The sequence below is a fragment of the Pseudoxanthomonas sp. LjRoot143 genome (assembly GCF_964252945.1).
GTDB lineage: Bacteria > Pseudomonadota > Gammaproteobacteria > Xanthomonadales > Xanthomonadaceae > Pseudoxanthomonas_A.
Genome location: NZ_CAXUPM020000001.1, coordinates 1 through 115,343 on the forward strand (window position 1 = coordinate 1; position 115,343 = coordinate 115,343).

Below are 115,343 nucleotides of genomic sequence, written 5' to 3' on the forward strand. Positions count from 1 at the left end.
TCGAAAGTGGGCGTAACTGATAGCTGCCTTCTACTAACCTTGCTGTGCTACACGCAAGCGTTTCCAAGCCTTTCTGACTTGGCATATTGATGACCTGCAACTCAGAGCCGTCGATCGAATCGCCTCTTTACTAAGGTTGATCTCACCGCGATCAAGAAACTTCCTAAGCGATGCATCAATCCTGCCTGCTTCCGAGCTGCGCAGCTTCTCGATTGATCGGGATCTCTTGCTTATTAATTCCCTTGAAAGCCTGGGGAAGTGTCGAAAAATGGTTTGTTCATGCATGCCGTGCTCTCGACTGAACTCGGCGAAGCTGGGATAGGGGGCGGGTCCTTGAACTGTCCTTCTAAGCGCGATCTCGATCGCTTCTCTTCTCTCTTCCCTGGTCCGCGGGATCTTCCTGTGGACTGTGCGAGGCAGCGTTAGACGGAATCCAAGGTCACATTGTTTCGCTGTCATCCTAGGGTTGGTGAGGAGCAGCGATATGTCTACATCGAAGTAGGCCGCCAACAGAAACAGGCTTCCTAGCCGAGGTCTGGCTATCGTTCTGCGCTCATGGAATATCTCTCCCAAGGGCTCCGCTAGGTCGGATCTATCGACACCGCCGCGCTCTATCTCCTTTATGAAGGCCACATGAGGATGCTTCGGGATCCTCTTGAGGACTGGAAGGGAGGCAATTAGTGAGTGGGCGTTCTTCTCCCCGAACGTGGGGTTAGGCATGTAAAAGCGTTTCGACGCACCCTTGGATAGATCGCGCAAGCAACGGAAGCACTTATCCAGGCCTGTCCTGCTTATATCGCTCCGCTGAAGTTCCCCGCACGACGGACACTTGTTGAGAAGCCGATGCTTATGAATGGAGCAGCGCTCGGATATCTGGAGTTGCCATACGAGTCGATCATAAACAGGAAGATCTGACCGGGCGTCATCCCGGTAGCAGGCCGGGCACCAGTAGCGCGTGTGTCGTACGGAGGAGATGCAGTTGCCCGAGCACGTTCCCCTGAGTCGCGAAAGCGTGCAGTCGGTAAGGTCGTGGCCTGTTGCGTCGCGTAGTACTTGCAGCGCGATATAGACGTTCGGGCCGTAGCCGTTCCATGCCATTTCCTCGCAGCGCGGGAGCGTCCTGCCCCTGCGCTGCTTCCACCATGCACGAAGATGTGACACGAGCTGATACCGCGTCACTCCATGTGCATCCGCCATGCGTGATAAGTATGAGGAAAGGCACTCGACCTGATCTGTGCCTACGCCCATGGGTGTTATGGAGAAGTAATGACTCACGGCGCGGCCTGGAGCACAGGATCCCGCTTTGGCTTGCGTCGACCCGGCTTGCTCTTCCTCTTTACTGGACTACTTTTTGCTGCGCTTCTGTTCCGAGTTGTGGCGACTGGACTCAGCACGCCTTCCCCGAGTGCGATCTCATCGATGATGGGATCCAACTGCTCCTGGAATCGCGTTCGAATGAAATGCTCTCGGGTTAGGCGCTTGGAGCCGGCACTCGTCATCTCTGACAGCGCGGTCAGGGTCCAAGACTCCAGAAGGCCGTAGCAACCAAGCGTTCCGTCGTACATAAGCTGCCAGTTCTGAAGAAGAGACTGGCCGCTGGCCCAAGGTAGAATTGGGTCGAGAGAAGCGAGCAGTCTATGGAACTTCTTCATGTCGGCTTCGACAGGCTTGTAACGCGGGAACTCGATTAGCGAGAGTCGGCCATTCAGATGGGCAGATGTGAAGCAGGCCGAAAGCAGTTCGTAAGATCCGGCGAGGACAATCTTCACGCCTGTCTCGTTACCTAAGCACTTTAGCCAGTCCAGAGCTGCAAGAGCACTGCGCGTACTCTTAGTTCGTAGCAAGTGATGGGCTTCATCGATGAAGATCAGCTCGATCCCCCTATGCTTTATGGCTTTGACCAGCCGAATTCTTGCGACGGTTTCAGTGTTGTTCAACCGGAGGCCATGCTCCTCACCTACGTAGAAGGCGTGCTCTACCGCGGCCAGCATCGTCAGAGTGAGATACCGCGTCGATATGAAGCCACTATCGGTGGTGGATGCATCAATCTCGATATACGGAGGAAACTTCCCTAAGGATGGCGGGTAGAGCTTTCGCAGGGCTTCTCTCACGGCACGGCTCTTTCCCACACGTGTTGGTCCAACGACCGCTAGCACAGATCCGCCTAGCATGAAGGTAGCGCGTGAGTGGGTGGTATTAACTACGGTCTGATAGTGATCGTGTTCGAGCGTCCTCTTGAGTTCTTCAATGATGTTCATCAGCCATTCTCCTTGCGACGCTTGAACGGCAAGACGAACTGGCTTGGCGGCAGGGGTTCCGGTTGAGTCTTGACCTTATTGGCGGGCCGATCGCGCTTTCCATCGAGCGCCTTTCGGTAGCGTTTGGCATTCGATTGCCTGGCATCCTTCTTGGCAATCTCGATTACGTCCTGACCTTCGTTGAATAGGATTGCCCGAATGCAGGCTTCCGGGTTGGGTACATCGTCGTAGTTGCCTGCGGCATGAGAGCAAGTCACCCGCTCACCGTTGAGTAGGACGTATAGACGATCCTGATCCCAAGGCTCTTCGTATGCAGCTACATACCCCTTGTGGAGACTTGAGAAGAGCTTTGGATGGCTGAACCATCGTCCGAAATGACGAATCCCAGATGGATGTACCTTGAGTCTGTAGCTGAGTTCGACGGCTGTCGCTCTGAGAAAGTCAGCGTTCAGAACAGCCTTTCGTCCGCTGATCGGCCACTTCTCGAGACTCGTCCGGAGCCTAGTATCGGGTGACTCTGCGTGAGATTTCGGCGCTAGATTGAAAGATCGGAAGAAGTAGTCTTCGACATGCCGGTACGTCTCGACAAGGTCAAATACTGCGGTCGACCTACTTCTGTGGGTGCTTGAGGTCTTCCTTCCCCTTGCATCGTTGTAAGTGCCGCCAGCGGTAAATTTGATGAAGCTTGAGAGGGAAGCGAATGCGCTTTCGATCTCCCCGCTGCCTTTGGGGAAGTCCGGTGGGCGGGTCTGCTTGGTAATTCCTTGCTGCGCTAGAAATATCTCAAAGTACTCTGAATGGAAGTCTCCGGATGGAATTCCTGCTCACCGAGCCGCCAGCGCAACACCGGCATGCATGCGCGTGCCGCGTGGTAACACCCCATGCCGATCCGTGCGTGGTCGCCATGGCCATGCGTGATGACGGCGGTGGCAACGGGACGCCAGGGGTCGATGTAGAAGTCACCCGCGGGGCAGTACATCCCCTCGGGACGGAGCTGGACGATGTCGCGGTCATGGACTCCCATCGATCAGGATTCCACGGCGAAGCGGGTTATGCGGACGTGACGCGGAACGAGGCGAATTCATCCGGAAGTCGCTAGGCGTGAGACGTGGCTCAGTCGGAAGCATGCCGATCCGGACCTTGGGTCCGTTGCGCACGTGCAGGGGCGCGAATGCATTGCGGAAAGGGCGCTGGTACGCGCTTGGGGCGTCACTGTGCGGGCCTGAATCGCGTCCCGGTCGCTTCGACCTGGAATGTGCCGTCATCCAGCGCGATGACACGGAGGCCGTCGGCGGTGCGGAACTCGGCCGCGGCGCCGGTCTTCCGATCGCCCGCGCGGAGGTTGTCTTCACTGTCGGGCATCACGCGGATCAACGACACCTGCTGTCCCAACTCGTCCACGACGAAGATCTCTTCGTTCACGGGTTTCATGCGTACCTCCTCTGTGGTGGCGCTGCCTGTTCTTCCGGTTGCCGTGCAATGTCCTGAGTGGCGCCTTCAGGATTTTCGTCGCGTCAGTATCTGGCCGACGATGGCGGTGATCAGCAGGCAGCTGTTGGTGACCGTGAACACCCAGTTCTCCAGCAGGACGGAATAGACGACGAACAAGAGCGATGCGCTGGCCTGGCCGAGGAACAGCCAGGCTGATACGGCTTCCCGGTCCTTGCTTGCCGACTGCTTGGCGATCTGCCGCACGAGCGTCGCCAAGAGGATCGCGGAGGCTGTCCAGCCAATGATGTCGGTCACCGTCGACACTCCCGTGCTACAGGCCCGAAACGACGCGCCACGGTGCAAGGCCGTCCGGTACCGCGCACTGGGTCAGTCGCGCTATCCGGCGGACCGCGTCCAGCTCGCATGCTGCCAGGCGTAAGAGCGGCGCGGCGGCGCGTGGATGACGTCGGGTGCCAGATCCTCCCTGCCGCAGGCGCGGGCAATCAGGCGTTGGCGGTCCAGTGTCCAGCGTGTCGCCCAGCCCTTTCCGCTCTGTACCGAACGCACCGCGAACTGCTGCGGCGCGATGCCGGGGACATGCAGCAGGGTGCGCACGATCCAGCCGGCACCGACGGGCAGGATGCGGATCAGGGGATGATCGCCGAGGTGCAAGGTGTGCTGGTCGTTTTCCTGTCGCCACACATAGTCGGGCGAGAGCTTGGCGTGGGGCATGTCGCTTTCCCTGGTGCGGCGCGTGGGATGCCCAACGGTACGCATGCGGCGTCGATGCCGCGTCAACGTCGACGGCCGCGCCGAGCGAGGAAAGACCGATGCACGTCGGCGCGCGACGGCCACCGACATGGTGTTCACCAACATGACCTGCGGTGCACATCGTGGTCACGCGTCGCGTGGAAGATCCGATGCACGCCGTGCATGGCGAAGACGCGTCGGTGTTGCGCCGCGTCGACCGCATGCACACGCCTTGTCGCCCTACCCCTGGAATCCCGATGGCCAGCCAGAAGAAGCCCGCCAAGTCCCCCGGAACGCCACGACCCGCCGCGCGAGGCGCAGGCGACGAACGCCACGACAGTGCCGGCGGACAGCATCCCCGTCTGACGACCAACCAGGGCATCCCGGTCGCCGACAACCAGAACTCGCTGCGCGCAGGGCCCCGCGGCCCCACGCTGCTGGAAGACTTCATCCTCCGCGAGAAGATCACCCACTTCGACCACGAACGCATACCGGAACGGATCGTCCATGCGCGCGGCACCGCGGCGCACGGCTACTTCGAACTCAAGAAGTCGCTCGCGAAGTTCACCACCGCCAAGGTGCTGACCGACGTGGGCGTACGCACGCCGGTGTTCACCCGGTTCTCGACGGTCGCCGGCGGCGCGGGCTCGGTCGACACGCCGCGCGACGTGCGCGGCTTCGCGGTCAAGTTCTATACCAGCGAGGGCAATTGGGACCTGGTGGGAAACAACATCCCGGTGTTCTTCATCCAGGACGCGCTGAAGTTTCCGGACGTGGTGCACTCGGTGAAGATGGAGCCCGACCGTGGCTTTCCGCAGGCGGGCAGTGCCCACGACACGTTCTGGGACTTCGTGTCGCTGACGCCCGAGACCATGCACATGATCATGTGGGCGATGAGCGACCGCACGATCCCGCGTTCGCTGCGGACCATCGAAGGCTTCGGCGTGCACAGCTTCCGGTTGCTGGATGCGCAGGGCCGTTCGACCTTCGTGAAGTTCCATTGGCGACCCCTGCTCGGCATCCAGTCGACGGTGTGGGACGAGGCGGTGAAGCTGCAGGCGGCCGACAACGACTTCCATCGGCGCGACCTGTTCGAGGCGATCCAGGCCGGCGCCCATCCGGCCTGGGACCTCGCGGTGCAGCTGTTCACCGAGGAGCAGGCCGCGGAATTCCCGTTCGACCATCTCGATCCGACCAAGCTGATCCCCGAGGAAACCATCCCGCTGACCGTCATCGGGCGGATGGTGCTGGACCGGTGGCCGGACAACTTCTTCGCCGAAACCGAGCAGGTGGCGTACTGCCCCGCGAACATCGTGCCCGGCATCGACTTCAGCGACGATCCGCTGCTGCAGGGACGGCTGTTCTCCTATCTCGATACGCAGCTATCCCGGCTGGGTGGCCCCAATTTCCACCAGATCCCGGTCAACGCACCCAAGTGTCCGTTCGCCAATCTGCAGCGCGACGGACACATGCAGATGGCGGTTCCGAAGGGGCGCGTCAATTACGAGCCCAGCTCATTGCAGGCCGATTCACCGCGCGAGACGCCGGCAGGGTTCCGCTGCCATGCCACGCCGGTGGAGTCGGGCGGCAAGCAGCGGCTGCGCCCCGAATCGTTCGCCGACCACTACACCCAGGCACGCCTGTTCTTCCGCAGCCAGAGTGCGCACGAGCAGGCGCACCTGGCGTCCGCGCTGGTGTTCGAGCTGTCGAAGGTCGAAACTTCGCATGTCCGTGAGGCGGTCGTCGGCCATCTGCGCCACATCGACCAGGCATTGGCCGAACGCGTGGCCACGGGTCTGGGTATGGATGGCATGCCAGCGGCGCCCGACGCGGCCGTCGCACCGAAGGACATGCCGCCATCGCCTGCGCTGCGCATCATCGACCGCATGCGCGACACGCTGGAAGGACGCGCGATCGGCATCCTGGTCGACGATGGCTCCGATGCGAAACTGATCAAGGCGCTGCGCAAGGCGATCGAGCGCGAAGGGGCCACGGTGAAGGTTGTCGCACCTCGCCTTGGCGGCGCCACCCTCGACGACGGCATGCAGCTGCCGGCCGACGGCCAACTGGCCGGCACGCCCTCGGTGCTGTTCGATGCCGTGGCCCTGGTACTGGATGCCGATGCCGGCAAACGCCTGGCCAAGGAGGCCGCCGCCGTGGATTTCGTGCGCGATGCGTTCGGCCACCTGAAGGCGATCGGCGTCGACGCGGGCGCACAGGTCCTGCTGAAGGCGGCAGGCGTCGGGCGTGATGCCGGCGTGGTCGATGCCGACCTTACCGAGGCCTTCCTCTCCGCTGCGCGAACGCGGCAATGGAACCGCGAAAAGAAGGTCCGCACGCTGGCCTGACCGCCGCGTCACGCAGACCGTTCACCCGATACCACCGACAAGGAGACCTGTATGGACAACCTGACCGCCGGCTACACCTTCCTCGGCTTCTTCCTGCTCGCGCTCGGGCTGGTGCTCTCGATCCTGTGGATCCTGGTGCCGTTCGCGGTGTTCGGCATCAAAGGACTGCTGCGGCGGCAGATCGAGGAACAGCGCAGGACCAACGAGTTGCTGGCCACCGTCGCGCAGCGTCAGCAGATCGTCGCCGACAGCTATACGGTTGCGCCGGGTACGGTGGTACGCGAACGGCCCGTCGTACCGCCGCTCTGATATCCCACTCTCCGTTATCGCGGAACACTGTCGCGCGCGTCGGGATAGTCCCGTTCCGGGTCGGGGCGGTCCGTGCGGGGCGCGTCGGGCTGGTCATGATCCTTCCAGCGCGCGTTGTCGTTGCGATGCTTGTCGGGCGTGTTGGCCTTTTCGCCATCCCCGTGCGGATTGGGCTTGTGCGTTTGCGGCTGGCTCATGGGTCTGGACTCCCTCGTAGGCGCGGGTATCGATTTCAAACCCCGAACGGTGAGTGGCGCGTGAGCCGGGGCAACCGGTGTTCACCCGGCCCTCACCGAAGGCGCGCGACAACGGCGTCATGACCGATGAAGCTGCTCACGCGATCCCTTCCACGCCATCCAGCGAGAGCCGGCTGACGCGCCGCGCCGCCATCCTGCGCTTCCTGTTCCGTTACCGGAGAACCGGCGTGTTCAACGGCCTTTCGTTGGAACCGGCGATGCTGGACGAGGACCTTGCCGACGACGGCAGTCCGGACAAGTTCGCCGACGAGCTGGAAGCGCTGGGTCCCACCTTCGTCAAGCTGGGGCAGATGCTGTCGACACGCCCCGATCTGGTGCCCGCCGCCTATGCGACGGCGCTGGAACGCATGCAGGAGAAGGTCACGCCCGTGTCCTTCGACGTGATCCGCGAACAGGTCGAGGACGCACTCGGCGTTCGCATCAGCAAGGCCTACGCCAGCTTCGACGAGACCCCGCTCGGCTGCGCGTCGCTGGCGCAGGTCCACCGCGCGACGCTGCGCGACGGCCGCGAGGTGGCGGTCAAGGTGCAGCGGCCCGGCGTGGCGCAGCAGCTGATGGCCGACCTCGACCTGCTGCGCGGGATCACCAGCACTGCCGACCGCTTCACCGACGTGGGACGCCATGTGCGCTTCTCGGAATGGCTGGGCGAGTTCGCGCGCTCGCTCACCGCCGAACTGGACTACGTGGCGGAAGCGGAGAATCTGGAGCGCTTCCGTGAGCACCTGGCGCCGTTCCGGCAGTTGTGGGTGCCTGCGCCGGTGTGGGACTACACCACCAAGCGCGTGCTGACGATGGAACTGGCCGATGGCCGGCGTGTGGACCAGATTTCCGGCTTGCGCCGTACCGAGCAGGGCATGACGCCGCTGGCGGAAGACCTGCTGCGCGGCTACCTGGACCAGGTGTTCGTGCATGGCGAGATCCATGCCGACCCGCACCCGGGCAACCTGCGGGTGACGGACGACGGACGCCTGGCGATCTTCGACCTTGGCATGGTCGCCAACGTCCCGCCCCGCCAACGCGACCGCCTGCTCAAGCTCCTGTTCGCCGCCGTCGATGGTCGCGGCGAGCAGGTCGCGGAAGAGTGCATCGCCCTGGGCATCCGGCTGGAGGACTACGACGAGCCGCGCTTCCTGCGCGAAGTAGGCCAGCTGATCGCCCGATACGGCGCCCATCAGTCGTCGATGTCCGAGGGCAGGGTGGTGCTGGACCTGGTGCGCATCGCCGCCCAGTGCGGCCTGCGGCCACCCCCGGAGCTCAGCCTGCTCGGCAAGACGCTGCTCAACCTGGATACCGTCTGCCACCTGTTGGCGCCCGAACTCGATACCAAGCGCGTGGTGGAGGACCAGCTCCAGCACGTGATGCGTGCGCGCCTGCGCAAGTCGCTGTCTTCGCCGAACCTGGCCAGCGAGATGATGGAGGTCCAGGCGCTGCTGCGCGATGGACCGCGCAAGCTGTCGGACATCCTCTCGCTGGTCGCCGAGAACCGGTTCCAGATGCGGGTCACCGGCCTGGAAGAATCCAGGCTGATGGAGAACCTGCAGAAGATCGCCAACCGCATCTCCGTGGGCGTCATCACCGCCGCGCTGATTCTCGCCTCGGCGATGATGATGCGCGTGCCGTCGTCGCACACGCTGTGGGGCTATCCCGTGGTGGCCTTGGTGCTGTTCCTGCTGGGCGTGGCGCTGGGGGGAGGCATCATCGCCAGCTCGCTGCTCAGCGACCATCGTGCGCGGTCGCGCGAGGAGCGCGGACCACGCTAGTGCGGCGGCGATCAGCCCTTGGGGCCACCCATGACCGGCAGCACGATGCCGTTGACGTAGGACGACATCACCGGTGAGGCGAGGAAGACGAATGCCGGCGACAGTTCTTCCGGCTGCGCAGGACGGCCCATCGCGCTGTCCTTGCCGAACTCCGCGACCTCCTCCGCGGGCTTGTCCGCCGGATTGAACGGCGTCCACACCGGTCCCGGCGCCACGGCATTGACGCGGATGCCGCGCTCCAGCAGGTTGGCGGCGAGCGCCTTGGTGAACGCGTGCACGGCACCCTTGGTGGCGGAGTAGTCGATCAGGCTGGGGCTGCCGAACAGGCCGGTGACCGAGCCGCAGTTCACGATCGACGCCCCGCGCTCCATGTGGGGCAGGCAGGCGCGTGCCATGTGGATATAGCCGGCCACGTTCGTCTGCAGCGTCTCCTGCAGATGCGCGTCGGTCAGGTCCTCCAGGCGCTTGGCATGCAGCTGGAAGCCCGCGTTGTTGACCAGCACGTCGATCCTGCCGAACCGTTCTGCGACCTTGCCAGCCACCCGGTTGCAGAAGCCGGAGTCGCGCACATCGCCGGGAAACAGTACGGCGGTTCGGCCTTCCTTCTCGATCCAGCGCGCCGTCTCCTTCGCGTCCTCGTGCTCATCGAGATAGAGCACGGCGACATCGGCGCCCTCGCGCGCGAACAATACGGCCACCGCCCTGCCGATGCCCGAATCGGCGCCGGTGACGATGGCGGTCATGCCCTCCAGCTTGCCGCTGCCGCGATAGCCGGCGGCCTCGAAGGCCGGAGCGAGGATCAGGTCCGCTTCCTCACCAGGCTTGTCGAGATGCTGGGCGGGCATCCGCACCGGTTGCTTCCTGACCCCCGCCTGCGTCGCCTTCTTCGGCGGTTTCGAAGGCGTGGCGGCGTCCTTTCGGTCGATGTCCGCCTGCAGCTTCCGCTGTCGGGTCACCGTCGTCTTCGCGCCCTTTGTCTGCGTATCCGGCTGTTTCGCCGCTTTCTTCTTCGTTGTCATGGCGCGCCCTCCTTACGGGAGCCGCCATCATCGCGACGTCGTACGTGGGTATCGCGTGATTGGCGTCGCCTTCACACCGGCTCGACACGTCGTCGTGCAGGTTCACCAAACTGAATTCCAACGGGAACCGCCATGTCGATCTCGGCTGTCGTCCTCATCATCGAAGACAACCGGAGCCTTGCCGAAGCGGTGGGCCTCTATCTGGAGAGCCGCGGCATGGAGGTCGATTACGCGGCCGATGGCGCGGAGGGCTACCGGCTGGCGGTGGAGAACCGGTACGACGCCATCATCCTCGACGGCAATCTGCCGCGCATGGACGGTATGGACGTGGTGAGGAAGCTGCGGGGAGAGGCGCGCATCTCGACCCCGATCATCATGGCGACCGCACGCGACACGCTGGACGACAAGCTCGCGGGCCTGGAGGACGGCGTGGACGACTACCTGACCAAGCCTTTCGCGACACAGGAACTGGAAGCCCGCCTGCATGCGGTTATCCGTCGCAACCGCAAGGAGGTCGGCAGGAAGGTGCTTCAGGTCGGCGATCTTTCGTTCGATCCCGCCTGCCACCGTGTGCGGCGAGGTGACCGCGAGATCGAGTTGTCTCCGGTGTCCACGAAGTTGCTGACCATCCTGATGCGTGAGTCGCCGCGCGTTGTGTCGCGCCGCGAGATCGAGCGCGAGATATGGGGCGACGATCAACCCGATTCGGACACGCTGCGCAGCCATCTGTACAACCTGCGCAAGGTCGTCGACCGTGGCTTCGACACGCCGCTGCTCCATACCGTGCAGAGCGCCGGGTATCGCATCGCCGACCTCGAGCCGGCGCATCGTCCGCAGCCCGTCGCCGTCGCGACGGCCTAGCCCCCACGGCGTTCACCCGGCACGCCTACTATCGCGTCGCGGCTACTCGTTCAAGAATCCAGGCCTGCAGCGCTTCCGTGTCCGACATGTCGCCCTCGTAGACATGGTCGGGGCGATACGCTTCGTTGTCGCCACGCAGCCGCCCGCGGTAGACCTTCGTCGGCACCACGGCCCAGACCAGATCGCTGGGCAGCCGTTCGGCGCGCACTTCCATGTACAGGGTGTCGGCGGATGTCTCCCGCCCGACCTGGATGACGCCCAGCGCTTTCCAGAGGTCCATCGCATCCAGGCACGCGGATGCGCAGGCGGAATCGGTCACGACGTAGACGCGGGGCGCGCGGTCCATGCCCCCGCCGTCTGCGAGCGCGGCGGGCTGCGGATCGCCCGTTTCGTCATTGGCCTGGCGCCACAGGGCCAGACCCTGCTGCTGGGCCTGCTCCAACCCCGCGAGCACCGCACTCAGCCATGCCACCTGCTCGACATCGGGTGAGGGCGCGGCGGCTACGCGATCGCGCAGGGTGCGGATGTGCTGGATGTTCGCGACGGAGACGCGCCAGTCGACGCCGTCCGATCTCTGCGTTGCACGTTGCACGGCGGCGGGTCCCCACAGGCTTTCGGCGATCCTGCGGCTCCAGTGCGACGAACCCCCCGTGTTGCCGCGCACGTCCAGCACGATCACGCCTTCGCGCAGTGGTTTCGCCTGCGCCTGCACCTGGGCGACCAACGAGACGAGCGCGTCGTAGTCATCCGATTGTGGATTGCCGTCGAACGTGCCCAGCGACAGCCAGCTGAGGCCCGGCCACGACTGCAGCCCAACAGGCGCACGCAGCATGGGCTGGACCCGTGCGCGCTGCGCTTCGAAGGTCGCGTCGTCCATGTCGTGCCACTGGAGCGTGATGCGGTGGCGCTGTCCCCGTGCTTCGAAGATGCACTCGCGTAGCGGCGCGAGCCAGGGATTGCGCTCGTCGATGAACAGTCGCGGCCCAAGATCGGCGCGCTGTGCTTCCAGCATCCAGCGTCCGCTGAAGCGCCCCAGTCGCTCGCGCGCCAGCACGTCGGCGGACAGGCCGTCGCAGGACACCAGCACCGCGCCGACGCGGGGCGCTGCGGCGTCTTCACTCACGGCGACCACCTGCCGGTCGCCGTCGAAACGCGTCAGGAAACCTGGCCAGCGCTTCGGCAGGGGTGTCCAGTTGCGGGTCGCCACCATCTGGACATGACCATCGTCGAAGAAGGCCTGGAACTCGCGCAGGGCCCACCAGTAACCGCCGGCATCGCGGGTTTGCCGGACGCGGGCCAACGTAGTGTCCAGCGCTTTCTCGAGCACGGCGTTGAAGCCGGGGTTTGCCGTGTCGACGGTGCCTGGGTGGCTTTCCCGGATAGCGGCGTGGAAGCGCCGGGCATCCTGTTCCAGGCGTTGCCGCCAGGCATGGCCATCATCTGCCGCGAGCGCGGGGAGCCCGGTCAGCAATGCGATCGACATCGTGGCGATACGGAGTGCGGTGCGGCATGGCGGGCGCACGGGCGCGGTCGGTTACATCTCAGATCCTGGGTGTGTGGGGAGCTTGCATGTCGTCGATGTGGACGAGCTCTTCGACACCGCTCCGGTTCCGCCAAGCGAAGTGCCTCAGGACCCAGGCGCCGTCGACCAGGCCGGCATCCACGTCCGCGCGGTGCCGGAGCGGAATGGGAACGCCGTACGGATTGCCGGTGGGCATGTCGACCACCAGCAGGGCGCGGTCCCAGCCATCGTCGGTCCCGGCGCCGCTGGCCAACGCCACGTACTGGCTGCCCTGCGGCGAGAGGGCCAGGGCCGGCTCCGTCGACGCATTCAGGCCCGCCATCGGCTGGTCGCTGCCCTGCGGTATCCACGGGCGAACCGCGTGGTACTGCAGCGTCCTGACGTCGAGCACCACCGAGCGGTTCACCAGCAGCCAGCGTCCGCCCTGCAGCGTCAGTGCTGCGGGTGCGTGCTCGGCAAGGCGCGGGCTCTGCTCGGCGACCGGTTGCCCCGCCGCGGCATCGAGCCACTGCAGCTGTGCGACGGGCCGATCCATCGCAGGCAATGCGCGTACCTGCAAGCCATGGTCGCCGTGCTCGACCAGATGGACACCCATCCCCGAGGGCACCAGCAGCGCCGGTCGCGGCGCATCCTTCAGCACGTACACCGTGTTGAACGACGAGATCGCATCGCCGGGCCGTCCGGGCAGCGACAGGCTCACCGGGCGGCCCTCATGTCGCAGCGAGAAGCGATGGATATCCATCTTGCGGAAGGGGTTCATGGTGGAGTCGGGAAAGCCCGGCGCGGAGATCCGGTCGCGCTTGGCGACGATGGTGAGGGCGCCGATATCCAGCTGGAATCCCTTCTCCGGCCGACTCGCGGCGGAATGCGCCACGCCCGACGCCACCAGGCACGCCGACAGCATGCCCAGGCCGATCCATCCCCAGGACGCCATGATCATGGTCTTCACGGGCGTGTGCCCGTCGATGTTTCTGACGCGTGTGTGCGATGCATGCCGGAGCTCCGTCGCCGAATGGCGTGACGTCATCCATTCTGCGGTTCTGCCGTGAGGTGTCTCTGCACTTCATGCACTGCGTGTATGCACTATGGGAACCCTTCCGGAGCGTGTCCTGATGCGTCCAGTTCACTGGGTGCCTGATTCTTGTGCACGCATTACCGAGCCTGGCGGACGCAGCGTTCCTACACTTCCGGTCGATGGGCGTGCCGTTCCGGTGCAGGCCCCGGACCTTCCTGGAACCTGGACATCGGATGGCGTTCGCGTTGCTGTCGGGCCTGGCCCTTGTCGCCTACGTCCTTCTCGCCTGGCACCAGCATCGCCGTGCGTCGGACGAGCGCGGTCAGCGCGAGCGGCTGCAGGGGGGCATGCAGGTGAACCACACCGCCTTTGGGCAGACATTCCTGTACACGGCCACGCGCGACCAGACCGGCGGACAGCTGTTCGTCGCGGTGCTGGGTCTCGATGCGTACAGTTCGGGCCCGGTGGCCTGCGTCCATCCGCGTTCGACCGTGAGCATCACGGTGGCGAGAGGCTGTCTGACGCTATGGGTGGACGGCAAGCGAAAGCGGCTGGGGCCGGGTGAAGGCATCGTCATCGCGCCGCGCACGCCTTACCGCTACTTCAATGCGGGCGACGAGCCCGTGTCGGCGCAGGTCGAGGCAGCGCCTGCCGGCGCACTCGACATGTTCCTGGTGCAGGTCGACCGGTCCGGTCTTGGGCATTCCAGACGCGGCGCGCGGACCTGGTTGCAGGCCGTCAGCCTGTTCGCAGCCTACAACTGCACCTATGTCGCGTCGTTGCCGGTCTGGCTGCAACGGGGATCGGCCATCCTGCTCGGGCCCCTGATCCGCCTGCTGCGCATCCGGACGTACTACGCGGAATAGGTCCGCCATCAGACCCGACGCTTACGGCCTGACGGACGAAGGCGTGGCGCCGAAGCGGCGACGGAACGCGCGGTTGAAGGTCGTCAGGTCGGCGAATCCCGAATCGAAGGCGATATCCGCCACGCGCAAGTGACGGCAGCGCGGATCGGTCAGTCGCGACATCGCGAATCGCAGGCGCCGCTCCAGGACGAAATCGCCGAAGGTCTGCCCCGATTGCTCGAACAGCACGTGCAGGTAGCGGACGCTGATGCCGTGCCGGTGCGCGACGGCCGCCGCACTCAACTCGGTATTCTGGAAATCCTGTTCGAGATCGGCCTTGATGAGCGCGAAGCGGGCGGCCTTCTGTCCGCTCTCACGGGCGGCTTCGGCATGGTCGCCGCGCACCCCGAGCGCCAGTGCGGCCAGGTCCGCCAGATGCATGGCGGCCACCTGGCCGAGCATGGTACTGCCGACGCTTTCGCGCGATATCGCCTCCGCATACGCGAACAGCAGGGAAAGCGCGGGGCTGCGCCCGTCGAACCGGGTGCTGACCTCGGGCTCGAACCCGGGCAGCCGGTTCAGCAGCTGGGTGCGATCGATGGCGAGCGTCTGCACCGTGTCGCGCGCCAGGTATACGTACTCGCAGGTCTGATTGAAGTTGGCCATGAGCACGTCATGGGTTTCGATCGGCATCTCGCCCGTGTGGCGGTCGCTGAAGATGAATCTGCCGGTGCATCGGGTCAGCAGCACGCCGTCATTGTTGGTGGCCGACGCCAGGACAGCCGTGCGTGTCGCGCGATGGGGCGTCATCAGGCCGCGCCCGACCCAGGTGTCGCCCAGCAAAGGCTGCACCGCCAGATCCAGCCGGAACTTCTCGTCCTCGATCATCGGCGTGATCTCCGCACCGATGCGCGTACGCGAGTAGAAGTCGCGCAGGTACTCCATCCGGGTCTCTTCCGGCAGGTCCTCGGAAGAGAAACGGATCAGCGGTACGGGAGCGGCAACCAGGTCCGTCATGTCTCAGGCACTTCCCAAGGACGGAGAACGCGAGGGATGGACGGCCGCGGAACGGGGGCGTGCATGCGGCCGGAACGTGGTGTCGAACGTGCGAGGTGGGAGGGGTTCCTGCATCGGATCCAGCCCTCGCCAAAGGGAGGCTCGCCGTGTCGATGGCGCAGAGATTTGCAGGTCGAAACCACGCTGTCAACGACGTTCGCAAAACGCCTATGCCGCGTTCACCCAACGCCCGGAATGCCAACGTTTCGACGGCATTTGACCTCGTTTCATCGCAACGCTGTCCGGCAGGAAAAAAAGTTCGCGTACTGCATGGTCGAAGTGCGTAAAGCGCAAAGCACCGTGCTCGACGATCAAGACAATGCGACGTCGACGCGGACGACGTGACCCGACATCGACCGCCCGGTTCCGTGCATCGGTCATGGATGTCGGGAAACACCCTCAACGATGGAACAGGCAATGACGTACCGCATCGCAGAAGAATGGCGCCTCCGTTCGCTGTCGCTCCTTCCTTGCATGGTGGTGCGGGACATCGCGTCGATGTCCTGCGGTGCGTTCGATGGCAGCGGGCGGGAACGAGGGTCATGACGCGCGGCAACCTTGCCGCCTGCCTGCCGGCGGAACTTCAGGACGATCCGGGCCTTCCCGGGTTCGTCCGTCATCCGGTTCGTCTGGATGCGAACGACCACGCGCGCGTGGCGATCCTGCCGGCCGGCGGCTACTACGGCTTCGCGGTGACCACGGTCATGGTGCCGATCACCGTGGGAGATCATGCCGGCCGCAAGGCACTACCCCATCGTGTTCCCTTCCGGCTGTCCGTCGTATCCGGTGGCGGTGCTGGGAACGCCCGGTGGCCTCAACCGGCACGTGGGTCGAGACGGGCGTTGGCGGCGGGATGCCTACGTACCCGGTTGGTTGCAGCGCTATCCGTTCGTGCCGATGCAGGCTGCGGACGGACGATGGGAGCTCGGCATCGATGCCGCCAGCCATCGGGTCGTGGTCGGGCCGGTGCCGGGCGCAACCTCGATGCCGTTGTTCGATGCATCGGGAATGCTTTCCGCCACCGCACGCACCGCATGGCAGGGCTGCCTGCAGTATCTCGATGCGCTGGAGCGCACGCGACGGTGGATCGAATCGCTGGTGCATGACTGCCAACTGGTCGAACGATGCGCATATGCCAGGACTCACGATGGGCGCATGGACCGGCGCAGCCACCCGCACCAGGTGATCGACATCGATGCCTATCGCGACCTGCCCCACTCCCGCGTCCTCGCATGGCATCGCCATGGCTGGACCCTGCCCACCTCGCTGCAACTGGCCTCCCAGCACAACTGGGAAGACCTGAGGCGGGCGGCATGAGGTGCGGCCAACAGATAACGAGCCGCCAGCCATGGCGCGGCGGACACCTTCCCCTCATCCCGCAGGTCGGAACGACATGAACGAAGTACGAGACGTCTACGCTCGAATGGATCTTGCCGGTGTGGCCCGGCAATCATCTTCCATCACGTCGATGGGCATGTCCGCTCGCACCCTGTGTCCCGAACGGATAGAAGAACGGCTCGCCGATGCGGAGAACCTCGTGCGGGGCAGGGCGGACATCGGCAACCCGCATCACTTCATCGCCGGCCTGTGGGAACAGACCTACAGGCGTGCTCCGCGCTGCCTGGGTCCCATGGTGTCGCGCCGCATCGGCGCGATGGCGCGCTCGCTCGGCGTCGCGTCGGAGGCCGACAGGCCCCGTCCGGAGCATCGGCAGCTGAAACGCGTCGCCTGACGCAGACATTCATCCATCGAAGGTTTCCTTCGATCCTTCCTGTACTGGAGATTTCCCGTGGTTCAAAGAATTCCCTTCTGTGGCGCGCTGGCGTTCTGCGTGCTGCTGCTTGCTCCGCCGGCGCGCGCGGAAACGTCGACGGCCTGCCCGGCGCTCCCCCGCGACATGCTGGCCGCCACCGCGAAAGACAACGGCGATCCCGCCGCGCTGGATATCCGGCGAGTACCGGTGCCTGCCGTCGGTCCCGGCGACGTGCTGGTGCGCGTCCGCAACGCCAGCGTCAATCCAGTGGACTGGAAGTTGCAGGCCGCCGGCCGCCTGGCGAGCCAGGGCGTGCCGGGCGGTGACTTCTCGGGCAACGTGGTTGCGCGCGGTGCCGCCGTCGACGGGCTCGCATGTGGCGCGGCGGTGGCCGGCATCGTCGACCAGCAATCCCGCAGCGGGAGCTACGCCGAGTACGTGAGTGTTCCCGCAGACCAGGTGGTGCCCAAGCCGGCCAATTTTTCCTTCGCGGAGGCCGCAGCGTATCCCACCACCGCCGTCGCGGCCTGGCGCTTTCTGGTCGCGACGGCAGCGGTGCAGCCGGGTGAGCGCGTGCTTGTCCACGGCGGTGCCGGGGGCGTGGGATCGCTGGTGGTACAGCTCGCCAAGGCGCGCGGCGCCCACGTGATCGCGACGGCCTCGGCACGCAACCATGACTACCTCCGCCGGATCGGCGCGGATGAAGTCGTCGACTACCAGACCGTCCGCTTCGAAGACGCCGTGAAGGATGTCGATGTCGTGGTGGATACGGTGGGAGGCGAGACATTGCAGCGCTCGCCTGCCGTGCTGCGCGAGGGCGGCCGCCTGGTGTCGATGGCGGGCCGGACTACGCCGGAGATGTGCCGGCGCATCCGATGCCCGGCGACGGCGGGCTGGGACGTGCGCAAGGGAATGTGTTACGTCGAGCCACTGATTGCGGCGGGGAAACTCAAGGTCAACATCGACCGGCGCTATCCATTGAACGAAGCGGCCGCCGCGCAGCAGTTCAACCGCGAGGGTCGCACCCGGGGCAAGGTCGTGCTCGACGTCGTCGCGGAGGTGACCCCATGAGTGCGACTCTGCATGGGCGCGGTATGCGCAGGCGCTTGGCCAGGGCGCTGCTGGTCGCCGGCCTGTTCGTCCCGCCGTTCGTCCATGCCGGCGACATCGAGGACGTCATGGTGCCATTGCAGGCCTATCTCGATGGGCACGCGACCGGCGAGGAGCGGCACTTCCGTCGCGCCTTCGCGCCGGACGGCATGCTCGTGGGCACCAAGGATGGGCGCTACGGTCAGCGCTCCGCACAGGACTACATCAAGGCCTCGTCCAGCGGGCGCGTTCCCACCGATGAGGCCCTTCGTCGGCGCTGGATCCATTCGGTCACGGTGACCGGACAGGTGGCGACGGCCGTCATCGAGCTGGACTATCCGGACATGCGCGCGCACGACCACATGAGTCTGGTGAAATTCCCCGATGGCTGGCGGATCGTGGTGAAGGCGTACGATGCGTTCACGCCGGCAACCACCGGATCCGGCATGCGGGAAACGGCGCGTGGCGAGCAGGGCCACGATGGCCGGCATGGTCGATGATGTCGGGATCGAAGACGACAGGGGTGATGCCGTCATCCTGCTCATGACCGGCGAGGGATACGGATGACGGCGGCCGCTTCAGAGGCGACAGGCGCGGAGGTGTTCGAGTCGCCTGCGGGCGGGTATGTCGTGCGTGCGGACGCGTGGGAAGTCCAGGCGTCCCAGTGGGTCTATCACCCGTCGGTCAGTGCGAAGGACGGCACGCGGGTGTGGTCGCCGATCGACCGGCACTGGTCGCTGGAAAGGGCCTTGTGGGTGTCGGAAACGCGGGTCGATCTCGTCCTGCGCAAGTACCCGGGCAATCAGCGCAGGCCCGTGGTGGAACTTGGTATCGACTGCAGGCAGCGGATCGCCTTCATCGACGGCGCGTCGTGCGATCTCGATGAGGCAGAGCACGCACTGCTGGCGGCGCTGTTCGCATCCGCTCAGGTGGGCTGATCCGCCTGACAGGATCAGCTCCCGTGTCCTCGATGCTCATGCCTCCACGCATCCGGAAGGATGGGCCCAGCACAGAATCGGGTCGTTCGCTTGTAGAGGATTGTCGAACGCTCCATTCCATGTGCGTATCGCGACATCCCTGCGTGTAACGGCACGTGACGCGACCGGAGGGTATAGTCGTTCCGTCATGGTCGGAACGATGGCAACGTCAAAGCATCCGCTCTGGCGATGCGCCATCCGGACGGCCTTCTCCCGTCAGGAGCGAAACGATGCGTAAGGGATCGCAACTATTGGTCGAAGCGCTGGAGAACGAGGGCGTTGACCGCATCTTCGGCGTGCCAGGTGAGGAGAATCTCGACTTCCTCGAATCGCTTCGTACCTCGCGCATCGAACTGGTGCTGACGCGCCACGAGCAGGCAGCGGCGTTCATGGCCGCCACGCACGGACGCCTGACCGGCAGGCCTGGCGTGTGCCTGGCCACGCTGGGTCCCGGCGCCCTGAATTTCTCGACGGGTGCCGCCTACGCGCATCTCGGTGCCATGCCGATGATCCTCATCACCGGCCAGAAGGCGGTGATGAGCGCCAAGCAGGCGCGCTTCCAGATCGTCGACATCGTCGCGTCGATGAAGCCGCTGACCAAGATGACCCGCCAGATCGTCAGCGCTGCGGCGATCCCCGCGACCGTACGCGATGCGTTCCGTGTGGCGATGGACGAGCGGCCGGGCCCGGTGCACCTGGAACTGCCGGAAGACATCGCCGCCGAGGAGGTCGAGGACGCACCGGTCATCCCGATCCATCCGATCGAGCGCGCCATCGCGCCTGACGCTGCGCTCGACAGGGCTGCGCAGGCGGTGCTCGCGGCCAAGCGGCCCCTGGTGATGATCGGCGCGGCCGGCAGCCGTCCCTGGCTGGCCGACGCCCTGTCGGATTTCGTGTCGCGCACCGGGCTGCCCTTCTTCAACACGCAGATGGGCAAGGGCGCCGTCACCGGCGGTTCCAATCTCTACATGGGCACCGCGGCGCTGTCGGAGGGCGACTACGTGCACGAAGCGGTCGCACGTGCCGACCTGATCATCGCCATCGGCCACGACACCGTGGAGAAGCCGCCCTTCCTGATGAAGCATGCAGGTGGGCCGAAGGTTATCCATGTCGGTTTCCAGTCCGCCACCGTCGAACAGGTCTACCACCCGGACATCGAGGTGATCGGCGATATCGGCGCCTCGGTCGAGGCGCTCGCCGGGCGGCTCGAAGGCCGTCTCTCCGCCGACGCGGGCATGCTGGAATTGCGCCAGAAGATCCTGGCCCGCCTCAACGACCGCGCCGGGGAAGACCGCTTTCCGATCACGCCCCAGCGCATCGTCCACGATGTGCGCGAGGTCATGCCCGATGACGGCATCGTCTGTCTCGACAACGGCATGTACAAGATCTGGTTCGCGCGCAACTACCGCACGCATGTCGCCAACACGCTGCTGCTGGACAATGCGCTCGCCACGATGGGCGCCGGCCTGCCGTCGGCGATGATGGCGGCGATGCTGTATCCGCAGCGCCGCGTCATGGCGGTCTGCGGCGACGGCGGCTTCATGATGAATTCGCAGGAGATGGAGACGGCCGTGCGACTGGGGCTCAACCTCGTCGTGGTCATCCTCAACGACAGCGCCTACGGCATGATCCGATGGAAGCAGGCGGTGGATGGATTCGAGGATTTCGGGATGCGCTTCGGCAATCCCGATTTCGTGCAGTATGCCCAGGCCTACGGTGCGAAGGGATCGCGGGTGGCCTCGGTCGACGATCTCGTGCCGACACTCGAAGCCGCCTTCGCCGGTGGCGGCGTCCATCTGGTCGACGTGCCGATCGACTATTCCGAGAACACCCGCGTGCTGGTCGATGAGCTGCGCAACCGCACGCCCGACCTGGACTGCAAATGAAACGGAGAGCGTCCTCATGCTGACGGTCGTACAGGCCTTCGACCGCGCGCCGATCGCGGAGCTCGCCACCGATGATGCGGCGGCGCTGGAGCGCAAGCTGCACGCGGCGGAGCAGGTATTCAGGCGTCGTGACGGCTGGCTCAAGCCGCACCAGCGCGTGGCGATCCTGCGCAAGCTGGCGGCCCTGATGGAGGCCAGGCGCGACCATCTCGCCCTGCAGATCGCGCGCGAGGGCGGCAAGCCGCTGGCCGACGCCATCGTCGAAACCCACCGCGCCATCGATGGTGTCCACAATGCGGCCGACGAGTTGCGCAATTTCGCAGGCCGCGAAATCCCGATGGGCCTGTCGGCCGCGGCCGAGAACCGCTGGGCATTCACGACCAAGGAGCCGATCGGCATCGTGGCGGCGATCTCGGCGTTCAATCATCCGCTGAACCTGATCGTCCACCAGGTGGCGCCGGCCGTCGCGGTCGGCTGTCCCGTCATCATCAAGCCGGCAGCTGCGACCCCGCTGTCCTGCCTGGAGTTCGTGGCGCTGCTGCATGAAGCCGGTCTGCCGGAACCCTGGTGCCAGACCTTCCTGCCGGACGGCAATGAACTTGCGGAAAAGCTGGCCACCGACCGCCGTATCGCCTTCCTCAGTTTCATCGGCTCGGCCCGGGTCGGCTGGTCGCTGCACGCCAAGCTCGCCCACGGCGCACGTTCCGCGCTGGAGCACGGGGGTGTCGCGCCGGCGATCGTCGACCGCAGCGCCGATCTCGCCCGGATCATCGAACCGATCGTCAAAGGCGGCTATTACCACGCAGGCCAGGTCTGCGTGTCCACGCAGCGCGTGTTCGTGCATCAGGACATCGCCGACGACTTCACCCGGCAACTGATCGCCCGTGTCGAGACACTGCGTACGGGCGATCCCACGCTGCAGGACACCGAGGTCGGACCCCTGATCCTGCCGCGTGAAGCGGACCGGGTCGCAGAATGGATCGAGGAGGCCGTCAAGGGCGGCGCGACGCTCGCGACCGGTGGAAAGCGTCTCTCCGAAACGACACTGCAGCCGACGGTACTGCTCGATCCGCCGGCCGATGCGAGGATATCGACGCAGGAGGTGTTCGGTCCGGCGCTCGCGGTCTATCGCTATGAGGACCTCGACGAGGCCATCGCCCGCGCCAATGCCCTGCCCACGGCGTTCCAGGCGAGCATCTTCGCCCAGGACATAGGCGTCGCCATGCACGCCGCGGATCGCCTGGACGCATCCGCCGTGATGATCAACGACCCCACCGCGTTCCGCACCGACTGGATGCCGTTTGCGGGACGCAGGGAATCCGGCTACGGCACCGGCGGCATTCCCTACACCATGCGCGACATGACGCAGGAAAAGATGATCCTCATGCGCAGGAGCTGAGTGCGGCTCCGGAGGCTTCCGGCTCCGATCCCCAAATTGGGTGAGGCGAAGCCGCCTCTTTTGCTGCATGGATACCCTCCTGTCCGGGCGGGAGGGGTGCGTGTCCAGCCTTATTGCCATTGCACGACGATGGGCCACGCTGTCGTGGCTGACATGCTGTGTGCTGCTGGCCCGTACGGAGCCGGCAATCGCCACCCCGTTCGGCATGGCGGAATACCACCGCAGCACCTGGAGCCAGCGGGATGGCGCACCACCGGACATATGGGCCCTGGCGCAGGATCCCGGCGGCGCGCTGTGGCTGGGCACGGGCATCGGTCTGTATCGCTTTGATGGCATCGGTTTCGAGCGTTACAACGCGCCACAAGGCAACGGCTTTGCGTCCAGCAACATCACGGCGCTGTTGACCGACTCGCGCGGCCGGCTGTGGATCGGTTTCTACCCGGGCGGCATCAGTGTGCTGGAGGCGGGCAGGCTGAAGCACTATCCGCCTTCGCCCGTGCTGCCGACGGGACTGGTGATGCGGATCACCGAGGACGCGGCGGGCCACATCTGGGTGCCGTCGTTCACCGGGCTCTACCGCTTCGACGGCAAGCGCTGGGCACGGGTCGGTCCTGAGATGGGGTTTCCCTACCGGTATGCGGATGACGTCCTGCTGGACTCGAAAGGCACCTTGTGGGTCGCCGCAGGCGATACGCTGCTGAAACTGCCCTCCGGTGCATCCCGGTTCGAACCGACTCATGTCGCGACAGGCGCATACACCTCGCTTCTGGAAGCGCCCGACGGAACCCTCTGGATCTCCGACGGCACCTACGGCACGCGGTCCATGCCGTCGGCGCCCAAGGCATTCGGCTTTGGCCATTTCGCAAGCATGAGCCTGGACAGGAGCGGTGCGTTGTGGGGAACCGACCGTCGCCGAGGTGGGCTTGCTCGCATCGCCGGTCTGGATCGGCTGCCCGCGGGGTATGCGCTCGGCGAAAGCGACGTGGCGGAGACTATCCAGCGGCGCAACGGTCTTGCCTCGGATCGGGCCGTCCCCGTACTGACCGACCGCGAGGGCAACGTCTGGGTAGGCACCAACATGGGCCTGCACCGCTTTCGGCCGAGCAGCATGCAGGTGTTGCAGGACGAACGGCTGAGCCAGAGCGGCGTCTACGGCATGGCGTTTTCTCCATCCCATGGGCTGCTGGTCTCAAGCGGCCGGCAGCTGTATCGCGTTGACGACAACGATCTGACGTTGTTGGCCAGCTCGGTCGGCAGGGGCATCTATGCGATACATGCCGCGGGTCCCAGGACGTACGTCTTCGCGTGGGACGGCGCCTATGAATACTCCGCAAAGGGACTGCTCACGCTGGACATGCCCGGCACAGGCACGCTGGGTGCCGTCGCGTGCGATGGCACCGGTGGCTTTCTTGTCATGCGCGAAGGGCAAGGGTTGTTCCAGTATGACGGCAAGACCTGGACAGGCATCGGGACGGGCGTCATTCCTCCCCATGGTGCGACCTCGCTTCTCCGCGATCCCGACGGGTCCGTGTGGATCGGCTACAACGGCAGTCGCATCGTTCACTGGCGCAGCGGTGAAGCCCGGATCTTCGGGTCGAAGGAGGGGCTCGACATCGGTACGGTGTCCGCCCTGGAAAACGTAGGTGAGGGTGTGCTGGCAGGTGGCGAGAGCGGTGTCGTCCTGCTTCGCGATGGGCAGGTCCGGCCCTTGCGCAGCGCGGATCGGAATCGCTTGAGCGGCATCACCGGGCTCCATCGGAGGCCGGGTGGCGACCTTTGGATGAACGGCGTCAATGGTGTTTTCCACGTTCCAGTCGAGGAACTCGGGAAGGGCCTCGAACGCGGCAGCCTGGACGGTCGTCTCTATGACACGGCCGATGGCATGCCCGGAATCGCCCAGCAATCGACGCTGATGTCGACGATCGTCACCGATGGTGCGGGGCGGCTCTGGTTTTCGACCAACCAAGGTTTGGCGATGATCGATCCGGCAAAGCCCTTCCACAATCCCGTCGTGCCGACGGTCAGCATCCGCGGGCTTGCGGTGGGTGAGATCGAATACGGGCGGGTCGATGGGAAGGAATTGCAGGCCGGCACCCGCGACATGCGCATCCGCTATGCGGCGAGCAGTCTCGCCTACCCCGAGCGGGTGCGCTTCCGTTACCGCCTGGAGGGCCTGGATGCGGATTGGCAGGAGGCGGGACATCGTCGGGTTGCCTACTACACCAATCTCGGGCCCGGGAAGTACGTATTCCGTGTCCAGGCGGCCAACGAAAGCGGCGTATGGAGCGCCGGGAATGCCTCGATGGCGTTTTCCATCGCGCCGCGCTTCACCCAGACAGGGTGGTTCTTTGGTCTTTGCGCGACGGCGGCTGCGGCCCTCATGTACTTCATCCACAAGCTTCGGCTGAGGCGCATTTCCCGGCGCATGCGCATGCGGTTCGAAGAACGGCATCGCGAAAGGGAGCGCATCGCACGGGAGCTGCACGACACCCTGCTGCAGAGTTTTCATGGCCTGCTCCTGAGATTCCAGGCCGTCGCCAACCTGCTGGCCAGGGAGGACCCCGTCCGTGCATCGCTGGAGCAGGTCATGGATCGCGGCGAGCAGGCCATCGTCGAGGGCCGCGAGCGCGTGCAGTCCCTGCGACTGGCGGAGGCTTCCGTGCCCGAAGACCTGCCGCAAGCCTTCGCCAGCATCGGCCGCGAACTGAATCACGAGGATGCCGTCGACTTCAACGTGGTATCGGAAGGTGAACTGCCGCCGTTGGAAGCTGTCATGCGCGACGAAATCTACTGGATCGGGCGCGAAGCACTCAGCAACGCTTTCCAGCACTCGGAGGCCGGCAGGATCGGCGTCGCGGTATCCGTGGCGAACGGCAACATCCGGTTCCGTTTCCGCGACGACGGAAGGGGCGTCACCGAAGACGTTTTGCGTTCCGGCGGTCGCGACGGCCATTGGGGCTTGCGTGGAATGCGCGAACGGGCCATCGACATCGGCGCGGAGCTGCGGATCTCCAGCGGTCCGGGAGGCGGGACCGATGTCGAGCTCCTGGTTCCTTCACGATCGACGTCGCGCAAGCGCCCTTGAGAGCCCGCGCAACCCGGGTGCATCCACCGGGGTGCTCATCGCATGTCCGCTTACGGACATAAGAAGCTTCGTGGTCGAGTCACGGGGGCCGGCTAACCGTGGGTTGTTGGCCGAACTGGGCAATCTTAAGATCCATGGGCACAAGGCATGGGTGCAGCTATCACAACAACTCCGCACAACCCGTGAGGGCGGCAAACATGAATTCCGATTTCCGAAGCTTCGCCGGCGCTCTGCTGGCGTTCCTTGTGGCAGGCGCTTGCTCGAATCACTCCCGTGCCGACGTTGAGCCGCCGGCGGCAGCAGCGCCAACACTGGCGGATCCGGGCGACAAGGACCAAGACTCGGTGCATGCCTACGAGTGTGCCAACCCGCACTTCTACGGGATGGAGCGCGAGCAGTGCCTGGACCGCACGAAGAACTGCCGGGGAGGCATGAACAGCCATAGCCTGATCTGCAGGAGGAAGATCGAGGATCTTGTGTATGACGTAAAGCCGGCAGAATTGATCGAGGTCCTCGGCTACATCCAGCGCGACGGCAACTCGCTCACGGTGAGCGCGGAACCCGACAAGAACTCAAGCCGTCTTCGGGTCCTGGGCGACAGCTGCACTACCCCCCATGGCAAGGACATCTGCACATTCGAAATGGGGCACAAGCTCAAGGTCGTGGGAGCCTATTTCACCGAGCGCGCCGCCGAGGGCCAGCCATTGCAGAGAAGCCTCCTTGTCTTGGACGTCATGGACGGAGAACCGGATCCGGGCGCGGTCATCTACTAGGCGGCGAGACGGGAATCATCGATGTCGGCTTCTGGCAGGAGCGGGTCATCCGAATGCTGACGTTAGTGCGGCTGTCAGACGCGCAGGGAAGAGCGACTTCCGCCCTCATCCACGGTTGTCGATTTCATCGCGTGCTCGCGTGGTTCATGGATGTATCCGACCAGCGGGGCACCGGATTTCGCCGCGACACGCGTGTATGAGCGCAGACTGTTCGCCATGCGGCGATGCGGATGTCGATTGCGCCAGGCGCAAGACAACGCGATGCGCCACCGACTGATGGTATGCCGCGGCGCATGAGGTCTGCAGGCATTGGAACGTGCCGGGCAGAGTCTGTCCCGTGACAGGATGAGTTGATCATGTCGTGCGCCCACCGATACGGGGGAGCGCTCTTTCGAAGCTGCAGATTTCTCTCGCAACGTCAGGAAAGACAGGCGGAGGATTTCACATGTTCCCGAACAGAGACGTGCGCCGCCTTGGGCGTGCATGGGTCTGCGCTGCTTCCGTGTTGCTCATGGTGCTTTTCCTCGCGCCTTGGCAGGTGTCTGCGGGCGAGATACGCCAGGGCGTACTGCAACTTCGCTGGGGCGATGCGGAACCTGCGATAGCGGGGAGAGCGTCTTTGCCGCCCCAACTGGAGGTCTGGCTGGATGCAGGGCCCAGACAGCGCTACCGGTTGGACGTGGACCAGGCCAGGCGTGCGGCGGGCGATCTCTATGCCCTGGCCAATCGCCGCGTTGCGGTGTCCTACGCGCCGGTGCCAGGCGTTGCGCAGCACCGGGAGGGACGCATCGAGCGTGTTGCCAGGATAATCGATGCGATCGTGCCTGCCGACCGCCTCTCGTCACGCATGCCAGCAATAGATGTGGACGGCAGGGCAGCACTGTCCCTGCCGCTGCACGGCAATACGCGATGGATCACCCTGATGTGCAAGTTCGGCGACATCGACGCAGAGCAGAAGCCGCGTGCGTTCTTCCAGTCCCAGTACGGCAATGCGCCAGGCCAGTTGGGTCATTTCTGGTCGGAGGTCTCGTACGGCAACATCGACCTGGCCGGAAGCGACGCGCACGGCTGGTACACGCTGCCGAGGCCGAGGTCTGCCTACGTGGATACCACGGGTGGCAAGCCGAAGGTCGATCTGTCGCTGCTGTTCGCCGACTGCACGGCACAGGCGGATCCCGATGTCGACTTCTCCGGCACACATGGCATCAACCTCATGTTCAATGGCGAACTGGATGGGTACGCATGGGGCGGGGGCGCCTGCGCGACCCTGGACGGGGTGTACGCCTGTCCGCGTTCGACATGGAACCCGCCGTGGTCCTTCTCCAATCTCTCCGCGATGGCGCACGAGATGGGACATGGCTACGGCCTGCCGCACTCCAACAACAGCGATGGCGACGGCGATACCTTCGACAATCCCTGGGACCTGATGAGCGACGCATGGCGCATGGCCAACAGCGATGCGACCTATGGCCTGCTACCCAAGCACATCAACATGCATCAGCGGAAGCGGTTGGGCTGGGTGACGGCGGCACGCACGCTGACCATTCCGGCGGAGGACATTGGTATCCACGAGGTCGTGCTGGATGCCGCCAGCCTGCTTGATGCGGCAGGCGTGCAGTTGCTCGTGCTGACGATGCCTCCGCAACCGGACCCCTTCGCTACCGTCGTCTACACCATCGAGGCGCGCAGGCGGACGGGTAGCTACGAGTCCAGGCTCGCAGGCGACGCGGTCATCATCCATCGGGTGAAGGACTACGGCATCGCCTACAGCCTGGATGCCGATGTGCCGCCTGCCGATCATGCGTCCAACGAGGGTTCGATGCTGAAGCCGGGTGAGCGCTGGACCCTGCCGGAGGGGCAGCACTGGGTGGAAGTGTTGGAAGAGACCGCGAACGGATTCATCGTGCGGGTTGGTCCGCGTCCCCGCGTCATGAGTTCGCCCTTGCCACCGCTGGTGTATCCGGCAGGTGCGGGGAAGACCCGTTCTGCGGGGGGCGTCGCGCCGCGTGCGAGGCCGCGCGGCGATGGATGAAACACAGCCCCGGACGGCGTCGACACTGCGGTCTGGGTCGAGCGCGGTTGCGCGCCGTCTTCCGGAAGAACTGAACCCCATACTCCCAGGATGATTCCATGAACGCGATTCGCCATGCCGTCGTACTGTCGATGCTGCTCCTGGGCGCGGCGCCCGTGATGGGCCAGGACAAGGTCAGCACCGTGCCCGTCAGCTTCGCCAAGGGCAGCAGCAGCGCGACGATGAAGGGCCACCTTGGCGGCTACGACAGCGTGAACTACACCCTGTCCGCCCGTGCCGGGCAGACGATGACGGTGAAGATCGCCGGCAGCGCCAATGCCCGCTTCAACGTGTTCAAGCCGGGTGACGTGCCGGGCAACGCCACCGCGCTGGGCAGCGGGTATGTAGGCGGCGACTAGTCCGGCGCGCTGCCGGCGACCGGCAAATACACCGTGCAGGTCTTCCAGATGCGCGCGTCCGCCCGCCGCGGCGAGCAGGTGCCGTACACGGTGACGTTCGGCATCCGCTAGGGTCCGGACCGTGCGCGTCGGCGTGCGCGTGCCGACGCGCTCGGTCATACTCGATCACGGACGGTCCACTGTCGGGGACGGCCGCTCCGCACTGCGCTGACGGGGAGTGCCCGACGCCACGCCCGGGAATCCCACGTGCCCCGCACCACGCTTCGCCTGCTGCTGTCTTTCTGCCTTTGGCTTCCCTTCGGCCTGTCAAGCGCTACGGCTCATGCGCAGGCGATCGAGGGTGAGCGCACGGCACCCACATCGCGCCCCAAGACCTGCCTGGTGCTGGGCGGCGGCGGCGCGCGCGGAGGCGCGCACGTGGGCGTGCTGAAAGTGCTGGAGCGCGAACGCATCCCGATCGACTGCATCGTCGGTACGTCGATGGGCGCCATCGTCGGCGGCCTGTATGCGGCGGGCTACAGCGCCGACGAGATCCATACCATCCTGGACGACGTGGACTGGAACGCGGAGCTGCGCGACAAGCCGCCGCGCAGCGACCGTGGCATGCGCCGCAAGGAAGACGACCTGCGCCTGCTGGGCGGCGTCGAACTGGGCGTCCACGAGGGCAGCCTCGCGTTCCCGCGCGGCGTCATCCAGGGCCAGCGGCTGGAGCTGCTGCTGCGCAAGCTGCTGCTGCCGGTGGCGACCGTGCAGGATTTCGACGCGTTGTCGATCCCGTTCCGTGCCGTCGCCACCGACATCGTGAAGGGTGAGAAGGTGGTGTTTGCCGAAGGCGACCTGGCCGCCGCGATCCGCGCCAGCATGTCGGTGCCGGGCGTGTTCGCGCCGGTGAAGATCGATGGCCGGCTGCTGGTGGACGGTGGCGTGCTGGACAACGTGCCGGTGGATGAAGCGCGCAGGTTGGGCGCGCAGCGGCTGATCGTTTCGCACGTGGGCAGTCCGTTGCGCACGGAAGAGGGACTGACCTCGCCGCTGGCGATCACCGAGCAGATGAGCAGCATCCTGATGCAGCGCGAAGTGGAGGCGCAGCTGGCCACGCTGGGTGAGCAGGACCTTCTGCTGATGCCGGAATTGGGCGATATCGCCAGCGAGCAGTTCAACCGTGCGCCCGAAGCCGTGGCGCCGGGCCAGCGCGCCGCCGACGCGGCGGCATCGCAGTTGCAGCGCTATGGCGTGGACGAGGCGCGCTATGCGCAGTTCACCGCACGCCATCGCATGCCGCGTTTCGATACGCCGCTGCTGACGTTCGTCGACGTCGACGGACGCGCCACCGGCACGGAGACGTTCGTCCAGCAGCGCATGGCGCCGTTGGTCGGCAAACCACTGGACGTGCCCGCGGTGGAACAGACGCTGGCCACCCTGTACGGCGAGGGCCGCTACGAGAAGATCGGCTGGACGCCGCTGCAACGAGGCGACACGTGGGGCCTGCAGGTCACGCCGGTCGACAAGGCTTGGGGTCCGGATTTCCTGCATCTCTCGCTGCGCGTGTCCGACGATTTCAATGGGGCCAGTGCTTACCAGTTCATCGCCGAGCTGACCCGGACAGGACTGTCCGAAGCCGGTGCGGAAGCGCGCGTGCGCGCGGCGATCGGCCAGGAGTCGCAACTGTTCCTGGAGTACTACCACCCCCTCGGTGTGCGCGCGCACCACGCGCTGTCCACCTATCTGCAGTACCGCGCCACCAATCGCGACATCTCGTTCGCCCAGGACGATCTTGGCGACTACCGCTACTTCCAGGCTTACGGAGGGGCGCGATGGACGTATTCGCCGCACCGCGACTGGGAGTTCGCCACTTTCGTCGAACGGGGCCACGAGCGCGTGCGTTTCGACCTGGGCGATCCCGATCTCAGCGGGCGGTACCACGCCAACCTCGGCAGCCTGGGCCTGCAGCTGCGGCACGACTCGATCGACAGCTCCACCTTTCCTACGCAGGGGCACCGGGCGTCACTGACCTATCAACGCTTCGATGACGCGCTGGGCTCGTCGGTCGACAGTGCGGTGGCGCGCCTGCAATGGGACGGTGCGTGGTCGTGGCGGGAGCACCGCTTCGTCGGTGGCGTGCGTGCGTCCACCTCGACCGGCAGCGATGCGCTGCTGGCGACGTACGGCTTCCTCGGCGGGCTGGGCAACCTGTCCGGCTATCCGGAACAGAGCATCTTCGCCCCGCATACCGCCCTGCTGCGCCTGATGTATTACCGGCGCGTGCTGCACACCGACAACCTGATCACGCTGCCGCTGTACGTGGGTGGCAGCGCCGAATATGGCGGCTTCTGGGCGACGCGCCGGGAGGCCGGTTTCGGCAGCATGATGCCGGCGGGGAGCGTCTTCGTCGGGGCAGACTCACCGTTGGGACCGATCTTCCTCGGCTGGGGTCGGGCCGAAGGCGGGCGCGATTCGTTCTACCTCACCTTCGGGTCGTTGTTGAGGACGCTGGATGGCTTCTGACCTTCCGCGCACGCCACCCGCGTCGACGACGGCGCTGCACGTGTTGCTCGGCGGTGCGCTGTACGCGCTCGCGCTGGTCTGGGGCGGCGAATGGCTGTTCGCGCAGTTCACCGCGCGCGCGTTCACGATGGGCGCCGAGGTCGGGCCGCGCTGGACGCGCACCGCACTGGCGTTCGCGCCGTTCGCGGGGCTGGCGCTGTACGCCCTCGTCCGCCGGCATGCGCTGTGGTCCGCGCGCGTGCGGCTGGCATGGGCGACCGGCCTGGTGCTGTCGCTGCTACTGTGGCTCTGGTACTTCTTCGATCCGCTGCTCAATCCGGGCGGGGGCGCCAATATCGGCCTCGGCCTGCTGATGATGGCCTCGCCGCTACCGATCTTCGTGGCGATGTGGCTGATCGCCCGTCGGCCGCACACGTGAATGCGTTTCCCCTGCAAGGAGCTGTCCCATGAAGGCGTCCGTCCTGCTGTTGGTGTGCTGCCTGCTGATGCCGGTCGCGGCCGAGGCGGTACCGTTCTGGGGTGCGAAGCAGTCCAGCCCGGTGGACACGCCGCCCTCGGCGCTCAAGCCCGGCGAGTGGATCTGGGGCGGCGACAGCAAGGCGATGGGGCCGATGGCCGTGCTGGTGAGCCTCACCGAACAGCGGGCCTACGTGTACCGCAACGGTGTGCTGGTGGCCGTATCCACGGTCAGCACCGGCAAGCCGGGGCACGAAACGCCGACCGGGGTGTTCACCATCCTGCAGAAGGACAAGGACCACCATTCCAGCAAGTACAACAACGCGGCGATGCCGTACCAGGAACGGTTGACCTGGGACGGCATAGCCCTGCACGCCGGTGGCCTGCCGGGCTACCCGGAATCGCACGGCTGCGTGCACCTGCCATCGCAGTTCGCGCAGACGCTGTTCGACAGCACGAACATGGGCATGGTCGTGGTCATCACGAAGACCGGTGAAGCGCCCGAGCGGCTCGTGCATCCCACCGTCATCAGTCCGATCAGCGCCACGACAGGCGCGGATGATGAAGCCGCGCCGCTGCCTGTCGGCGACGCCTTCCGTTGGCAGCCGGAACGAGCGCCGGAGGGTGTCGTGTCGCTGGTGATGAGCACGGCGGACCGCCGCGTCTTCGTCTACCGCAACGGCGTGGAGATCGGGCGCGCCCGCATCGACTTCAATGCGGCCGGTTCGCCGCACGGCACGCACGCGTATCTCGTCGCATCCGGCGGCCAGCCGGGCAGGATGCCGCCGTGGCTGCGCGTCGGCATTCCCGGTCATGAGGACGAAGCACACCAGCCGGTCAGCCCACAGGACGTCGCCCGCGTCATCGTGCCGACCGCTTTCCTCGCCGATGTGCTGCCACTGCTGTCGCCTGGCGTCGTGTTGTTGCAGACCGATATGCACGTGCTGCCAGAAACAACCGGCGTGAAAACGCAGGTGTTGAACGCGGATCCGCCGACGCTCTAGGGCTATCCACCCAAGTCGACCGAATGCGGACATCATGAACCACGCGCCTGCCATCCCCCAGGGCGGCACGTCTGTTCGCTACGTTGGTCGCAACGGATGCGCGCCCGCCGGCTCGCGCCGGTCGCAGCAACTTTGAATTCATCGTTGAGGAAAGCCATCATGGGTGCAGGTAAGGCCGGAATGAGCGCGGCCTGCCGACTCCTGAAAGTTGAGAGGCCTTCCGACAGTGACCCGAATCCCTGTGCCACGGCGTTCATCCGCCTTGGGGCTGCTGCTCCGATGCAGTGTCGCGACATTGGCGTGCATGGGCATCTGGAAGGCTGGCTTGTCGCTGGTGCCGGATGCGACGTCGCCGGCGCAGCGACTCCTGGCGGGCTGCGTGATCTCCACCCTTGCCCTGGTTCTGGTTGTCCTCGCGCTGCGCCGGGATCGACTTGATCCCTCCGTACTCGGGCTCGCGCGCATGCGCGACGTGCTGTGCGGCGTGCTTGGCGGAGCGGCGCTGTGGCTGCTGACCGCGGTGCCAATGACCGCCTTGTTGCTATGGCTTGGCGTTGCGGAAGTCCGGATGGTCGGTGACGGGTTCGCCGCTTTGGCGACACTGGCCATCCTGATTCCCGTCGTGCTGCTGATCGAGGCGATCCCGGAAGAACTGGTCTTCCGGGGCTACGTGCAGGGCTCGGCGGCGCGGTGGCTGTCGCCTTGGCTGGCCGTGGTTGCGCAGGCCGCGTTCTTCCTGTTGTTTGCGTGGGCGATAGGCGCGACGGCCGCACCCGGGCAGTGGTCGTTCTTGCCAGGCTTCGCGCTGATTCTGGGTGGCTTGCGGCTGATGGGTGGAAATCTCGGCTGGCCCATCGGTTTCCATGCTGCGCTCATGGTCGCCACGCAATGGCTGCTGGCACATGGCCATTTCGTCGTTCACAACGCCATGACGATTCAGGTACTCGCCTTCGTGGCGCTGCCGAGCGCGGTGTACGGCATGGTGCTGTCGACGCATGCCTCCAAGGTCAAGCGAGAGCCGGGAGAAGCCGTTTCCCTCGAGTAAGGGTCAAGCGGCTGCGTGGCGGCAGGCGACGCGACGGGTAGCCTACCGTTGGCTCACGCCACCCCTTTCGTACCGCGATCAGCCGACGTGGAAACAGTGCCCGCTTCCGGCTGGGAGCGGGTCCGCGTTGGTGAGGGGACGGCTGCGCACCCGTTGTGACCGCGCGCGGACGATGGCGAGGCCTCATCGCGCTGCGCCTGACCGACACCGGATTTCTGTCGCGCGTCGCCTGTCCCTTGCCCCACGCAGATGAAGGTCGCGGGTTACGCAGACGCCTCCGCCGTTCGCGAGACGCGCGGCAGGGCGTTGAGCTGGACGGCGACGTAGTCCATGTGGCCGCCGGCGGCGAGGCGTGCGCGGTCGGGGTCGCGCTGCAGGATCGCGGCGAGCAGGGCGTCGTGCTGCCGGCGCAACTGCTGCGAGACCGGCGATTGCGGCGACAGGCCGGCGAGGCTGACCTGCACGTGGTCGTGCAGCAGCGCCAGCAGGGAGGCGATGAGATACGAGAACACCGGATTGTGCGTCGCATCGGCGATGGCGCGGTGGAAGGCCACGTCGCTGCGGATCTGCGCCTGCCGGTCGCTGCCGTTGTAGGCCGCATCGACCGCGGCGTGCGCCGAACGGAGTCGCTCGCGATCCCGGTCGTCGTGCCGCAGCGCCGCCAGTTCCGCGGTGCGGCCTTCCAGCATCGCGCGGAACTCCACCAGGTCGGCCTGCAGCATCGGATGGTTGCGCGCCATGTCCTGCCAGATCTCCGCCATCCCGCGCTCGGTGGCCGCGACCACATAGGTACCGTCGCCCTGACGGCGCTCCAGCACGCCTCGCGCGACCAGCAGGCCGATCGCCTCGCGCGCCGTCGCTCGCGAGACCTGCAGGCGCTCGGCGAGCGTGCGTTCGGCGGGTAGTCGGCGGCCGGCGACGTAGCGCCCGTCGGCGATGGCCTGTTCGAGGTGGCGGGTGACCTGGGCGACCTGGGAGGACATGACGGCCTGCACTCGGATTGGTCGGACCAATATACCGCCCTCGGGAAGGCGTCACAGACTCGGTGCCGGACAAGACAGACCCGCCCGCCATGCGCTCGCCAGATCCTGCCGGCTCCTCCCCCCTTCGGGACGTGTACGTGTTCGCCACCTGCGTGGTGGACCTGTTCATGCCCGACGCCGGCCTGGACGCGATCGCCGTGCTGGAACGGATCGGTTGCCGCGTGCACCTGCCCGAGGCGCAGACCTGCTGCGGACAGCCCGCCTACACCAGCGGCTTTCCCGAGGAATCGCGCAAGGTCGCGCGCGCACAGCTGGACCTGTTCCCGCAGCGTTGGCCGATCGTGGTGCCGTCGGGCTCCTGCGCGGGGATGATGCGGCACCACTGGCCGCGGCTGTTCGCGGACGATCCCGTGCTGCTGGCACGCGTGCGCGACATCGGCGCGCGGGTGGTCGAGTTCTCCGACTTCCTCGCGGCGACCGATCTGCCGATGCCCGCGCCTGTCACCGCCGATCCGGTGTCCATCTGCCTGCACACCTCGTGCAGTGCACGCCGCGAGACCGGCGCACTGGCCAGCGGGCGCCGGCTGCTGGAGGCGCTGCCCGGCGTCGAGCTGAAGATCCAGGCCTACGAATCCGAATGCTGCGGCTTCGGCGGCACCTTCGCGGTCAAGCAGCCCGAGATCTCCGCCGCGATGGCCGGCGACAAGGCGGATGCATTAGCGGGCAGCGGCTGCGATGCCTTCGTCAGCGGCGATTGCGGCTGCCTGCTCAACCTCAACGGCACGCTGGCGCGTCGCGAGGCGCCGCTGCAGGGCCGGCATATCGCCAGCTTCCTGCGCGAGCGCTGGGGCCTGCCCGCACCGGACGCCGGCGCATGAGCCTGCCCGCCGCCTCCACCCGCGCGCGTTCCGCGATCCTGTCGCGGCTGCGTGCGGCCGCACCGGTCGAACTGCCGGTACCTGACGTGGCCGCGTACTACGCCGACGCCGGCACGCCATCCGTCGCCGCGATGCGCGAACGCTTCATCGCGCAGGCGCGCGGCTGGCGTGCCGAGGTGATCGAGACCGACGCCGCCACATGGCCGACCGCGCTCGCCGCGGTGCTGGCGGACAAGGGCGTGCGCCGCCTGATGGCGGGGCGCGACACGGTGCTGGTCGAGGGTCTTTACGCCGCCACGCAGGCGGTGACGCTGGACTGGTACGACGCGCCCATCGAAACGCTCAAGCCGGTGCTGTTCGACACTGTCGATGCCGGCATCACCACCACGCTGGGTGGCATCGCGGAAACCGGCAGCCTGATCCTGTGGCCGGACGCGCGCGAGCCGCGCACGCTGTCGCTGTTGCCGCCGCTGCATATCGCGGTGCTGCGTGAAACCGACCTGCAGCCCACGCTGTACGCGGCCATGCGGCATCGGCAATGGGCGGCAGGCCTGCCCACCAACGCGCTGCTGGTCACCGGCCCGTCCAAGACCGCCGACATCCAGCGCCTGCTGGTCTACGGCGCGCACGGTCCGCGCGAACTCGTCATCCTGCTGCTGCGCGCCGAGACCACGGCATGAGCGCGGTACGGCCCACCGCCGATCCGGTCGCGTTCAAGGACAACGCGCGCCTGGTGCTGGCCGATCCGGTGCTGCGTCGCGGTTTCCGCGGTGCGATGGACTACCTGGCCGACAAGCGCGCCGCGCAGTTCCCCGAACAGGATGCGTTCGAACGGCTGCGCACGCTGGGCGAACACCTGCGCAAGCGCGCGCTGTCGCGGCTGCCGGACCTGCTGGAACAGCTGGAGCAGGCGCTGCAGGCACGCGGCGTGCAGGTGCATTGGGCCGAGGATGCGGCCGATGCGAACCGCATCTTCCAGGAGATCGCCGCGCGCCACGACGCCCGCATGATGGTCAAGGGCAAATCGATGGTCAGCGAGGAGATCGAACTGAACCATCGCATGCAGGAACACGGCATCGCCTGTGTCGAGACCGACATGGGCGAGTACATCCTGCAGCTCGACAACGACCGGCCCAGCCACATCATCATGCCGGCGATCCACAAGACCAAGGAAGACGTGGCGAAGATATTCGCCGAGCACATCCCCGGCGCCGGCTACACCGAGGACGTGGACGAACTGATCGCGATCGGCCGCGTGGCGCTGCGCGACAAGTTCCGCCAGGCGAAGATCGGGGTATCGGGCGTCAACTTCATGGTCGCCGAGACCGGCTCGCTGGTGCTGGTGGAGAACGAAGGCAACGGACGGCTGTCGACCACGGTACCGGACGTGCACATCGCCATCACCGGCATCGAGAAGGTCATCGAAAAGCTCGAGCACGTGCCGCCGCTGTTCACCCTGCTGACGCGCTCGGCCACCGGCCAGGCGGTGACCACCTACCTCAACGTCATCAGCGGTCCGCGCCGCGAGGGCGAGAAGGACGGGCCGCGCGAAGTGCACCTGGTGCTGCTGGACAACGGCCGCAGCCAGGCCTTCGCCGAGGAACCCTTCCGCGCGACGCTGCAGTGCATCCGCTGCGGCGCATGCATGAACCACTGTCCCGTCTACGCGCGCATCGGCGGCCTGTCGTACGGCACGACCTACCCGGGGCCGATCGGCGCGATCATCTCGCCACACCTGCTGGGGCTGGAATCGACCCGCGACCTGCCGACCGCGTCCAGCCTGTGCGGCGCCTGCGGCGATGTATGCCCGGTCGGCATCCCCATTCCCGAGCTGCTGATGCACCTGCGCGAAGCGGGACGGCACCATCGTCCCGCACTGCAGCAGCGCGACGCATTGAAGGGGCAGGGGGCAGTGCGTAGCATCCCGGAGGTCCTCGCCTGGAAGGCGTGGCGACTGCTGTATTCCAGTGGAGTGCGGTATCGCCTGTTCACCTGGATCGCTTCCCGGCTGCGCGGCCTTACGCCTGCGCACCAGGGCGGCTGGACCCGATCCCGTACGCCGCTGACGCCCGCGCCGCGCTCGCTGCGCGAGCGATGGCGGACGTCGCGCACCCGCATCACCACCGATACGCGCAGCATGCAGGAGACGTAGGGAACACGCTGGAAACGACCGCGGACCGGGAGCATCCGCAGTCCATACACACGAACGGCACGCAAGCGGGAATGTCTTCGGCCGGCCTTGGGAGGGGTGGCATGGCAACTGTCCAACAACATGTCGAAACGGTGTTGCGGGTGATCCATTCGGGATCGCCCAGCACCGGAAGCAACGCCAATACCGATCTGATCCACCGCTCGTGGCGCCGTTGCGCCAACGAGCACGCCCTCGATCCGGCGATGCGTCCGGACGTGCGCATCGAAACCCACTCGCGCCTGCGCGAATGCCGCCAGCAGGTGGAAGAACACCTGCACGTCGCGCGCGCCGGCATGGAGCAGCTGTACAAGCACGTCTCCGACCTCGGTTACGTGCTGCTGCTGACCGATGCGGAAGGCGTCACTCTGGATTTCATCGGCAACGACACCTGGGATGCGCCGTTGCGCCGCGCGGGCCTGGCGCTGGGCGCGAACTGGAACGAGGTCCACGCCGGCACCAACGGCATCGGCACCTGCATCGCCGAGCAGTCGACGGTGATCTGCGACCGCGAGGACCACTTCTACATCGGCCACATCGGCCTCAGCTGCACCAGCACGCCGCTGTACGATCCCGATGGCGCCTTCATGGGCGCGCTGGACGTGTCCGCGCTGTCGTCGCCGGATCGGCGCGAGAGCCTGCACCTGGCGCGCCATCTGACCGTGCTGCATGCGCGGATGATCGAGGACGCCAACTTCATCCGCCAGTTCCGCGCGCACTGGATCCTGCGCCTCGGTACCGTCGGACCGCTGGTCGATGTCTGCGGCGAATTGATGCTGGCGGTGGACCGCGACGGCCGCATCGTCGGTGCCAACAGCGGCGCGCGCCAGCAGCTTCGCCTGCTGGAATCGCTGCACACGCGCGACGCCGCGCGCGCGCAACTGGTCGGCCATCACCTGACCGGCGTGTTCGGCACGCGCATCGACGACATCTGGCGGCTGACCAAGGGCACGTCGCACGATTCGCGCGGCGTGGTGACCACGTGGGACGGACAGGGCTACCACGCGTCGATGATCGCGCCGAAGACCGCGCCACGCCTGCAGGTATCGGAGGCGGGCGAGACGCAGCGGAATCCCGTGCAGGACAGCGTGCTGTCGCGGCTGTCCGGTGGCGATCCGCGCATGGACCAGTTGCTGGAACGTGCGGCACGCCTGGTCGACAAGCCGGTCAGCATCTTCCTGCAGGGCGAGACCGGTACCGGCAAGGAAGTCCTGGCCCGCGCGTTGCACGATGCCAGCCGTCGCGCGGAGCGTCCGTTCGTGGCGGTCAACTGCGCGGCGATCCCGGAGTCGCTGATCGAGAGCGAGCTGTTCGGCTATGCGCCGGGTACGTTCACCGGTGCGCGCAGCAAGGGCATGAAGGGACTGATCCAGCGCTCCGACGGTGGCACGCTGTTCCTCGACGAGATCGGCGACATGCCGCTGCCGCTGCAGACGCGCCTGCTGCGGGTGCTGGCGGAGCGCGAGGTGCTGCCGTTGGGTGCCGACGAGCCGGTGCGCGTGGATCTCAACGTGGTCGCCGCCTCCCACCGCGACCTGCGCCGCCAGATCGTCGCGGGCACGTTCCGCGAAGACCTGTACTACCGGCTGTGCGGCGCCACGCTGGCGTTGCCGGCGCTGCGCGAACGCGGCGACAAGGCATTCCTCATCGAGCGCATCCTGGAGATGGAAGCGCAGGCGATGGGCGTGCGGGCCGAGATCGACCCGCGTGCCGTGGCGGTGCTGCTGCGCCACGACTGGCCCGGCAACATCCGCGAGCTGCGCAATGCCCTGTGCTACGCCCTGTCGATCGCCGATGGCGCCACGGTCCGTGTAGACCATTTGCCCCAGGAGGTCTTCGAGACCGATGGCTCCGCCGTGCCCGCGACGGCGACGGTCATCCCGTTCCCGCGCGAACCTGCGGCCGGTACCGATGAACGCGGCGAGCTGCTGGAGGTACTGCGCCGCAACCGCTGGAACATCAGCGAAGCCGCGCGCGATCTGGGCGCATGCCGCGCCACCGTCTACCGGCGGATGAAGCGGCTGGACATCGTGTCGCCAACGCAGACCGACTAGCACCGTCCACCTGCAGCGCGCAGGGCGTGACCCTGCGACCCGACGGCCCGTCCTTGCGACGGGCCGTCTTCGTTTGCGCCGCCATCGCGCCGCCGTGTCCAGAGGGTGCGACACCTGTCGCAGGTGGCTGCGACAGCTGGTCGCATGCACGTGTCGCATGTGCATTGCACTGCCGCATGGATTTGATGGCCTCCACCGATGGAGTCGGCGACAAGTCATTGATTCGACAGGAAGGCATGTCCATGGCTCCGTTGCACTGCAACGTGGCACGCGGCTTGCGCTGCCTCCTGCGTGGACCTGATGCGCGTGCGCAGCGGTCCCGGAACCACCGCCGCACGGACAACGTTCCGTGGACCGGCCGGTCCATTCACTCGGGAGGGAAGCACCACCATGAAGAGAGAGACGATGCCGTCGCTGCCGCGCCTGTTGCCGTTGGCCTTGTTGCCGCTGCTGGCGATCGCGGGCACGGCCAGCGCGCAGACCACGTTCGACGTGATCGGTCCGCGCGAGTACGAGCTGCCGGTCGGTTTCGAACCGTTCAACGTGTTCGTGCAGTACGCCACGTACCAGGACAACGGACGCGTCTTCAATGCCGATGGCGACCGCGTCGACGGCTCGGGCAGCAAAGCGCTGACCGGCCTGTCCAAGTACGTGCGCTTCTGGACGCCCGAATCGAACAAGAAGATCGGCGTGGCCTGGGAAGTGATCGTGCCCGAGGTTGCCATCCGCAACACGCGCGCTCCGGAAGGCGACCGCCACATCAGCGGCATCGGCGACCCGATGACGGGCTTCGCCATCTGGTACAAGCCCAGCGAGAAGGCCACGCTCGGCTTCCAGTCGTTCGTGCAGGTGCCGGTGGGCACCGAGCGCGTCAGCGACACCAACTGGAAGAACCTCTCGAGCTTCTTCTGGGACTGGCGGATGGGCGACAAGTTCGGCTGGACCGGCGACGCCGGCTTCGTCTGGCAGAGCCGGCGCGACAGCGGCATCCAGCCCGGCCTGACGCTGCACACCAACAACCGCTTCGCCTACCGCGCGTCGCAGCGGCTCGAGCCGTTCCTGGCGCTGGATGCCGAGCACACCGAATCGAACGATGGCCTGCCGACCGGTTGGGCCGTCGATGCCGGCGCGGGCCTGATGGTCCATACCTTCGACAACCAGTCCATCACGTTGCGCTACTCGACTTCGCTCGACGGCAAGAACCACAGCGTCAACGACAGCCTCAACCTGAAGTACGCCTACGTGTGGTGATCACCGCCGGTGGTGCGCCGTTCCCCATGGATGGCGCGCCTGCAAGGACAACACAAGCAAAGGAAACCCCATGACACAGACCTACCAGAACTACATCGATGGCGCGTTCGTCGCCGGCGGCGGCGCGACCATCGACGTGACCAACCCCGCCGACGGCGCATTGCTCGCGCGGATCCCCGACAGCGATGCCGCGACCGTGGACGCCGCCGTATCCGCCGCGCGGCGTGCACAGCCGGCGTGGGAGAAGCTTGCCCCGATCGAACGCGCGGGCTACCTGCGCAAGATCTCCGCCAAGCTGCGCGAGCACCGCAAGGAACTCGCCGGCGTGATCGTCCGCGAGCAGGGCAAGATCCAGCAGCTGGCGCAGGTCGAGGTCGACTTCACCGCCGACTACATCGACTACATGGCCGAGTGGGCGCGCCGCCTGGAAGGCGAGATCCTCACCAGCGACCGCGCGAACGAGAACATCTTCCTGTTCCGCAAGCCGATCGGCGTGGTGGCCGGCATCCTGCCGTGGAACTTCCCGTTCTTCCTGATCGCCCGCAAGCTGGCGCCCGCGCTGATCACCGGCAACACCATCGTGATCAAGCCGAGCGAGGAAACGCCGATCAACGCGTACGAGTTCGCGAAGCTCGTCGCCGAGACCGACCTGCCGAAGGGCGTGTTCAACCTGGTCGGCGGCCTCGGGCGCAGCACCGGGCAGGCGCTGGTCGAGCATCCGCAGGTCGACCTGATCACCTTCACCGGCAGCGTGGCCACCGGCAGCCGCATCATGCAGACGGCGGGTCGCAACCTGACCCGCGTGAACCTGGAACTGGGCGGCAAGGCGCCGGCCATCGTGCTGGCCGATGCCGACCTCGACCTGGCGGCCAAGGCGATCTATGACTCGCGCGTGATCAACACCGGACAGGTCTGCAACTGCGCCGAGCGCGTGTACGTCGAACGCGGTGCGCATGAAGCGCTGGTCGAGCGGCTGGTCAAGCTGTTCCGCGACACGCAGTACGGCGATCCCTCCGAGCGCGACGACCTGCAGATGGGCCCGCTGGTGAACCAAGCCGGCCTGGACAAGGTCGCGGCCGCGGTGGAACAGGCCAAGCGCGATGGCGCCACCATCGTCACCGGCGGCAAGCCGGCGGAGCTGGGCAAAGGGTTCCACTACGAGCCGACACTGATCGTCGATGCGCGCGCCGACATGGCGATCATGCGCGAGGAGACGTTCGGCCCGGTGCTGCCGATCCAGGTGGTCGACAGCCTCGACGAAGCCATCGCGCTGGCCAACGATTCCGAGTACGGACTGACGTCGTCGATCTTCACCCGCGACATCAACGCGGCGATGAAGGCGGCGCGCGAGCTGCGCTTCGGCGAGACCTACATCAACCGCGAGCACTTCGAGGCCATGCAGGGCTTCCATGCGGGCCGGCGCAAGTCCGGCATCGGCGGCGCCGACGGCAAGCACGGCCTGCTCGAGTTCACCGAGACCCACGTGGTCTATCTGCAGACGCCCTGAAGAAGAGAGTAGCCACGATGAGCGAAGCGAAAGAACAGGGCGGTTGCGCGTGCGCATGCGCCGGACATCCCGACGACAGCGGGCGGCGCAGCATGCTGACCGGCGCACTCGCGCTGGCCGCACTAGCGCCGTTGGCCGCGGTCAGCTGTGGTGCGCAGGCACAGGCGGCCGCACCGGCGCCGGCTGCCACGCGCAGCCAGAAGCCGGAGCCGGGCGACAAGCTGGCTTTCATGATCGGGCCCAAGGCGGGCAAGGAAGTGAAGCCTGCCGATATCGAAGTCGGCAAGCCGCCGGTGCTGGCGTATCCGATGGATCCGACGACCGGCAAGGTGCTGATCTCGAAAGCCAACCTGCTGACGGTGGTGCGACTGAAGCCGGCCGACCTGAAACCGACCAGCGCCCGCAACGCCGCCGACGGCATCGTCGCGTTCTCGTCGCTGTGCACGCACTACGGCTGTCCCATCACCACGCTGCACCCGAGCCAGACGCAGATCGTCTGCAACTGCCATGGCTCGGTGTTCGACGCGGCCAACCGCGGCGCCGTCACGACGGGGCCGGCCACGCGCCGGCTCGCCATGCTGCCGGTGACGATCAAGGACGGCGCGCTGGTGGTCAGCGGCAAGTTCGACGGACCGCTCGGTCCGCCGACCACCTGATCCGCGCACGCGGCCACGTCCACTTTCCACCACACACACCAACGCTTCACCCGGGAGGAGACCCATGCACCTGAAACTGATCACGGCCGCGCTCGTCGCGTCCCTCGCTTCGGCCCCGCTCGCCGCGGCCGATTACCAACCCGTCACCGACGCGCGCCTGGCCAAGCAGGAGCCGGCAAATTGGCTGCTGACCAAGGGCAACTACGCCGGCTGGAGCTACAGCGAACTGGACCAAGTCACCACCGCCAACGTCGCCAAGCTGCGGCCGGTGTGGTCCGCGGCTACCGGCGTGAACTCCGGCCATGAAGCGCCCGCCATCGTCAATGGCGACTACATGTTCGTGGCCACGCCGCACAACCAAGTGATCGCCTACGACACGCGCACCGGCAAGGTCCGCTGGAAGTTCGTGCGCGAAGTGCCGGAGGGCCTGGGCGCCCTCCACCGCACCAACCGCGGCGTGTCGCTGTACGGCGACAAGGTGTACGTCGGCAGCATCGACTGCATGCTCAGCGCGCTCGACGCCAAGACCGGCACGCTGGTGTGGGAAGCGCAGGTCTGCGACTGGGAGCAGGACAGCGCCTACATCACGTCCGCGCCGCTGGTGGTCAAGGGCAAGGTGCTGATCGGGCCGTCCGGCGGCGAGTTCGGCGTGCGCGGCTTCCTCAAGGCCTTCGATGCCGAAACCGGCAAGCTGGCATGGACGCGCTACAGCGTGCCGGCGCCGGGCGAGAAAGGGTTCGAGACGTGGCCGCAGGACGGCGAGTGGAAGGACGCGTGGAAGAACGGCGGCGGCACCATGTGGATGCCGGGCAACTACGACGCGACCAACAACGTCATCTATTGGGGCGTCGGCAACGGCGCGCCGTGGCTGGGCGACCAGCGCCCGGGCGACAACCTGTATCTCGCCTCGGTGCTCGCGCTCGATCCGGAGAGCGGCGACATCGTCAGCCACTTCCAGTACCACTGGAACGATTCGTGGGACTGGGCCGGCATGAATGCACCGACGCTGGTGGAGTTCAACCGCAACGGCAAGAAGGTGTCCGGTCTGATCAGCGCGCAGCGCAACGGCCGCCTGTACTGGCTGGACCGCGACGCCAAGGGCCAGATCACCTACAACAAGTCCGAGCCGTACGTGCACAACACGGTGTTCACCAGCATCGATCCGAAGACCGGCCGCCCGACCTACAACGAAGAAGCGAAGCCGGCGACCGGCAAGACGCGCACCTACTGCCCGAGCCTGTGGGGCGGCAAGGACTGGCCGTACGAGGCGTACAACCCGAAGACCGGCATGCTGTACATCCCTTACAACGACAACCACTGCCTCACGCTGACCGGCCTGATCCAGCCACGCATCCCCGGCCAGTGGTCGGCCGGCGTGGACATCAACCGCCTCGACCTGTCGCTGAAGAAGGACTTCGACCACATCGGCGGCATCCAGGCGTGGAGCGTGGACGGCGGCAAGGAAGTATGGCGCGAGAAGTACCCGCACTCGTGGAACTGGGGCTCGATCATGACCACCGCCGGCGGCGTGCTGTTCGCGGGCGGCACCAACGACCGCATGTTCCGTGCGTACGACGCCAAGACGGGCAAGCTGCTGTGGGAGTTCCCCACGCCGTCCGGCATCATCGCGCCGCCCAGCACCTTTACCGTCGATGGCAAGCAGTACATCGCCGTGGTGTCGGGCTGGGGCGTGGACGCGCAATGGATCCAGGGCAAGATGCACGGCCTGGCGGGATGGGAGAAGGCGGTGCCGGAAGGCGGCTCGGTGTGGGTGTTCGCACTCGGCGACTGACCCGCGCAACCGTCGATCCTTGCCTGCGCGGCCCCGGTGACGGGGTCGCGCAGGGCAACCACCCGATTCACAGGAACTCCCCCATGTCACCGAAATCCGTACTTCCCTGCCTCGTCTTCTCTGTGCTGGCCCTGGTCCCGCTGCATGCAGCGGCCAAGACCTGCAACGTCGCCATCGGCAGCAACGATGCGATGCAGTTCGACAAGCAGGAAATCCGCATCGCCGCCGACTGCACGCAGGTGAAACTGACGCTGCGGCATACTGGCGCCCTTCCCGCCGAGGTGATGGGCCACAACTGGGTGTTGACGACCACCGCCAACCTCGAGGCGCTCGCCACCGCCGCCGGCAAGCTTCCCGCCAGCAGCGATCACGTGCCCAAGGGCGACGCCCGCGTACTGGCGGCCAGCAAGGTGGTGGGCGGTGGCCAGTCGACCACCTTCACCTTCTCCACGTCGGCGCTGCGCAAGGGCGGCGACTACACGTTCTTCTGCTCGGTCCCGGGCCACTGGATGATGATGAAAGGCAAGTTGGTGTTCGGATGATCGACGCATGCGCATGAGGTCGCGAGTATCGCCGTTGCTGGGTGCTGCGTTGCTGGCACCGGCTGCGATGGCGGCACCTGCCGGCGAGCCGGCGGCGCCGATGGAAACGCTCGATCGGGTGGTCGTCACCGCGACCCGACTGGACACCGTTACCGCCTTCGACGCACCGGCATCGACCAGCGCGGTCGCGCTCGGCGATGGCGGCGCGCGTCCACAGGCGGCCTTGTCGGAAATGCTGGACGGAATTCCCGGCGTACTGGCGCGCGAGCGACAGAATCTTGCACAGGACACGCAGCTGTCGATCCGCGGCTTCGGCGCACGTTCGACGTTCGGCGTGCGCGGACTGCGGCTGTACGCCGACGGCGTACCCGCGACCATGCCGGACGGGCAGGGACAGGTCTCGCACGTCACCATGCTCGCGGCGGACCGTGTCGAAGTACTGCGCGGTCCGTTCTCCGCGCTGCACGGCAATTCCTCTGGTGGCGTGATCCAGGTATGGAGCGATATCCCCGACGAGGGACACGAAGCACGCGTGCAGGCCAGCGTGGCCAGCCACGACAGCACCGTGATCGGCGCGCGCCTCCGTGGCGCAGGGGACGTGCTGGGCTACAGCGTGGCGGCCTCTGTGCTGGATACGCAGGGCTACCGAGACCATAGCGCGGCGCGGCGCGAGTCGCTGAACGCCAAGCTGCGGTTCCGTCCGGTCACCGGCACGCTCGACCTGCTGCTCAACCATTTCAATGCGCCCGATGCCAAGGACCCGTTGGGCCTGACACGGGCGCAGGCCTGGGAGGATCCGGGACAGGCATCGCCGGTCGCAACCCAGTACGACACCCGCAAGTCGGTCCGCCAGGACCAGCTGGGCGCAGTCTACGAATGGCCGTTCGCGCAAGGTCATCGCCTGCGTGCGATGGCCTATGGCGGACGACGCGAGGTGGAGCAGTACCTGGCATTGCCGATCGCGGCGCAGGCCAACCGGCTCAATTCCGGCGGCGTGATCGATCTGGACAACGACTACGGCGGCGCCGACCTGCGCTGGTCGTGGTCCGGCGATCTCGCAGGGCGGCCGTTCGAAGTGAGCGCGGGCGCCAATGCGGACCGCCAGCGCCAGCATCGCCGCGGCTACGAGAACTTCGTCGGCACGACGTTGGGCGTGCGCGGTGCGCTGCGTCGCGATGAGCGCAACCAGGTCTGGAACGTGGACCAGTACGCGCAGGCATGGTGGCGTGTCGCGCCACGCTGGTCGCTGCTGATGGGCGCGCGCCACAGCCGGGTCGGCTTCCGCTCGGACGACGACTACATCGCGACCGGCAATCCCGACGACAGCGGCCGCGTGGTCTACGAGCGCACGACGCCGGTGGCCGGCGTTGTTTTCGCGCCGGCGGATGCGTGGCGCGTCTATGCATCGGTCGGACGCGGCTTCGAGACGCCGACGTTCAACGAAGTCGGTTACCGCGCCGACGGCGGCGCCGGCCTGGCTTTCGACCTGCGACCGGCGACGACGCGCAATGCCGAGCTGGGCATGAAGTGGCGCGGCGAACACGGTGCGCGCGTCGAAGCCGCGCTGTTCCGCGCCGATACCGATGACGAACTGGCGGTCGCACGCAATGTCGGCGGCCGCAGCAGCTTCCGCAATGTCGGCGCCGCACGGCGGCAGGGCGTGGAGATGCAGGCGGACCTGCCGCTGTCGAACGCTTGGCAATTGCAGGCCGCCTATACCTGGCTGGATGCGACCTTCCGCGACAGCTTTCCGATCTGCACCGCGAGCGGCTGCACCTCGCCGATCGTGCAGGTAGCGGCCGGCACGCGCATTCCCGGTGTCGCACGGCAGCAGGCGTCGCTGCGGTTGCGCTGGCAGGGCGAGCACTGGAACGCCGCGGCGCAGCTGCTGGGCGTCAGCGATGTCACCGTGAACGATACCGGCAGCGAGCGGGCGCCCGGCTATGGCCTGCTCAATCTGGAAGTGGTGCGCGACTGGTCGGCGGGCGGCGGGCGTCTGCAGGGCTTCGCGCGCATCGACAACGCGTTGGACCGCTTCCACATCGGTTCCGTCATCGTCAACGAAGGCAACGGACGCTTCTACGAACCGGGCGCGGACCGCACGTTCACCGTCGGCCTGCGCTGGCTGTGGGCGGACGGCTGAGGCACGCGCGCCTCAGGGTGTCGACGAGTCTTTTGCGGGGCGTTGCGAGGCGACGTGCCGCATGATGTCGATGAAGGACGCCACCCAGTAGACATCCGGATGCGCGGCGAGATGGCGCAGCAACTGTTCGTGCGCCTCGTTGGACACCGCGAGGTGGTCGCCGCCGATGCCGTGGAAGGTGAAGCTGACCATCGTGCCGCGGCGCGCAGCCTCTTCCACGCGTGCGATCAACTGCTCGCCGGTGACGTCCACCGGCACGTCGACCGGCACGGCCGCGGGATCGAGCGTGGCCATGTCGGCGATCACGCCGCCTTGGCCCAGTTTGATGGCCACGAATTCCCGGGCGATGGCATCGATGTAGTTGCCATCACGCGCCTGGGTATCGCCGCAGGGCACCGTCATTGTCCGCTCGAGTCTGCCGTCGATCGCCGTCAGCATCACGTTCGCCAGCAGCACCTGGTCGCGCAATTGCGCCACGGTCGTGGTATCCAGGTCGCGATGTGCAGGAACCCATTGCCTGTCGGGAAGCGATGAAGAGCAGGCATGGAACAGCGTGTGGTTGCCGAGTTCGTGGCCGTTGCGCGCGGCAGCGGCCCATTCGCGCTGGCGCGTGCGCAGGGTGTCGGCCGCCAGCGTCAGGTAGAAGCTGCCCTTCAGGCCATGGCGGTCGAGCGCGGGAATCGCGTTGTCGAGTTGCGACGGCGCGGCATCGTCGTACGCCAGGCTGACGGCCGCCTTCCTGCCGCCGGGCCACGGAAACGGCTCGGCGGCCTGCGCCGTCGCGGCGACGGTCGCCAGTACCAGCAGCGCGAACCGCCGCGCGCCGCGCATGCCTACTGCACCAGCGTCTGGATGGCGCGTGCCGGGATCGTCACCACCGCCGAGGCCTGGCCGACGTAGAAGTTGTAGGCGATCTCCTTGTCGGTCGGATTCATCACCACCGTCGCCAGACGGCCGTCCGGATTGACGAAGGCGGTGGCCAGCAGCGTGCTGCGGCTGGTGGCGGTGCTGACGCGGCGAGCTTCCGGTCGGATGAACTTGGAGAAGTGGCCGATGTAGTAGTAGCTCGGTGTATAGATCAGCTCACCGGTGCGCGTGTCGGCGTGCAGCGGCGCGAAGCAGAAGTTGCCGACGTGGTTGGGGCCCCCTGTCTGGTCGAGCAGCATGTTCCAGTCGGTCCAGCCCACGGCGCCGTTGTTGAAGTCGTTGATCATCGACGTGCCGTAGCGCTCGGCATTCGGCCAGTGCTGGTAGCGCGCCGGGTCGAACTTCTCCACCGCCGCTTCGGTCAGCAGCACGGGCTTGTCGGGGAACGCCTCGGTCACGGCGGCCACGTTGCGGAACATGGGGTCGAAGCCCGCCCATGTCTCATACCAGTGGAAGCCGAGGCCCCACGCGTACTTCGCCGCCTCCGGATCACCCAGGATCACCTGGGCGCGGTACAGCATCATGTCGCGGTTGTGATCCCACACGATGATCTTCTTGTCGGCGTAGCCCGCGGCGTGCATGGTCGGGCCGAGGTGCAGCTTGAGGAAGTCGCGTTCCTCTTCCGCCGTGTACAGCATCGACTCCCACGTCTGCGTGGCCATGGGCTCGTTCTGCACGGTGATGCCCCAGATCGGAATGCCTTCCTTCTCGTAGGCCTGGATGAACTTCACGTAGTAGTTCGCCCACGCGTCGCGGTACTCGGGCAGCAGCGCGCCACCCTTCAGCATGTGCTTGTTGGTCTTCATGAAGGCCGGCGCGCTCCACGGGCTGGCGTACAGCGGCAACGCTCCGCCTGCCGCCGCGATGGCCTGCTTGATCATCGGAATGCGCGCCGTGCGGTCGTGCTCGATGGAGAAGGTGGCGAGATCCTTGTCGCCTTCCTCGATGTAGGTGTAGCTGGCGGAGCTGAAGTCGGAGCTGTGGATGGTGGTGCGCGCGATCGAATAGCCGATGCCATCCTGCTGGTCGTAGTAGGCGCGCATGAACTCGGCGCGCTTCTCCGGCGACAACGTGGCGTACACCTCGGCGGTGGAGTCGGTGATCGCACCGCCGATGCCGAGCAGGGCCTGGTGCTTTTTCGAAGGGTCGACGAACACGGAATTCTCGACCTCGGTGAGCTTGTGGCCGGCGTGCAGTGTGATGCTGCCGGTGCGCGCGAGCCGCTGCGCGCTGTCCTGCGCGGTGGTGTAGATGGCGACGGTGTCGGCCGCATGCGCGGCGGGCAAGCCGCTCATCATCGACAGGCCCAGCAGGGCGGCGAACAGGGGGGTATGGCGCATCGGCGGGATCCTCTTGGGCGCGACAGGGCGTCCCGCGTGGTGCGCGGGCGATGTCGAAGCGGCGTTGTTGACAGCGCTGTCATACAGTTGCTACACCATGCTGTCAACCGACCGGGCGCGGCGCTCCTGCGAAGGCTTCTTCCCGCAGGTATTTCCGCGCTGTGCGCGGCGTGGTGTGTTGCCTTGCAGCATGACGGGTGCGTCGTCGATCCCGCTTCGTGGAGAGCGGAAACGATACCCAGTGATGCGCGGCGCTGTCAGAATCCGGCCTCGTTGCCGGAAGGGATGGACGAAGTGGAGCGGGAACCGTCTTATGCGTAGTCGGATCGAGGATGTGGCCGCCGCGGCCGGCGTTTCGATGAAGACCGTGTCGCGCGTGCTCAACAACGAGCCCAACGTGCGCGACGAGATGCGCCAGCGTGTCATGGCCGCGGTCGAGAAGCTGCAGTACCGTCCGAACCTGTCGGCGCGCAGCCTGGCCGGGCAACGTTCGTACGTCATCGCGCTGGTCTACAACAATCCGTCGCGCAACTACCTGATGGAAATCCAGAGCGGCATGCTGGATGCCTGTCGCGACCACCACTACAACCTGGTGCTGGCACCGGTGGGTTCGCCCAAGCAGCGCAAGGCCGAAGACCTGAAGGTGGTGTTCGAGCATTTCGCGCCCGATGGCGTCGTGCTGATCCCGCCGCTGACCGACGATCCGGCCGTGCTGGAGTTCCTGGACGAGCACGAGGTGCCGTTCGCCTGCATCGCGCCGAAGCATCCCGATGACCGGATCGGCGTGATGATGGACGAGACGGCGGCGGTCCTGGAGCTGATGGCGGGATTGGTCGCGCAAGGGCATCGCCGCATCGCGCACATCAAGGGTCCCCCCGCCCATGGCGCATGCCAGTGGCGTTACAGGGGCTACAAGGATGCCCTGCGCGCGGCGGGCCTGGACTACGACGCGGACCTGGTGGTGCAGGGGGCGTTCTCGTTCGAGTCCGGCATCGAGGCCGGGGATCGGCTGCTCGCCCTGCCCAAGCCGCCCACCGCCATTTTTGCGGCCAATGACGACATGGCTGCCGGCGTCATCCGTGCGGCGTGCGAGCGCGGGCTGGCGGTGCCGCGCGACATCTCGGTGTGCGGATTCGACGATACGCCGATCGCCCGCCACATCTATCCCGCGCTCACCACGGTGCGCCAACCCACCTCGGAGATGGGCAAGCTCGCAACCTTGCAGCTGCTCGCACGCATCCGGACCGCCGACGCCGGCAGCATGGTGCAGGTGGAGCACGAAGTGGTGTTCCGCGAATCGACCCAGGCCCCGAAAGGGCGCTGATTCGCGGGCGTTCCACCGCTGGGGTGCATGCGCGCCGGCATCGCGCAGGGCGATTTCCGTCGTGACGGATTCCATACCAATAGAAAACCTTACGTGTGGTCGGCCGAAAAATTTCTCGTGAAGTCGTAACGCGGCGATAGTCGAGAAAACGGTTTCAGCTGCGTCGCAGCATCGGTTTCACAGCTTAAAACAAGGGGTTTTCGGTCGATCGAGAGCCGAATCACAAAAAGTTGACAACGCTGTCAATCGCGCGTCCAATGCGCCCCAATGCGAGAGGCGAAGGGGTCCTCGCACACGTACACCAACGCCATTCGTGAATTTCCGGAGAGGGGAAAGTCCATGAAGCAAGTGCAATCCGTTCCAAGGAAGCGGGTGCTGACATCCGCATTGTTGCTGGCGCTCGCCGGCCCCGCCTGGGCGCAGCAAGCAGAGCCGCAGAGTGCAAGTCCGGCACCGGCCGCCGCCGAGCAATCGGATCCCACCGAACTCGACACGATCGTCGTCACCGGTATCCGGGCCAGCCTCGAGTCGTCGATGAACCTCAAGCGCGATGCGCAGGGTGTCGTCGATGGCATCGTCGCCGAGGACATCGGCAAGTTCCCGGACACCAACCTCGCCGAATCGCTGCAGCGCATCAGCGGCGTGTCCATCGACCGCACGCCCAGCGGTGAAGGCTCGAAGGTCACGGTGCGTGGCATCGGTCCCGACCACAATCTGGTGCTCCTCAACGGCCGCCAGATGCCTGGCGCGCTGTTGAACGGCTTCTCCGCTTCCAACTCGCGTGCGTTCGATTTCGCCAACCTTGCGTCGGAAGCGGTGTCGGCCATCGAGGTCTACAAGACCGGCTTGGCCTCCAATCCGACCGGCGGCATCGGCGCGACCATCAACATCAAGACGGCGCGACCGCTGGAGAGCGGACCGCTGGCGAACGTGGGCGTCAAGACCGTCCATGACACGTCCAACGGCAACCTGCCCAAGATCATGCAGGGCGACGACTGGACCGGCGAAATGTCGGGCATCTTCAGCCAGACGTTCGCGGACGGGAAGTTCGGTATCGCTGTCAACGGCAGCTACCAGGAACGCGACAGCGGCTTCAGCCAGGTCGGTGTGACGGCTGGCTGGCGTACCCACTTCGGTGGCGAGGGTGGCTGGGGTGCCATCGCGCCGGGGACGCCGGGCAATGCCAACCTGCCGGGCCCGAACGATCTGTACTCGGTGCCGCAGAATCTCAACTACAGCGTCAATGGCATCTCACGCCAGCGCACCAACGGGCAGGTGACCCTGCAGTGGGCGCCGACGGACCGCATCACCACGACGCTGGATTACACGTACTCCGAGAACAAGATCCAACAGCGCCGCAACGAGATGTCGGTGTGGTTCAACTTCGTCGGCCAGGAGAGCGAGTGGACCAATGGTCCGGCTGCCGGCCCGATCTTCTATCGTGAAAACATCCCGTGCACGGGCGTACAGAACGCCAACGGCACCTACGAGGGATGCAGCGACCTGGCCATGGCGGGCGGTATCAGCGCGACCAAGGCCGAGAACGAGTCGGTCGGCTTCAACGTGGAGTGGGAAGTGTCGGATGCGCTGGACCTGGCGTTCGATTACCACCGCTCCACCGCCGAGCTCACGCCGGACAGCGAGTGGGGTTCGCAGGGCAACATCGGCACTGCATCGTGGGTCCGTGGCGACACGACGGTCTACTTCGACGGCGAACTGCCGATCCTCAGCTACGAGCTGGCGCCAGGTGTCACCGGCATCCACCCGTCGCAGGCCCGCCCGACCGGCCGCCAGTTCGTGAATGGCTATTCGCGCGGTGAGGTCGATCAGGGCCAGCTGAGCGGTACCTTCAAGTTCGGCGATTACTCCGACCTGAAGTTCGGCGTGGCCAATACCGAGGTCAAGAACCGGACCGCATGGGGTATCAACGAGAATGCGGACTGGGGCGGAATCGGCCTTGCGTCCGACTTCGACGACAGCCTCTGGCAGGTCGACGACATGGCGCGCTACTTCGATGCGTTCCCCGGCTACAACGATCCTCGTTTCAGCAGCCAGTTCCTCGTCTTCGACTACGAGCGCATGCGTCAGGCCGTGGGCAACTTCACGGGCAGGCCGGACCTGGCCCGTCGCCCCGACGACTACAACCGTGCCGACCTGCGCACCACCGAGAAGACGCGCAGCGCCTACCTGCAGTACAGCACCAGCTGGCAGACGCGCATTCCGATCAACCTCGCCGTGGGCGTGCGCTACGAGAAGACCGAGATCGAATCCGGCGCGCAGGTGGATACCCCGGTCCTCGTGCGCTGGGTGGCGGACAACGAGTTCTTCACCGACATGGGCGCCAAGTCGTTCACCACCATGACGGGCGAGTACGACTACTGGTTGCCGAACGTCGACGCCAGCTTCGAACTGACCGAAGACATGGTGCTGCGCGCGAGCTATGGCCACTCGCTGGGCCGTCCCGGCTGGCAGGATATCCAGGGCGGACAGACCGTCAGCCCGCTGTTGCGCGTCAACGGCGGCAGTGGCAACTCGGGTAATCCGAACCTGAAGCCGCTGCTGTCCAAGAACATCGACCTGTCGTACGAGTGGTACTACAGCGAGGCCAGCTACTTCTCGGTCGGGTACTACCGCAAGAACATCTCCAACTACATCGATCCCGGTGCAGGTTCCTTCCAGGACACGTTGTTCAGCCTGCCCACGCCGGTGGGTGGTGCGTACTGGAACGCCGCCCTCGGCGCCGGTGGCTGCGGTGCCGCGGACGTGGGCTGCATCCGCCAGTACATCTTCGACAACTTCGATGGCCAACCGGGCGTGGACAGCACGGCGGGGTCGAACGGCGAAATCACCGGCATCGCCGGCGATCCGCTGGTGGTCTACAACGTCACCATCCCGGGCAACGCGGGCTCGCACAAGCTCAACGGTTTCGAGCTGAGCGTGCAGCACATGTTCGGCGACAGCGGTTTCGGTCTGGCGGCCAACTACACCATCGTCGACAGCGATAGCCTGTCGTACGACAACAATGCCAAGGGGCCGCAGCAGGTGCTTGTCGGCCTGAGCGACTCGGCCAACCTGGTGGGTTTCTACGACAAGGGGCCGTGGCAGGTGCGTCTGGCGTACAACTGGCGCGATCAGTTCCTGAACTCCCAGTACGACGGCGACGCGGCGGATATCGCCAAGCGGAATCCCGTGTACGTCGAGGAATACGGCCAGTGGGATCTGAGCGTCGGCTACAAGTTCAGCGACAACTTCACGGTGCAGTTCGAGGGGGTCAACCTCACGGATGAAACCATGCGGCTCAGCGAGCGCAACAAGAACATCCTGTTCTACGGCACGCAGACCGGCCCGCGCTACATGCTCGGTTTCCGCTACAACTTCCGCTGACGTTCGACGGCTTGCCAGATCCGCCAGGATCCGGGCAGCATCGCCAAAGCCGCTGGTCTCCAGCGGCTTTGGTTTTGGAGCGGGTTCCACGGAGCCCGCCGGAGCGAGCGTAGAAGCGAGGTGGCGGCATGGATCATCCTGTCAGGCATGTAGTCATCCTCGGCGGCGGTTCCGCGGGTTGGCTCACGGCGGCCGTGCTGGCGGCCGAGCACCAGACGGCGTTGGATACCGGATTGCGGATCACGCTGATCGAATCGCCAGAGGTGGCGACGGTGGGCGTGGGCGAGGGCACGTGGCCGACCATGCGCGATACCTTGCGCAGGACCGGTGTCAGCGAGACCGACTTCATCCGCGAGTGCGATGCGGCCTTCAAGCAGGGCTCCAAGTTCGTCCGCTGGCGCGAAGAGGTCGACGGCGACTACTACCACCATCCGTTCGTGTTGCCGCCGGGTTTCCTGGAGACCCATCTGGCCACCGGCTGGATGGCGCACCGCGACGTGCCCTTCAGCATGCTGACCTGCTTCCAGGCGCATCTGTGCGAGGCAGGGAAGTCGCCCAAGCAGTTCGCCACGCCCGAGTGGGCTTCCGTGGCCAACTACGCCTACCACCTGGATGCCGCGAAGCTCGGGGTGTTCCTGCGCCGGCATTGCGTCGAAAAGCTCGGCGTACGCCATGTGGCCGACCACATGGTCGGGGTGGAAACGCACGAGAACGGTGACATCGCGGCCCTGCGGACGCGCGAGCACGGGGCGATCGAAGGCGATCTGTTCGTGGACTGCAGTGGCATGCGCGCGCTGCTGATCGGCCAGCACTACGGCGTCGAGATCGAGTCGCAGAAGGACGTGCTGTTCAACGACCGCGCCATCGCGACACGGGTGCCCTACGCCGATCCCGGTGTGGAGATCGCTTGCCAGACGATCTCGACGGCTCAGGAAGCCGGCTGGATCTGGGACATCGGGCTGCAGAGCCGGCGCGGCATCGGCCATGTCTATTCCAGCACGCATACGACCGACGAGGCCGCGGAGGCCGCGTTGCGCCGCTACATCGTGGCGACGGGCGGCCGCGAACAGGACATCGAGTCGCTGCCGAAGATCGTGATCCGTCCCGGCTTCCGGCGGGGAGCCTGGCACCGGAACTGCGTGGCCATCGGATTGTCCAGCGGTTTCATGGAGCCGCTGGAAGCGTCGTCGCTGGTCATGGTGGAACTCGCCGCGGGGATGCTCGCCGACCAGATGCCCGCCACGCGCGCTGCCGTGGACATCGTCGCCAAACGCTACAACGACACGTTCAGCTACCGCTGGGATCGCATCGTCGACTTCCTGAAGTTGCATTACGTACTGAGCAAGCGCGACGACAGCGCGTACTGGCGCGACAACCGCAGGCCGGAAACGATACCGGAGCGACTGCGTGACCTGCTCGAGTTCTGGCGCCACCAGCCGCCTTCGCGCTACGACCTCAACCGGGTGGAGGAAGTGTTCCCTTCGGCGAGCTACCAGTTCATCCTCTACGGCATGGGGTTCACGCCGGATACCCGGCCGACCACACGGCGTATGGATAACGTCCGCCACGCCGAAGAATACTTCCGCCAATCCGCAGACATCGCAAGGAAGATGCTGGCGGCATTGCCCGGGCATCGCGAGATGCTCGATCATGTGATGACGCGCGGAATGCCGCGCATCTAGGACAACCGAACGATGCCCCGACACGCCCAGGTCAACAACATCGACCACAAGGACCTGAAAGTCGACACCCGGCGCAGCGCTGCGCTGGGTGATGATGTCGGCTTTGCCGCCACGTTCCCGGCCGAGTTCCGCGACCTGCAGGCCTGCTATCCCATCGTGTTCCGCAAGGATGCCCATGGGGTGCTGTCTCCGATCGCCCTGCTCGGGTTCGAGGAAGGACGCAACCTCTTCCTCGACGGCGAGCGCTGGGATGCGCACTACTTGCCGCTTGCGATCGAGCGGCAGCCCTTCCTGATCGGGAGGAACGGCGACGAGTTGACGGTGCATATCGATCTGGACCACCCCCGGGTAGGCCGCACCGATGGCGAGCCATTGTTCCGCGAGCACGGCGGCAACACCGAGTACCTTGACCGTACCGCCTCGGTGCTTCTCACCCTGCACAACGGACTGGAGCGCGTCCCCGCGTTCGTCGGCGCCCTGCTTGAGCTCGACCTGCTGGAATCCTTCGCGCTCGACGTGGAGCTAGACGACGGTTCGCTCAACCGGCTGGCCGGCTACTACACGATCAACGAAGACCGTCTGCGTGGCCTCGATGCCGCGGCATTGGGTCGACTGCACGCCGCGGGCCATCTGGAACCGGTCTTCATGGCCGTGGCATCGATCTCGAACTTCCGTGCCCTGATCGACAGGATGAACCGGAGCCGTGCTGGCGGGCGCTGAGCCAATCCGGGAGCAGCGCGGCGATGTGCCCGGCGCGCTGGCAGCGGCGTTGCAGGCATCATCGGGACCGACGGTGCTTCGCGGTCTGGTCGGGCATTGGCCCATGGTCGCGGCGGCGCGCGAATCGATGCAGGCCGCCGTCGCCTACCTGCATGGCTTCACGCGGGCGGACGCGCCGCCGGTCGTCGCGACGGTCGCAGCGCCCGAGGCCGGTGGCCGGGTGTTCTACAACGGCGACCTGAGCGGTTTCAATTTCCGCCAGGAACAGATTCCCCTGCGCACGGTGCTGGACACGCTGCTCAAGTACGCGGGGCATCCCTTGCCCCCCATGATCTACGTCGCGTCGACGACGATCGATACCTGGCTGCCGGGCTTCAGCGACGACAACGGCCTGTCCCTGGGCGAGCGCGATCCGCTGGCCAGTATCTGGATCGGCAACCGTACCCGCATTGCCGCGCACCAGGATGTCCCCGACAACATCGCCTGCGTGGTGGCGGGGCGTCGCCGCGTCACCCTGTTTCCGCCGGACCAGTTGCGCAACCTGTACATCGGGCCGCTGGATTTCACGCCGGCCGGGCAGGCGATCAGCCTGGTCGATTTCGCCGCCCCCGACCTGGACCGTTTCCCGCGCTTCGCCGAGGCGATGCGACACGCGCAGGTGGCCGAACTCGAACCCGGAGACGCGGTGCTGATCCCCAGCATGTGGTGGCACCACATGGAAGGGCTGGAACCGTTCAACGTACTGGTCAACTACTGGTGGCGCGACGTGCCGGACTGGATGGACACGCCGATGAACGTGCTCATGTACGCGCTGATGACTCTCCGCGATCTTCCGCCGCATGAGCGCGAGACCTGGAAGGACGTGTTCCGCCATTACGTGTTCGAAGCCGACGCCGATACCGCCGCCCACATCCCCGGACAGGCGCGCGGTCTGCTCTCGCCGCTCGACGAAACGCGCGCCCGCGATCTCCGCGCGCGCCTGCTCAAACGCATCAACCGCTGATTACAGAACGCCGAGGACCCCGCATGTGAGCAACTCCACCCACGACATCCCCGGCCGACCTGTGAAACGCGTTGTCATCGCTGGCGGCGGCACGGCCGGCTGGATGGCCGCAGCCGCGATCTCCAAGGTGCTGGGCAACACGCTCGATATCACCCTGGTGGAGTCCGAAGAGATCGGCACGGTGGGCGTGGGCGAAGCCACCGTGCCGACCCTGCAGAGCTTCCATCAGATGATCGGCATCAACGAACAGGAATTCATGGCGGCGGTGCAGGGCACGATCAAGCTGGGTATCTCATTCGAGAACTGGCTGGACATCGGTGATCGCTACGTCCACTCGTTCAACACGACCAGCAATGACCAGCGAACCGCCGGCTTCCAGCACTTCTGGTTGCGCGGGCGCAAGGACGGTGTCGCCAGTGGCTACGAGGATTACTGCCTCGAGTTGAAGGCCGCGCTCGCGGATCGTTTCGCTCACCTGCCGCGTAGCGGCATGAATTACGCGTACCACATGGATGCCAGCCTGTACGCGAAGTTCCTGAGGCAGATGAGTGAACGCTATGGCGCGCGGCGCGTGGAAGGCAAGATCGCCGATGTGGTGATGGACGCGGCATCGGGCGACATCGCTGCGCTGAGAATGGAAGACGGCACGACCATCGAAGGCGACTTCTTCATCGACTGCACGGGGTTCCGCGCGCTGCTGATCGGCAAGACGCTGGGCGTGGGGTTCGAAGACTGGTCGCACTGGCTGGTCAACGACAGCGCGCTGGCCACGCAGACCACCGCCGTGCGCGATGCGGTGCCGTACACGCGTGCGATCGCGTGGACCGCGGGCTGGCAATGGCGCATCCCGCTGCAGCATCGGGTGGGCAACGGCATCGTCTACGCCAGTCGTTTCACCACCGATGAGGAAGCCCGCGCCCATTTTCTGTCGACCATCGAAGGCGAGGTCATCAAACAGCCCTGGCCCGTGCGCTTCCAGCCGGGCCGGCGTGAGCGCTGCTGGGAAAAGAACTGCGTGGCGCTGGGGCTGGCCGGCAGTTTCGTCGAGCCGCTCGAATCGACCACGATCCACCTGATCCAGCGTGGCATCACCCATCTGCTGCAGAACTTCCCGCAGGTGGTCACGCCTGGCGCCATCGCGCAGTACAACGCGCAGCTGGACTCGGAGTTGCAGCACGTGCGTGATTTCGTGGTGCTGCATTACGCGTTGAGCAACCGCCGGGACACGCCGTACTGGGAGTACATGGCAAACATGGAATTGCCGCCCAGCCTGCAACATCGCATCGACCTGTTCAGAGAGACCGGCAACGTATTCCATGTGCCGGGCGAGTTGTTCGGCGCCAACTCGTGGGTCCAGGTGATGATGGGTCAGGGCGTCCTGCCGAAGCGCTACCACCCGACGGCGGACGTGTTGTCGCCGGACGACCTGAAGCGGTTCCTCGACGGCATCCGCCACGACGTGCTCGCGAACGTGCAGCGGATGCCGGCACACATGGATTACCTGCGCAGTTATTGCCCCGCGCCCAAACCCTGACCCGCGCCGCCGCCGGCATGGCCTATGCTGACGGCATGAGAGACGCAAGGCTCGAGGATTTCGTGGCGACGCATCGCCGCCTGTTCGTGCTGACTGGCGCCGGATGCAGCACCGCGTCCGGCATTCCGGACTACCGGGACGAACAGGGCGCGTGGAAGCGCACGCCGCCGGTGACGTACCAGGCCTTCGTCGGCGATGAGGCGACGCGCCAGCGCTACTGGGCGCGCAGTCTGCTCGGTTGGCCACGCATTGCCGGGGCGCGACCGAATACGGCGCATCGCGCGCTGGCGGCACTGGAGGCGCAGGGTCGCAGCGAGTTGCTGCTGACGCAGAATGTCGACGGCCTGCATCAGGCGGCCGGCAGCGAGGCGGTGATCGATCTGCACGGCCGCCTCGACGGCGTGGTCTGCCTGGCGTGTGGCGCCACGTCCGCGCGTGCGCGGCTCCAGTTCCGGCTCGCCGAGGCCAACCCGGACTGGCTGCATCTGGATGCGGGGACCGCGCCGGATGGTGACGCCGACCTTGAAGCGAGCGACTTCGGCGCGTTCCAGGTGCCGGCCTGCGAAGCCTGCGGGGGCATGCTCAAGCCGGATGTGGTGTTTTTCGGCGAGAACGTGCCTCGCGTGCGGGTCGAGACGGCGATGGCAAGGCTGGCCCATTCCGACGCGATGCTGGTGGTCGGCTCGTCGCTGATGGTCTACTCGGGGCTGCGTTTCGTGCATGCTGCGGTGCGGCTCGGTCTGCCCGTGGCCGCGGTCAGCCTCGGACGCACGCGTGGGGACGATCTGCTGAGGTTCCGGGTGGCCGCGCCGTGCGGCGATGCGCTCGCCTTCCTGCTCGAACGCGAGGTACTCACTCCGCCGGCGGTTGCAGGCTGACCCAGCGCTCCAGCGAGTGCGGCGACAGCGGGCGCGAAACGTAGTAGCCCTGCAGCAGGTCGCAGTTGAGCGAGGCCAGCACGGCGCGTTGCGCGGCATTCTCCACGCCTTCCGCAACCACCTTCAACGACAGGCTTTCGCCGATGCGCAGGATGGATGTCGTCAGTGCGCGTGCGGATTCGCTGTGTTCGAGATCACGGACGAAGCTCATGTCCAGCTTCAGCTCGCTGATCGGCAGGCGATGCAGATGGCTGAGGCTGGAATAGCCGGTGCCGAAATCGTCGATCGACAGGCTTACGCCCATCCGGTGGATCGCATCGATGTTGGCCAGCACTTCCGGCTTCTGCGCCAGCATGACGCTTTCGGTCACTTCGACCATCAGTTCGTCGGGCGACAGGCCGCACTTGCCCAGTACGTTGCCGATGAAGGTGGGCAGGTCCTGCTGTTCGAAATTGATCGCCGACAGGTTGACCGACACGCGCGGCACGGGCACGCCGCGGCGGCGCCAGTCGGCCATCTGCGTGCAGGCTTCCTCCAGCGTCCAGCGGCCCAGTTCGTCGATCAGACCGCATTCCTCGGCCATCGGAACGAAGGTCGCCGGCGAAATCTCACCGATCTCCGGGTGCCGCCAGCGCAGCAGCGCCTCGACGCCATGCAGGCTTGCATCCTCGTCCAGCGCGACCTGCGGTTGGTAGTGCAGCCGCAGCTGGCCGCTGCGCACGGCCTCGCGCAGCGCATTCTCCAGCGCCAGGCGCTCCTGCATCGCCTGGTTCATTTCCAGGCTGTAGAACACGATGCGCCCGCCACCTTCGGATTTGGCGCGGTACATGGCGATGTCGGCGTGCCTGACCAGCGAATCGACGTCCCACCCATCGGCGGGGAACATCGCCACGCCCACGCTGGCCTGCGGGGTCAGCATCATCCGGCCGGCGTTGACCGGCTCCGACAGGCGGGCCATCAGGCGGTCGGCGAGGTTGGCGGCTTCCTCCGCCGTGCGGTCGGGGACCGCGAGCACGAATTCGTCGCCCGCCAGCCGCGCCACCACGTCGCCCTCGCGCAGTTCGTTGCCCAGGCGCTTCGCCAGCTCGCGCAGCAGTGCATCGCCTGCGGTGTGCCCCTGGGTGTCGTTGACGATCTTGAAGCGGTCGATGTCGACGAACAGCAACGCCACCTGGCTGTCGCGTCGCGCCGCACCCAGCAGCATCTGCTCGACCTTGCTGTTGAACAGCGCCCGATTGGGCAGGCCGGTCAGCGTGTCGAAGAACGACAGCTGGTGCATGCGGGCGCGGGCGCGCTCGCGCTCCATCGCCAGGGCGCACAGGTGCAGGCAGACATCGACCACCCGCAGGTGGAACTCGTCCGGCGCGCGGTTTTCCCAGTAGTACAGCGCGAACGTGCCGAGCACGCGGCCATCGTTGCCCTTGACCGGACTGGACCAGCAGGCACGGATGCCGAGGGCGAGGAATGGTGCGTTGTGCGACTGCCAGCGCGGGTCGCGCTCGATATCCCGGCATTCGACCGGCTGCCCGCTCCATGCGGCGGAGCCGCAGGCACCGACCATCGGCCCGGCCAGCTCGCCGTCGATCAGGGAGGCGATGTGGTCGGGAAGGCTGGGCGATGCCAGCGGACGCAGGCGGCCGTAGTCGTCGACGCCGATCACCGAGGCCACGGCTTCCGGCATGACCTTTTCGACTTCACGGCAGATCAGCGTCAGCACGTCCTGCAGCGGCTGCTCGCGGACGATCGCGCCGAGCACCTTGCGGTGCATTTCCTCGTGCAGCTTGCTGTGGGTGATGTCGGTGTAGACGCCGAGCAGGTAGCGGACGTTGCGCTCGGGATCGAAGACCGGGTTCACCACCGCCGAGATCCACAGCGGCACGCCGTTCTTGGCGTACACCAGCAGCTCCGTGCGGTAGCCCTGCTGGGTGTGCAGCTGTCCGCGTACCCATTCGACCGTTTCGGGGTCGGTGTGCGGGCCCGCGAGGAAATCGCTGGGCCGGTGGCCGAGCGCGTCTTCCAGCGTGTAGCCGAACATGCGCGTGAAGCCCTGGTTGATCCAGGTGATGCGCGCGGCGTCGTCGCAGACGACGATGGCGTTGTCGCTGTGGTCGATGACCCATGACACGTCGGGCTCGCCATCGGCGATATACGAAGGCATGGCGATGGCAGTAGGCCTCACGGTCGGTTCTTCCCCAAAAGAACGGTTGCCGCCAGATGGACCGGGTTCGCCACGGCATTCCCTGCTAGCCGCCCCCGAGACAGGGCAATACGTTGCGGTATTGCCCATGATCGCCGCACTTTACCTGAAGTCCTCCGTCGCGCGGGTGATGGGCGCGTGTGCAAACGCTTCCAGGTTTTCGCCGGCATGGGGCACCCGCGTGCCGGCGGCCACGGGCCCGCGATGCCCGTTCCAGGGGCGAAGACCCCGAGGATGCACCGGCAGGAGGCAAGACCCCTGACGCACCGCCGTCATGAACACCGCCTAGGCTTGCCGCCCGCAAGACAGGGGCGAGCATGAAAGCGATGTGGAAATGGATGTGGGTGGGGAGCGTGCTGTGCATGACGGCATGCGGGGCCGGTTCGCCGCCCGCGGCCGGTTCGGAGGGGCAGGCATCGTCCGCAGGTGCGGCGGATACCAGCGCCGGACCCGTGCCGGCGACCTCGTATGAGCGCGCCACGCGCGCCCTGTCCCAGCGCCGGATGCTGTCGCCCGCCGGCGACAACGCGGTGGAGCACTATCTCGCCGCCCGCGCGGAGGCGACGGAGCATGCGCGCGCGCAGGCGGCACTGGCCGAACTGCAGCCCTACGTGCTGATCGCTGCGGAGCAGGCCATCGCACGCGGCGATGCGCAGGAAGCCTCGCGCTTGCAGGGCCTGATCGAACGCATCGATGCGCGCGCGCCTGCACTGCCACGGTTGGCGATGGAGGTCGCCGCGCTGGCGCGCGAGCAGGCTGCGCAGGTCGCCCCTGCCGCGGTGGCGCCGCCGGCCGTCGTGGTGCCGACAGCGGCAGTGCCCGCGCCCGCGCGCGGCGCGGGAACGTCCGTCGCGGCGCCGGCGACCATCACGCCGGTCGTGACCGAGCCTGTGCCTGCCGCAGCGCCATCGCCCGCACCCGCACCCGCACCCGCACCCGCGGTCGTGGCGCAGGACGCGCCGATACCAGCCGGCGCGCCTGCCGTGGCACCTCGCGTCGCGCAGGGCGCCCGCGCACCGAGGTTGCTCCAGGATGCGCAGCCACGCTATCCGTTGCCCGCGCTGCGCGCGCGCATCGAGGGCCAGGCGGAAGTGGCCTTTACCGTACAGCCGGACGGCAGCGTCAGGGACGTGCGCCTGCTGTCCTCGACCCCGGGCGGCATGTTCGATGCCTCGGCGCTCGCGGTCGCGCAACGGTGGCGTTTCGAGGCCACGGGCCAGGCGCATGCATCCAGCCGCACGGTGCGGTTCCGTCTGCCTGCCGGAGATGCCGGCGGCGGCTGAGTGGTGTCGGCAAGCATCTGCGGCGAGAATGGTGGCATGACGACTTCTTCCGCTTCCGCCGTGCTCGACACCGTCGAACAGGAAACAGGCCCCGAGCCGCAATGGTCCGTGCTGTGGTTGCACGGGCTGGGCGCCGATGGCCATGACTTCGCGCCGCTCGTGCCAGAGCTCGTACGGCCGGGGTGGCCGGCATTGCGCTTCGTGTTCCCGCACGCACCGGTGCGCGCGGTGACGATCAACAACGGCGTACGCATGCGCGCGTGGTACGACATCGTTGGCATGGATTTCCCCACCCGCGCGGACAGCGCCGGCATCGAGGAGTCCATCGTCCAGGTGGAGGCGCTGATCGCACGCGAGCAGGCCCGCGGCATCCCGCCCGAGCGCCTCCTGCTGGCAGGATTCTCGCAGGGCGGTGCGGTGACCTTGGCGGCCGGCCTGCGCAGACAAGTGCCGCTGGCCGGACTGATCGCGTTGTCGACCTACTTGCCCGGCGCGGCGCAGGCCGGGGCCCGTCTCGCCCAGGCGGCGACCGCGCAGCCCGTTTTCATGGCGCACGGAACGGGCGATCCGGTGATTCCGCTCGTCCATGCCGAACATAGCGCCCGTGTACTGGGCGACCTGGGCTTCGACGTCCAGTGGCACCGCTATCCGATGGCGCACCAGGTGTGCGCGGAGGAAATCCGTGACCTGGGTGACTGGATGGCGCGGCGTTTTGCGTTGTAATTCCCACGCGCCCCCCGGTGGATGACGCATGGCGTCGCCATGGGTACCCTAGGATTCGGGGGATCACGCCAACGTTCACCGAGGACGCCTTTGCCGTGAAAGTGGTCATCGCCGACGACGAATCCCTGGCCCGCGAGCGGTTGCGCGCGCTGCTCGCCGAGCATCCCGGCATCGACGTGGTGGCCGAGGCCGAGAACGGCCTCGATGCGCTGCAGGCGTGTTCGCAACATCGCCCCGACATGGTGCTGCTCGACATCGCCATGCCCGGCGTGGATGGACTGGAAGCGGCCCGCCACCTGGCGGCCTTCGACCCCCGCCCGGCGGTGGTGTTCTGCACGGCCTACGACGAACACGCGCTGTCCGCGTTCGAGGCGGCGGCCATCGATTATCTGATGAAGCCGATCCGGCCCGAACGGCTGGCGGCGGCACTGGAGCGTGCGCGCACCTTCATCGCCGGGCGTGAGAACCATCCGCCCGCGGCTTCGAGCAGCCAGCCGCGCACTCATCTGTGCGCGCGCCTGCGCGGCAGCCTGCGGCTGATCCCGGTCGATGAAGTGCACTACCTGCAGGCCGAGGAGAAGTACGTGGTGGTGCACCACGCCCGCGGCGAGGACCTGATCGAGGAATCGCTGAAGTCGCTGGAGGAAGAGTTCGGTGGACGCTTCGTGCGCATCCATCGCAATTGCCTCGTGGCGCGGCATGAACTCGTCGAGATCAAGCGCGTCGGCGACGGCCACGTGCAGGCCATCCTGCGCCACGGCAAGGTACCTCTCGAGGTCAGCCGCCGTTGCGTGGCTGGCCTGCGCGAGACGGTCAAGGCGCTCTGATCGCCGCGGACGCCGCCCCATGCGGGATAATGCCTGCATGACCACGCTGCGCATCGCCACCCGCAAGAGCCCGCTCGCCCTCTGGCAGAGCGAACACGTCGCCGACCGCCTGCGCGCCGCGCACCCCGGTCTGGTCGTCGAACTGGTGCCGATGAGCACGCGTGGCGACGAAGTGCTGGACCGGTCGCTGGCGGCGATCGGCGGCAAGGGCCTGTTCCTGAAGGAACTGGAGCTGGCCATGTTGCGCGGCGAGGCCGATTGCGCGGTGCATTCGCTCAAGGACGTGCCGATGGAACTGGAGGGGCCGTTCGCCCTGCCGGCCATCCTGACCCGCGCCGATCCCGCCGATGCGTTCGTCTCCACCCTGTACGCCGATGTCGCTGCACTGCCTCAAGGCGCCCGCGTGGGCACGTCGTCGCTGCGCCGACAGGCGCAGTTGCGCGCGCTGCGTCCGGACCTGGAACTGCGTGACCTGCGCGGCAACGTCAACACGCGCCTGGCCAAGTTGGATGCGGGCGAATACGACGCCATCGTCCTGGCCTGTGCCGGCCTGCAGCGGCTCGGCTTCGCATCGCGCATCCGTGCCCGGCTGGATGCGCCGGACTGGCTGCCGGCGCCTGCGCAGGGTGCTGTCGCGGTCGAGTGCCGCGCCGAAGACCCGGACACGCATGCGTTGTTCGCCGTGCTGGACGATGCCGCCACCCGCCTCTGCGTGGAGGCGGAGCGGGCGATGAACCGCGCGCTGCATGGCAGCTGCCATGTTCCCGTCGCTGCATTCGCGCAGCGCGTCGGTGACGATCTCGTGCTGTCGGGGCTGGTGGGATCCGCCGCCGATGGCCAGGTGCTCCGCGCCGAAGCGCGCGGTCCGGCGGCCGACCCCGACGCGCTCGGGCGCCGCGTCGCCGCGCAGCTGCTCGAGCAGGGCGCGGGCGCGTTCCTCGCCTGACAGCCCTTACTTGAAGCGGTAGACCACGTTCATGGTGGTCAGCGTGTCGGTCTTCTTGATGTCGGGCGCCACGTCGCTGTTGTGGCGGGCCTGCCAGCCGGCCTTCAATGCGAGGTGCGAGTTCATCGTCACCGAGACGCCCAGGTCGTTCTGCGCGAACGTGTTGTACTCGCCCGATTCCACCAGCAGCTTGTTGACGATCTCGGTGTTCTCGCTGAGGGCATAGCGCATGTCGATCAGGCCGCGGCCGATGAAGCTGGCTTCGGTGCGTCCATCCACGGTGTCGTGGGCACGGCGGTAGCCGGGACCGACCTGCAGGTCGAGGTGCGCGCGCTCGTTCTCGATCACGCGGTTGCCGTAGCTGAGGCTGACCGACTGCTGCCGGCTATAAGTGCCGAAGTCGTCCTGCTCGTGGCGCACCGAGGTGTTGAGCGTGCCGCGGTCATCCATCATGTAGGCGCTGTTGCCGGTCACCGTGTAGCGATTGGCGGTGGTGCGGCGGTCGCGAACAACGCTGCCGTCCTCTTGCGTGCGCGTGTACTCGGAGCGCGAGTGCAGGCCGAACAGGCTGGCGCTGTGGCGCCAGGCGCCGCCGTCGTTGTAGGTGAGGTCCAGCCGCCCGTTGAAGCTTTCGTTGTTGCTGTTGCCACTGGCGGCCGCGAAGCCCAGTTCGCCGCCACCGGTCAGCGTCGGGGTGGGCGGAGCGGCCGGCGGCGGGGGCGGCACCTCTTCCGGGATCGGGCGCACCGCCAGGGCGACGACCGGCACCGCCATACCCTCCTGCTTGCCAAGTCCCTTGTCCGTCTTGGGCGCATCCACCTTGTCGTTACGCGGCAGAAGGACGTCGGCGGCGTGCGCCTCGATCGTGCCGCCCGCCATGAGGGCAAGGGCGAGCAGGGAAGGGGACATCCGGGCAGGCATGGCGAATCTCGGGGGAGGGAAAGAACTGAAACCGGTTACATGGTAGGGAAGCCCCATCGGTGCGACAACCCAAGTGCTTGTTCCGATTCAGGTTTGCGACATGCATTCTGCCATGCGAGCGGACCTGGATCAGGATCGCCATCACGGTCGGCAGCGCTCCCGGTACTCGCGGAGTTCCCATGCCAGCCGTCGCCGGCCCTCATCGCTGGCATCGGGCAGCAGGCCGTACACATTCTCATGCATCCGGGGGCAGGGATCGGTGGTGTAGTGGGGTCCGCCGAAGAGCAATCCGATCCTTTTTTCGACGGTCCGTTTGGGGGATGTCGGTTCGCGCATGCGGAACCGGCCGCCGTTTGCGCCTCCGGGAAGTGCTGGTGTGCGGCTGGCCGTCAGCCCGGGCTGGAAATCCACCGCCGTTGCTGTTTGCGCCGCCCAGGCCGCGCCTTGCGCCAGGTAGTCGGACGCGCGGGGGGATACCGTGGTCTCGGGAGATGGTTCCCTGGCCACCTGCGATGGCGGCACCCGCTCGGATGGCGGCGATGGACGGTTGTCGGGTGGGGACGTTGTCGCGCGCGCCGGCGGAAGGGACGGTTGCGGCGCGGGCTGCGCCAACTCGATCCAGCGCACCCGCAGCACGGATCGATCATCGCTCCCGTCGGCATGTCGGGCGGGTGTTCGCAGAAGCACCCAGGCCACCGATACATGGATCACCAGCACGATCACGGCCGCAACGGCACGGCTCCGGCTTTCTGCTGACATCCTGTCATCTCCGCATCGTGTGCGCGGAGTCTGTAGAGCCGGAAATGAATATGGAGTTATCCGTCCACGCGCTGATCGTGTGGCCCCGGCGTCCTGCCGGTTGGAGCTTGCACGGGGTGCCCGTGCCGGGGCTCCCGGGCGAGAGCGCCTTGGGTCCGTGCGTTGAGGGCCCCACGGCGGCGAGGACACGCCGCAGCACCAGGCACCGCACGGGCCCAAGGCGCCGTCGGCGCATGTCCCCTGTACCCGTTCCAACGGCGGGCAGGCGATGAAAACGGCCACCCGTCGGTGATAATCCGCGCACGCCCCCTGCCGTGCCGCCCATGGACAAGATCGAACGCATCACCGCCCTGCACCGCATCCTGAAAGCGGCACGCTATCCGGTCACCGTGAAGCGCCTGCAGGAGGAACTGGGCTGTTCGCGCGCCACCGTCTATCGCGACCTGGCCTACCTGCGCGATGCACTGATGGCACCGATCGAGGGCGATGGCGAGGCGGGCTTCCGCTACCACGCCGCCGAAAGCGATCGCTTCGAACTGCCCGGCCTGTGGCTGAGTTCGGAGGAACTGTATGCATTGCTCGCTGCGCAGCAGCTGCTGGTGCGGACCGGTGGCGGCGTACTGTCGGGCGCACTGGCGCCGCTGCAGAAGCGCATCGAAGGCCTGCTGGCCGATCATGCCGGCGTGGACCAGTGGCCGGTCGACCGCGTGCGGGTGATTCCGCACCGCGGACGCAAGCTCGACGAAGCGAGCTTCCGTACCGTCGCCTCCGCCGTGCTGGAGCGCAAGCAACTGCAGTTCGAATACCGCGCGCGCTCCACCGACGAGCGCACCCGGCGCACGGTGTCGCCGCAACGCATCACCCACTACCGCGACAACTGGTACCTGGATGCCTGGGACCACGAACGCAACGGGCTACGCAGCTTCGCCGTCGATCGTGTCGGCAATGCACGGCTGGGCGAAGAGCCGGCGCGCGACCTGCCCAACGAAGAACTGAACCAGCACCTGGCCTCGAGCTACGGCATCTTCTCGGGCGAACCGAAAGGCTGGGCGACGATCCTGTTCAGCGCCAAGGCCGCGCGCTGGGTCGCCGACGAGCAATGGCACTCCAAGCAGCAAGGGCGCCATCTGCCCGATGGTCGCTACGAATTGAAGATCCCTTACAGCGTCTCGCGCGAGCTGCTGATGGACATCCTGCACTACGGTGCCGACGCCGAGATCGTGGAGCCCGCGGTGTTGCGCGAACAGGCGAAGGCGCTGCTGGAGCTGGCGCTGTCGAACTACGAGAAGAAGTAACGCCGTGGTCGTTGTGGGGGCGACATAAGTCGCAAAGCTTTGCGGTTCGCCCCACCTGTCATCGCGACTGACGTCGCTCCCACAGGACGCTGTCCTCTGCCGTTGCCGTCACGGCCCCTTCGGTTCGCCGAATCCGGGCTTGCCCACCTGTTCCGGCACCTGCGGCACACGGACCAGCTGGCGCGCGTTGATGCCGTGGTCGCGGGCGCGCTTCACCAGGTCCTGGTACTGCGCATCCTCCATCACGGTGTCGCGGGCGAGGATCCAGCCCATGTCGCGCCCCGGGTAGTCGACCAGCACCCACGAATAGTCCGGGGCCACCTCGACGATGCGCCACTTCGCCGGCACCACCCCGACGAACCACAACGTCCATTCGCGGTTGCCCGAGTCGCCCTTGACCGAGGCGCGTGCCTCGCGCTGTTCTTCGGGCGCCGCGAAACCTTCACGGTAGTGATAGGTCACGCCCACCTTGTCGGCATCGCGCAGCGCGTACTCGTAGCGTGCCGCCACGTGTCCGCGCTCGGCGAAGTAGGGGATGTGCGCGACCACGTGCCAGGTGCCCATGAGGCGCGGCAGGTCGATGGCATCGGGGGATGCCTGCGCGCCGCCACGGCTGGCGCAACCCGCCGTGAGGCACAGGAGCAGCACCAGCAGGGCGAGACGGAACGTGCGGTAGTGAAACGCGATGGACATGTGGAACTCCTTCCTCCCCGTCTTACCGACACGCGCGTCATCAGGGTGCGAGCAGATGGTAACCGGTGACGTCGCAATCCATGAGATGCGCATGCGCGAGTGTGACGGCGTACTGACATCACACAAGGGAGTCTTTCGCCATGGCCACGTTCTCGATCCAGGATCCGCATGCCGTCCGCCCGGACCGCCCCGATGTTCATCTTGATCGTGTCCTGCGCCGGGCAGTGCTGGCGGGCGTGGCACTGGTGCTGCTGGTGCCGCTGGCGCGGGCCAGCACGGACTGGCTGGGCTGGTTGCCGCTGTGGCTGGTCGGCATGCCGGCCGTGGCGTGGTGGGCGCTGCACCGCTTCCGGCTGCCGACCGGCACTCGCCTGACGGGGGCGGCGCGACGCCGACGCAGCCCGCAGGCGCGGCGGATCCGGGCCCGCACGACAGCCCTGCCGCGGGCGGCCTGACCTTCGGCAGGGGGTGGCCTCCGGGCCTTGTGCTAGCGTGACATGTTCATGAACTGCACCTCCGGAGCCACTCCCGATGCCCAGACTCACCCATGCCTGCCTGGCCGCCGGCCTTGCTGTTGCGGGCGCGCTGTCCGCCCCTGCCCACGCCAAGGAGGCTGACGTGTCCAACGACCCGTATGCCTGGCTGGAAGACGTCGAGGGCCAGAAACAGCTCGACTGGGTGAAGGGGGTCAACGCCAAGGCCGAGGCCGAGATCGCCACGACGCCGGCGTTCCGCGAGCTGGAAGCCGACATCCGCGCCATCCTGGATTCCGACGCCAAGATCCCCGGCGTGCAGAAGATCGGCGACCACTACTACAACTTCTGGAAGGACAAGCAGCACGAGCGCGGCCTGTGGCGCCGCACCACGCTGGCGGAGTACCGCAAGGCCCAGCCGCAGTGGGAGACCGTGCTCGACCTGGATGCGCTGAACAAGGCCGAGGGCAAGAACTGGGTCTGGCACGGCGCCGACTGCCGCAAGCCCGACTACACCCGCTGCCTGATCGCGCTGTCGCGCGGCGGTGCGGATGCCGACGAGACCCGTGAGTTCGACCTGGTCAACAAGAAGTTCCTGACCGACGGCTTCTACCGTCCCGAGGCCAAGGGCGGCCTGGGCTGGAAGGATGCCGACACGGTCTACGTTTACACCGATTTCGGCGCCGGCAGCATGACCAGCTCCGGTTACCCGCGCATCGTCAAGGAATGGAAGCGCGGCACGCCGCTGGACAGCGCCAAGGTGGTCTACGAAGGCAAGCCGGACGACATGTACATCGCGGCGTACCACGACGACACGCCGGGCTTCCAGCGCGATTTCGTCAGCCGCACGCTGGCCTTCTACAACGACGAGATGTACCTGCGCGGCAAGGACGGCACGCTCACCAAGATCGATGCGCCGAACTCGGCCAACAAGGGCGCGTTCCGCGAATGGCTGACGCTGGAACTGCGCGAGCCGTGGACCGTCGAGGGCAAGACCTACGCCGCGGGCTCGCTGCTGGCGGCGAAGTTCGACGATTTCATGGCGGGCAAGCGCTCGTTTGATGTGCTGTTCGAGCCGACCATGACCACGTCGCTCGCCGGCATGTCCGTCACCAAGAACCACGTCGTGCTGAACGTGCTGGACGACGTCAAGAACAAGCTCAGCGTGCTGACGCCGTCGGCGACCGGCTGGAAGCGCGGCGAGTTCGTCGGCGCACCGTCCTTCGGCACCGTCAGCGTCAGCGCGGTGGACGGCGACGACAGCGATGCGGTGTGGATGACCGTCACCGACTACCTGACCCCGACCACGCTGTCGCTGGTCGAGCTGGGCAAGCAGCCCGAGCAGCTGAAGTCGATGCCGGCGTTCTTCGACGCCTCCGGCAAGAAGATCGAGCAGCACTTCGCCACCTCCAAGGACGGCACCAAGATCCCGTACTTCCTGGTGCGCCCGGAAGGCCTGAAGTACGACGGCAGCACGCCGACCCTGCTGTACGGGTACGGCGGCTTCGAGATCTCGATGACGCCGGGCTACTCCGGTGGCGTCGGCAAGGGCTGGCTGGAGAAGGGCGGCGTGTACGCCGTGGCCAACATCCGCGGCGGCGGCGAGTACGGTCCGCGCTGGCATCAGGCGGCGCTGAAGGCCAATCGCCACAAGGCGTACGAGGACTTCGCCGCGGTCGCGCAGGACCTGATCGCGCGCAAGATCACCTCGCCCAAGCACCTGGGCATCCAGGGCGGCAGCAACGGCGGCCTGCTGACCGGCAACATGCTGACCCAGTACCCGGAGCTGTTCGGCGCGGTCGTCGTGCAGGTGCCGCTGCTGGACATGAAGCGCTACAGCCACCTGCTGGCCGGCGCCTCATGGATGGCCGAGTACGGCAATCCCGACACGGCCGACTGGGAATTCATCAAGACCTTCTCGCCATACCACCTGTTCGATGCGAAGAAGGACTATCCCCCCACCCTGTTCATGACCTCGACGCGCGATGACCGCGTGCACCCCGGCCATGCCCGCAAGATGGCCGCGAAGATGCTGGAAGCCGGCAAGGACGTGCGCTACTACGAGAACATCGAGGGCGGCCATGGTGGCGCGGCGAACAATGCCCAGGCCGCGCACATGAGCGCGCTGGCCTACACCTTCCTCTGGCAACAACTGGCCAAGTAAGTCCCCCAGCGCCCCTCCCTTGCGGAGGGGCGCTGCCATTGCATCCCGCATTCCCGGACCCCATCCATGAAGACGACCTCCTTCCTGCTTGCCGCGACCGTCCTGATGAGCACCCCGATCACCTCCGCCCTGGCCGCCAGCGCCACTCCGCCCGACGTGGCCAAGAAGCCGCATGTGGTCAAGGCACCGCACGGCGCCGAGCGCAACGACGAGTACTACTGGTTGCGCGACGACAAGCGCGAGAACAAGGAGATGCTCGCCTACCTCAACGCCGAGAACGCCTACACCGACACGGTGATGGCGCCGCTGAAGCCGCTGGAGGACAAGCTCTACAACGAGGTCGTCGCCCGCATCAAGCAGGATGACGCCAGCGTGCCGTACCGCGAGCGCGGCTGGTGGTACTACGCGCGCTTCGTCACCGGCAAGGACTATCCCGTGCATGCGCGCCGCAAGGACGGCCCGGGCGTGGACGCGGTGTCGATCCAGGCGGCCAACGCCGCTGGCGACTTCGCCGGCGAGCAGGTGCTGCTGGACGTCAATGCGCTGGGCGAGGGCAAGGACTACTACAGCGTCGGCGACTACGAGGTCAGCCAGGACAACCGCCTGCTCGCCTACGCCGACGACACCAACGGCCGTCGCCAGTACACGATCCGCTTCAAGAACCTGGATACCGGCGAGATCCTGCCGGATACCGTGACCAACGCCGAGCCGAACCTGGTCTGGTCCAACGATGGCAGCACGCTGTTCTACGTGGACAAGGACCCGGAAACCCTGCTCAGCAAGCGGGTGAAGTCGCATGTGCTCGGCACGCCGGCTGCCCAGGACAAGCTGGTCTACGAGGAAGAAGACGACAGCTTCTACATGGGCATCGGCCGCACGCGCGACGATCAGTTCATCTGCATCGGCGTGGAAAGCACCGTGTCCTCGGAAATGCGCTGCACGCCGGCCGCCAGTCCGGGCGTGTTCACCGTGCTGGCACCGCGTGAGCGAGACGTCGAGTACCAGGCCGACCACCTGGGCGACCGCTGGGTCATCCGCACGAATGCCGATGGCGCCACCAACTTCAAGGTCGTCACCGCGCCGACCGGTTCGACCTCGCGCAAGGACTGGAAGGACTGGATCGCGCACCGCGACGACGTGTTCGTCGAGGGCATCGAACTGTTCGACGGTTTCAGCGTGGTGTCCGAGCGCGCCAATGCGCTGGAGAGCCTGCGCGTGATCAAGGCCGACGGCAGCAGCGATTACGTCAAAGCCGACGAGTCCGCCTACTCAATGGGCCTGTCAGCCAATCCGGAGACCGGCACCGACTGGCTGCGCTACAGCTACACGTCGATGACCACGCCGGCGACCACCTACGAGATCAATACAAAGACGGGTGAACGCCGCCAGCTGAAGCAGCAGCCCGTGCCGGGCTACGACGCGTCGAAGTACGTGACCGAGCGCGTCTGGGCGCCGGCGCGCGACGGCAAGACGAAGATCCCGGTGACGCTGGTGTACCGCAAGGACGTGGCACGCGACGGCAAGGCGCCGATGCTGCAGTACGCCTACGGCAGCTACGGCTCGTCGATGGACCCGAACTTCAGCATCACCAACATCAGCCTGCTGGACCGCGGCGTGGTGTACGCGCTGGCGCACATCCGTGGCGGGCAGGAGATGGGCCGCACCTGGTACGACGACGGCAAGCTCTACAACAAGATCAACACCTTCACCGACTTCATCGACGTCACCGACTACCTGGTGAAGGAAGGCTATGCGGCCAAGGACCGCGTCGCCGCGATGGGTGGCAGCGCCGGCGGTCTGCTGATGGGCGCGGTGTCGAACATGGCACCGGAGAAATACAAGGTCATCCTGACCCTGGTGCCGTTCGTCGACGTGGTCACCACCATGCTGGACCCCAGCATTCCGCTGACCACCAACGAGTACGACGAGTGGGGCAACCCGGAAGAGAAGGGTTACTACGACTACATCCTGAAGTACTCGCCCTACGACAACCTGCAGGCCAAGGCCTACCCGGCGATGTTCGTCGGCACTGGCCTGTGGGATTCGCAGGTGCAGTACTGGGAGCCGGCCAAGTACGTCGCCCGCCTGCGTGATCTGAACACGAGCAAGGAAACCGTCGTGTTCCGCACCAACATGGAAGCCGGCCACGGCGGCAAGTCGGGCCGATTCCGCCAGTACCGCGAGCGGGCCGAGATGTACGCCTTCATGCTGGACCAGCTGGGCGTGGCGTCGAAGTAGCGGCGCCGGTCGGGAACAGGAAGAGCCGGGGCAACCCGGCTCTTCGCGTTCTGGCAGGGCCGGCCGGGACAGGAGGCTTCAGGTCTGCCCCGCCACGACCGATAACCCGGTGAGTCGTCGGGAGAGGGTGGCAGGTCATGGCAAGGTGGGGCGCGGTGGTCCGATCCGCGCAAATCGTATTTGCGCCGTCCGCCATGGATTTGGGGTACAAGGTCGCCGTGCACGATGCTTCTCCCCCGCCGCCGCGTGACCTGCCCGACGCCCGTCCAGTGCGCTTCCGCTGGGCATGGTGGTTGTTGGCCTACGCCAGCCTCGGCATGGGCATCCTGGGCGTGTTCGTCCCCGGGCTGCCGACCACGGTCTTCATTTTGATCGCCGCCTATGCCGCGTCGCGCGGCTCCGAGCGCCTGCACCGCTATCTGGTCACGCACCCGCGCTTCGGTCCGATGATCCACGACTGGCACCGGCATCGTGCGGTCTCGCGCCGCGCCAAGTGGGCCGCCACATGGACGATGCTGGCCAGTACCGCGGTCCTGCTCGTGGCGATGCTGTGGCTGGGTTCGCACCGCTGGTGGATGGTGGCGCTGCCGATCGCGTGCATGGCCGCCGTGGGTACCTGGCTGTGGCTGCGTCCGGAGCCGCCGCGCGCCGGGTAAACGGCCATCGGCGTTCATCGCGCTGTGGCTATACTCGCGGCATGAATCGGAACGCCCGTCTTGTCCTCGCCGCCGCCCTGATGGCGGTCCTGTCCGCCTGCGGTGCCAAGGGCCCGCTGTTCATGCCGGAGAAGCCGGTCGAAGAGGCGCCTGTCGCGCCCGCCGAGGCCGCACCGGCAAGCAGCGACACGCTGCCTCCGGAACCGCCGATCGATCCCGCCACGGTGCCTGCCACCGACGGGAATGGCTGATCCCTCGCACACGCGGTCCACGGCGATGCGGTTCACCAAGATGCACGGGGCCGGCAACGATTTCGTCGTGCTGGACCTGCGCGACGGCCTGCCGCCACCGGATGCCGCGCTTGCCGCGGCGCTCGCCGACCGTCACCGGGGCGTGGGCTGCGACCAGATCCTGACCATCGAGCCGCCGCGCAGCGCCGGCTCGGTCGCGGCGTACCGCATCTGGAACTCCGATGGCTCGCCGTCGCAGCAGTGCGGCAACGGCGCGCGCTGCGTGGCGGCCTGGCTGGTGCGTGATGGCGCGGCGAACGGCGACACGTTCGAGGTCGACAGTCCGCTGGCCACGCATGCCGTGGAGCGCATCGGCGCACACCGCTATGCCATCGCGATGGGGGTGCCCGAGTTCGTGCCGGCCCGCATCCCGTTGCAGGGGTTCGAGCACGCGCGCGCGGAGTACGACATCGACGTGGACGAAGGGCTGCGCCTGCGTTTCGGCGCGGTGTCGATGGGCAACCCCCATGCCGTCATCGAGGTGCCTTCCGTCGACGGCGCCCCCGTCCACCATTACGGCCCGCTGCTGCAGCGTTCGCGGCACTTCCCGGAGTCGGTCAACGTCGGCTTCGCCGAGGTGGTGGCGCGCGACCGCGTCCGCCTGCGCGTGTACGAGCGTGGCGTGGGTGAAACGCTGGCCTGCGGCAGCGGCGCCTGCGCCGCGGCGGCGGTCCTGATGCACCGCGGCCGGGTGGACCGCGACGTGGCCATCGTGCTGCCGGGCGGCGAGTTGCGCATCCGCTGGCCGTCCGACGACGCGCCGGTCATCATGTCCGGGCCGGCGGCATTCGTATTCGAAGGGGAATGGAAAGCATGAGCGAGACACTGGAAAAACTGGGCGCCCACGACGTCGCGGCGTGGCTGCGGCGGCACCCGACCTTCCTGAAGCAGTTCCCGGACCTGGCGCTGAGCCTGGTCGTGCCGCGCGACGAGGGCCCCACGGCATCCTTGGCCAGCTACCAGCTGGATGTTCTGCGGGACAAGAACCGCGAGCTGTCCCGGCGCCTCGGCGATCTGTTCGCCAATGCGCAGGAGAACGAACGCCTGGCCGTCCGTACGCATCAGCTCGCATTGACGCTGATGAAGCAGGGCTCCGCCGCCGACACCGTGCGGGCGATGGCCGCATCGCTGGCCGAAGACTTCAATGGCGACCGCGTCAGCATCGTGCTGCTCACGCCGGTGGCCGGGCTGGAGGAAAGCGACTGGTTGCAGGTGGTGCCGGCGGACAATCCGCACCTGGCGCCGTTCCGCGACTGCCTGCGCGATGGCGAGCCGATCTGTGGCCGCCTGCAGCCGGAGAAGCACGTGCTGCTGTACGGCGCGCGCGCCGAGGATGTGGCGTCGTCGGCGTTGCTGCCGCTTCCAGGTATCGGCCTGGTCGCCGTCGGCAGCCGCGACGGCAACCGCTTCTATCCCGGCATGGGCACGCTGTTCCTGCGCATGATGGGCGAAACGCTGGTCACGGCGCTGAAGCGGTTCGAGGCCTGATCGCGCGTCGTCATCGGGAAGCGCGCATGCACACCGTCGATGACTTCCTTGCGCATCTCGAGGTCGAGCGCCGCGTGTCCGCGCACACGCTGGATGCCTATCGCCGCGATCTCAGCGCGTTGACCGAGTGGGCGCAGTCCCAGGGCATCGCCGATCTTGCGGACGTGCAATCGGAACAGCTGCGCGGCTTCGTCGCCAGCGAGCACCGGCGCGGCCTGTCGCCGAAGAGCCTGCAGCGCCGGTTGTCCGCGTGCCGCAGCTATTACCAGTGGCTGCTCAAGCATGGCCGCATCGCGGCCAGTCCCGCCGCGGCGCTGCGCGCGCCCAAGGCGCCACGCAAGTTGCCGCAGGTGCTGGATGCGGACGAGGCCGTCAGGCTGGTGGAGGTGCCGACCGATGCGCCGCTGGGCAGGCGTGATCGCGCGCTGCTCGAACTCTTCTACTCCTCCGGTCTGCGCCTGAGCGAACTCTGCGCCTTGCGTTGGCGCGACCTCGACATGGCCGGCGGCATGGTCATCGTGCTCGGCAAGGGCAGCAAGGAGCGCAAGGTGCCGGTCGGCTCGCACGCGCGCAACGCGCTGGCCGAATGGCGCCAGGAACGACCGGCGGCGAACGAGGGCTTCGTGTTCCCCGGCCGTGGCGATGGACCGATCTCCCAGCGTGCTGTGCAGATCCGCATCAAGCAGCTCGCGCAGCGACAGGGCCTGTTCAAGCACGTGCATCCGCACATGCTGCGCCACAGCTTCGCCAGCCATATCCTGGAATCGTCCGGCGACCTGCGTGGTGTGCAGGAACTGCTTGGCCACGCCGACATCGCCACCACGCAGATCTACACGCACCTCGATTTCCAGCACCTGGCCAAGGTGTACGACGCGGCGCACCCGCGGGCGAAGCGGAAGAAGGGCTGAACCGTCCCGCCGAAGGTCATGCTTGAACCGGGAATCGGCGTCCCCACCTCTGGGAGAACACCCCGGAGGCCTCCATGGACCCCAGCCAGAATCCCAACGTCTTCCACGCCACCACCATTCTTTCCGTTCGTCGCAACGGCCATGTCGCCGTCGCCGGCGATGGCCAGGTGACGCTGGGCCACACCGTGATGAAAGGCAACGCGCGCAAGGTGCGCCGGCTCGGCCGCGATGGCCAGGTGCTGGCGGGCTTCGCCGGTGCGGCGGCCGATGCGTTCACGCTGTTCGAACTGTTCGAAGCCAAGCTCGAGAAGCACGGCCAGCTGACGCGTGCCGCGGTCGAACTGGCGAAGGACTGGCGCACCGAGCGCCGCCTCGGCAAGCTCGAAGCGCTGCTCGCGGTCGCCGACAAGGAAACCTCGCTGATCATCAGCGGCACCGGCGACGTCATCGAGCCGGAGGACGGCATCATCGCGATCGGCTCCGGCGGTTCCTATGCGCTGTCCGCTGCACGCGCGCTGCTGGCGCACACGGAGCTGGACGCGAAATCCATCGCCGTCGAGTCGCTGAACATCGCCGGCGACATCTGCATCTACACCAATCGCAACGTCGTCGTCGAAGAGCTCTGAGCCGCGACGCCGAACGTTCCGTCCCCTCTCTTCCAATCGCAAAGCCATGACCGATACCACGTCCTCTACCATGACTCCGCGCGAAATCGTGCAGGAGCTCGACCGCCACATCGTCGGCCAGCACGCCGCCAAGCGCGCGGTTGCCATCGCGCTGCGCAACCGCTGGCGCCGCATGCAACTCGATGCCGGGCTGCGCAACGAAGTGATGCCCAAGAACATCCTGCTGATCGGCCCGACGGGCGTCGGCAAGACCGAGATCGCGCGCCGGCTGGCGACGCTGGCCAACGCGCCGTTCGTGAAAGTGGAAGCTACCCGCTTTACCGAAGTCGGCTACGTGGGCAAGGACGTCGAGCAGATCGTCCGCGACCTGGCCGATACCGCGGTGAAGATGTACCGCGAGCAGGCCAAGGCGCGCATGCGCACGCAGGCCGAGGAGCGCGCCGAAGACCGCATCCTGGATGCGCTGCTGCCGCGACGTGATGCCGCCGGTGGCAACGGGTTCGGCTTCGGTGCCAGCACCACGACGGTCGACATCGGTGCGGAGCCTTCGTCGAAGGAGTCGGAAACCCGGCAGAAGCTGCGCCGTCAGTTGCGCAACGGCGATCTCGATGATCGCGAGATCGAACTGGAGCTGGCGGCCAACGTCGGCGTCGACATCATGACCCCGCCGGGCATGGAAGAAATGGGCCAGCAACTGCGGCAGATGTTTTCCAGCCTGGGCGGCGCCAAGACCCACAAGCGTACGGTGACCATCAAGGCCGCGCGCCCGCAGCTGGTCGAAGAAGAAGCCGCGAAGCTGGTCAACGAGGACGACATCCGCGCCGCCGCCATCGAGTCGTGCGAGCAGCACGGTATCGTCTTCATCGACGAGATCGACAAGGTCGCCAAGCGCAGCGGCAACATGAGCGGCGCCGACGTCAGCCGCGAAGGCGTGCAGCGCGACCTGCTGCCGCTGGTGGAAGGCAGCAATGTGTCGACCAAGTACGGCACGGTGAAGACCGACCACATCCTGTTCATCGCCTCGGGCGCGTTCCACCTGGCCAAGCCCAGCGACCTGATTCCCGAATTGCAGGGTCGGTTCCCGATCCGTGTGGAGCTCTCGGCGCTGAGCAAGGAGGATTTCATCCGCATCCTGACCGAGCCCAAGGCGGCGCTGACCAAGCAGTACGTGGAGCTGATGAAGACCGAGGGCGTCGCGTTGCGCTTCACCGACGACGCCGTCGACCGCCTGGCCGAGATCGCGGCGCTGGTCAACGAGCGCCAGGAGAACATCGGCGCGCGCCGCCTGCACACCGTGCTGGAACGCCTGCTGGATACGTTGAGTTACGAGGCACCCGATCGCGATGGCCAGAGCGTCACCATCGATCGCGCGTACGTCGATGCGCATCTTGGCGAACTGGTGCAGGATCCGGACCTGAGCCGCTACATCCTGTGATGCCACGAACCCGCCGCAAGGCGGGTTCTTCGCTTCGAAAGGGCATCGCTGCGTCGGTTACAATCGATGCACCTGTTTACCTCCCGGTTTCGATGAGCACGTTGCCTCCCTGTCCCCAATGCGCTTCCGCCTATACCTACGAGGACGGCGCCCAGTTGGTCTGTCCGGAATGCGGACACGAATGGTCCGCCGAGGCACCAGGCAGCGGTGATGACGAACGCGTCATCAAGGATGCGAACGGCAACCTGCTGCAGGACGGCGATACCGTCACCGTGATCAAGGACCTGAAGGTCAAGGGCTCGTCGCTGGTGGTGAAGGTCGGCACCAAGGTCAAGAACATCCGCCTGGTCGACGGCGACCATGACATCGACTGCAAGATCGACGGCATCGGCGCGATGAAGCTCAAGTCGGAGTTCGTGCGCAAGGCCTGATCTGCGTTTCTCCCCCTCTCGACGGACACGGAAGACCGCATGGAAAACCTCCCGCAGGCATCGCCGGACAACGCGGGTCGGACCGTGCTGATGGTGGGAGGCGCGGGTTTCATCGGGGGCTATCTGGTGGCCGCGCTCCGCCGGCACGGCTGGCGCGTGCTGCGGGCCGTGCGAGCGGGAGGACGGCCGCTCGTGATCGACGAACGCGCCTGCGACCTGCAGGCGATGGTGCGGGCGGACGACTGGATCCCGCTGCTCGATGGCGTGGATGCCGTCGTCAACGCTGCCGGCATCCTGCGTGAGGAAGGCGGCCAGACATTCGAGGCGATCCACCTCGACGCGCCGCTCGCGCTCGCGCAGGCCTGCATGGCGCGCGGCGTCGGCCGTTTCGTGCAGGTCTCGGCCCTCGGCCTTCCGGAAGACGGTCCGTTCATCGCCTCCAAGCATCGTTTCGACGAGCGACTCGGCGGCCTCGCATTGTCGTCCGTCGTGCTCCGTCCCTCGGTGGTGTATTCGGTCAGCGGTTCGTATGGCGGCACCTCGCTGCTGCGTGCGCTGGCAGGATTCCCCGGCTTCCAATGGCTTCCGGGCGATGGGCGCTGGCAGGTGCAGCCGCTGGCGGCGGAAGACCTCGGGGAACTGGTCGCGCGCGCGGTGTCGGGCACTGTCACCGGCATCTACGACGTGGGCGGTCCCGCACCGCTGTCGTTGCGCGACTACCAGGGGCGGTGGCGGCGCTGGCTGCGGGTTCCGGGAGAGCGCGTCGTCGCCGTCCCCGAAGCCGCGGTGTCGCTTGCGGTCACCGTGATGGAAGCGCTTGGACGCGGTCCGGTGGGACGCACCATGTGGCGCATGCTCCAGCGCGGCAACACGACGGCGCCGGACGCGGGCGAGCGGCTGGCGGCCGATTTCGGCATGCGGCCACGCACGCTGGAGGATGCGCTCGCATCGGCGCCGAGCCAGGTGCAGGACCGTTGGCAGGCGCAGCTCTATTTCCTTGCGCCTGCCTTGCATTGGTCGGTGGTGGCGCTGTGGTTGTTGTCGGCGCTGGCCGGCTTCCTCACCCCGGCGGCCGATATCCTGCGCCTGTCCGCCGGCACGGCGCTGGATGCGATGAGTCCTGTGCTGCTGGCCCGGGGTGGTGGCGTGGCCGACCTGCTGCTCGGACTGTGGCTGGCCAGCGGCTGGCGCCCCCGTGCCGCGGTCTCCGCGATGCTGCTGTTGCTGCTCGCCTATACGCTGGTGCTCGGCACCGCCGTGCCGGCGCTCTGGTGGGACCCGCTGGGCGGACTGGCGAAGAACCTGGTGCTGCTGCCGGCCCTGGCCGTGCTGTGGGTCCTGACGGAGCGACGCTGATGACGTACCTGTGGGTGAAGTGGATCCACATCCTCGCCTCGACCCTGCTGTTCGGCACGGGCCTGGGCATCGCCTTCTTCATGTGGCTGGCACACCTGCGCGGCGATGCCCGCGTCATCGCGGCCACGGCGCGTACGGTGGTGATCGCCGATGCGTGCTTCACGGCGCCCGCCGTGGTGGTGCAACTGGGCACCGGCCTGTGGCTGACGCACCTGCTTGGCCTGCCGCTGGACGTGTTCTGGGTGAAGACGGCGCTGGTGCTCTTCTTCGTGATCGGCGCCTGTTGGTTGCCGGTGCTGTGGCTGCAGGTGCGCGCGCGCGATCTCGCGGCACAGGCGGCGTCCTCCGGCGTGCCGCTGCCGCCGGCTTACCACCGCGCGATGCGGTGGTGGTTCTGGCTGGGTTGGCCTGCTTTCATCAGTGTCATCGCCATCTTCTGGCTGATGGTGGTGAAACCGGCCTGAGGATACCTGGCGCTCAGTCCTCGCCGATGTCCTCGTTCCACACCTCGGGATTGGCGCGGATGTAGCCACCGAGCAGATCGATGCATTCCTGGCTCTGCAGGTCGACGACGTTGACGCCGGACTCGCGCAGCCAGTCGATGCCGCCCCGGAACGTCACCGATTCGCCCACCACCACGGTACCGATGTTGAACTGCCGCACCAGTCCGCTGCAGTACCAGCAGGGGGCCAGGGTGGTGACCATGATCGTGTCGCGGTAGCGACGCTGACGGCCGGCCTTGCGGAACGCGTCGGTTTCGCCATGCACGGAAGGGTCGCCTTCCTGCACGCGCCGGTTGTGGCCGCAGCCGAGCAGGCGCCCATCCTGATGGTAGAGAGCGGCGCCGATGGGAATGCCGCCTTCGGCGAGTCCCTGCCGGGCTTCGGCGATGGCGGTCTGGAGAAGGGCGCGATAGTCGATGGAGTGGTTCATGCGGAAGAAAGTCGGCGACGTCAGGCGCGCAGGATCACACACTTGGAGAATGTGATGCCACTCACGGCGGATACGCCGGGGAGCGGTTAGAACGCAGGACGCGGTGCGGAAGGCGCACCGGAACCCGGGGAGTCGGAGATCATGGGGAAGGATGCCAGGGCGGCGCCGTGCCGCGCGTGGGCGATGGCGGTGCTGGCCATGTGTGCAATGTCGACCGCACGCGCACAGACCATCGAACAGGGACTGCTGCACCTCGAATGGGGCGATCCACCCCCTGCGGCGAAAGGACAGCCACGGCTTGCGCCGCAGTTCAACGCCTCGCTGCTGAAGGACGACGGGACCCGCATCCGCCTCGACCCGGCGCAGGCGAAGCTCGCCGCGGGCGACCTGTATGTGCTGGCCAACCGCCGCGTCGCCGTGGCCTTCGCGCCCGCAGGGCGCGTCATGTCCTCCATGCCGGCCATCGAGGCCATCGTGCCCGCCGATCGCGTGGCGTCGTCCGCATCCGTGCAGGCCGCCAACGCGCGCGTGATGGCGGCGGCGCCGATCAGCGGCACCACGCGCTGGGTGACGCTGATGTGCAAGTTCAGCGACATCACGGACGAACAGAAGGACCAGGCCTTCTTCCAGTCCCAGTACGGTGAGGGCGTGGGCCAGTTGGGCCACTACTGGCGCGAGGTGTCGTACAACAAGATCAACCTGACGGGCAGCACGGCGCATGGCTGGTACACGCTGCCGAATCCGCGATCCACCTACGTCACGACGGTGGACGGCAAGGACAAGGCGGATCTCAACAAGCTGTTCGCCGACTGCGCGTCGGCTGCGCCGGACACGGTCAACCTCACCGCGCCGGTGGGCATCAACATGATGTTCAACGGCAATCTGGACGGTTACGCCTGGGGCGGACAGAGCTGCGCCACGGTGCGTGGCGCGCGCCTGTGCAAGCGGGTCACGTGGAATCCTCCGTGGTCGTTCGGCAACCTCGCGCCACTCGCGCACGAGATGGGGCACGGCTACGGTCTGCCGCACTCCGACAATTCCGACGGAGACGACGACACCTACGACAATCCGTGGGACGTGATGAGCGACAGCTGGTCGAACGCGGTCGGCGATACCACGTACGGTACGCGTCCGAAGCACATCAACATCTTCCAGCGCCACCGGCTGAGCTGGGTCGATGCGCCGCGCCAGCAGATCGTGGCGCTCGGCGACCAGGCGCCGCGCGATGTCGCCCTCGATTACGCGCACCTGGCCGGATCGACGAACGTGCAGATGCTGGTGCTCTCGCTGTCGCCGCAGGCCGATCCCTATGCCACCGTGGTGTACACCCTGGAAGCGAGAAAGCGCGAGGGGCCGTACGAAGGCAGCCTGGCGGGCAATGCGGTGATCATCCACAAGGTCGAGCGGTCCGGAACGGCCTACAGCATCGATGCCGACGTGCCGCCCGCCAACCGTTCGAACAACGAAGGATCGATGTTCAAGGTAGGCGAGCGTTGGCTTACGCCCGAGGGTTCGCACGTGGTCACCGTCAAGGCGCAGACGGCGACCGGCTTCGTGCTGACGGTTGGGCAGGCGCGGGTGATGAGCACGCCGTTGCCGCCGCGATTGAAGCCGGATGCGGTGTCGCCATCTTCCCTCGCCTTGCCGGCCGCGCAGCCGGTATCCGGCGGCTCACGCAAGCGCACGCCGACCGTCGTGCACTGCGCCGCGGGCGGCATGCGCTCGCCTGCCATCGCATGTGCGATCCGCGAACGCTGACTGTAGGGGATGTCCCTACATGTTCCGGTGCGCCCCGACATTGCGTGAGTGCGCGTTGTCGGGGCGGAAGACGATGATGTTCGCGATCGATTCCTGACCTGCATCGCAGTTCGGAACATCCAGCGCGATTCGCGCAAAAGTCGCCTCAAGACCTCCTGCTTCCCGCCGACACCCCGACCATGGCGGCGTCATCTCGACCCGCCGGCTGCAAATGGGGTCGCGCGTGGTCAAACACCGATCAGCCGACACGCGATGCAGGAGCGTTCGGGCGCTCCTCGTCGCTGGAATGTCGGTATTGGCATGCATCCTTCCCGTCCTTCCTCTGAAGGCGGAAACGGTGGTGCAGGGAACATTGCAACTGCAGTGGGCGGATCCTCCGCGCGCGCTGCCGGGGCGCGTGCAGGCGCAGCCGCAGCTGGACGCCTGGCTGGACATGGGGCCCGGGCAACGCGTGGCGCTGGATGTGGCGCAGGCGCAGCGCGCAGCGGGCGACCTGTACGCGCTGGCGAACCGCCGCGTTGCGGTGTCGTACGACACCCGCACGAGCATCGCCACGTCGTCGAAGGTCATGTCCGCCTCCGGTGCGCTGCCGGCGATCAGCGCCATCGTGCCGACGGACAGGCTGCCGCAACGTGCGCTCGCCATGGGCTCGGACGGACGCGTGATGGCGTCGGCGCCGATACTCGGTGCGACCCGCTGGGTCACCCTGATGTGCAAGTTCGCCGACATCGCGACCGAGCAGAAGCCGCGCAGCTTCTTCCAGGACCAGTACGGCAACGCACCGGGACAGCTGGGCCATTACTGGGCCGAAGTGTCCTACGGGCAGATCAACCTGGCGGGCAGTTCCGCACACGGCTGGTACACGTTGCCGAAGCCGCGCTCGGCCTACCTGGCGGACGTCAACGGCAAGCAGAAGGCGCAGCTGTCGGAACTGTTCTCCGATTGCGCGTCGGCCGCCGATGCCGACGTCGACTTCGCCGGCATCCAGGGCGTCAACCTGATGTTCAACGGCGAGCTCGACGGCAATTCGTGGGGCGGCGGTGCCTGCGCCACGCTGGACGGCACCTACACGTGCACGCGGGTGACCTGGAGCCCGCCGTGGTCGTTCGCCAATCTCGCGCCGCTGGCGCACGAGATGGGCCATGGTTACGGACTGCCGCATTCCAACAACTCCGACGGCGACAGCGATACCTACGACAATCCGTGGGACGTGATGAGCGATGCGTGGCGCCACGCGACCACCGATACGACCTACGGCCTGCTGCCGAAGCATCCGAACATGTACCAGCGCGAGCGCCTGGGCTGGCTGCCGGCGTCGCGCAAGCGCGTCGTGGCGGCCAACAACCGCGAGACGCTGGAGTTCGTGCTGGATGCGGGCAGCGTCCTGAAGACGGCCAACACGCAGCTGGTGGTGCTCGCCCTCCCGGCGCAGCCGGATCCGTACAAGACCGTGATCTACACCCTGGAGGCGCGCCGTCGCACCGGCACGTACGAAGCGAACCTGGCGGGCGATGCGGTGATCATCCACCGGCTCGAGGACTACGGCATCGCCTACAGCGTCGATCGCGATACGCCGGCCGCGAACTTCTCCAGCAACGAAGGCTCGATGCTGAAGGTGGGAGGACGCTGGAGCGCCCCGGACGAACTGCACTGGGTGGAAGTGGTGTCCGCCACCGCGCAGGGATTCGTGGTGCGGGTCGGTCCCCGTCCGCGCGCCATGAGTTCTCCGGCTCCAGTGCTGGTGCGCCCGACGCCGGTGGCCTCGTCCTCTCCCGCGACGCCACGACCTTCCACTCCGGCACCCGCTGCGCGGCCACAGATGGTACGTCGGCGCGGCTGCGATGCGCTGCCTTCAATGCTGCGGCTGGCACCCGTCTGCGCGCTGCTCGAGCGCTGAGCGTGGCGTGGCTTCGATCTTGAGCAGAGAGTGTCGATGTAATCGCATTCCCATGTGACAGGACGTGCGAAGGGCGGACACGGCTGCATTCGTATTCGTCCCGACGGAATGCGCAAAGCAGCGCAGACGAAGATCGACGTGCATTCCAGAAACGGAATGTCGCCGCTGAAAACGCGGATCCGCTTGCCGCATTGGACGCGTCTTGGCGATGTCCCGAGTAGTCGCGCGTCACTGCGCGAACTCGGAGTGAATGATGGGCGTGAACAATGGGGCCGCGCGGCGCGCGGTCGCGCGGTGCTGTGCGCTCGTGGCGTGCCTGTTTGCGGGTGCGGCGATGGCGGTCGACACGCAACGGGACGATGTCGTGCATGGCGTACTCCAGCTGCGGTGGGGCGACGCACCGCGCGCACCGCACGCCGGTGCGCCATCGTCCTCGCCGTTCGAAGCGTGGCTGGATGCCGGGCCCGGCAAGCGCTATCGGCTGGACGTGGCGCAGGCCCGGCGTGCGGCGGGCGATCTGTATGCGCTGGCGAACCGTCGGGTCGCGGTGTCCTACGACACGCGCGCGAACACGGCGTCAGCGGACAAGCTGATGTCGATCTCTGGTTCCGCACCGGCGATCAGCGCCATCGTGCCGGCGGATCGGGTGCCGCAGCGCGCGTTGGCCGTGGGCAAGGATGGTCGGGTGATGGCGGCGGCGCCGATGATCGGCCGTACGCGCTGGATCACGCTGATGTGCAAGTTCGCCGATGTCGCGGCCGAGCAGAAGCCACGCGCCTATTTCCAGTCCCAGTACGGCAACGCGCCGGGCCAGCTGGGCCACTACTGGTCCGTCGTTTCGCAAGGTGCGATCGACCTGGAAGGCAGCAGTGCGCACGGCTGGTACACGCTGCCGAAGCCGAGATCGGCCTATGTCGCGGTTGTCGATGGCCGGCCACGGGCGGACCTGTCGCTGCTGTTCGCCGACTGCACCGCACAGGCCGATGCCGCGGTCGATTTCGGTGGTGCGCAGGGCGTCAACCTGATGTTCAACGACGAGCTCGATGGCCGTGCATGGGGCGGCGGTGCCTGCGCGATGCTCGATGGCAGCTACACCTGCACGCGTGCGACGTGGAATCCGCCGTGGTCGTTCAACAACCTGGCACCGCTCGCGCACGAGATGGGGCACGGCTACGGCTTGCCGCACTCGGACAACTCCGACGGCGACAACGATACCTACGACAATCCTTGGGACCTGATGAGCGATGCCTGGCGCGGGGCCGTCACCGATACGACCTACGGTCTGCTGCCGAAGTACCTGAGCGCTTATCAGCGCGAACGGCTGGGTTGGGTGGCGCCGGATCGCAAGCACGTCCTCGTCTCGGACAACCGCGACACGCACGAGATCGTGCTGGACGCGGCAGGCATGGAAGGCACCGGTGGCGTGCAGCTTCTGGTACTGGCGATGCCGGCGCAACCGGATCCCTACAAGACCGTCATCTACACGCTGGAGGCGCGTCGTCGTCATAGCCTCTACGAGTCTGCGCTGGCGGGCGATGCGGTGATCATCCATCGGATCGAGGACTACGGCATCGCCCGCAGTGTCGATACCGACACGCCGGCGGCGAATTTCTCCGGCAACGAAGGTTCGATGCTGAAGGTGGGCGAGCAATGGAGTACCCCCGATGAGCGCCACTGGGTGCAGGTGGTCTCGGAGACGGCGCACGGCTTCGTGGTGCGGGTGGGGCCGCGTCCGCGCGCGATGAGCGCCCCGACGCCTGCCCTCTTGCAAGGCACCGGCAAGCCACAGACGGGCGCGGCACTCAGGACGCTGCCGTATGCGGCATCGTCTGCGGTCGTCACGCGCACCGCAGCCGCTTCGGCGCCACGATCGCGCGGATGCGAGCGCGTGCCACGTCTCCTGCGGGTGCCGGTGGTGTGCGCCTTGCTGACCCGGTGATGGATCTGGAGGGGTGCGGAGCGGGCGGAGACCGCCGGAACGTGCGCTGCATCGCGGATTGGAACAAGCGGTGGCACCGGCCATGCGGCCGGTTTCCTGCCTGGACGCCGAATCGCGATAGAGCTTAGATCGTGAGTGTGATGTCACGACAGGGAGACCGACGTGGGATCGCAGCGAACTGGAAGAATGACCGTCCGTCCGGCGCTTGCAGGCGTCGTGATGCTGGTGGTCGGTGCCTGTCTGACCACGCACGCCATGGCGCGCGACATCGTGCAGGGCACGCTGCAGCTGCGGTGGGGCGATGCACGCGCTGCGCCCCAGGGCCATGTGACGGTGCCACCCACGCTTGAGGCCTGGCTGGAGCTCGGGCCGGGCCTGCGCTATCGGCTGGACGAGGCCGAGGCCACGCGCGCGGCGGGCGATCTTTCCGCATTGTCGAACCGGCGTGTGGCCGTGTCTTACCGGCCGCGGGGGAGCATCGCGGCTGATCCCGCCATCGAGGCGATCGTGCCGGTCGGACGCCTGCCGCAGCGAGCCACCGCACGCGACGCCGGAGGACGTATTGCGATGGCCGAGCCCTTGGTGGGCGGCACCCGCTGGGTGACGCTGATGTGCAAGTTCGCCGACATGGCGGTGGAACCGAAAACGCGCGCGTTCTTCCAGGCGCAGTACGGCAACGCGCCGGGCCAACTGGGCCACTACTGGTCGGAAGTCTCCCAGGGCGCCATCGATCTGGCCGGCAGCGCGGCATACGGGTGGTACACGTTGCCGGCGGTGAGGTCCGACTACATCACCGGGATTGCGGGGAAGCCTCGCGCCGACCTGTCGCGCCTGTTCAACGACTGCGTCGCACAGGCGGAAGCGGATGTCGATTTCCGCCACGTGCAGGGCATCAATCTGGTGTTCAACGGCGAACTCGATGGTCGCGCATGGGGAGGCGGGGCCTGCGGCCTGCTCGAGGGCGTGTATGCCTGCACCCGTGCGACCTGGAGTCCGCCGTGGGCGTCGGACAACATCGCCAGCCTGGCGCATGAGATGGGGCACGGTTACGGGTTGCCGCATTCGGACAACTCCGATGGCGATGCCGATACCCACGACAACCCGTGGGACCTGATGAGCGATGCCTGGCGCCATGCCACCACCGATCCTGTGTTGGGCCTGCTGCCCAAGCACCTGGCGATGCACCAGCGGGATCGCCTGGGATGGGTTCCAGCGGCACGCAAGCAGGTCGTGCCGGCGGACAACGAGGCGACCCACGACATCGTGCTGGAGGCGGGCAGTGTGGCGGCATCCAACCAGGTGCAGCTGGTGGTGCTGGCCGGTGCGGCACAGCCCGACCCCTACTAGGCCGAGTTCTACACGGTGGAAGCCAGGCGTCGCAGCGGAACCTACGAGTCCTCGCTGGCCGGCGATGCAGTGATCCTGCATCGGGCAGGCGGCAACGGTGTGGCCTACAGTGTCGACACCGACACACCGCCTGCCGACCTGTCGGGCAACGAAGGCTCGATGCTGAAGGTGGGAGAGCAATGGAATACACCGGATGGCCGGCACTGGGTCTCGGTGGTGGCCTCGACACCTACGGGATTCCGGGTGCGTATCGGGCCACGTCCACGCGTGATGAGCACGCCCGCGCCCGCGCTGGAACGCAGCCTGCCTGCCTTGTCCGCCACGCCCGTGGCGACGGGACGCATGGATGCCGGCACACCACCGGGCAAGCGTCCGCGCATGGGGAGCATCTGCGGCCTGCTGGCGCGGCGATGGCCGGCATCGGCGGCCTGCGCGTCGTCCGAACGGTGAACGGACCGCGGCCGGCGGGTAGTGCGATAATCCGGCCATGAGCGAATCCCCCTACGAACGCGGCACCACCCATTTCGGCTTCCGCGACGTCGCCGCCAAGGACAAGCAGAAGCTCGTCGGCGAGGTCTTCACCTCGGTGGCCGGCAAGTACGACCTGATGAACGACCTGATGAGCCTCGGCATCCATCGGGTCTGGAAGCGCTACTTCGTCGGCACCTGCCAGGTGAAGCGCGGTGACCGGGTGCTCGATCTGGCGGGCGGCACCGGCGACATCGCCGCGCTGCTGAAGGATCGGGTGGGCGACACCGGCCAGATCGTGCTGGGCGACATCAACGCCGGCATGCTGTCGGTCGGTCGCGACCGCATGACCGACCGCGGCGTGGTGCAGGGCCTGGAATACGTGCAGTGCAACGCCGAGGCGCTGCCGTTCCCGGACGCGAGCTTCGACCTGGCCACGATCGCCTTCGGCCTGCGCAACGTCACCGACAAGGCCGCCGCGCTGCGCGACATGCACCGCGTGCTGAAGGTCGGTGGGCAGGCGCGCGTGCTGGAGTTCTCCGAGGTCACGGTGGACTGGTTCAAGCCGGTGTACGACTTCCACTCGTTCAAGGTGCTGCCGAAGCTGGGCCAGCTGTTCGCCCAGGACGCCGGCAGCTACCAGTACCTGGCCGAAAGCATCCGCCAGCACCCGCCGCAGGCCGAGCTGCAAGGCATGATGGACGAGGCCGGCTTCGCCCGGACCAGCTACAAGAACCTGTCCGCCGGCATCGTCGCGATCCACACCGGCTACAAGGTCTGAGGGTGGCCGGGGCCTGACGCGGTAAACTGGGCACTTCCCCCGTAGCGCTGGAAGTCCCCTGATGCGTTCTCTGGCTTTGCTGTTGTCCTGCGCCGCCGTGCTGGCGGCCGGTTGTTCCAAGGAACCCGAACCCGCTCCCGTGGCCGCCACGCCCCCGCCCGCCGTCGAAGCGCCCGTCGATCAGGACGAGCACTCCTACGCCGAACCGCGCAAGGTCGCCATCGACGACCTGGCGCTGGATATCGCGGTCGACTTCGACGCCAAGACCATCGGCGGCACCGCGACCTACACGCTCGACTGGAAGGACAAGGCCGCCACCCAGCTGGTGCTGGACACGCGCGATCTGACCATCGCCAAGGTCGAAGGCGAAGCCAACGGCGCCTGGGCGCCGCTGCAGTACGCGCTGGCCGACAAGGACGCCGTGCTGGGCAGCAAGCTGACCATCGAGACGCCGGCCCGCAACGCCAAGGTCAAGGTCACCTACACCAGCTCGCCCGAGGCCTCGGGCCTGCAGTGGCTGACGCCGGAAATGACCGAAGGCAAGCAGCTGCCCTTCATGTTCAGCCAGTCGCAACAGATCCACGCGCGCAGCTGGGTGCCGCTGCAGGACACGCCGCAGGTGCGCTACACCTACAGCGCGCACGTGACCTCGCGCCCGGACGTGATGGTGCTGATGAGCGCCGACAACGACCCGGCCGCCGCGCGCGACGGCGACTACACGTTCAAGATGCCGCAGAAGATCCCGTCGTACCTGATGGCGATCGCCGCCGGCGACCTGGTGTTCAAGCCGATCTCCGCGCGCAGCGGCGTGTGGGCCGAGCCGGCGATGGTCGACCGCGCAACCAAGGAGTTCGAAGACACCGAGAAGATGATCGCCGCCACCGAGCAGCTGTACGGCCCCTACCGCTGGGACCGTTACGACATGCTGGTTCTGCCGCCCTCGTTCCCGTACGGCGGCATGGAAAACCCGCGCCTGAGCTTCATCACGCCCACCGTGATCGTCGGCGACAAGACGCTGGTCTCGCTGATCGCGCATGAACTGGCGCACAGCTGGTCGGGCAACCTGGTGACCTTCTCCAGCGCCAAGCACGGCTGGCTCAACGAAGGCTTCACGAGCTACGTGGAGAACCGCATCGTCGAGGCGCTGTACGGCAAGGAAACCGCGAGCATGGAGTACTCCATCGCCCGCAACAGCCTGAAGAAGGAAATCGGCACGATGCCGGAAGCGACCCAGTCGCTGGCGGTCAAGCCGGGCACGCAGCTGGATGCCGATGACGCGCTGAGTGCGGTGTCGTACGACAAGGGCGCGTGGTTCCTGCAGTTCCTGGAGGAGCGTTTCGGCCGACAGGAGTTCGACGCCTTCCTGCGCGGCTACTTCGACCACTTCGCCTTCCAGAGCATCACCACCGAGCAGTTCCTCGACTACGCGAAGAAGAACCTGCTGGACAAGCATCCCAACCTGGTCACCGACGCCGAGATCCAGGCCTGGGTGTACGGCACGGGTATCCCGGCCAACGCGCCGCAGGTGCAGTCGCGTGGCTTCTCCAACACCGATACCGCGCGCATCGCCTGGCAGGGCAGCGGCCAGCTGCCGAATGCGCAGCTGACCCGCGCCTGGGTGACCCAGCAGTGGGTGCATTTCCTCGAAGGCATGGGCCAGACGCTGACGGTAGAACAGCTCAAGCAGCTGGACGACGCGTACCACTTCACCGGCACCGCCAATGGCGAGATCGCGATGCGCTGGTATCCGCTGGCTATCCGCAGCGGCTATGTCGATGCACAGCCTGAGATCGCCAAGTTCATCGAGCGCGTCGGCCGCCGCAAGCTAATCATGCCGATCTACGAAGAACTGGTGAAGACACCGGAGGGCCTGGCGTTGGCGAAGGAAAGCTTCGCGCGCGCCAAGCCGGGCTACCACCCGATCACGACCGGATCGGTCGAGGCGCTGCTGGCGAAGGCGCCGGCAAGTCCGTAACGCATGGCGTTGCGCCTGACCCGCACACGGACGGTCGCCCTGGTGGCGGCCGTTCTTGTTTGCGTGCTGGCCGTGTGGATCTGGCGCGATCCGATGGTGCCGCTGCGCAACGGCATGGCGGTGCAGGGCTGGTGGGCGGGACTGGTGGAGCGTCGCGTGGTCGTCGATGACCATCGCTGGGCCTACGACGAACGCGAGGCGAAGGATCCCACCGCGCCGACGGTGGTGATGGTGCACGGCTTCACCGGCAGCAAGGAGAACTGGTATCCGCTGGCGGCGCGGTTGCGCGACCGTTACCGACTGGTGATCCCGGACCTGCCCGGTTGGGGCGAAAGCCAGCGCATCGACGGGGCGGACTATGGGTTCAAGGCGCAGGCGGCCCGGCTGGCGGATTTCCTGCGCGCGATCCGCCGCGATGGCAGCCCCATCGTGCTGCTTGGCCATTCGATGGGCGGCGGCATCGTCGCGATCACCGCCGCGGAGCACCCCGAGCTGGTCGCACGCGTGGCCCTGATCGACGCCGCGGGCGTGCGCTTCAACGACAACGCCTTCGGCATCGAGGTGCTGGCGGGCCAGAATCCGTTCGCGGTCCACGATGCCGCATCGCTGCAGCGCTACCTCGACACCGTCTTCCACGACCGCGCCGCGCAGCCCGCCATTCCGTGGCCCGCGTCGAAGGCCGTGATCGACTGGCGTATCGCACAGGCGCCGTTCGAGCAGCGGGTGCTGGACCGCATCGGCCGCAGCGACGAGCGTTTCCTGCCCGGTGAGATGGCGGGGTCGATCCGCCAGCCTGCACTGTTGTTGTGGTGCCGGCAGGACCGTGTCGTCGATCCCAGTGCGATGGCGCTGTACGCCGCCCAGATGCCGCAGGCGCTCCAGGTTTCACTGGACGGTTGCGGCCACATGTCCATTATGGAAAAACCCGACGACGTGGCGGCTGCGGTCGCCCAGCTGATCCAACGAGGCATCTCACGATGAAGAAGAACGCACTCCTCCCGATGACGCTGGCGCTTGCCTGCGCACTCGCCGTGTCCGCCTGCGGCGACCGCGAGGCCGAGCGCGCCGCGGCCGCCGCGGCGCAGGCCGCCGCCACCGAGCAGCAGGCCGACGAGCTGGCGAAGAAGTACGACAGCGCCGTCGCGTCCAGCGACTGGGACATGGCGCGCATCCACGGCGTCGCGTTGCTCGACCAGTACCCGCAGAGCACGGCGGCCACGCGCATCGGTCCGTCGCTCGACGAGGTCAAGGGCAAGGCTGAAGCGGTACGCGACCAGCGCCGTATGGAGGCGCTGTGGGCCTACGCGCAGGTGCCGGCCGGCAAGGGCGTCCAGCGCTCTGCGATGATCTACAGCAAGGAACCGGTGGACGTGGACGGCGCCGGCGCCAAGCCGGTGCAGCTGGTGTTCCGCGATCACCCGGAGTGGAAGCGCAGCAGCTACCTGGTGTTGCAGGCCAGCGACTTCGCCAAGGCGTGCTACAGCCGCTGCCAGGTGACGGTGGTGGCCGACGGGGCGGCACCGAAGCGCATGGCCGCACATCGTCCTGACACCGACGAAGCCACGGCGATGTTCATCGACGACAACAAGGCCCTGTGGCGCCTCGTGCGCAAGACCAAGGTGCTTGAAGTCGAGTTCCTGGTGAAGGATGGCAGCCCGCGCAAGGCGGTGTTCGAAACCGGTGGCCTGGATGGCAGCCAGATGCCTGGCTGGGACTGATCGCGGTGTCGGCGACGGGTGTCGATGCGCCGTCGCTGTCGGCGCTGCGCCACTGGGTATTCGATCTGGATGGCACGCTGACCGAAGCGGTGCATGATTTCGTGCTGATACGGCGTGCGCTGGACATCCCGCTGGAAGCCGACATCCTGGCCCATCTGGCGGCGTTGCCGGCCGATGAGGCGCAGGACAAGCGCGCGTGGCTGATGCGGCACGAGCGCGACCTGGCCGAAGCGGCGACGGCCGCCGCAGGCGTGGTCGCACTGGTGCGCGCCCTGCATGCGCGACGCTGTCGCCTCGGCATCCTTACCCGCAATGCGCGCGAACTGGCCTGGGTGACGCTGGCGGCCATCGGACTGGCCGACCTGTTCGACGAGGCCGACGTCATCGGGCGCGACGAAGTGGCGCCCAAGCCCGCGCCGGACGGCCTGCACTACTTCGCGGCGCGCTGGAACGTGGCGCCGGCGCAGATGGTGATGGTCGGGGACTACCGCTTCGACATCGAGTGCGGCATCGCTGCCGGCACGCGGACCGTGCTGGTGAACTGCAGGGAAGCTACGTGGTCGACGCAGGCCACGTGGCGGTTGGCCGATTGCGCGACGATCCTGGCGGGACTCGGCCCCACGCAGGTGGAAGGCGGCCAACGCGACCGCGTGCAGTGAAGCGCGCATCACCCCGCCGCAGCCCCGCGAGCGGGCTATCCTGTGGCTGCCGGGGTGACGCTTGGACAGCGGCCACAGCGTGGATCCGACAAGGAGGTGATCGGTGAAGAAGTTCACAAGGCGACTGCTGCAGATCGCGGTCGCGTGCGTGGCGGTGCTGGTCGGCGGCAGCCTGATGCTGGTGAGTGCCGCGAAAGTGGAAGCGACGTCGCACGGTGTCCACAAGCGGCTGCTCGTGCCCCTGCTTGGAGACAGCACCGTTGCGCTGCCGATCTACTCCGGTACGGGCGACGCGGTGCGCATCCCGGGATTCCTGGATGGGCCCATCGTCACCCGGCTCCCCGGAGGCGGGTGGTCGGCGCGCTGGTTCTGCGAAGACAGGGTGCATCGGGCGACCGGGCAGGGTGAAGCGCTGGAAATGCAGTGCGCTGGCGCGTGGCACACGTTTCCGCTGTCGGCGGCGGCCGTACCGGCGGCTGTCGGACCCATGCCCGCCAGGCTGGCGGTGATCAGCGATGTGGAAGGCAACCTGCGCTTTCTCGACGCCGCGCTTGCCCGTCTGGGCATCGCGGAGGGCGGGCAGTGGCGTTACGGCGACGGCCATCTCGTGGTGCTGGGGGACTCCGTGGATCGCGGGCGCGATGTGTTCGCCGTGCTCTGGCGCTTCCATGGATTGTCGCAACAGGCGCAGGCCGCGGGCGGTGCCGTGCATGTGGTGCTCGGCAACCACGAACAGTACGTGTTGCGCAGCAACTTCTCCCGTGCGCATCCCGAGCATCGCCACGCGATGATGGAAACCGGAGGATATGGGCAGGCGTTGGCCCGCGGTACCGTGATCGGTGACTGGTTGCGCGACCAACCTGTGATGCTGAAGCTCGGGGATGTCCTGTTTGTCCACGGAGGCATCAGCCCGGCGGTGGTCGACGCGGGGTTTGCGGTGTCGGCATTGAATGCGTCCAGTCGCGACTACTGGGCGCGCGGGCGCGCAAGCACGGATACGGTGGCGCTGGAGTCCGTATTCGGCAGCGAGGGACTGACGCAGTACCGCGGCTATCTGGAGGCGCTGCAGGATCGCTATCCGCTGGCCACCCGTGAACAGGTCGACGCGGTGCTGGCGGCGTTTTCCGCCGAACGCATCGTGGTGGCGCACACCCTCGTCGATCGGGTGGAAAGCCGGCACGATGGCCGGGTGTACGCCGTGGACGTGAACAGCGAGGAGGCGAGCCCGGAAGTACTGCTGTTCGAGAACGGGCGACCGCGGGTCGTCGATATCGGTATCCCGCGCCATCTCGCCGCCGAGCCGTCGACGCTGCGCGAGATCAGCCTGTTCGATGCCGCTGACCGGGCGATGCTGGTCAGCATGTATCGCGAGATGCGCAGGATGGCGGGTCTTCCTCACCCGTATTGATGCTGGACTCGTGCGCCGGCAGGGTGTGGACGATCGCTAGGCGATCACCCTGTTCCGACCCATCGCCTTCGCGCGGTAGAGCGCGGCGTCGGCCCGGCTGAGCAACTGCTCCAGCGTGTCCACCCGCATCGGCGATGACAGGGAGGCCAGGCCGACACTGACGGTGACGTCGAGCATGCGGCCATCGTCCAGTGGGATCGGTTCGCTGGCCAGATGGCGCAGGCGCTCGGCGACGGTGCGTGCGTCGTCGGTGTCCAGGTCCGGCAGCAACACCGCGAACTCCTCGCCACCGAACCGCCCGAACAGGCCATCCTGGCGCAGATGCTCGCGCATGCGCTGGGCGAAGATCGTCAGCACGGCATCGCCGGCGGCATGTCCGTGGCGATCGTTGACCGATTTGAAGTGGTCGATGTCCAGCATCATCGCGACGACGGGCCTGCCTGTCGCCTGCGCAAGCTCGGCCAGTTCACGGCCGCGACGCATGAACGCACTCCGGTTCAGCGTGCCGGTCAGCGCATCATGGTCGGCGGCGTGGTTGAGTGTGGCCAGCAGGCGGTTGCGCGCCGCGTTGACGCTGGCCACGGTCAGGGGTGCCACCGCGAGCAGCGCCATGCCCATCCGCAGCGAAATCACCGGCAACGGACCGTCGTCCCGGAGCTGCAGGTCGATGACGCCGGTGGCGATCGCGATCAGCGTCCACATGCACAACAGCAGGGTGACCAGGGCCGTGGTGAAGAGGCGGTAGGCCAGCGCGCACCACAACAGCGCGGGCACGGGGAAGGCGATGGCGCCCGGGCCCCCGATCACCACGCCGAGCAGGATCGTCAGCAGCAACGCCAGCAGCGGCAGCACGGTACGCGGGTGCCGCCGCAGGCGGGCAAGCCGCTCGCGCAGCACCTGCGGCAGCGTCGACGGCGCCGGGGCCAGCAGCACCACCGGCAGGATGGCGACGTAACAGACCAGCTCGGCCGAGAACCAGAACCCGCTGGTCGTCAGGAAGCCCAGCTTCATGGAAGAACTGAGGCTGCCTGCAAGTCCCGCCGCCAGGGCCGCGGCGGCGGACACCGCCAGTACCGACAGCATCGACAGCGGATGCTGAAGCTGCCGGTCTTCGTGGCGCACCCGCTGGAAGACCAGGAAGCCGGCGGCCACGCCGGCCAGGTTGGCGGCGGTCAGGCGCAGGGTGGTCGGCAGCGAGCTGCCGGTCAGCAGGTCGGCTGCGACATAGCCGAGGGCGGCCGCGGCCCAGCCGGCCGGGGAGGCGAGGGCGGGGCGACGGGCGAACAGTCCCAGCAGCAGCGCGTTGGTCGGCCAGAAGGCCGCCAGCTGATGCTCGGGCCGGGTCAGGATGCCGAGGCCGCAGGCAAGGAAGACGACGGCGACGACCAGCAGGGCTTGCAGGAGCAGCTGGCGAGCCGTGGGCACCGGGGGCGACGGGACGCGCGCGTCCTGCGGAATGGATTGCCGATGTTGCGCGACCATGCTGCCCCTGCGAAGTACGACTGCATGGGGGCGCGCGATCGCGGATCCCGTTCCCCCGGGGCTTACCTTACGCCAGGGGGATGACCGCCGTGCAAGTGTCCGGCTCCGCCCGGACCGTATGGAAGCGCGGCAGGCTTACAGCGCGTAGCCGAACTGCTGCTTGAACTGCTCGTTGAATCCGTCGAAATCGAAGCGCTGGTTCTGCGTGCCCGGGTGCTCGACCTTCAGCGCGCCCATCAGGTTGCCCATGCGACCGATGGTCAGCCAGTCGTAGCCCTTCTCGATGCCGAAGATCAGGCCCGCGCGGAAGGCGTCGCCGCAACCGGTCGGATCGGTCACGCGGCGCTCGTGCGCCGGCGGGATGTCGTAGGTCTTCTCGGGGGTGTGGATCTGCGAGCCGTGCGGGCCGCGGGTGGTGATGTAGGCCTTCACGCGCTTGACGATGTCGGCCTCGCTCCAGCCCGTGCGCTCCTGCAGCAGGTTGGACTCGTAGTCGTTGACGGTCACGTAGTTGGCCAGTTCGATGAAATGGCGCAGTTCCTCGCCGTTGAACAGCGGCATCGCCTGGCCCGGATCGAAGATGAAGGGGATGCCGGCCTCGGCGAACTCGGCGGCGTTCTGGATCATGCCCTCGCGTCCGTCCGGGCTGACGATGCCGAACGTCACGCCCGGCACGTCCTTCACATGGTTCTCGTAGCTGCGCATCATCGCGCCGGGATGGAACGCGGTGATCTGGTTGTTGTCGTGGTCGGTGGTGATGAACGCCTGCGGGGTGAACAGCTCGTCGATCACCTTCACCTGGTCGAGATTGATGCCCTGCTCGACGAAATGCTCGCGGTAAGGACCGAAATCCTGGCCCACGGTCGCCATCGGGATCGGATCGCCGCCCAGCAGCTTCAGGTTGTAGGCGATGTTGCCGGCGCAGCCGCCGAACTCGCGGCGCATGCGCGGCACTAGGAACGACACGTTCAGGATGTGCACCTTGTCCGGCAGGATGTGGTTCTTGAACTGGTCCGGGAACACCATGATGGTGTCGTAGGCAAGGGAACCACAGATCAGTGCGGACATCGGCAGACTCGGCTGGAGACGGAAGCGGCCGTCCCGGGCCGCAGGAAAAGCGGGACGTGCGCCCCATTCCCGGCGCGCCGGTGCGAAGGTTACCGGCTGGGCCGGCTGGCGGCCAGTCTTGATCGGGAGCGCCCGCCTGCGGGGCGGCGCCGTCGAACGTTGTGCATGCGCGCTGCGAACGGCGTTTTTCCCCGCGGATTCACGAGATTTTTCCTTGCCCGCTCCATGCCGGATTGTTAGGCTAGCCGACTTGTTTTTTGCCCAAAAAATCGCCAGCCCCGCGCGATTTTCCAGCCCCCAGCAGGAACCCGTCCCCCGATGTTCAAGAAGCTCCGCGGCATGTTCTCCAACGACCTGTCCATCGATCTGGGCACGGCCAACACCCTGATCTACGTGCGCGGGCAGGGCATCGTGCTGAACGAGCCGTCGGTCGTGGCGGTGCGCCAGGACCGCGCCATCGGCGGCTCGCGCTCGGTCGCGGCGGTCGGCGCCGAGGCCAAGCAGATGCTGGGCCGTACCCCCGGCCACATCACCACCATCCGCCCGATGAAGGACGGCGTGATCGCCGACTTCACCTACACCGAGGCGATGCTGAAGTACTTCATCAAGAAGGTGCACAAGTCGCGCTTCCTGCGCCCCAGCCCGCGCGTGCTGGTCTGCGTGCCTGCTGGCAGCACCCAGGTGGAGCGCCGCGCGATCAAGGAGTCGGCCGAGGAGGCCGGCGCCCGCGACGTCTACCTGATCGAGGAGCCGATGGCGGCCGCGATCGGCGCCGGCATGCCGGTGACCGAGGCGCGCGGCTCGATGGTCATCGACATCGGCGGCGGCACCACCGAGGTGGCCGTGATCTCGCTGAACGGCATCGTCTACTCGCAGTCGGTCCGCATCGGTGGCGACCGCTTCGACGAATTCATCACCAACTACGTGCGCCGCAACCACGGCATGCTGATCGGCGAAGCCACCGCCGAGCGCATCAAGCTGGAGATCGGCTGCGCCTACCCGCAGGCGGACGTGCAGGAGATGGAGATCTCCGGCCGCAACCTCGCCGAGGGCGTGCCGAAGATGATCAAGATCAACTCCAACGAGGTGCTGGAAGCGCTGCACGAGCCGCTGTCCGGCATCGTCAGCGCGGTCAAGCTGGCGCTGGAGCAGACCCCGCCGGAACTGTGTGCCGACGTCGCCGAGCGTGGCATCGTGCTGACCGGTGGTGGCGCCCTGCTGCGCGACCTCGACCGCCTGATCAGCGAGGAGACCGGCCTGCACGTGCAGGTGGCGGACGATCCGCTGACCTGCGTGGCGCGTGGCGGTGGCCGTGCGCTGGAGCTGGTCGACATGCACGGCAACGAGTTCTTCGCGCCGGAATGAGGCCGGGCATACGGCCTCGGCGAACGGGGGCGGCCATGCCGCTCCGACGCCCCGATGCCGTTGCGGGCACGCTGATGTTCCTCCGCACCGCGCATCCGCCGGGCGGTCCCCTCCGATCCCTCTCCCTTCGGCCCTGACGTGCCCTCCTACGCCGGTCCTCCCGTCGCCACCCGCGGAGAAGTCGCCAGCACGCTGCGGCTGCTGGGCTACCTGGCGCTGACCATCGCCCTGGTGATCCTCGACCACCGCGGCGGCTGGTTGTCGCAATTGCGGGCGCAGGCCAACGTGGTCACCCAGCCGCTGTGGTGGGTGGCGGGCCTGCCGGGCCGCGTGACGACCCGCGTACAGGACGATGCGGCCACCCGCACCGGCCTGATCGAAGAGAACCAGCGCCTGCGCAACGACATGCTGGTCGCCAACGCCCGGCTCGCCCGGCTGCAGACCGCCGCGGCCGACAACGCCCAGCTGCGCGCGCTGCTCGGCGTGAAGACCTCGCGCGGCCTCGATGTGCAGCTGGCGCCGATCCTCGACATCGACCTGGCGCCCGGTCGCCAGCGACTGGTGCTGGATGCGGGCAGTCGCGCCGGCGCGCTGGTCGGCCAGTCGGTCATCGATGCCGGTGGCCTGATGGGCCAGATCATCGAGACCACGCCGGTCCATTCCACTGTGTTGCTGCTGACCGATCCGGACCACGCCGTCCCGGTCGTGGTCGCGCGCAACGGCGTGCGCCTGATCGTCTACGGCCGCGGCCGCAGCGACCTGCTGGAACTGGCCGACGTGCCGCTCAACAGCGGCGTGGAAGTGGGCGACGTGCTGGTGACCTCGGGCCTGGGTGGCCGTTTCCCGGCTGGCTTCCCGGTCGGCACGATCGCCGCGCTGCGCCCGGACGACAGCCACGCCTTCCTGGTCGGCGACGTGACCCCGGCCGCCCGCCTGGACCGGGGCCGCGATGTGCTGCTGCTGAAGTCCGCACCGCCGCTGCCGTTGCCGCCGCCGGATCCGTCGCGCTTCCTGCCGGAGGCGGCTGCTCCCACGCAGGCGGGCGGTGCTCAGACACCTGCCGCGCCGACGACCCCAAGCCTCCCGCCCGCCGGGAGAGGGGTTGGTGAGAGGGGCAACGAAGCCGGGAATGCCACGGGGAACCAGAATGTTTCCGCGCCCGCGACGGCTTCTCCGCAAGCCTCGCGCCCTGCGAACGCCCCGACCCTCACTCCAACCCCTCTCCCGGCGGGAGAGGGGCAGAAAGCGCCGGCGTCTACCCGTCCGGCCACGCCACCGCCGCAGGAGCCCCAGCGATGAGCCGCGCCCGTACCGGCTGGCTGATGCCGCTGAGCATCCTCGTCGCCCTGCTGTTGGGTCTGTTGCCGCTGCCGGATGTGTTGCAGCCGCTGCGCCCCTACTGGCTGGCGTTGGTGGTGGCGTACTGGGTGATCGAGGCGCCGGACAGCGCGGGCCTCGGGTTCGCCGTGATCGTCGGCCTGGTCGCCGACCTGATGTTCGGCACGCTGCTGGGCGAACAGGCGCTGCGCCTGCTGATCATGGCCTTCATCCTGCAGCGCTTCCGCGCGCGGCTGCGCTTCTTCCCGATGTCGCAGCAGGCGCTGGCGATCGGCGGCCTGCTGCTCAACGACCGCATCGTCACGACGGTGGTGCACCTGGCGCTGGGCGAACCCACGCTGCCGTGGCAGTACTGGTGGGCGCCTCTGCTGGGCATGCTGTTCTGGCCGCCGCTGTTCGTGCTGATGGATGCCCTGCGGCTGGGTCGCCGCAGGCGGGGCTGAGCGATGGTCGGACCCCGCCGGCGCGGCAAGAACCCGCATGCCGAAGCCGACCAGTTCCGCCGCCGTGCGGTCACCGGCTTCGTGGTGGTGGCGCTGTGCCTGCTCGGCCTGGGCGCCTGGTACTTCAAGCTGCAGGTCATCGACCACGCCGACTACGCTACGCGTTCGGAAGCCAACCGCATCCGCCCGCGCCCGGTCGTGCCCGGACGCGGCACCATCTACGACCGCAACGGCCTGCTGCTGGCGGAGAACGTCCCTGCGTTCCGCCTCGACGTGACCCCCGACAAGGTCAAGGAACCTGCGAAGCTGGTCGCCGACCTGGCGAAGATCATCGACCTTTCGCCCGAGGACATCGAACGCTTCGAGGCCACGCGAAAGGCCACGCGCGGCTTCCGCCCGATCACGCTGAAGCTGCGCGTCAGCGAAGAGGAGATGGCGCGTTTCGCGGTCGACCGCTGGCGCTATCCCGGTGTCGAGCTGGTGCCTTACCTCACCCGTCGCTATCCGTACGGCGAGCTGTTCGCCCACATCGTCGGCTACGTCGGCCGCGTCGACGAAAAGGACCTGGAAACGCTGGGCGAGATCAACTCGGCGCTGACCCACATCGGCAAGACCGGGCTGGAGCGCTACTACGACGAGCAGCTGCGCGGCCGGATCGGCTACGAGAAGGTCGAGACCAACGTGGAAGGCCGTGCGCTGCGCGTGGTCGGCCGCGTGCCGGCGCAGGCGGGCACCGACCTGCGGCTCAGCGTGGACGCGAAACTGCAGCAGGCGATCGTCGATTCGTTCGGCGAGCTGGAGGGGTCGGCGATCGCGGTCGATCCGCGCACGGGCGAGATCCTGGCGATGGTCAGCCTGCCGAGCTACGACCCCAACCTGTTCGTCAACGGCATCTCCAGCAAGGACTTCAAGCTGCTCAACGACAATCCGTCGCGGCCGCAGTTCAACCGCCTAGTGCTGGGCGGCGTGGCGCCGGGCTCGACGCTGAAGCCGCTGATCGCGCTGGCCGGCCTGGACAGCGGCAAGCGCAAGCCCGAGGACACGGTGGTCTCCACCGGCATGTTCTACCTGCCCGGCACCAGCCGCGGCTGGGGCGATGCCAGCCGGCGCGGCCATGGCGTGACCAACCTGCGCAAGTCGATCTCGCAATCGGTGAACACGTACTACTACCGGCTCGCGCTGGACCTGGGCATCGCGCAGTTCGACGACTACATGGAGCATTACGGCTTCGGCCAGCCGACCGGCGTGGACCTGCGCGGCGAGATCGGCGGCATCCTGCCGTCGCCGGCGGCCAAGCTGAAGGCGCGCAAGGAACGCTGGTATCCCGGCGACACCGTCAACGTGGCCATCGGCCAGGGCGACTGGAAGGTCACCCCACTGCAACTGGTGCGCGCCACGGCCGGCATCGCCAACGGGCAGATGCGGCGCCCGCACCTGGTCAGCGAGGCGCGTGTCGGTTTCGACCGCCCGTGGGAACCGATGCCGCAGCCCGCGCCGATCGCGATCAGCCCCAACCCGGCGAACGTCGAGGTGGTGCGGCTCGGCATGCAGGACACCATGCAGCCCGGCGGTACCGGCTGGCGCACCGCGCTGGGTGCGCCGTACCTGATGGCGGGCAAGACCGGCACCGCACAGGTGATCAGTCGTCGCGGTACCGCCGCGGTCGACCCGCGCAGCCTGCCGATGCACCTGCGCCACCGCTCGCTGTTCGTCGGCTTCGCGCCGGCCGACAACCCGACCATCGCGATCGCCATCGCCGTGGAAGGCGGCGGTTACGGCGGCAGCACCGCCGGCCCGATGGCGCGCAAGATCTTCGATGCCTACCTGCTGGGCAAGATGCCGGAGAAGGAGGGCGAAGAAGCAGTTCCCGCAGGGACGGCGCCCGCGACACCGCCGGCATCGCCCACAACGGCGCCGCCCGCGAATCCGAGCCAAGGCACGAGCCCCTCTCCCCCCGGGAGAGGGGTTGGGGTGAGGGGCAACGAAGGTCGTGTGGGTACGAGTTCCAACAACTCGGCCGCGCTCGCGCCGCGCTCTTCTTCTTTGCCGGCCATCGCGCCTGTCCCGACCCTCTCCCCAACCCCTCTCCCGGCGGGAGAGGGGCTTAAGCGCGCACCGGGGGCATCGGCATGACCGACCTGCTGCGCTGGGGCTTCGACTTGCTGCGTCATCTGCTGCGCACGGTGGACTGGCTGCTGCTGGGCGCGTTGCTGGCGTTGATGGGGATCGGACTGGCCGTGCTGTACAGCGCCGGCGGCGAAGCACTGGGCTCGCGGCTGGTGCTGGCGCAGGGCGTGCGCTTCGGCGTGGGCCTGGTCGCGATGTGGGCACTGTCGCGCGTCACGCCCGTGCGATTGCGCGCATGGACGCCGGGCGTCTTCGCGGTGGCGCTGGTGCCGCTGGTGCTGGTGCTGTTCATCGGCACGGGCAAGCACGGCGCGCACTGGATCGACCTGAAATTCTTCTACCTGCAGCCCTCGGAACTGCTGAAGATCGCGCTGCCGATGATGCTGGCGTGGTACCTGCATCGCGAACCGCTGCCGCCGGGCTGGCGCACGACGATCGTGTCGGCGCTGCTGATCGGACTGCCGACCGGATTGATCCTGCTGCAGCCCGACTTCGGCACGGCCATGCTGGTCGCGGCCAGCGGCGTGTTCGGCCTGTATCTCGCCGGCCTGTCGTGGTGGTGGTTCATCACCGCCGGCGTGTTCGGCGGCACGGCGGTCGGGCTGGTGATGTTCGCGCCGATCTCGTGGTTCTCGTTCCTGCGCGAGTACCAGCAGAACCGCATCCTGACCTTCCGCGATCCGGAGAACGATCCACTCGGTGCCGGCTGGAACATCCTGCAGTCGAAGATCGCCATCGGCGGCGGTGGCTGGACCGGCAAGGGCTGGGGGCAGGGCTCGCAGTCGCATCTGGACTATTTGCCCGAACACACCACCGACTTCATCTTCTCGGTGCTGTCGGAGGAATTCGGTTGGGTCGGCGTGGCGATCGTGCTGTCGCTGTACCTGTTCGTCGTCGGCCGCTGCCTGTGGATTGCGATGGATGCGCGCGACACCTATTCCCGCCTGCTCGCCGGCACGCTGGGCATGGCGCTGTTCGTCTACGTCGTCGTCAATGGCGGCATGGTGTCGGGCCTGTTGCCCGTGGTCGGCGTGCCGATGCCCTTGCTGAGTTACGGCGGCACGTCGGCGGTGTCGCTGCTCGCGGGACTCGGGCTGGTGATGGCGGTGCGCGCACACCGGCCCGTGCACGGCTACTGAGCGCGTCGCCTCACGTCTGCATCGCGTGTGCTGTTCACCCTGCCGCGAAAGGTGCGTGCTACCCTCGCGCCGATGATGCGAAACGCACTTTCCTGTCTGCTGGTGCTGGGCCTTGCGTCCTGCGCCACACCGCAACCGCCGCCGCCGGCCGCTTCGGCGACGCCTTCCACGCCTGCATCGAAGACGCCCGCCGAGACCTCGGTCGAACGCGTCGCCGACGTGCCGCCGGAAGCATTGAAGCCCGTCGGTTTCCCCACCGCACGTGCGCAGTTCGTGAAAGACACGGCGGCGAAGTACGGCATCGCGCCGGCCGAGATCGAGGCGACGCTGGCCAAGGCGCAGTTCCTCGACAGCGTGGTCGCGGCGATGTCGCGCCCGGCCGAACGGGTGAAGCCGTGGAGCGAGTACCGCGTCGGCTTCCTGACCCAGACGCGCATCGAGGGCGGCCGCAAGTTCATCGCCGCGCATCGCGACGAACTGACCCGCGTCGAGCAGCAGTACGGCGTACCCGCCGAGGTGATCGTCTCGATCATCGGCGTGGAAACCAACTACGGCGGCTTCACCGGCCGGCACAAGGTGCTGGATGCGCTGTACACGCTGGCGTTCCGCTATCCGCGCACCGGCAATCCCGAACGCGCCGCCTATGAACACCGCCGCGAGCAGTTCTTCCGCGACGAGCTGGCGCAGTTGTTCGCACTGGGCCGCGAGGAGAACCTGGACATCGCCTCGCTGACCGGCAGCTATGCCGGTGCGATGGGGCTGGGCCAGTTCATGCCGTCCAGCTACCGCGAATTCGCGGTGGACGGCAACGGCGACGGTCGCCGCGACCTGTTCACCACGTATCCCGACATCTTTGCTTCGATCGCCAACTACTTCCGCAAGAAGGGCGGCGAGCGCGGCGGCTGGGTCCCGGGCGGTGCGGTGGTCGCACGCGCGCAACTGCAGGACGGTTTCGCCGAGTTCAATCCGGAAACGTGGACGCCGGACTACACGCTGGCGCAGCTGGCCGAGAAAGGCTACCGGCCGCTGGAGCCGGTGGCGCCCGATGCGACCGCGACGCTGGTGCAGCTGGATGGCGCCGACGGCAAGCAGTACTGGCTGGGCTTCCAAAACTACTACGCGATCACCCGTTACAACAATTCCAAGATGTACGCGATGGCGGTGCACCAGCTGTCGCAGGCCATCGCCGGCCGCGAGATCCCGCCGGCATGAAGTGGCTGGTCCTGCCGCTACTGGCGGTGGCCCTGGCCGCGTGCAGCACGGCGCCGAAGAAGTCGCCGTCGCCATCGACCGGGGACGTCACCCGTCCGTCGCCGGTAAAGCCTTCGCCCGGCATCGCCGGCAAGGACTGCTCGCGTTACGCACCCGCGCAGGAAGACTTGTCCACGCGCGGCGACTACACCGCCGGCGGCCTCTACAAGCCGGGCGTCTCCGACACCACGCCGGACCACGTGCCCGACCTGGACTGCATCCGCGAACCCGTCGTCACCGCCGAAGCGCGCTCGCGCGTGGGCAACAAGTCGCCGTATTCGGTGCTGGGCAAGCAGTACAAGGTGCTCGACCGCGTCGACGGCTACGTGGAGCAGGGCACGGCTTCCTACTACGGCAACAAGTTCCATGGCCGCCGCACCTCCAACCAGGAGGTGTACGACATGTACGCCTACAGCGCCGCACACAAATCGCTGCCGCTGCCGAGCTTCGCGCGGGTCACCAACCTAGACAATGGGCAGTCCGTGGTCGTGCGGGTGAATGATCGCGGTCCGTTCCACGAAGGCCGCGTGATCGACCTCAGCTACGCCGCCGCGGTCCGTCTGGGCATCACCCAGCGCGGTACCGGACGTGTCGAAGTGCGCGCGCTGACGCCGGACGGCAGCACGCTTGCCGCCGCGCCCGCGCCCGCGCCTTCGTCGTCGGCGATGGACCAGTTGGTCGGGCAGTTGCCGAAGGACGCCGCGCGTTACCACGTCCCTGCCAAACCCGGGGATGCGCCCAGTGCCGCCGGTTTCGAGGCATGGATGAAGGCCAACGGCGTGCGCGTGGCATCAGGCAAGCCCGGTGCGCCTGCGGTGCCTTCAGTGGCAGCGCCGTCCGCGACACCTGCTTCGCCGCAGGCGGCCGTGGTGGCGTCTGTGGCCACGCTGCCGCCGGCCCTGCAGCTGCAGGTCGCCAGTTTCTCCAGCCGCGACAATGCCGACCGCGCCCTGGCGCGTCTGACCGCCGCCGGCATCGCCGATGCGCGGCTCAGCGATGTGCCCGGTGCGGATCGCCCCCTGTGGCGCCTGCGCGTCGGCGCGGCGGATGCCGCATCGGCAGAAGCGCTGGCAGGCAGGATCGCCAGCCTGGGCTTCGGTCGCCCGCAGATCGTCCGCGAGTAGCGGCGCGCACCGGTCCGTCGGTTTTTTTACGTCTTTCCAACCCAACCCGCGGTCGGCCTCCCTACAATATTCGCCTTGAACCGTCAGGCCCACGGCCTTGCCAGGAGTTTTCCGCCGATGAAGTTCCGTTTCGCCCTCGCCGCGCTCGCGACCACCGCCATGGGCCTGGCCATCGCCCAGACGCCCGCGCCGACCCCGGCGCCTGCCGCGCCTGCCGCTGCGGCCGTCGAGATCCCGCCGCCGCCCAAGCCCACCGCCACCGCGTGGGTGCTGGTCGACTACATCACCGGCCAGGTCCTGGCGGGTGAGAACTACAACGAGCGCGTCGAGCCGGCCAGCATCACCAAGGTCATGACCTCGTACGTGCTGGCGGCCGAGCAGAAGAACGGCAAGATCAAGCCCGACGACCAGGTGATGATGAGCGAGCGCGCCTGGCGCGAGGGCGGCGCCGGCACCGACGGCAGCTACAGCGGCTTCGCCGTCAACAAGACCGCGCCGCTGCTGGACATGGAAAAGGGCATGGCCGTTCAGTCGGGCAACGACGCCGCCATCGCGCTGGCCGAGCACGCCGCCGGCAGCCAGGAAGCGTTCGCGTCGCTGATGAACAACTACGCCGCGCAGATCGGCATGAAGGGCTCGCACTTCGTCAACGCGCACGGCCTGTCCGCGCCGGAGCACTACTCGACGGCGTACGACCTGGCGCTGCTGGGTCGCGCCTTCATCCGCGAGTATCCCGAGCAGTACGCGTTCAACAAGATCAAGGAATTCACGGTCGGCACCATCACCCAGCCGAACCGCAACCTGCTGCTGTGGCGCGACGCCAGCGTGGACGGCATCAAGACCGGCCACCATTCCGGCGCCGGCTACTGCCTGATGAGCTCGGCCAAGCGCGGCGACCAGCGCCTGGTCGCGGTGGTGATGGGCTCGACCTCCGAGAAGCAGCGCGCCGACGACAGCCTGGCGCTGTTGAACTGGGGTTTCCGCTTCTACGAAACCCACCGCCTGTACGAGCCGGGCAAGGCCATCGCCACGCAGCGCGTGTGGAAGGGCCAGGCCAAGGAAGTGCAGTTGGGCGTTGCGCAACCGATGCTGGTCAGCGTGCCGCGCGGCCGTTACGACGCGCTGAAGCCGACGATGGACGTGCCGAAGACGCTGGTCGCCCCGATCACCGCCGGCCAGGCCATCGGCACGGTGAAGGTCACCCTGGACGGCAAGGTCGTGGCCGAATCGCCGCTGGTGGCGATCACGCCGATCGAAGAAGCCGGCTTCTTCAAGCGTCTGTGGGATGCGTTCTGGATGTGGTGGGAGTCGGAGTGATCCGGCGCGTCACCGCATGAGAAAAAGGCCGGCATCTGCCGGCTTTTTTGTTTTCGAGGCTTAAAGCCCTGCGGCGATCAGCGCGATGGCGATGATCGCCAGCGGAATCGCCAGCAGGTTGACGCGATTCAGTCGTTCGCGGAAAAGCACCGTGCCCGCCAGCGTGCCCAGCACGACCACGCCGATGTTCATGGTGGAGAACACCACCGCCGGGTTGTCCGGCAACGCGCGGTGCGCCTTCACGTAGAACAGGATGTTGCCGAAGTTCAGCGCGCCCAGCAGCAGGCCGCTCCCGAGCGCGGGCAATGTCAGCGACGGACCGCCGCGCACGCTCCGCACGACCTGCACGCCCATCATCACGATGAAGGCGGCGACGAAGGCGACCTGCAGCGAGGCGGCGAACGGTGTCCCGGCCGCCGCGATGTGCTTGAGCAGCACGTCCACGCTGGCGTAGCCGACCAGGACCAGCAGGGGCAGTGCCCAACCGCTCCAGCCGCCTTCGGCTTCGCCCGACGCAGCGCGCGGCCGCAGCACCAGCAGCACGATCGCCAGCAGGCCCAGCGCAAGCCCGGCCAGACGCTGCGCATCGGCCTGTTCGCCGAGCCACAGGAACGCCGCCAGCAGCGACAGCACCAGCGACATGCGCTGCGCGATGTCGGTCCGCACGATGCCGGCCGCGCGCACCGAGGCCGACAGCGCCAGGAAGATGCCGGGTAGCAGCACCGCCAGCAGGGCGAGCGCGGGCCAGGGCGCGTGCGGTGCGGCCAGTGCCGACAATGGTGGATCCAGCAACGTGAAGCACAGCAGCGAGGCCGCCAGGTAATTCCAGGCGATGCCCTGGGCGGTGTCGATGCCGCGTCGCTGCATGAGCTTGAGCAGGACCGAGACGAGCACGCTGCAGACGACGCTGGCGAGTAGGTAAATCACGGGTCGGATGCTTCCAAAAGCTTGACGGCCGCGGGCTAGCTGACGGGATCGGCGCTGGCTGACGGTGCGGATTCCGGCGCTTTGTCCGGAAACAGGTCCTTGCATCGCTTGATGGGCTCTTCCTTCACGATGACCAGTTCCCACCTCTTAGCTCGCGTGGCGGGTCCGTGGTCGGCCACCACGTGGTAGCGCGTGCAGGGCGCCAGGACGAACTGGAAGGTGCCGTAATGCACCTCTCCCCGATCCCCACGGTATGTCCATGTCAAGTGCAGAACGTGAAGGCCCGGGCTCAGATGCGTGTATCCGCTTCGGGTCTGGAAGTTCGTCGACCCGTCGACAGCAATCACCTCGATGGAGGCACGGTTCGAATCCACCATTCTCAGCAGTTCACCCGACAGTTCCGCCCAGGGCGCTTGTTGTGCAGATGCTGGCGAGGCGAGCGCCATGAATGTGACCGCCCAGGCGACCTTCCTTCTCATTCTTTCCCCCTTGTCCCGGTGAGATCGATTTCGCATGGCCGGGCCGGGATTGCCACGTGCGAGCTGGACTATGGTGCCATGGCGCTGGCCGCCAGCTCTCACTCTTTACGTCCCTACCGGGAAGGATGGCGATCATCGCCTATCATCAGGACCGGGGACGCGACGCGGGTGGCGTCGGTCGCCCACACCACGGAATGCCCGCACCGAGCGGACCACAACTTCTCAAGGAGATGCACCAGTGAACAGGGGAATTGGCAAGACGTTAACGATGACGGCATGCGTGCTGATGGCCGCTGCCGCGACGGCGCCCGCGTGGGCGCAGCGCCAGAGTGCGCAGGACCAGCGCAAGCAGCAGACCGCGGAAATCCCGACCTGCAGCAAGCCGCTGGGCAGCATCTCGGTGATCGAGCCGGAGGATGGCGTGAACTGGTGGAGCGGCCAGCAGCTGCCCGCACCGTCGAAGCTGATCAAGGTGTTCGTGAACAAGTCGCGCTGCTTCACGCTGGTCGACCGTGGCGTGGGCATGGGTGCGGCGATGGCCGAGCGCGATCTGGCCGCCAGCGGCGAACTGCGCAACCGCTCCAACATCGGCAAGGGCCAGATCCGCGCCGCCGACTACGTGCTGGTGCCCGATCTGATCTCGCAGAACAGCAACGCCGGCGGCAACGCCATCAGCGGCCTGCTGGGCGGACTGGTGGGCGGCAATGTCGGTCGCATGGTCGGTGGCCTGGACTTCAAGAAGAAGACCGCCGACGTGGTGCTGACGGTCACCGATGTGCGTTCGTCCGAGCAGGTCGCCATGGCCGAGGGCAGCGCCAAGAAGACCGACATCGGCTGGGGTGCGGGCGGCAGCCTGTTCACCGGCAGCCACTGGGGCGGCGGCGGTGCCAGCGGTTACGCGAACACCGAAATCGGCCAGGTCATCACGCTGGCCTACCTGCAGGCCTACACCAACCTGGTCAGCGAGCTGGGCGGCCTGTCCGGCAACGCGTCCGCGTCCAACGCCCAGCAGGCGGTCGAGATGACCAAGCCGGGCCGCCTGTTCGCCAATCCGAAGGGTACCGGCAAGCCCGTGCGCGACCTGGATCCGGGGATGATGCTGTACCCGACCGGCAACAAGGACGGCATGATGTGGGAAGTCGAGGACGAACTCGGCAACAAGGGCTGGGTCTCGTCCAGCCTGGTGCAGTTGGCGCGCTGAGCCGCGTCACTGTGTGAACGAAGGGCCGCGCAAGCGGCCCTTCGTCGTTCCGGAATGGTATCGGCTTGGCTTTCGCTGCCGGCGTCCCAATAATCCGGGGATGGAAATCAAATCCGACAACCCCGAACACGGCTTCCAGTTCCCCGGCACCTTCGAGCTCAGCGCCATGGGCACGGCCGGCACCGGTCTGGAAACCGAACTCCCGCGCCTGCTGGAATCGAAAGGCGTCGAAGTCCTGCATGAAGACATCAGCTGGAAGCATTCGGCCAACGGCAAGTACGTGTCCGTGCGCATCCGCTTCCAGGCCAACGACCGCGTGCAGTACGACGCCGCCCATGAAGCGCTGCGCGACCATCCCGAAGTGAAGTGGACGCTGTGACGGCGACCTGCATCGTCCGCGAGCTCGGCCGTCAGCCGTACGAGCCGGTCTGGCGCGCGATGCAACGCTTCACCGATGCGCGCACCGACGACACGCCCGATGAGCTGTGGCTGGTCGAGCACGATCCGGTGTTCACCCTCGGCCAGGCCGGCAAGCCCGAGCACGTGCTGGCGGCAGGCGACATCCCGGTGATCCACGTCGATCGCGGCGGCCAGGTGACCTACCACGGCCCCGGCCAGATCGTGGCGTACCCGCTGTTCGACCTGAAGCGCCTGAAAGTCGGCGTGCGCGACTACGTCTGCAAGATCGAGCAGGCGATGATCGACACGCTCGCCGCATGGAACATCGAGTCTGCGCGCAAGGACGGCGCGCCCGGCGTCTACGTGGCGGGCGCCAAGATCGGCGCGCTCGGCATCCGGGTCCGCCACGGCTGTACCTTCCACGGGCTCGCGTTCAACATCGCGATGGACTTGGAGCCGTTCCACCGCATCAACCCCTGTGGCTACCAGGGCCTGCAGGTCGTCTCGCTCGCCGATCTCGGCGGCCCGTCCGGCATGGATGACGTGAAGCCGGTGCTGCTGAAGCACATGGCCGACCAGTTCGGCCTGTCGCTGCAGCGCGAAGCCGCGTTGCCGGATATCTCCGAAGCTGCGTAGCGCAGGCAGGTTGTGGGAGCGACGTAAGTCGCGAAGGCTTTCCCGGAAACCTAGCAACCGAAGGTGAAGCAGACGCGGCCTGGGTCAGGGCGCCTCGTGCATGGATGCCTTCGAAACTTGGTCGCATCGCGACTCACGTCGCTCCCACATCGGGGCCGGTCGCGTGCGCCGAGCCGGCCCCATGCCACAATCGGTCGCCATGAATGACGCGACCCTGTCCCTCGATACCGAACGCGATGCCCTGATCGAACGCGGCCTGGCACGTCTTCGCGCCGTGTCCGCCGACGTGGAGGGACTGCTCGCCGACGCGGGCCACGTCGATCGTGTGTCGCGCGTGATCGCCACGAGCGACCTGGCGCTCGAAACCCTGCGTCGCCAGCCCGACCTGCTGACCGCACTGCTCCGCGACGACGGTGTCGCGCCATGGCCGGTGCCCGCACTGACGACCGACAACACGGTGCAATGGCCCGAGCTGCTGCGTCGTTACCGCACCGCCGAATCGACGCGCCTCGTATGGCGCGACGTGCACGGGCTGGACGCCGTCGACGACACGCTGGCCGGCACCACGCGCCTGGCCGAGGTCTGCCTGCAGACCGGGCTGGAGGCCCTGGAAGCGGAGTTCGCGCAACGCCACGGCATGGTGCGCGCGCCGGATGGCAGCGTGCAGCGGCTGGTGGTGTTCGGGCTGGGCAAGCTGGGCGGTGGCGAACTGAATTTCTCGTCCGACATCGACCTGGTCTATGCGTACCCGCAGGGTGGCGAATCCGATGGTGCGCGGTCGCTTGCTGCCGAGGACTACTTCATGCGGCTGGGCCAACGGCTGGCGAAACTGCTGGACGAACCGACCGTCGACGGCTTCTGCCATCGCGTCGACCTGCGCTTGCGCCCCTTCGGCAATGCCGGCCGCGTCGCGCTGTCGTTCGCCGGCATGGACCAGTACTTCCAGCGCGAAGGTCGCGACTGGGAGCGCTATGCGTGGTTGAAAGCGCGCGCGGTGGCCGGCGATATCGATGCCGGCGAACGCTGGCTGGAATCGCTGCGCCCGTTCGTCTATCGCCGCTATCTGGACTACACGGCGCTCGACGGCCTGCGCGAGATGAAAGCCGCGATCGCCGCCGAAGTCGCGCGCCGCGAACTGGCGGACGACATCAAGCGTGGACCGGGTGGGATCCGCGAGATCGAATTCCTGGCGCAGGCGCTGCAGTTGATCCGGGGCGGTCGCGAACCGGCCTTGCGCGAACGCCGCCTGCGCGTCGCGTTGCCGGCACTGGTCGCTGCCCGACAGGTCTCGGTCGAGGAAGGCGATGCGCTGATGCAGGCCTATCGCTTCCTGCGTCGACTGGAGAATCGCCTGCAGATGCTGCGCGACGCACAGACGCATGCGCTGCCAGAGGATCCGCTGGACCGGCATCGCATCGCGCGAGGCCTCGACTATCCGGACTGGGACAGCCTGCGTGCCGCGTTGGACGTGCAACGCGCGCGCGTTGCCGCCGAGTTCGCCGAACTGCTGGCGCCGCGCCAGCGCGACACCGCGCCCGACGCACTGGCGCTGTACTGGCGCGCGCTGCCCGACGGTGGGGAAGCGGGCACGCTGGCGGCATCGGGTTTCGCGGACGCGGGCAGTGCCGATGGTGCGTTGCGTGAGTTCGCGCAATTCAGTGGCGTGCGTGCCTTGTCCGACGGCGCGCGCGCGCGCTTGGATCGCGTGGTGCCGGCCCTGCTCGACGCCTGCGCGCGTTCGTCACAGCCGGATGCCGCGTTGCGCCGGGTGCTGTCGCTGCTGCAGGCCATCCTGCGCCGTGCCAGCTACCTCGCGCTGCTCGACGAACAGCCCAG

Annotated in this window: 102 protein-coding genes and 2 pseudogenes (1 of these 104 running past the window's edge); 78 read left to right on the plus strand and 26 right to left on the minus strand. The window is 67.0% G+C overall.

The genetic code is table 11. The annotated features are described in order from the left end of the window. Positions 1–33: 33 nt before the first annotated feature. The 8 genes and pseudogenes from ACSQ1W_RS00005 to ACSQ1W_RS00040 all read right to left on the minus strand — a co-directional run bounded on the left by ACSQ1W_RS00005 (position 34) and on the right by ACSQ1W_RS00040 (position 4,421). Positions 34–720: a hypothetical protein gene (locus tag ACSQ1W_RS00005; protein ID WP_436046270.1), complete on the minus strand. Its 687-nt coding sequence runs from the start codon at positions 718–720 to the stop codon at positions 34–36. A gap of 129 nt (positions 721–849) precedes the next feature. Continuing rightward, positions 850–1,248: pseudogene (locus ACSQ1W_RS00010) on the minus strand (TniQ family protein); the annotation flags it as partial. 23 nt (positions 1,249–1,271) lie between these two features. Beyond that, positions 1,272–2,258, minus strand: coding sequence for an AAA family ATPase (locus ACSQ1W_RS00015; RefSeq protein ID WP_436041119.1), 987 nt, complete (start codon positions 2,256–2,258; stop codon positions 1,272–1,274). Continuing rightward, entirely contained in the window at positions 2,258–2,515 is a 258-nt protein-coding gene (locus ACSQ1W_RS00020) for a hypothetical protein (protein ID WP_436041121.1), read from the minus strand. The genes ACSQ1W_RS00015 and ACSQ1W_RS00020 overlap by 1 nt, the downstream gene beginning before the upstream one ends. A 554-nt stretch (positions 2,516–3,069) precedes the next feature. Further along, positions 3,070–3,282, minus strand: a pseudogene (locus ACSQ1W_RS00025) (ligase-associated DNA damage response exonuclease); the annotation flags it as partial. A gap of 185 nt (positions 3,283–3,467) precedes the next feature. Further along, positions 3,468–3,689 (minus strand): hypothetical protein, encoded by a 222-nt coding sequence (locus ACSQ1W_RS00030; RefSeq protein WP_436041123.1) that lies wholly within the window; start codon positions 3,687–3,689, stop codon positions 3,468–3,470. Between the two features lie 66 nt (positions 3,690–3,755). After that, the gene (locus ACSQ1W_RS00035) at positions 3,756–4,004 is read right to left on the minus strand and encodes a hypothetical protein (protein WP_436041125.1); all 249 of its coding nucleotides are present in this window, start codon (positions 4,002–4,004) and stop codon (positions 3,756–3,758) included. Between the two features lie 81 nt (positions 4,005–4,085). Then, a complete protein-coding gene (locus ACSQ1W_RS00040; RefSeq protein WP_436041127.1) occupies positions 4,086–4,421 on the minus strand; it encodes a hypothetical protein in 336 nt (111 codons plus the stop codon). A gap of 275 nt (positions 4,422–4,696) precedes the next feature. On the opposite strand from ACSQ1W_RS00040, the gene ACSQ1W_RS00045 reads away from it, so the two are divergent. Both ACSQ1W_RS00045 and ACSQ1W_RS00050 read left to right on the plus strand, forming a co-directional pair. Further along, complete coding sequence (locus ACSQ1W_RS00045) at positions 4,697–6,787, plus strand: catalase (protein WP_436046028.1); 2,091 nt, start codon at positions 4,697–4,699, stop codon at positions 6,785–6,787. 51 nt (positions 6,788–6,838) lie between these two features. Next, positions 6,839–7,096: a hypothetical protein gene (locus ACSQ1W_RS00050; RefSeq protein WP_192271438.1), complete on the plus strand. Its 258-nt coding sequence runs from the start codon at positions 6,839–6,841 to the stop codon at positions 7,094–7,096. Positions 7,097–7,110: 14 nt separating this feature from the next. Here ACSQ1W_RS00050 and ACSQ1W_RS00055 read toward each other — a convergent pair whose 3' ends face one another. Then, positions 7,111–7,293 carry a hypothetical protein gene (locus tag ACSQ1W_RS00055; protein WP_436041130.1) on the minus strand — a complete coding sequence of 61 codons (183 nt, stop codon included), beginning with the start codon at positions 7,291–7,293 and terminating at the stop codon, positions 7,111–7,113. 119 nt (positions 7,294–7,412) lie between these two features. On the opposite strand from ACSQ1W_RS00055, the gene ACSQ1W_RS00060 reads away from it, so the two are divergent. Beyond that, entirely contained in the window at positions 7,413–9,113 is a 1,701-nt protein-coding gene (locus tag ACSQ1W_RS00060; RefSeq protein WP_436041132.1) for an ABC1 kinase family protein, read from the plus strand. An 11-nt stretch (positions 9,114–9,124) separates the two neighbouring features. On the opposite strand, the gene ACSQ1W_RS00065 is transcribed toward ACSQ1W_RS00060, so the two are convergent. Further along, positions 9,125–10,132, minus strand: coding sequence for an SDR family oxidoreductase (locus ACSQ1W_RS00065; protein WP_436041134.1), 1,008 nt, complete (start codon positions 10,130–10,132; stop codon positions 9,125–9,127). Positions 10,133–10,264: 132 nt separating this feature from the next. On the opposite strand from ACSQ1W_RS00065, the gene ACSQ1W_RS00070 reads away from it, so the two are divergent. Next, entirely contained in the window at positions 10,265–10,993 is a 729-nt protein-coding gene (locus tag ACSQ1W_RS00070; RefSeq protein ID WP_436041136.1) for a response regulator transcription factor, read from the plus strand. 28 nt (positions 10,994–11,021) lie between these two features. Here the strand turns inward: ACSQ1W_RS00070 and ACSQ1W_RS00075 are convergent, their stop codons facing one another. Both ACSQ1W_RS00075 and ACSQ1W_RS00080 read right to left on the minus strand, forming a co-directional pair. Beyond that, entirely contained in the window at positions 11,022–12,476 is a 1,455-nt protein-coding gene (locus ACSQ1W_RS00075; RefSeq protein ID WP_436041138.1) for a hypothetical protein, read from the minus strand. 58 nt (positions 12,477–12,534) lie between these two features. After that, complete coding sequence (locus tag ACSQ1W_RS00080; protein ID WP_436041140.1) at positions 12,535–13,449, minus strand: hypothetical protein; 915 nt, start codon at positions 13,447–13,449, stop codon at positions 12,535–12,537. 314 nt (positions 13,450–13,763) lie between these two features. Between ACSQ1W_RS00080 and ACSQ1W_RS00085 the strand changes: the two genes are divergently transcribed. Further along, complete coding sequence (locus tag ACSQ1W_RS00085; RefSeq protein WP_436041142.1) at positions 13,764–14,396, plus strand: cupin domain-containing protein; 633 nt, start codon at positions 13,764–13,766, stop codon at positions 14,394–14,396. Positions 14,397–14,417: 21 nt separating this feature from the next. Here the strand turns inward: ACSQ1W_RS00085 and ACSQ1W_RS00090 are convergent, their stop codons facing one another. Beyond that, the gene (locus ACSQ1W_RS00090; RefSeq protein ID WP_436041144.1) at positions 14,418–15,392 is read right to left on the minus strand and encodes a helix-turn-helix transcriptional regulator; all 975 of its coding nucleotides are present in this window, start codon (positions 15,390–15,392) and stop codon (positions 14,418–14,420) included. A 416-nt stretch (positions 15,393–15,808) separates the two neighbouring features. Then, complete coding sequence (locus ACSQ1W_RS00095; RefSeq protein ID WP_436041146.1) at positions 15,809–16,162, minus strand: hypothetical protein; 354 nt, start codon at positions 16,160–16,162, stop codon at positions 15,809–15,811. On the opposite strand from ACSQ1W_RS00095, the gene ACSQ1W_RS00100 reads away from it, so the two are divergent. From ACSQ1W_RS00100 to ACSQ1W_RS00170, 15 genes are all read left to right on the plus strand, one after another. Then, positions 16,161–16,748: a SapC family protein gene (locus ACSQ1W_RS00100; RefSeq protein WP_436041148.1), complete on the plus strand. Its 588-nt coding sequence runs from the start codon at positions 16,161–16,163 to the stop codon at positions 16,746–16,748. The two genes, ACSQ1W_RS00095 and ACSQ1W_RS00100, sit on opposite strands and share 2 nt — an antisense overlap. A 157-nt stretch (positions 16,749–16,905) precedes the next feature. Beyond that, positions 16,906–17,163, plus strand: coding sequence for a hypothetical protein (locus ACSQ1W_RS00105; protein ID WP_436041150.1), 258 nt, complete (start codon positions 16,906–16,908; stop codon positions 17,161–17,163). Between the two features lie 57 nt (positions 17,164–17,220). Beyond that, a complete protein-coding gene (locus ACSQ1W_RS00110) occupies positions 17,221–18,255 on the plus strand; it encodes an NADP-dependent oxidoreductase (protein ID WP_436041151.1) in 1,035 nt (344 codons plus the stop codon). Then, the gene (locus ACSQ1W_RS00115; RefSeq protein ID WP_436041153.1) at positions 18,252–18,773 is read left to right on the plus strand and encodes a nuclear transport factor 2 family protein; all 522 of its coding nucleotides are present in this window, start codon (positions 18,252–18,254) and stop codon (positions 18,771–18,773) included. The genes ACSQ1W_RS00110 and ACSQ1W_RS00115 overlap by 4 nt, the downstream gene beginning before the upstream one ends. A 63-nt stretch (positions 18,774–18,836) precedes the next feature. Continuing rightward, positions 18,837–19,211, plus strand: a complete 375-nt coding sequence (locus ACSQ1W_RS00120) for a hypothetical protein (protein ID WP_436041155.1) — start codon at positions 18,837–18,839, stop codon at positions 19,209–19,211. A 269-nt stretch (positions 19,212–19,480) separates the two neighbouring features. After that, positions 19,481–21,136: an acetolactate synthase large subunit gene (locus tag ACSQ1W_RS00125; protein ID WP_436041157.1), complete on the plus strand. Its 1,656-nt coding sequence runs from the start codon at positions 19,481–19,483 to the stop codon at positions 21,134–21,136. A gap of 16 nt (positions 21,137–21,152) precedes the next feature. Next, positions 21,153–22,535 carry an aldehyde dehydrogenase family protein gene (locus tag ACSQ1W_RS00130; RefSeq protein WP_436041159.1) on the plus strand — a complete coding sequence of 461 codons (1,383 nt, stop codon included), beginning with the start codon at positions 21,153–21,155 and terminating at the stop codon, positions 22,533–22,535. 67 nt (positions 22,536–22,602) lie between these two features. Next, the gene (locus ACSQ1W_RS00135) at positions 22,603–25,620 is read left to right on the plus strand and encodes a sensor histidine kinase (RefSeq protein WP_436041160.1); all 3,018 of its coding nucleotides are present in this window, start codon (positions 22,603–22,605) and stop codon (positions 25,618–25,620) included. Between the two features lie 197 nt (positions 25,621–25,817). Next, a complete protein-coding gene (locus ACSQ1W_RS00140; RefSeq protein WP_436041162.1) occupies positions 25,818–26,393 on the plus strand; it encodes a hypothetical protein in 576 nt (191 codons plus the stop codon). Positions 26,394–27,012: 619 nt separating this feature from the next. After that, positions 27,013–28,425 (plus strand): hypothetical protein, encoded by a 1,413-nt coding sequence (locus tag ACSQ1W_RS00145; protein WP_436041164.1) that lies wholly within the window; start codon positions 27,013–27,015, stop codon positions 28,423–28,425. A 98-nt stretch (positions 28,426–28,523) separates the two neighbouring features. Further along, on the plus strand, positions 28,524–28,823 hold the full coding sequence (locus tag ACSQ1W_RS00150) for a hypothetical protein (protein WP_436041166.1): 300 nt from the start codon (positions 28,524–28,526) through the stop codon (positions 28,821–28,823). 246 nt (positions 28,824–29,069) lie between these two features. Further along, positions 29,070–31,328, plus strand: a complete 2,259-nt coding sequence (locus tag ACSQ1W_RS00155) for a patatin-like phospholipase family protein (RefSeq protein ID WP_436041168.1) — start codon at positions 29,070–29,072, stop codon at positions 31,326–31,328. Next, positions 31,318–31,746, plus strand: coding sequence for a hypothetical protein (locus ACSQ1W_RS00160; RefSeq protein ID WP_436041170.1), 429 nt, complete (start codon positions 31,318–31,320; stop codon positions 31,744–31,746). Before ACSQ1W_RS00155 ends, ACSQ1W_RS00160 begins: the two co-directional genes overlap by 11 nt. 28 nt (positions 31,747–31,774) lie before the next feature. Then, entirely contained in the window at positions 31,775–32,788 is a 1,014-nt protein-coding gene (locus ACSQ1W_RS00165) for a L,D-transpeptidase (RefSeq protein ID WP_436041172.1), read from the plus strand. A 304-nt stretch (positions 32,789–33,092) separates the two neighbouring features. Continuing rightward, positions 33,093–33,833, plus strand: coding sequence for a CPBP family intramembrane glutamic endopeptidase (locus tag ACSQ1W_RS00170; RefSeq protein ID WP_436041173.1), 741 nt, complete (start codon positions 33,093–33,095; stop codon positions 33,831–33,833). Positions 33,834–34,096: 263 nt separating this feature from the next. On the opposite strand, the gene ACSQ1W_RS00175 is transcribed toward ACSQ1W_RS00170, so the two are convergent. Then, positions 34,097–34,816 carry a FadR/GntR family transcriptional regulator gene (locus tag ACSQ1W_RS00175; protein WP_436041175.1) on the minus strand — a complete coding sequence of 240 codons (720 nt, stop codon included), beginning with the start codon at positions 34,814–34,816 and terminating at the stop codon, positions 34,097–34,099. A 137-nt stretch (positions 34,817–34,953) separates the two neighbouring features. On the opposite strand from ACSQ1W_RS00175, the gene ACSQ1W_RS00180 reads away from it, so the two are divergent. The 10 genes from ACSQ1W_RS00180 (at position 34,954) to ACSQ1W_RS00225 (ending at position 47,827) form a co-directional block, all read left to right on the plus strand. After that, positions 34,954–35,694, plus strand: coding sequence for a (Fe-S)-binding protein (locus ACSQ1W_RS00180; protein ID WP_345776584.1), 741 nt, complete (start codon positions 34,954–34,956; stop codon positions 35,692–35,694). Next, entirely contained in the window at positions 35,691–36,374 is a 684-nt protein-coding gene (locus ACSQ1W_RS00185; protein ID WP_436041177.1) for a LutC/YkgG family protein, read from the plus strand. The genes ACSQ1W_RS00180 and ACSQ1W_RS00185 overlap by 4 nt, the downstream gene beginning before the upstream one ends. Beyond that, on the plus strand, positions 36,371–37,846 hold the full coding sequence (locus ACSQ1W_RS00190; RefSeq protein ID WP_436041179.1) for a LutB/LldF family L-lactate oxidation iron-sulfur protein: 1,476 nt from the start codon (positions 36,371–36,373) through the stop codon (positions 37,844–37,846). Before ACSQ1W_RS00185 ends, ACSQ1W_RS00190 begins: the two co-directional genes overlap by 4 nt. Positions 37,847–37,947: 101 nt before the next feature. Beyond that, positions 37,948–39,936, plus strand: coding sequence for a sigma-54-dependent Fis family transcriptional regulator (locus ACSQ1W_RS00195; protein ID WP_436041181.1), 1,989 nt, complete (start codon positions 37,948–37,950; stop codon positions 39,934–39,936). Positions 39,937–40,326: 390 nt separating this feature from the next. Continuing rightward, complete coding sequence (locus ACSQ1W_RS00200) at positions 40,327–41,187, plus strand: transporter (protein WP_436041183.1); 861 nt, start codon at positions 40,327–40,329, stop codon at positions 41,185–41,187. 70 nt (positions 41,188–41,257) lie between these two features. Then, positions 41,258–42,694, plus strand: a complete 1,437-nt coding sequence (gene aldA, locus ACSQ1W_RS00205; protein WP_436041185.1) for an aldehyde dehydrogenase — start codon at positions 41,258–41,260, stop codon at positions 42,692–42,694. Positions 42,695–42,711: 17 nt separating this feature from the next. Next, positions 42,712–43,350, plus strand: a complete 639-nt coding sequence (locus ACSQ1W_RS00210) for a ubiquinol-cytochrome c reductase iron-sulfur subunit (RefSeq protein ID WP_436041187.1) — start codon at positions 42,712–42,714, stop codon at positions 43,348–43,350. A gap of 64 nt (positions 43,351–43,414) precedes the next feature. Then, a complete protein-coding gene (locus ACSQ1W_RS00215; protein WP_436041189.1) occupies positions 43,415–45,142 on the plus strand; it encodes a PQQ-dependent dehydrogenase, methanol/ethanol family in 1,728 nt (575 codons plus the stop codon). An 83-nt stretch (positions 45,143–45,225) separates the two neighbouring features. After that, positions 45,226–45,684, plus strand: coding sequence for an azurin (gene azu / locus ACSQ1W_RS00220; protein ID WP_192270954.1), 459 nt, complete (start codon positions 45,226–45,228; stop codon positions 45,682–45,684). Positions 45,685–45,691: 7 nt separating this feature from the next. Then, entirely contained in the window at positions 45,692–47,827 is a 2,136-nt protein-coding gene (locus ACSQ1W_RS00225; protein ID WP_436041191.1) for a TonB-dependent receptor family protein, read from the plus strand. Positions 47,828–47,839: 12 nt separating this feature from the next. Here the strand turns inward: ACSQ1W_RS00225 and ACSQ1W_RS00230 are convergent, their stop codons facing one another. Then, positions 47,840–48,658 (minus strand): polysaccharide deacetylase family protein, encoded by an 819-nt coding sequence (locus tag ACSQ1W_RS00230; protein WP_436041193.1) that lies wholly within the window; start codon positions 48,656–48,658, stop codon positions 47,840–47,842. Positions 48,659–48,660: 2 nt separating this feature from the next. Next, positions 48,661–50,094 carry a glycoside hydrolase family 30 protein gene (locus tag ACSQ1W_RS00235; protein WP_192270948.1) on the minus strand — a complete coding sequence of 478 codons (1,434 nt, stop codon included), beginning with the start codon at positions 50,092–50,094 and terminating at the stop codon, positions 48,661–48,663. Positions 50,095–50,407: 313 nt separating this feature from the next. On the opposite strand from ACSQ1W_RS00235, the gene ACSQ1W_RS00240 reads away from it, so the two are divergent. The 7 genes from ACSQ1W_RS00240 to ACSQ1W_RS00270 all read left to right on the plus strand — a co-directional run bounded on the left by ACSQ1W_RS00240 (position 50,408) and on the right by ACSQ1W_RS00270 (position 60,619). Further along, positions 50,408–51,418 (plus strand): LacI family DNA-binding transcriptional regulator, encoded by a 1,011-nt coding sequence (locus tag ACSQ1W_RS00240; RefSeq protein WP_192270946.1) that lies wholly within the window; start codon positions 50,408–50,410, stop codon positions 51,416–51,418. A 339-nt stretch (positions 51,419–51,757) separates the two neighbouring features. After that, positions 51,758–54,802, plus strand: coding sequence for a TonB-dependent receptor (locus ACSQ1W_RS00245; protein ID WP_436041197.1), 3,045 nt, complete (start codon positions 51,758–51,760; stop codon positions 54,800–54,802). A gap of 128 nt (positions 54,803–54,930) precedes the next feature. Further along, the gene (locus ACSQ1W_RS00250) at positions 54,931–56,484 is read left to right on the plus strand and encodes a tryptophan halogenase family protein (RefSeq protein ID WP_436041199.1); all 1,554 of its coding nucleotides are present in this window, start codon (positions 54,931–54,933) and stop codon (positions 56,482–56,484) included. Between the two features lie 12 nt (positions 56,485–56,496). Further along, positions 56,497–57,204, plus strand: coding sequence for a SapC family protein (locus ACSQ1W_RS00255; RefSeq protein WP_192270940.1), 708 nt, complete (start codon positions 56,497–56,499; stop codon positions 57,202–57,204). Continuing rightward, the gene (locus ACSQ1W_RS00260) at positions 57,188–58,207 is read left to right on the plus strand and encodes a cupin-like domain-containing protein (RefSeq protein ID WP_436041201.1); all 1,020 of its coding nucleotides are present in this window, start codon (positions 57,188–57,190) and stop codon (positions 58,205–58,207) included. Before ACSQ1W_RS00255 ends, ACSQ1W_RS00260 begins: the two co-directional genes overlap by 17 nt. A gap of 25 nt (positions 58,208–58,232) precedes the next feature. Next, positions 58,233–59,741 (plus strand): tryptophan halogenase family protein, encoded by a 1,509-nt coding sequence (locus ACSQ1W_RS00265; protein WP_436041203.1) that lies wholly within the window; start codon positions 58,233–58,235, stop codon positions 59,739–59,741. Between the two features lie 17 nt (positions 59,742–59,758). Then, positions 59,759–60,619 (plus strand): NAD-dependent protein deacetylase, encoded by an 861-nt coding sequence (locus tag ACSQ1W_RS00270; protein WP_436041205.1) that lies wholly within the window; start codon positions 59,759–59,761, stop codon positions 60,617–60,619. On the opposite strand, the gene ACSQ1W_RS00275 is transcribed toward ACSQ1W_RS00270, so the two are convergent. Beyond that, positions 60,594–62,777: a sensor domain-containing protein gene (locus ACSQ1W_RS00275; RefSeq protein WP_436041206.1), complete on the minus strand. Its 2,184-nt coding sequence runs from the start codon at positions 62,775–62,777 to the stop codon at positions 60,594–60,596. The genes ACSQ1W_RS00270 and ACSQ1W_RS00275 overlap by 26 nt on opposite strands. Positions 62,778–63,133: 356 nt before the next feature. On the opposite strand from ACSQ1W_RS00275, the gene ACSQ1W_RS00280 reads away from it, so the two are divergent. From ACSQ1W_RS00280 to hemC, 4 genes are all read left to right on the plus strand, one after another. Next, a complete protein-coding gene (locus ACSQ1W_RS00280; protein WP_436041207.1) occupies positions 63,134–64,099 on the plus strand; it encodes an energy transducer TonB in 966 nt (321 codons plus the stop codon). 36 nt (positions 64,100–64,135) lie between these two features. Further along, positions 64,136–64,822, plus strand: coding sequence for an alpha/beta hydrolase (locus ACSQ1W_RS00285; protein WP_436041208.1), 687 nt, complete (start codon positions 64,136–64,138; stop codon positions 64,820–64,822). Between the two features lie 95 nt (positions 64,823–64,917). Further along, the gene (locus ACSQ1W_RS00290; RefSeq protein ID WP_192270930.1) at positions 64,918–65,649 is read left to right on the plus strand and encodes a response regulator; all 732 of its coding nucleotides are present in this window, start codon (positions 64,918–64,920) and stop codon (positions 65,647–65,649) included. A 37-nt stretch (positions 65,650–65,686) separates the two neighbouring features. Next, the gene (gene hemC / locus ACSQ1W_RS00295) at positions 65,687–66,595 is read left to right on the plus strand and encodes a hydroxymethylbilane synthase (protein WP_192270928.1); all 909 of its coding nucleotides are present in this window, start codon (positions 65,687–65,689) and stop codon (positions 66,593–66,595) included. A gap of 6 nt (positions 66,596–66,601) precedes the next feature. Here the strand turns inward: hemC and ACSQ1W_RS00300 are convergent, their stop codons facing one another. Together ACSQ1W_RS00300 and ACSQ1W_RS00305 are read right to left on the minus strand one after the other, a co-directional pair. After that, entirely contained in the window at positions 66,602–67,369 is a 768-nt protein-coding gene (locus ACSQ1W_RS00300; protein ID WP_436046030.1) for a DUF481 domain-containing protein, read from the minus strand. A 288-nt stretch (positions 67,370–67,657) separates the two neighbouring features. After that, complete coding sequence (locus ACSQ1W_RS00305; RefSeq protein WP_436041209.1) at positions 67,658–68,275, minus strand: hypothetical protein; 618 nt, start codon at positions 68,273–68,275, stop codon at positions 67,658–67,660. 323 nt (positions 68,276–68,598) lie between these two features. Between ACSQ1W_RS00305 and ACSQ1W_RS00310 the strand changes: the two genes are divergently transcribed. Then, entirely contained in the window at positions 68,599–69,570 is a 972-nt protein-coding gene (locus ACSQ1W_RS00310) for a helix-turn-helix transcriptional regulator (protein ID WP_192270924.1), read from the plus strand. Between the two features lie 108 nt (positions 69,571–69,678). On the opposite strand, the gene ACSQ1W_RS00315 is transcribed toward ACSQ1W_RS00310, so the two are convergent. Then, positions 69,679–70,263, minus strand: coding sequence for a lipocalin family protein (locus ACSQ1W_RS00315; RefSeq protein ID WP_436041210.1), 585 nt, complete (start codon positions 70,261–70,263; stop codon positions 69,679–69,681). Positions 70,264–70,403: 140 nt separating this feature from the next. On the opposite strand from ACSQ1W_RS00315, the gene ACSQ1W_RS00320 reads away from it, so the two are divergent. From ACSQ1W_RS00320 to ACSQ1W_RS00380, 13 genes are all read left to right on the plus strand, one after another. Beyond that, positions 70,404–70,718 carry a hypothetical protein gene (locus ACSQ1W_RS00320; protein ID WP_192270922.1) on the plus strand — a complete coding sequence of 105 codons (315 nt, stop codon included), beginning with the start codon at positions 70,404–70,406 and terminating at the stop codon, positions 70,716–70,718. 76 nt (positions 70,719–70,794) lie between these two features. Next, positions 70,795–72,900 (plus strand): prolyl oligopeptidase family serine peptidase, encoded by a 2,106-nt coding sequence (locus tag ACSQ1W_RS00325; protein WP_436041211.1) that lies wholly within the window; start codon positions 70,795–70,797, stop codon positions 72,898–72,900. Positions 72,901–72,966: 66 nt separating this feature from the next. Next, complete coding sequence (locus ACSQ1W_RS00330) at positions 72,967–75,138, plus strand: S9 family peptidase (RefSeq protein WP_436041212.1); 2,172 nt, start codon at positions 72,967–72,969, stop codon at positions 75,136–75,138. Between the two features lie 317 nt (positions 75,139–75,455). Next, complete coding sequence (locus ACSQ1W_RS00335; protein ID WP_436046032.1) at positions 75,456–75,794, plus strand: YbaN family protein; 339 nt, start codon at positions 75,456–75,458, stop codon at positions 75,792–75,794. 41 nt (positions 75,795–75,835) lie between these two features. Beyond that, a complete protein-coding gene (gene lptM, locus ACSQ1W_RS00340; RefSeq protein WP_436041213.1) occupies positions 75,836–76,045 on the plus strand; it encodes an LPS translocon maturation chaperone LptM in 210 nt (69 codons plus the stop codon). After that, positions 76,038–76,901 (plus strand): diaminopimelate epimerase, encoded by an 864-nt coding sequence (dapF, locus tag ACSQ1W_RS00345; RefSeq protein WP_436041214.1) that lies wholly within the window; start codon positions 76,038–76,040, stop codon positions 76,899–76,901. Before lptM ends, dapF begins: the two co-directional genes overlap by 8 nt. Continuing rightward, a complete protein-coding gene (locus ACSQ1W_RS00350) occupies positions 76,898–77,572 on the plus strand; it encodes a DUF484 family protein (RefSeq protein ID WP_192270913.1) in 675 nt (224 codons plus the stop codon). Before dapF ends, ACSQ1W_RS00350 begins: the two co-directional genes overlap by 4 nt. Before the next feature lie 26 nt (positions 77,573–77,598). Further along, a complete protein-coding gene (xerC, locus tag ACSQ1W_RS00355) occupies positions 77,599–78,480 on the plus strand; it encodes a tyrosine recombinase XerC (RefSeq protein ID WP_436041215.1) in 882 nt (293 codons plus the stop codon). A 74-nt stretch (positions 78,481–78,554) separates the two neighbouring features. Further along, positions 78,555–79,106 carry an ATP-dependent protease subunit HslV gene (gene hslV / locus ACSQ1W_RS00360; RefSeq protein WP_056879246.1) on the plus strand — a complete coding sequence of 184 codons (552 nt, stop codon included), beginning with the start codon at positions 78,555–78,557 and terminating at the stop codon, positions 79,104–79,106. Positions 79,107–79,152: 46 nt separating this feature from the next. Beyond that, positions 79,153–80,541 carry an ATP-dependent protease ATPase subunit HslU gene (hslU, locus tag ACSQ1W_RS00365; RefSeq protein WP_436041216.1) on the plus strand — a complete coding sequence of 463 codons (1,389 nt, stop codon included), beginning with the start codon at positions 79,153–79,155 and terminating at the stop codon, positions 80,539–80,541. Between the two features lie 92 nt (positions 80,542–80,633). Next, entirely contained in the window at positions 80,634–80,972 is a 339-nt protein-coding gene (locus ACSQ1W_RS00370; RefSeq protein WP_436041217.1) for a zinc ribbon domain-containing protein YjdM, read from the plus strand. 39 nt (positions 80,973–81,011) lie between these two features. Next, a complete protein-coding gene (locus ACSQ1W_RS00375; protein ID WP_436041218.1) occupies positions 81,012–82,328 on the plus strand; it encodes a DoxX-like family protein in 1,317 nt (438 codons plus the stop codon). After that, positions 82,328–82,792, plus strand: a complete 465-nt coding sequence (locus tag ACSQ1W_RS00380) for a DUF2269 family protein (RefSeq protein WP_436041219.1) — start codon at positions 82,328–82,330, stop codon at positions 82,790–82,792. The genes ACSQ1W_RS00375 and ACSQ1W_RS00380 overlap by 1 nt, the downstream gene beginning before the upstream one ends. A 13-nt stretch (positions 82,793–82,805) precedes the next feature. On the opposite strand, the gene ACSQ1W_RS00385 is transcribed toward ACSQ1W_RS00380, so the two are convergent. Further along, positions 82,806–83,261, minus strand: a complete 456-nt coding sequence (locus ACSQ1W_RS00385) for a nucleoside deaminase (RefSeq protein WP_436041220.1) — start codon at positions 83,259–83,261, stop codon at positions 82,806–82,808. Positions 83,262–83,468: 207 nt separating this feature from the next. On the opposite strand from ACSQ1W_RS00385, the gene ACSQ1W_RS00390 reads away from it, so the two are divergent. From ACSQ1W_RS00390 to ACSQ1W_RS00440, 11 genes are all read left to right on the plus strand, one after another. Continuing rightward, positions 83,469–85,019 (plus strand): hypothetical protein, encoded by a 1,551-nt coding sequence (locus ACSQ1W_RS00390; protein WP_436041221.1) that lies wholly within the window; start codon positions 83,469–83,471, stop codon positions 85,017–85,019. Positions 85,020–85,314: 295 nt separating this feature from the next. Beyond that, positions 85,315–86,916: a hypothetical protein gene (locus ACSQ1W_RS00395; RefSeq protein ID WP_436041222.1), complete on the plus strand. Its 1,602-nt coding sequence runs from the start codon at positions 85,315–85,317 to the stop codon at positions 86,914–86,916. 307 nt (positions 86,917–87,223) lie between these two features. Continuing rightward, positions 87,224–88,855, plus strand: coding sequence for a hypothetical protein (locus ACSQ1W_RS00400; RefSeq protein WP_436041223.1), 1,632 nt, complete (start codon positions 87,224–87,226; stop codon positions 88,853–88,855). Between the two features lie 186 nt (positions 88,856–89,041). Then, the gene (locus tag ACSQ1W_RS00405) at positions 89,042–90,202 is read left to right on the plus strand and encodes a hypothetical protein (RefSeq protein WP_436041224.1); all 1,161 of its coding nucleotides are present in this window, start codon (positions 89,042–89,044) and stop codon (positions 90,200–90,202) included. Between the two features lie 15 nt (positions 90,203–90,217). After that, positions 90,218–90,652 (plus strand): hypothetical protein, encoded by a 435-nt coding sequence (locus ACSQ1W_RS00410; protein ID WP_436041225.1) that lies wholly within the window; start codon positions 90,218–90,220, stop codon positions 90,650–90,652. A gap of 37 nt (positions 90,653–90,689) precedes the next feature. Further along, positions 90,690–91,451, plus strand: a complete 762-nt coding sequence (gene ubiE, locus ACSQ1W_RS00415) for a bifunctional demethylmenaquinone methyltransferase/2-methoxy-6-polyprenyl-1,4-benzoquinol methylase UbiE (RefSeq protein WP_436041226.1) — start codon at positions 90,690–90,692, stop codon at positions 91,449–91,451. Between the two features lie 61 nt (positions 91,452–91,512). Then, positions 91,513–93,426, plus strand: coding sequence for a M1 family metallopeptidase (locus tag ACSQ1W_RS00420; RefSeq protein ID WP_436041227.1), 1,914 nt, complete (start codon positions 91,513–91,515; stop codon positions 93,424–93,426). Positions 93,427–93,429: 3 nt separating this feature from the next. After that, positions 93,430–94,407 carry an alpha/beta fold hydrolase gene (locus ACSQ1W_RS00425; RefSeq protein ID WP_436041228.1) on the plus strand — a complete coding sequence of 326 codons (978 nt, stop codon included), beginning with the start codon at positions 93,430–93,432 and terminating at the stop codon, positions 94,405–94,407. Then, positions 94,404–95,144 (plus strand): hypothetical protein, encoded by a 741-nt coding sequence (locus ACSQ1W_RS00430; protein WP_436041229.1) that lies wholly within the window; start codon positions 94,404–94,406, stop codon positions 95,142–95,144. Before ACSQ1W_RS00425 ends, ACSQ1W_RS00430 begins: the two co-directional genes overlap by 4 nt. Positions 95,145–95,149: 5 nt before the next feature. Beyond that, complete coding sequence (locus tag ACSQ1W_RS00435) at positions 95,150–95,803, plus strand: HAD family hydrolase (protein WP_436041230.1); 654 nt, start codon at positions 95,150–95,152, stop codon at positions 95,801–95,803. Between the two features lie 148 nt (positions 95,804–95,951). After that, positions 95,952–97,211, plus strand: a complete 1,260-nt coding sequence (locus ACSQ1W_RS00440; protein ID WP_436041231.1) for a metallophosphoesterase — start codon at positions 95,952–95,954, stop codon at positions 97,209–97,211. Between the two features lie 36 nt (positions 97,212–97,247). Here the strand turns inward: ACSQ1W_RS00440 and ACSQ1W_RS00445 are convergent, their stop codons facing one another. Beyond that, positions 97,248–98,693, minus strand: coding sequence for a diguanylate cyclase (locus ACSQ1W_RS00445; protein ID WP_436041232.1), 1,446 nt, complete (start codon positions 98,691–98,693; stop codon positions 97,248–97,250). Between the two features lie 135 nt (positions 98,694–98,828). Next, positions 98,829–99,761, minus strand: a complete 933-nt coding sequence (locus ACSQ1W_RS00450) for a carbohydrate kinase family protein (protein WP_192270870.1) — start codon at positions 99,759–99,761, stop codon at positions 98,829–98,831. 318 nt (positions 99,762–100,079) lie between these two features. Here ACSQ1W_RS00450 and ACSQ1W_RS00455 point away from each other — a divergent pair, with 318 nt between their 5' ends. The 8 genes from ACSQ1W_RS00455 to ACSQ1W_RS00490 all read left to right on the plus strand — a co-directional run bounded on the left by ACSQ1W_RS00455 (position 100,080) and on the right by ACSQ1W_RS00490 (position 109,865). Next, positions 100,080–101,126 (plus strand): rod shape-determining protein, encoded by a 1,047-nt coding sequence (locus ACSQ1W_RS00455; protein WP_192270868.1) that lies wholly within the window; start codon positions 100,080–100,082, stop codon positions 101,124–101,126. Between the two features lie 138 nt (positions 101,127–101,264). Beyond that, positions 101,265–102,425, plus strand: coding sequence for a rod shape-determining protein MreC (gene mreC / locus ACSQ1W_RS00460; RefSeq protein ID WP_436041233.1), 1,161 nt, complete (start codon positions 101,265–101,267; stop codon positions 102,423–102,425). Next, a complete protein-coding gene (mreD, locus tag ACSQ1W_RS00465) occupies positions 102,422–102,907 on the plus strand; it encodes a rod shape-determining protein MreD (RefSeq protein WP_436041234.1) in 486 nt (161 codons plus the stop codon). Before mreC ends, mreD begins: the two co-directional genes overlap by 4 nt. Before the next feature lie 3 nt (positions 102,908–102,910). Continuing rightward, positions 102,911–105,040, plus strand: coding sequence for a penicillin-binding protein 2 (gene mrdA, locus ACSQ1W_RS00470; RefSeq protein ID WP_436041235.1), 2,130 nt, complete (start codon positions 102,911–102,913; stop codon positions 105,038–105,040). After that, the gene (rodA, locus tag ACSQ1W_RS00475) at positions 105,037–106,173 is read left to right on the plus strand and encodes a rod shape-determining protein RodA (protein ID WP_436041236.1); all 1,137 of its coding nucleotides are present in this window, start codon (positions 105,037–105,039) and stop codon (positions 106,171–106,173) included. The genes mrdA and rodA overlap by 4 nt, the downstream gene beginning before the upstream one ends. 72 nt (positions 106,174–106,245) lie before the next feature. Next, positions 106,246–107,385: a lytic murein transglycosylase B gene (gene mltB, locus ACSQ1W_RS00480; RefSeq protein WP_436041237.1), complete on the plus strand. Its 1,140-nt coding sequence runs from the start codon at positions 106,246–106,248 to the stop codon at positions 107,383–107,385. Further along, positions 107,382–108,548, plus strand: coding sequence for a septal ring lytic transglycosylase RlpA family protein (locus ACSQ1W_RS00485; RefSeq protein WP_436041238.1), 1,167 nt, complete (start codon positions 107,382–107,384; stop codon positions 108,546–108,548). Before mltB ends, ACSQ1W_RS00485 begins: the two co-directional genes overlap by 4 nt. Positions 108,549–108,665: 117 nt before the next feature. Continuing rightward, positions 108,666–109,865, plus strand: a complete 1,200-nt coding sequence (locus tag ACSQ1W_RS00490) for a D-alanyl-D-alanine carboxypeptidase family protein (RefSeq protein WP_436041239.1) — start codon at positions 108,666–108,668, stop codon at positions 109,863–109,865. Between the two features lie 60 nt (positions 109,866–109,925). Here the strand turns inward: ACSQ1W_RS00490 and ACSQ1W_RS00495 are convergent, their stop codons facing one another. Next, positions 109,926–110,792, minus strand: coding sequence for an EamA family transporter (locus ACSQ1W_RS00495; protein ID WP_436041240.1), 867 nt, complete (start codon positions 110,790–110,792; stop codon positions 109,926–109,928). Between the two features lie 35 nt (positions 110,793–110,827). Beyond that, entirely contained in the window at positions 110,828–111,271 is a 444-nt protein-coding gene (locus ACSQ1W_RS00500; RefSeq protein ID WP_436041241.1) for a hypothetical protein, read from the minus strand. A gap of 268 nt (positions 111,272–111,539) precedes the next feature. On the opposite strand from ACSQ1W_RS00500, the gene ACSQ1W_RS00505 reads away from it, so the two are divergent. From ACSQ1W_RS00505 to glnE, 4 genes are all read left to right on the plus strand, one after another. After that, positions 111,540–112,472, plus strand: a complete 933-nt coding sequence (locus ACSQ1W_RS00505) for a CsgG/HfaB family protein (protein WP_436041242.1) — start codon at positions 111,540–111,542, stop codon at positions 112,470–112,472. Between the two features lie 100 nt (positions 112,473–112,572). Next, the gene (locus ACSQ1W_RS00510; RefSeq protein ID WP_436041243.1) at positions 112,573–112,851 is read left to right on the plus strand and encodes a DUF493 family protein; all 279 of its coding nucleotides are present in this window, start codon (positions 112,573–112,575) and stop codon (positions 112,849–112,851) included. After that, positions 112,839–113,507, plus strand: coding sequence for a lipoyl(octanoyl) transferase LipB (gene lipB, locus ACSQ1W_RS00515; protein WP_436041244.1), 669 nt, complete (start codon positions 112,839–112,841; stop codon positions 113,505–113,507). The genes ACSQ1W_RS00510 and lipB overlap by 13 nt, the downstream gene beginning before the upstream one ends. Before the next feature lie 199 nt (positions 113,508–113,706). Next, positions 113,707–115,343, plus strand: partial view of a bifunctional [glutamate--ammonia ligase]-adenylyl-L-tyrosine phosphorylase/[glutamate--ammonia-ligase] adenylyltransferase gene (gene glnE, locus ACSQ1W_RS00520; protein WP_436041245.1) — the 5' portion only. 1,180 nt of this gene lie beyond the right edge of the window; only the first 1,637 of its 2,817 coding nucleotides appear in the window; it begins with the start codon at positions 113,707–113,709; its stop codon lies beyond the right edge, outside the window.

Coding starts and splice junctions, on each gene's coding strand:
- ACSQ1W_RS00005 (WP_436046270.1), bottom strand. CDS start 720: ATGCCTAACCCCACGTTCGGGGAGAAGAACGCCCACTCACTAATTGCC.
- ACSQ1W_RS00015 (WP_436041119.1), bottom strand. CDS start 2,258: ATGAACATCATTGAAGAACTCAAGAGGACGCTCGAACACGATCACTAT.
- ACSQ1W_RS00030 (WP_436041123.1), bottom strand. CDS start 3,689: ATGAAACCCGTGAACGAAGAGATCTTCGTCGTGGACGAGTTGGGACAG.
- ACSQ1W_RS00040 (WP_436041127.1), bottom strand. CDS start 4,421: ATGCCCCACGCCAAGCTCTCGCCCGACTATGTGTGGCGACAGGAAAAC.
- ACSQ1W_RS00045 (WP_436046028.1), top strand. CDS start 4,697: ATGGCCAGCCAGAAGAAGCCCGCCAAGTCCCCCGGAACGCCACGACCC.
- ACSQ1W_RS00050 (WP_192271438.1), top strand. CDS start 6,839: ATGGACAACCTGACCGCCGGCTACACCTTCCTCGGCTTCTTCCTGCTC.
- ACSQ1W_RS00055 (WP_436041130.1), bottom strand. CDS start 7,293: ATGAGCCAGCCGCAAACGCACAAGCCCAATCCGCACGGGGATGGCGAA.
- ACSQ1W_RS00060 (WP_436041132.1), top strand. CDS start 7,413: ATGACCGATGAAGCTGCTCACGCGATCCCTTCCACGCCATCCAGCGAG.
- ACSQ1W_RS00065 (WP_436041134.1), bottom strand. CDS start 10,132: ATGACAACGAAGAAGAAAGCGGCGAAACAGCCGGATACGCAGACAAAG.
- ACSQ1W_RS00070 (WP_436041136.1), top strand. CDS start 10,265: ATGTCGATCTCGGCTGTCGTCCTCATCATCGAAGACAACCGGAGCCTT.
- ACSQ1W_RS00075 (WP_436041138.1), bottom strand. CDS start 12,476: ATGTCGATCGCATTGCTGACCGGGCTCCCCGCGCTCGCGGCAGATGAT.
- ACSQ1W_RS00080 (WP_436041140.1), bottom strand. CDS start 13,449: ATGGCGTCCTGGGGATGGATCGGCCTGGGCATGCTGTCGGCGTGCCTG.
- ACSQ1W_RS00085 (WP_436041142.1), top strand. CDS start 13,764: ATGGCGTTCGCGTTGCTGTCGGGCCTGGCCCTTGTCGCCTACGTCCTT.
- ACSQ1W_RS00090 (WP_436041144.1), bottom strand. CDS start 15,392: ATGACGGACCTGGTTGCCGCTCCCGTACCGCTGATCCGTTTCTCTTCC.
- ACSQ1W_RS00100 (WP_436041148.1), top strand. CDS start 16,161: ATGCCGGCCGCAAGGCACTACCCCATCGTGTTCCCTTCCGGCTGTCCG.
- ACSQ1W_RS00095 (WP_436041146.1), bottom strand. CDS start 16,162: ATGATCTCCCACGGTGATCGGCACCATGACCGTGGTCACCGCGAAGCC.
- ACSQ1W_RS00105 (WP_436041150.1), top strand. CDS start 16,906: ATGTCCGCTCGCACCCTGTGTCCCGAACGGATAGAAGAACGGCTCGCC.
- ACSQ1W_RS00115 (WP_436041153.1), top strand. CDS start 18,252: ATGAGTGCGACTCTGCATGGGCGCGGTATGCGCAGGCGCTTGGCCAGG.
- ACSQ1W_RS00120 (WP_436041155.1), top strand. CDS start 18,837: ATGACGGCGGCCGCTTCAGAGGCGACAGGCGCGGAGGTGTTCGAGTCG.
- ACSQ1W_RS00125 (WP_436041157.1), top strand. CDS start 19,481: ATGCGTAAGGGATCGCAACTATTGGTCGAAGCGCTGGAGAACGAGGGC.
- ACSQ1W_RS00130 (WP_436041159.1), top strand. CDS start 21,153: ATGCTGACGGTCGTACAGGCCTTCGACCGCGCGCCGATCGCGGAGCTC.
- ACSQ1W_RS00135 (WP_436041160.1), top strand. CDS start 22,603: ATGGATACCCTCCTGTCCGGGCGGGAGGGGTGCGTGTCCAGCCTTATT.
- ACSQ1W_RS00140 (WP_436041162.1), top strand. CDS start 25,818: ATGAATTCCGATTTCCGAAGCTTCGCCGGCGCTCTGCTGGCGTTCCTT.
- ACSQ1W_RS00150 (WP_436041166.1), top strand. CDS start 28,524: ATGAACGCGATTCGCCATGCCGTCGTACTGTCGATGCTGCTCCTGGGC.
- ACSQ1W_RS00160 (WP_436041170.1), top strand. CDS start 31,318: ATGGCTTCTGACCTTCCGCGCACGCCACCCGCGTCGACGACGGCGCTG.
- ACSQ1W_RS00165 (WP_436041172.1), top strand. CDS start 31,775: ATGAAGGCGTCCGTCCTGCTGTTGGTGTGCTGCCTGCTGATGCCGGTC.
- ACSQ1W_RS00170 (WP_436041173.1), top strand. CDS start 33,093: ATGGGCATCTGGAAGGCTGGCTTGTCGCTGGTGCCGGATGCGACGTCG.
- ACSQ1W_RS00175 (WP_436041175.1), bottom strand. CDS start 34,816: ATGTCCTCCCAGGTCGCCCAGGTCACCCGCCACCTCGAACAGGCCATC.
- ACSQ1W_RS00185 (WP_436041177.1), top strand. CDS start 35,691: ATGAGCCTGCCCGCCGCCTCCACCCGCGCGCGTTCCGCGATCCTGTCG.
- ACSQ1W_RS00190 (WP_436041179.1), top strand. CDS start 36,371: ATGAGCGCGGTACGGCCCACCGCCGATCCGGTCGCGTTCAAGGACAAC.
- ACSQ1W_RS00195 (WP_436041181.1), top strand. CDS start 37,948: ATGGCAACTGTCCAACAACATGTCGAAACGGTGTTGCGGGTGATCCAT.
- ACSQ1W_RS00200 (WP_436041183.1), top strand. CDS start 40,327: ATGAAGAGAGAGACGATGCCGTCGCTGCCGCGCCTGTTGCCGTTGGCC.
- aldA (WP_436041185.1), top strand. CDS start 41,258: ATGACACAGACCTACCAGAACTACATCGATGGCGCGTTCGTCGCCGGC.
- ACSQ1W_RS00210 (WP_436041187.1), top strand. CDS start 42,712: ATGAGCGAAGCGAAAGAACAGGGCGGTTGCGCGTGCGCATGCGCCGGA.
- ACSQ1W_RS00215 (WP_436041189.1), top strand. CDS start 43,415: ATGCACCTGAAACTGATCACGGCCGCGCTCGTCGCGTCCCTCGCTTCG.
- azu (WP_192270954.1), top strand. CDS start 45,226: ATGTCACCGAAATCCGTACTTCCCTGCCTCGTCTTCTCTGTGCTGGCC.
- ACSQ1W_RS00225 (WP_436041191.1), top strand. CDS start 45,692: ATGCGCATGAGGTCGCGAGTATCGCCGTTGCTGGGTGCTGCGTTGCTG.
- ACSQ1W_RS00230 (WP_436041193.1), bottom strand. CDS start 48,658: ATGCGCGGCGCGCGGCGGTTCGCGCTGCTGGTACTGGCGACCGTCGCC.
- ACSQ1W_RS00235 (WP_192270948.1), bottom strand. CDS start 50,094: ATGCGCCATACCCCCCTGTTCGCCGCCCTGCTGGGCCTGTCGATGATG.
- ACSQ1W_RS00240 (WP_192270946.1), top strand. CDS start 50,408: ATGCGTAGTCGGATCGAGGATGTGGCCGCCGCGGCCGGCGTTTCGATG.
- ACSQ1W_RS00245 (WP_436041197.1), top strand. CDS start 51,758: ATGAAGCAAGTGCAATCCGTTCCAAGGAAGCGGGTGCTGACATCCGCA.
- ACSQ1W_RS00250 (WP_436041199.1), top strand. CDS start 54,931: ATGGATCATCCTGTCAGGCATGTAGTCATCCTCGGCGGCGGTTCCGCG.
- ACSQ1W_RS00255 (WP_192270940.1), top strand. CDS start 56,497: ATGCCCCGACACGCCCAGGTCAACAACATCGACCACAAGGACCTGAAA.
- ACSQ1W_RS00270 (WP_436041205.1), top strand. CDS start 59,759: ATGGCCTATGCTGACGGCATGAGAGACGCAAGGCTCGAGGATTTCGTG.
- ACSQ1W_RS00275 (WP_436041206.1), bottom strand. CDS start 62,777: ATGCCTTCGTATATCGCCGATGGCGAGCCCGACGTGTCATGGGTCATC.
- ACSQ1W_RS00280 (WP_436041207.1), top strand. CDS start 63,134: ATGAAAGCGATGTGGAAATGGATGTGGGTGGGGAGCGTGCTGTGCATG.
- ACSQ1W_RS00285 (WP_436041208.1), top strand. CDS start 64,136: ATGACGACTTCTTCCGCTTCCGCCGTGCTCGACACCGTCGAACAGGAA.
- hemC (WP_192270928.1), top strand. CDS start 65,687: ATGACCACGCTGCGCATCGCCACCCGCAAGAGCCCGCTCGCCCTCTGG.
- ACSQ1W_RS00300 (WP_436046030.1), bottom strand. CDS start 67,369: ATGGCGGTGCCGGTCGTCGCCCTGGCGGTGCGCCCGATCCCGGAAGAG.
- ACSQ1W_RS00305 (WP_436041209.1), bottom strand. CDS start 68,275: ATGTCAGCAGAAAGCCGGAGCCGTGCCGTTGCGGCCGTGATCGTGCTG.
- ACSQ1W_RS00310 (WP_192270924.1), top strand. CDS start 68,599: ATGGACAAGATCGAACGCATCACCGCCCTGCACCGCATCCTGAAAGCG.
- ACSQ1W_RS00315 (WP_436041210.1), bottom strand. CDS start 70,263: ATGTCCATCGCGTTTCACTACCGCACGTTCCGTCTCGCCCTGCTGGTG.
- ACSQ1W_RS00320 (WP_192270922.1), top strand. CDS start 70,404: ATGGCCACGTTCTCGATCCAGGATCCGCATGCCGTCCGCCCGGACCGC.
- ACSQ1W_RS00325 (WP_436041211.1), top strand. CDS start 70,795: ATGCCCAGACTCACCCATGCCTGCCTGGCCGCCGGCCTTGCTGTTGCG.
- ACSQ1W_RS00330 (WP_436041212.1), top strand. CDS start 72,967: ATGAAGACGACCTCCTTCCTGCTTGCCGCGACCGTCCTGATGAGCACC.
- ACSQ1W_RS00335 (WP_436046032.1), top strand. CDS start 75,456: ATGGGCATCCTGGGCGTGTTCGTCCCCGGGCTGCCGACCACGGTCTTC.
- lptM (WP_436041213.1), top strand. CDS start 75,836: ATGAATCGGAACGCCCGTCTTGTCCTCGCCGCCGCCCTGATGGCGGTC.
- dapF (WP_436041214.1), top strand. CDS start 76,038: ATGGCTGATCCCTCGCACACGCGGTCCACGGCGATGCGGTTCACCAAG.
- ACSQ1W_RS00350 (WP_192270913.1), top strand. CDS start 76,898: ATGAGCGAGACACTGGAAAAACTGGGCGCCCACGACGTCGCGGCGTGG.
- xerC (WP_436041215.1), top strand. CDS start 77,599: ATGCACACCGTCGATGACTTCCTTGCGCATCTCGAGGTCGAGCGCCGC.
- hslV (WP_056879246.1), top strand. CDS start 78,555: ATGGACCCCAGCCAGAATCCCAACGTCTTCCACGCCACCACCATTCTT.
- hslU (WP_436041216.1), top strand. CDS start 79,153: ATGACCGATACCACGTCCTCTACCATGACTCCGCGCGAAATCGTGCAG.
- ACSQ1W_RS00370 (WP_436041217.1), top strand. CDS start 80,634: ATGAGCACGTTGCCTCCCTGTCCCCAATGCGCTTCCGCCTATACCTAC.
- ACSQ1W_RS00375 (WP_436041218.1), top strand. CDS start 81,012: ATGGAAAACCTCCCGCAGGCATCGCCGGACAACGCGGGTCGGACCGTG.
- ACSQ1W_RS00380 (WP_436041219.1), top strand. CDS start 82,328: ATGACGTACCTGTGGGTGAAGTGGATCCACATCCTCGCCTCGACCCTG.
- ACSQ1W_RS00385 (WP_436041220.1), bottom strand. CDS start 83,261: ATGAACCACTCCATCGACTATCGCGCCCTTCTCCAGACCGCCATCGCC.
- ACSQ1W_RS00390 (WP_436041221.1), top strand. CDS start 83,469: ATGTCGACCGCACGCGCACAGACCATCGAACAGGGACTGCTGCACCTC.
- ACSQ1W_RS00405 (WP_436041224.1), top strand. CDS start 89,042: ATGACCGTCCGTCCGGCGCTTGCAGGCGTCGTGATGCTGGTGGTCGGT.
- ubiE (WP_436041226.1), top strand. CDS start 90,690: ATGAGCGAATCCCCCTACGAACGCGGCACCACCCATTTCGGCTTCCGC.
- ACSQ1W_RS00420 (WP_436041227.1), top strand. CDS start 91,513: ATGCGTTCTCTGGCTTTGCTGTTGTCCTGCGCCGCCGTGCTGGCGGCC.
- ACSQ1W_RS00425 (WP_436041228.1), top strand. CDS start 93,430: ATGGCGTTGCGCCTGACCCGCACACGGACGGTCGCCCTGGTGGCGGCC.
- ACSQ1W_RS00430 (WP_436041229.1), top strand. CDS start 94,404: ATGAAGAAGAACGCACTCCTCCCGATGACGCTGGCGCTTGCCTGCGCA.
- ACSQ1W_RS00445 (WP_436041232.1), bottom strand. CDS start 98,693: ATGGTCGCGCAACATCGGCAATCCATTCCGCAGGACGCGCGCGTCCCG.
- ACSQ1W_RS00450 (WP_192270870.1), bottom strand. CDS start 99,761: ATGTCCGCACTGATCTGTGGTTCCCTTGCCTACGACACCATCATGGTG.
- ACSQ1W_RS00455 (WP_192270868.1), top strand. CDS start 100,080: ATGTTCAAGAAGCTCCGCGGCATGTTCTCCAACGACCTGTCCATCGAT.
- mreD (WP_436041234.1), top strand. CDS start 102,422: ATGAGCCGCGCCCGTACCGGCTGGCTGATGCCGCTGAGCATCCTCGTC.
- mrdA (WP_436041235.1), top strand. CDS start 102,911: ATGGTCGGACCCCGCCGGCGCGGCAAGAACCCGCATGCCGAAGCCGAC.
- rodA (WP_436041236.1), top strand. CDS start 105,037: ATGACCGACCTGCTGCGCTGGGGCTTCGACTTGCTGCGTCATCTGCTG.
- mltB (WP_436041237.1), top strand. CDS start 106,246: ATGATGCGAAACGCACTTTCCTGTCTGCTGGTGCTGGGCCTTGCGTCC.
- ACSQ1W_RS00485 (WP_436041238.1), top strand. CDS start 107,382: ATGAAGTGGCTGGTCCTGCCGCTACTGGCGGTGGCCCTGGCCGCGTGC.
- ACSQ1W_RS00490 (WP_436041239.1), top strand. CDS start 108,666: ATGAAGTTCCGTTTCGCCCTCGCCGCGCTCGCGACCACCGCCATGGGC.
- ACSQ1W_RS00500 (WP_436041241.1), bottom strand. CDS start 111,271: ATGAGAAGGAAGGTCGCCTGGGCGGTCACATTCATGGCGCTCGCCTCG.
- ACSQ1W_RS00505 (WP_436041242.1), top strand. CDS start 111,540: ATGACGGCATGCGTGCTGATGGCCGCTGCCGCGACGGCGCCCGCGTGG.
- ACSQ1W_RS00510 (WP_436041243.1), top strand. CDS start 112,573: ATGGAAATCAAATCCGACAACCCCGAACACGGCTTCCAGTTCCCCGGC.